This is a genomic window from Shewanella sp. BF02_Schw (genome assembly GCF_014596695.2).
Lineage (GTDB): Bacteria > Pseudomonadota > Gammaproteobacteria > Enterobacterales > Shewanellaceae > Shewanella.
Genome location: NZ_JABKAW020000008.1, coordinates 115344 through 214813, shown reverse-complemented (window position 1 = coordinate 214813; position 99470 = coordinate 115344). Strand labels below are relative to the sequence as shown.

Genomic DNA, 99470 nt, shown 5'->3' with positions numbered 1-99470 from the left:
TTTTTACGTCTGCAATTTATAGTGTAGAGTTTGTTATTGGCCAAAACATGACAGCAGTTTGTCGAATATGCCCATGTGTGAGTAGGTCATTTTCAGGCGCCTAATTGACTCGAAAGAGTAGTGATAAGCCCGTTACTAACGTAACGGGCTTTTTTACGTCTGCAATTTATAGTGTAGAGTTTGTTTTTGGCCAAAACATGACAGCAGTTTGTCGAATATGGCCATGCGTCCCCTTCGGGGATAAAAGAGTAGGTCATTTCTAGGCGCCTAATTGACTTGCAAGAGTCGTAAAAAAGCCCGTTACTAACGTAACGGGCTTTTTTGTGTCTGCAATTTATAGTGTAGAGTTGTTTTTGGCAAAACAAGTCCTCAGAAATAAGCCTTAAGCAGTGTGGCCAATATGCCTATGCGTGAGTAGGTCATTTCCAGGCGCCTAATTGACTTGAAATAGTCGCGAAACAGCCCGCTATCATATAGCGGGCTGTTTTGTGTAAAAAACAATATGTAGCCCTTAACTCTCCATAATGACCGCAATCAAAGAGCTCGCTTATTTCGATGGCATTAATTAAATGGCTATTTAATATAAGCAACTTTATGAAATCAACAATACCACTCAATACACTCAATAAGGTGGCGTTGTTTAAGATTCTCTCTGACAGTGTTACGCGTTATTTATTTTTTGCTTTAGGTCATAAGCATCGTCGGTAACAACACGTTCAAGTACTTCAATTCGTTGACGCAGGGCGTTAATTTCATCATGCAGTGCTTTATTGTTAGTTTCTTGTTCTGCAGTCGTATGCGATTGTCTTTGCTTCAGCTTCATTATAGTGACAATAAAGCTGCCTAAAATGGCCAGAATAGGAATTAATAATGCCAATGTTGGTGGGTTCATAATGTGTCCTTAATTGTTTCTATTTATTGTCTATTATTGTGACGTTTTCAAGCAGAAATACTAGTGACAAAAGTCATCATTGTGAAATGAACACCAACTTATTCATTATGTTATAAATTAGTTGTTATCTTAATTATTGATTATAAAGTCTATTTTTTATTTTAGGTTATTAGTAACTCACTTTTTTATCCATTGCACTTGATATAGCGCCAGTGGTCCATATATCTAATTCTGTAGCAGGAGAGAATCATGAAATGCTCGATTGAGGTTTCAGTAAACTTGCTACCACAGTGCCGTAAGGGCTGTGAAAACTAAACACCACAAACAGACTGTGGTCATTTTTACATATTGCTTTAGACAAGGGTATGAACATGCGTAATTTTAATATTTCTCCAGATTTAACACCTCTTTATCGTAGTGCTATTGGTTTTGATCGTTTAGCACAACTTGCTGAACATGCTGCAGCTAACAATAGCAACAGTGGTTATCCTCCTTATAATATTGAACTTTTAGGCGAGAATCGTTATCGGATCACCATGGCCGTCGCGGGTTTTTCTATGCCAGAACTCGATATTATGAGTGAAGGTGAAAAACTATTAGTAAAAGGTAATAAGACAGCTACAAGTGATGAACGTAAATATTTGCATCAAGGGATTGCTGAGCGTGGTTTTGAGCGCACTTTTCAATTAGCAGATCATGTACGAGTAATCGGTGCGGAATTAGAACACGGCTTATTAAATATTGATTTAGTACGTGAAATTCCAGAAGCAATGAAACCTCGTAAAATTGATATTGTTGCTACCAACACCCTTAGTTAAGGCGTTATTGTGAATTAATACGATTGATGGCTTAGGTGTTAATAGCATTTAAGCCATATTCTCAACCTTGTAGTTTATCTCCCCCCAATTTAGCCAATTGCTTACACCTAGTTTGTTATCAAACTAGGTTTTTTGTATTCATCATTTATTCAAAAGCACTGGGCCAGGGCCTTGATCTGCAAGAATATCGTTAGGATTATACAGTGGGCAATTTTTCATCGATAAACAACCACAACCGATGCAACCTTCGAGCGAATCTTTCAATTTTTGCATCTGGGTTATCCGCAGCGTAAGTGATTTATTCCAAACATTTGATAATTCTGCCCAGTCTTCTTTAGTCGCTGTTCGTTCATTGGGTAAAGCAGCAAAAGCATGCTTGATATCATCCAACGATATCCCTAATTGTTGCGCAGCTTTGATGAGCGATATTCGCCTGATAACGTCTCGTGTATAACGACGTTGATTACCATTATTGCGCCAACTGCTGATGAGACCTTTTTGCTCATAAAAGTGAATCGCAGAGATATTTATTCCACAACGCTTAGCGACTTGGCCAACACTAAACTCAGTATCTACTGACATTCAACCCCCGAATTTTTTATCATTTTGGCAAAAATAGTACTTTACCTCAAGTTAACTTTAGGTTTTAAGCTGTGTTGCATTAATCATAAGGAGATAAGTGATGCGATTAGAACATTTAAATCTAGTAGTTAATGACTTAGATGAATCATTAGTATTTTATAAAGCGGCCTTTCCACACTGGCGAGTGCGTGGTGGTGGTGAGTCAGTCTGGCATGGTACGCCACGGAAATGGCTTCACTTTAGTGATGATTATCATTATTTATCGTTAAATGATTCTGGTAGTGGCGAGGTGCGCGATCTTAAAAGTAATGCATTGGGTTTGGCACATTTCGCTTACGTTGTGGACAATATTGATGCATTAGTTGCTAGGTTGTCACAAGCGGGTTTTGAGGTGGCGATTATGGGCAGACACGACCCTTTTTATAAAAGCCGTTACTTTATTGATCCGAACGGATTTGAAGTTGAGTTTGTTGAATACTCAACGGATATTCCTAGTGAACGAAATCAATACGGTGGTTAGTAACTTATCAATATGCACCATTGGGCTTATAGAGTAAGCCCAATGGTTTTGATCAAAATCGATTATCAACAAAAGCCATAGTTTAATAGCAGGTTAGCTAACTAAAGGTAGTGTGATAAGTCGCTGTTAGCGGTAAGCTCAACTTCTTGTTGTTTACCGTGGAATAAGTAAGCTGCCTCATTACCAATAAGGTGTAATTTATCGCCTTGGCGCCATAGCGCGCTACCTTCTTGGATTCCGATCACCGGTGTCAGTGGATCGACCATGGTAAACTCTAACAGTCGTTGCGCACGTGTTTCACCATTATGGCCTGGCATTTGGTAATTGGTGTAATGCGGATTTAATTGGAATGGCAATATACCCAATGCGGTAAAAGAGGGCGGCTCGACAATTGGCATATCATTGGTGGTACGAATACTGGCTCCAGTAATGTTTGATCCCGCACTCCAACCCACATACGGCATGCCATTTTCTACTTTTTCACGAATTAAATGTAGCAAGTCGTAGCGATATAATTCGTTGAGCAATTGGAATGTATTGCCACCACCAACAAAAATGCCTGCAGCATCTTGAATGGCTTGTTTTGGGTCTGCAAACTGATGAATGCTACTAATGGTAATTGGCAGAGGTTCAAGCGCTGTTTGTACTTTTGTTAAATACTCATCATAACTTACACTGACGCCAGCATAAGGAATAAACAGCCATTGTTGTCCTGGTTGAGTGAGTGGACGAATAAGCTCAACGGTATGGCTTAGATATGTCGAATTACCGACCCGTGAGGCACTCAACATTAATGCATTAATGGGCATAAAAAGTCCTTTTTGGTTTTAGTTTTTGACAGTTTATCAAAGATTAATCATTGCCGACACAGAGTTTGTTTTTGTAGTCTATTTTTCAGTTTCAATTAATCAATTCTCCCTAGACTCTGCTCGCGTGAATTTCAAGACGATGTTTTATCAAGTTAAAAAAGAGTCATAAATCTTTTTTAATATAACTAAGCTTGAATTTTCATTTTATGGACATATTATGTCTGTAGTAACAATCGTAAATCGGCACTTTTGCCATACAGGAGCTTAAATGAAGCGTATATTTTTGTTGATTGCAACCAACTTTGCCATCTTACTGGTTGCCTCAATTGTAATGTCTATTCTTGGGGTTAATACCTCAACGATGGGTGGACTGTTAGTATTTGCTGCCATTTTTGGTTTTGGTGGCTCGTTTATCAGTTTAGCCATTTCAAAATGGATGGCGAAGAAAACCATGGGCTGTGAAGTTATTACGCAACCACGTGACAGTATGGAACGTTGGTTAGTTGAAACGGTTGCACGCCAAGCTGAAAAGTCTGGTATTAAGATGCCTGAAGTGGCTATTTACCAGTCGCCAGAAATGAACGCATTTGCAACGGGTCCAAGTAAAAACAATGCGCTTGTTGCTGTGAGTTCTGGTTTGCTTTACGGTATGACTCAAGATGAAATTGAAGGTGTACTTGCACATGAAGTGAGCCACGTGGCGAACGGTGACATGGTGACATTAACCTTAATCCAAGGTGTGGTGAATACTTTTGTTATTTTTGCTGCGCGTGTTGTTGCTGGCATTATTAACAATTTTGTTTCCAGTAATGACGAAGAAGGTGAAGGCCTAGGTATGTTCGCCTACATGGCTGTAGTATTTGTACTTGATATGCTATTCGGTATTTTGGCATCGATTATCGTAGCTTACTTTTCACGTATTCGTGAGTTTAAAGCTGATGAAGGCGCGGCACGTTTAGCAGGCAAAAATAAAATGATTGCCGCATTAGAACGTTTACGTCAAGGGCCTGAATCTGGCGCTCTGCCAGCACAAATGTCAGCCTTTGGTATTAATGGTAAACGTTCAATGGCTGAGTTAATGATGAGCCATCCGCCACTAGAGAAGCGCATCGCTGCATTAAAAAATAGTTAGTATTCATGCCTTTATCATCCTTTTATAGTGACATTCTATTAAGGAGCCTTTTGGCTCCTTTTTTATTTATTGGGTTAGGTTATGATTGAATATGCCCTATTAATCGGGTAATTATAGTTAACTAATAGTATTAATCGCTCGAATCGATTGCATTTTGTTGTTTAATCACAGCGTATAGGATAGGTTCTGATGTATAGTTAGACTCGGCACTTATATTCATAACACTACTTGTTACAGTATTCATACATATTGAGTATGGCTCGTTTAACATGGTCTATTAAACATTATCAGGATCTTAATATGCTTAAAAAAGCTATTTCTCAAGTACAATTAAGAGAATGGCAGCTAGAAATAAATGATATTTCTGCCGAGTTTCGTCTTACCATCATGTTTTACCAAATTAATGCTGAAAACAGTATTGAAGCTATTTGTACCAGCCAAGGTATTGATGACAATACCCAGCGACAGCATCAAGATAGCTTGTTACAACATCTTAAAGCGGCAGATGCTCAAAGTGTCCAAACGGTAGACAAACATGTTACCGTTTATCATCAGCCTATTCGTTCATCTAAAGGTCATATCATCGGTGTGATCACCTTTAGTGACAAAGCTATCGAACCATCTCAGCAAACATTATTTAAGCCCTTGTCGGCAATGCAAACACGCATAGCGGATATGCTAAGTAATGCCATTCGTTATTATATCAATTCCTTAGCTGTTGATTCTAATGCATCTGAGTCTGTGTCGCTCGATGTTGATTTACAGTCATTTATTGATGCTTTTGATGAACATATGTGGGTTAAAGATGCTAACGGACACTATGTAGCGTGTAATAAAAGTGTTGAGCGAGCTTGGCGAAAGTCTACAGAACAAATTGTTGGCAAAACCGACTTTGACCTTTTTGATCAACGCACTGCAAATGAATTTATTGAGAGTGATAAATTAGCCATCAGTAATGGTTCGACTGTAGTGGTGTCTGAATGTGAAGAAGTTGATGTTAATTTTAATAAGGTCTGGCTCGAAACCATTAAAGCGCCCATTTATAATACCCAAGGTCAATTGACCGGGGTAATAGGGATGACTCGCAATATTGCCAAACACAAAGAGGCGCAGGATCAACTCATATTAGCCGCCAATGTGTTTCAAAATGCAGTCGAAGGGGTAGTGATAACAGACAGTAATGGCAATATTACCGAAATTAACCAAGCGTTTACTGATATTACCGGTTACAGCCGCGAAGAGGTTATAGGCCAAAATCCTAGAATGCTGAGTTCAGGTCGCCATCCTAAAAGCTTTTTTGAACGATTGTGGAATACCTTATTAGTCCAAGGTAAATGGCATGGTGAAATTTGGAATCGCCGTAAGCACGGTGCTATTTTTCCGCAAGCGATAACCATCAGTGCTGTATTCGATAAACTCAATATCATTCAGTATTATGTTGCCGTATTTGCCGATATTTCAGCGCAAAAACAAAATGAAGAAAAGCTGAAAAACTTAGCCTATTTTGATCCGTTGACACAATTGCCTAATCGGATGCAATTTATGTCACTGCTAGAGCAAGAGGTGAATCACTCTCACCGGGCTAAAAAGCAGCTGGCTATTGTGTTTTTAGATATCGATTTCTTTAAGCACATTAACGACAGTTTAGGCCATGTTATTGGCGACGAAATTCTGGTTGAATTGGCTAAACGCTTATCTTACGCTTTATCTGATTTTGACGTATTAGCACGTTTAAGTGGTGATGAGTTTGTGGTCATGTTGCCGAGCATTATGGGAACTGATTCTGTAACGTCATCGGTTGACCGTATTCGCAGTGTATTTGAACGCCCATTTATATTGGACAATACCCAATCTGTACGCCTTACCGCCAGTATGGGAGTGGCGATATACCCAAGTGATGGTGATGATCACGACAGCTTATTACGTAATGCCGACGCGGCAATGCACCGAGCCAAGTTAGATGGGCGAAATAATTATGCCTTTTATACTGAGTCGATGACCAAACAGGCTGTAGCGCAATTAAAACTGCAAACAGCATTGCACCAAGCGCTGGTGAATGAAGATTTTTATTTAGTTTATCAACCTAAGTTGAAACTGTCTGATCTGTCTCCTAGTGGCTTTGAAGCGTTAATTCGTTGGTCTGATCCTGTCTACGGCAATATCTCTCCAGCAGAGTTTATTCCATTAGCAGAGAAGATTGGTTTAATTTGGGATATAGGTTTGTGGGTATTAAAGGCCGCTTGTTTACAAGGGGTTGAATGGCTAACCCAAGGTAAAATGTTTGAACGCATTTCGGTAAATGTAGCCAGCTTACAGCTGCAAAGAAATGATTTTGTCGATAAAGTGCGCTCGATTTTATTGGAAACGGGATTACCGGCCAAACATTTGGAATTAGAAGTCACCGAGTCTTGCATGATGAATGATCCAGACGCGATTATTCGTGATTTGAAATTGCTTGGCGCCATGGGCATTGCCTTGAGTATTGACGATTTTGGTACCGGATACTCATCTCTCAATTATCTCAAAAAGTTACCAATTGATAAGTTGAAAATCGATCAATCTTTTGTACGTGATATCCCTCATGATGCAAATAACACTGCGATTGCTAAAGCGGTTATTACACTGGGGCATGCATTGAATTTGCAGATTATTGCTGAAGGTGTGGAAACTATCGATCAAGCAGATTTTCTGCGGCTCAATGGCTGTGATTTGGTTCAAGGGTATTTGTACAGTAAACCGCGATTGCCACAAGATCTTAACGAGTTTTTACCGATATTCCATAACCGTATTAACCTGGCCACTGATATTAAATTAAAGTAAATAAAATAGCAGCTTACACAATTTGCAAGCTGCTTTTATATCACGATTACGACTTTTTAATGCTGTATTAAGCGTAAATATCTACGTTCACAGAGGTTGAATTACTGTTAGCCGTTGCGGTGTTATCACCATTATAAATACTGCTCAATGCCTCAAAGAAAATACTGCCGATGTCCTCGTCAGTTAATCCATCTGTAAGTGGTTTTAATTCATCTAACATAGACTTCAACGACTCTTGCTGCTCGTCGGTCAATGATGACAACATGTCTGTGGTTAATTGCTGTTGATCATCAGACAAGGTCGATACCGCTGTATCTAGCCCAGGCGGGACACCGCCTTTTGGTGGCGGCGGGCCATCAGGACGCGGAGGTCTTTGTGTGTTTTCGGTCGATGTCATTTGCATCGAAGTATTACCACTCGTCACTTGCATATTTACTCCTTAGATATTCTCTGTAATCTATTTTTGATGAAACTACCTAGCAACATATTATTGTTAATTACGTTGTTTTGGTGGTTGTTTCATATCGTCAGGACCATTGGCAGGTACAGCGACAAGCTCGCCATCGATAATTTGACAACTTGCTTCAAGGGTGTCTCCCCGCGGGGTGTCAAAACTAACCTGATCATTTTCAACACTGTTAGCACACGCTTCAACAGCTTCTTTAGGTGGCTTTCTATCATGCGGGTTAGCATTAGCAGCGAAAGATGCTAATAACAGAAAGCTAAGTAGACCAATACTGATTGGCTTAAGAGTCATAGTGACACTCCTTGGTTAGGTAACTAAAGGTAATATAACCTAACAATGTGGAGTAATTGTGCAGAATTGGAGGAGATTTTTATCAGTTATTTATCGCGACTAGTTTATGCGTATATAGCTGGTTATAATGTATTTTATGCAAATATCTCAAAAGCTTTTCTTGGCCTTCGTTGGCCTAACCAGTATTGTACTTATCGCCACGTTATCGTTAGCGAGGTGGAGTTTTGACCAAGGTTTTTTAGACTATATCAACGGATTAGAACAAGAACGTTTACAGCATTTATCGAATGAACTATTGACACTTTATGCGGCTAATCCGGAAGCACAAACCGATCCATCAGTAATGACAGATCAACAATCTACACAAGTGTGGCAGTCGATTAATCAAACAACATTAACACAAGCCATTTCGCTTCACGCTCCATTTCCAAAAAGAAATAGACCCGGCGACGGGGCAAGACCGCCAAGACCTGCAGGTGATAATCGTCCTCCAATGGGACCTGAACGACGTTTAGGTCCTCCTAGGCAACGGCCACCTTTTTCACCACCTTCTGGTCCACCGACGGGGTTATACTCAGCAGAACAACAGTTTATTAGCGGCGTTGATATTGGCAATGTGGATAACCGGATTAGCTTAACCTTGTTATTCAACGATCGTATAGTAGGCTATTTATACAGTAGCCCTATTCGTGAAGTTGAATCGTCTTCAGCTACCGCATTTTCTCAGCAACAACGTTGGACCAGTATCGGAATCGGTTTATTGTGTTTACTGCTTGCCAGTGCAATTGCTTGGTGGTTGTCACGTTTTCTACTGATCCCCGTTAAACAAGTTATGCTGGGAGTATCGTATTTATCTCAAGGTAATTATGATGAACGCTTATCACCTCAGCGTGCAGATGAGCTGGGTCAATTAATGACCAATATTGATCATCTCGCCATGACGCTATCGAAAAACCGCAGTGCTAAAAATCGTTGGTTAGCTGATATTTCTCATGAACTGCGCACGCCATTGAGTATTTTATGTGGTGAGATTGATGCGATTAAAGCAGGGATCAGGACGTTCGATAACACACAGCTGAACTCACTCGAACAAGAAGTGTTGCGCATGAAGCACTTAGTCGATGATTTGTATGAACTGTCTTTATCTGATGTTGGTGGACTCCGATATCATTTTCAGCGGGAGAACGTCAGTGAGTCTCTACACAGCACGCTTAATAGCATGGCTACCAGCCTACAAGATAAAGGCCTAACGCTACAAAGTCAGCTCCAGCCGGGGGTGTATTTATCTGCCGACGTGCTTCGGCTTGAACAGCTATTTATTAATTTACTAATGAATTCTATGGCTTACACAGACAGTCCTGGGGTAATTGATGTGCGATTGTCACAACAAGCCAAAATGATGATATTAACCATCAATGATACTAAGCCCAGTGCCAGCATTGAAGAGTGTGAACACCTGTTTGAGCCATTGTATCGCCAAGACAGTGCCCGCACACGCCGTGGTAGTGGTGCAGGTCTTGGTTTAACCATCTGTAAGAATATTGTCGAAGCGCATGATGGCACCATTAAGGCCGTCCCATCACTATTGGGTGGGCTTTGTATTGAAGTACAATTACCTATGCACAGGGAATGACTATGAGTGGACATGTTCATCAACAACCATTGACCATATTAGTGGTAGAAGACGAGCCTAAAATAGCGCAGATTTTAGTCGACTTTTTAACCCTTGAAGGTTTTAACACCTTGGTACAACACGATGGTCGTGATGTAATTGAAACCATTAAGTCTCAACAAATTGACTTTATGATTCTAGATTTGATGTTGCCCTATAAAGACGGTTTAACCATTTGTCGTGAATTGAGGCAATTTTCAATGCTGCCAGTGCTAATGTTAACGGCGCGGGTAGATGAAATTGACCGCTTAATGGGCTTAGATATCGGCGCAGACGATTATGTGTGTAAGCCATTTTCGGCTAGGGAAGTCGTTGCTCGGGTAAAAACGATTTTAAGGCGAGTCGAAAATACTCACGGCAGTCAAAGCGAGCAGGTTATTCGTTATAAACATCTACAAATCAATATCGAACGCTTTAAATGTCAGGTCGACCAACAAGACGTAGAATTAACCCCTGTTGAGTTTAGATTACTGCATACTTTGCTAAAACGGCCAGGTGTGGTTCACTCTCGAGATAGCCTCATGCAGGTGTGTTATGTCGACGATCGTATTGTGAGTTCACGTACCATTGACAGTCATGTGAAAAATCTACGACATAAGTTAACCCAAGCCAGCCAACAAAAGGAGTTACTGCATTCCATTTATGGTGTGGGTTATAAGGTAGAGTAATGCTGCATTTTATTGGTAAGTCTATTTTTACGTTTTAAAGCCGTTTCATAAGCATCCTAATGCAATGGGTAAGCTTAGTAGCTGGCGATTAATGTGTATTACTGATCGGCTTTAGTTTCGGCAAAACTCCTTTAAATCTGCACTATTTTTGCGCTTTTGATTGCTAACATCACTATACCTAATGCTCCTAGCTGTCTGGATTAACAAGGAATAGTTTTTATGCCGTCACTAATTTTATTATTACTGCTGTGTTGTCAGATTTTTCTGACCATTACGTTGGTCGTAGTATTTATTGGTGGTTATCAGGAACCATCATAATTTGACCTTAACGCCAGAGTCTCTTGTTAACCTTTCAAGTATCCACGCGAATCATTTTCTAAGTGTTTTATAAAATGCTCAGCATTTTGTTGTTGCTGTTCCCCTAGCAAGATTATTATCCGATTCAGGTGCATTGCAGCAGCTTTATCGATTTATTACATTTATCTACGATGTTTACTCGCTCAAAGCGTGGCTTTTGTTTAGAATGTCGTTGATATCATTTAGGGTATCAACGTGGTCTTGTGCTGGCATTGAATATACTGGCGCGTTATTACTCATCACTAGCAGAACGTGGCAATTAACCCGTGAATGTTAGACTAAGAGTTGATAGTCGGATAAATTCCGATCACGTAAGATAGACCTTCCACTGGCATGCGCCGTTAGGAATACATTTATACTGAGGTGGACTGTTTTTCTGCCTAGGAGCATTAATGCAACTGTTTGTAAAAGATTTAACCGTTATCGATTTCTCTTACCTTTGTCCTGTTCGTGGCATGGTTGGTGAAAGCTGGATTGTCGATGTGCTATTAGATGGCGGCCTAGATGAGCAAAATATGGTGCTCGACTTTGGCAAGGTTAAACGCATCATCAAAAACACCATTGATGATGTAGCCGATCATCGCTTGTTAATCCCTACTGCGTGTAGCGAAGTGCGCTGGCAGCAAAAAAGCGACCGAGTTTGGATGGATTTTAGCAGTGAAAAAGGTGACATACATTTAGCATGTCCTTCACAAGCATTTGCGCTTATTCCTACAGAAGTGATTGACTACCAAAGCGTTAATGACTTTTTGAAAAAAGCCTTACGTGAAGTGTTACCTGAAAATGTCCAAGGCATCAGCCTCACATTGCGCAGCGAAGTGCTCGATACCCCGTTTTACCATTACAGCCACGGATTACGTAAACATGACGGTAACTGTCAGCGTATTGCGCATGGTCATCGTAGCCCGGTAACCGTATTTGAAAATGGTATTGCAGAGCCGAAATGGGACCAATACTGGGCAGAACGTTGGCATGATATTTACCTCGGCACTGAAGAAGACTTAGTGTCAGTGAAAACACTAGAGTTGTCGAAGCAGACTAAAATCAACGACGAAACTCATTTTGGTTTTCACTATGTTGCACCTCAAGGTGATTTTCAATTAGCGATGCCTAAGCATTGTTGTGACTTAATTCCTCACGACACCACGGTTGAGATGCTAGCTGAATACATGGCAAAGACATTGGCAAGTCAAGCGCCTGAAAGTCATTTTAAAGTTATCGCTTACGAAGGTATTGGCAAAGGGGCCATTGCGGTAAGAGGTTAATCAAGTATTATTAATGGGCTGCCTTAAGGTGGCCCTTTTTTTTATGTTTTTTGGCGCTATTAACAAGGAATGCGTTTCGATTATGTTATTAAAAAATACCGTTTTAAAATCGATATCAACAGCTGCAATGCTGGTGGTCAGCTTTTGCGGCTTAAGTGCTAATGCGATTGCCGCTGTGACATTTCAAGGCCAGTTTGAACAAGGTGCATTAGTGCGCGGCGCAGTGCCGGTCGGCAGTAAAGTATTACTTAATGGCCAATCGGTAAAGGTCACCCCAAACGGTCAGTTTGCCATTGGGTTTGATAGAGATGCTAAGTCAGAACAAGTGTTTAAAGTCATTTATCCAGACGGATTAACAGAAATTAAGCCGTTAACCATAGCCGCACGACAATACCAAATTGATCGGGTCACAGGCATCAGCCAAAAAATAATGAAACCGGATCCAGTTGCCCAAGCCAGAGCGGCAAAAGATGCCAAACAGACTCGCGCTGCCAGAGACTTATTTAGTCAACAACAGGCATTTATGCAAACATTTATTTGGCCGGTTACTGGCAGAATTTCAGGGGTTTATGGCAGCCAGCGGGTATACAACGACGTACCAGGTAATCCGCATTTTGGTGTTGATGTTGCCCGTCCAACAGGCACGGTAGTGGTTGCGCCAGCAGATGGTGTTATTACGTTAGCTGAGCCAGATATGTTTTATTCTGGTGGCACAGTGATTATCGACCACGGTTATGGTGTTAGCTCTACCTTTTTGCACCTGAGTAAACTGTATTTAACCGTTGGTGATAAAGTTGTGCAGGGTGATAAGGTCGCTGAAATTGGTGCCACCGGTCGAGTGACTGGCCCGCATTTAGATTGGCGCTTAAACTGGTTCCAAATGCGTTTAGACCCTGTCTCGATTGTACCGTCAATGGCGACAGTACTGGCAGCGGAGAAAGCGGCAAAATAGTGTTAAGCCATATGTTAGGGTTTCGGTATGACGATTGAACCGGAACCCTTTATTCAATGGTAATGCTATTCGCTTGATAACTTGCACTTCATACGTCCTGAACTCACCACAACGTCAACGCTATTTGCCTCACTAAACTGATGATGTTGAAACGTTTTCTCACTTTAAGCGCCAAACTTATATTGAACGACTAAATGCTTATCGTCAACATCACAAAGGGCTCTGGTTATGATCAAGCAAGTGGGTAATACCGTTATTGAGTTAAAGCACAAAGCAACATGTCATTGTGGTGCCGTTGAACTCGAGCTCACTTTACCCAATGGTATCGAAAATCCACGACGCTGTGATTGTTCAATTTGTCGTAGAAAAGGTGCGATTGCTGGGTCTGTTAAACTGGATGGGATCAGGGTGGTAAAAGGTCAAGATGTGTTAACGCTTTATCAATTTAACACCAATACCGCGAAACATTATTTCTGTTCTCATTGTGGTATTTATACTCATCATCAACGTCGCTCAAATCCAACAGAATACGGTTTTAACATAGCTTGTTTAGACGGTGTTAATCCATTTGATTTAGGTGATGTACAAACGAGTGATGGGGTAAACCATCCATCAGACCGAGACGTTGTATAGCAAATGGTAAGGCATGTTAATAAAAGGCATTAGGTATTGTATTTCCATCTCTGAGTATCTAATAGAAAACCTCATCATGAATGGCTCTGAATTTGAAAATAAATCTAATGTTATTGTTGCGATGAAGCAATAAACAGAGCATTCAAATATGATTGCTCTGTTTATTAAAGATGGATTTAACTGTTTGTCATTTCTTTAATCATGTCTAATGCAACGGCTTCTGCAATACTGATACCGTCAATACCCGCCGATAAAATCCCGCCAGCATAGCCGGCGCCTTCACCTGCAGGATATAAACCTTTGGTATTAATGCTTTGGAAATCGGCACCACGTTTAATTTGCACCGGTGAAGAGGTACGAGTTTCAACGCCGGTTAACATGGCATCTTTACTGTCAAAACCACGAATTTTTTTACCAAATGCAGGAATGGCTTCACGAATAGCATCGATAGCGAATTGCGGTAATGCATCGCTTAAATCGGTCATTTTTACGTTGGGTTTATAAGACGGCTCAACGTTTTCAAACGGTTTACCAACACCTGCAGCTAAAAAGTCACCGACCATTTGCGCTGGAGCATCGTAATTGCTGCCGCCCATGATATAGGCGTGGCGTTCCAATTTACGTTGTAGCGCAATACCTTGAAGTGGATCGTTGTCAAAATCACTCGGATCAATGCCAACCACAATGGCACTGTTGGCATTACGTTCACTACGCGAATATTGGCTCATGCCATTAGTCACTACCGCATGTTCTTCAGACGTCGCCGCCACAACCACACCACCAGGGCACATACAAAAGCTGTAAACACTGCGACCACTTTTGCAATGGTGGACTAACTTATAATCAGCTGCACCTAACATTGGGTGACCCGCGTTAACGCCAAAGCGATCTTTATCAATCATTTCTTGCTTATGTTCAATACGAAAGCCAATCGAAAATGACTGCGCCTGCATATACACGCCTTTATCATGTAGCATTTGGAAAGTATCACGGGCACTGTGACCAATCGCAGCAATAACATGTTTAGAATGCAGTACTTCGCCATTTCTCAGGGTGACACCAGTCACTTGACGGTCAGTAATGTTGATTTCATCTACGCGGGTTTCAAAGCGAATTTCACCGCCTAATCGGATTATTTCGCGGCGCATTTTTTCCACCATGGTGACCAACTTAAAGGTACCTATGTGTGGTTTACTAACATAAATGATTTCAGCTGGTGCACCCGCAGCGACAAATTCTTGTTTGACTTTTAAGCCTTTAAATCCGGGGTCTTTAACTTGGCTATATAACTTTCCATCCGAGAATGTGCCAGCGCCACCTTCACCAAATTGTACGTTTGATTCAGTGTTTAACTCACTGGTACGCCAAAAGCGGAAGGTATCTTTAGCGCGTTCGTGGACAGATTTTCCACGCTCTAAAATAATCGGTTTAAAGCCCATTTGTGCCAACATAAGCCCAACAAACAAGCCGCATGGTCCCATGCCTATTACCAATGGACGTTCCGTTAAGCCTTCTGGAGCAGTCGCGACATATTTATAATCGGTATCTGGCGACACGCGGATATTATGGTCGTCAGCAAGTGATGCCAATAACGCGGCTTCGTCTACATTGGCTAATGTCACATCTAATGTATAAATTAACGAAATTAAATTCTTTTTACGGGCATCGTAGCCACGCTTAAACACATGTATATCAACCAGCTGATCCGCTGAGATAGAGAGCCTTTGCAATACGAGTTGTTGCAGCGCATCTTCATTATGGTCGAGAGGCAATTTTACTTGGTTTAAACGGATCATGATTTACCTAAAAAGAGACTTAAAAAACAGCGCGTAGTTTACGTGATTTAACCTTAAAATGAAATTATCTATTGATGGTACTTGCTCTATGTCATGCTGTATTCTTTACCTTCATGATTAAATAGTAAAACCGATCACCCAGTTTAGCTCACTCTAGCGGGTGAACTCAGTGTGATACAAGCGAGTAGGGCGATAGGAAGTGAATATGTTGCGATGGATTATATTTCTTTATAGCGTAACAGTTTGTGTGAACGTGCAAGCTGCAACCAATGTGACTTTATTGAGTGATAACGGGATTGAGAGTTGGACCTCCAAAGTATTCTCTGGTGAATCAATTTACAGCGTTGGAGACTATAAAGGGCGCCTAGCGCTAAAAGCACTTAGTCACCATTCCGCGTCAGGCCTGGTGCTAGAAAAGCAAATTGACCTCATTGCAACGCCTTACCTAAACTGGAGTTGGTTAGTTGAAAAGACGCTGCCGGAGTTAGACGAGCGAAGTAAAGCTGGTGATGATTTTGTGGCGCGAGTTTACGTGGTTATTGATGGTGGTTTTATGGTATGGAACACCAAATCATTAAACTATGTTTGGTCGAGCAATCAAGCCAAAGGCTTGGTTTGGAACAACGCTTTTGCTGGCTCAAGTGTTAAAATGATGTCTGTGCGAGGACAGCAATCGCAGCAAAGTCAGTGGTATGAAGAAAAACGCAATGTGTATCAAGATTTGATTGAAACATTTGGGGATAAAGGCAGTGAAAAAGCTAACCGCAAAGCGTATCAATACATCGATATGATTGCGATTATGACCGATACCGACAACAGTGGCAAAGATGCAGAAACGTATTATGGCGATATAATATTTACTGAAAAATAGCAACTGATCAACCTGCATTTACTGGTGCTTAGCGACCTAGCAAAGTCGCATTAATTTTTACTTTATCATTAAAGTAGTGGGCTAAATAAGTAAAAAAACTGCTCGACTAATCGTTTAACTAACGGTCTTTTACGCCACTGGCGCGCATCCATTTTTATCGAATTAGCCATATATTGATGTTGGACTTCACTAAGCGATTGAGTGAATTCTAAATTTTCAACAGAAAGAGTCACTTCAAAGTTAAGCCATAGGCTGCGCATATCAAGATTAACTGTGCCGATTAGACTATGGTGCAGGTCAATGACCACTGACTTTGTGTGCAGTAAACCGCCACGAAAACGATGAATATTGACACCTGCATTCAGTAACTCGCCAAAGAAAGATCTACTGGCCCATTCCACCATCATTGAGTCGTTTTTATCGGGTATGATTAAATTCACCTCCACACCCCGTAATGATGCGGCGGTCAATGCAAACAGTAGGTTTTCACTGGGGACAAAATAAGGGCTAGTGATGGTGATGCTGTGTTTTGCTTGATAAATACTGAGCAATAAAACTTGTTGGATCATATCCTCAGGCATACCGGGTCCTGATGGAATAACTTGAACCATGTCGGATGGTTCCTCGTCGTGCGGATGGCATTGTGGCGGTTCGGGTAACATTCTCTGGTCTGTTTCGGTTTCCCAATCCCAGGCGAGAATGCAGTTAAGCACTGGTACACTGGAGCCGGTAATTCTCACCATGACATCAACCCACTCACCAACACCAGCGCTTTGCTTAAAATATTTGGGATCGACTAGATTCATTGAGCCGGTATAACCGATTTGGTTGTCTATCACGACTATTTTACGATGAAGGCGAAGATCTAAACGGCGGAAGATCATACGTACAAGAGAAACAGACAGTGCGGATACCAAATTTATGCCAGCTTCACGCATTTTTTTTGGCCACTTACTGTTAAAAAAGGTTCGACTTCCTGCAGCATCTAATAATATTCTCACTGCCACATCGCGTTGAGCAGCTTGAATAAGTGCTTGGGCAACTTGGTCAGCAAGCCCACCAGGATGCCAAATATAGAACTCTAAATGAATCGAGGTTTGCGCTTGTTGTATGTCTTCAATCAGGGTTGTTAAAATCGTTTCGGCGGATGATTTAAGTGTTAGTTGATTATTGGCTAACGTAGGAATGCCCAGACGTTTTTCACATAAATGGCTTATGGGAATCGCGTAATCACTTAAGTTGTGAGGACGATATTGCTGAATGGCAAACAGTCGACGAAACCATTCCCGATAGGGGCCGTACATCTCTTTAGCTCTCACGGCGCGGGTTTTACCAAGGTTCATCTCGCCAACGAGGAAATAAAGGAAAATACCTAAGATGGGGACAACATAAATAAGCATCATCCAAGCTAAGGAAACACCAATAGATCGCCGTTTATAGACAATACGCGTGGTGATACCAGCAATGAGCAGCCAATAAGCTAATACGCTGATTATCGTTAATATTTTATAAAGCTCAACCATAGCTAGCCAGTGTATCAATCATGTAGAAAAACATGCACTTATCATATCAGGTTTTCAATCGGTATGGTCTACAGTCATCCGTCTGTACGGCTGGGTATATCAAACAGTTTGTTTTATTATAAAGACTCTGGTGCTATTCAGTTTAATGCGAACCAAACGCTAGCATCACTTTAAGTCACTTTTAGTCATTTTCAGATAGCCCTCCCAAAACGAATAGAGGTATTCATCCATCGGTATTTTTCGCTCAAAGCCAACATCGACCTTGCAGCATAAGCGTAAACTGCTTGGGCTTGCTCGATGGGGAAGTCTGGTTATCGTCATATTGTTGATGATGACAGTTGTGGTTGTGCCAAAATTTGTGCATTTAGCCACAGAGCCTCAAGTGATTAATAATGAGCAAGAGTCGTTTGCTGCACAATGTGTAAAAGCCACACCTATCGCTAAATTGGATACTGATGGCCAACTGGCGGTCGCGAGCTGGAATGTTTATAAACAGCAAAATGCTGGCTGGCAAACGCTGCTCAGTCAGTTAGCTAAACAACATCAATTATTGTTGCTGCAAGAGGTGAAGTTATCTGACGAGTTTCAGTTGTGGCGCCAACAACATCACCAACAATTGGCGATGGTGCAAGCATTTAGCCAAGACCATATACCACTAGGGGTGATGAGCTTGTCTCAAGTTGCTGCGAGTGAAAGTTGCGGTTATTTGACGGCTGAACCCCTAATACAGTTTCCCAAGTCGAGTTTGTTAAGTTATTTCCCCTTATCGAATGGTGAAACTTTGCTGGTGGCTAACTTGCACAGTATTAACTTTGAGTATGATCTAGACAGTTATGCTGCGCAGTTACAGCAGCTACTACCAGCGTTAAGTGCTCATAAAGGACCGATAATTTTCGGCGGGGATTTAAATACTTGGCGTCAAGCCAGATTATCAATGTTAGCCTTGATGACAAAGAAATTAGGGCTAAAAGCGGTGATCCCCGCGGATGACAAACGCACAACCGTGATGGGCTATCCAATTGATCACCTTTATTATCGAGGACTAACTTTAGAGTCATCTCGGGTCATTATGACTAAAAGCTCAGACCATTATCCTTTGTTAGCGCAATTTAGATTAGGCGAAAGTTAACGCTCATAGTTTATGACGGCTATTAACTGATTAAAGTTGTGTTAAAGGTCATAAAGACCGCATGGGCTCGCTCAAGATTAATTGATTGGTGCGGCTGACAGGCACATCAATGTTAAAATCGATTCACAGTCGTTTTTCAATTCGAGTAAAATAACCTTTAACGATTTAATGTGTGTTTTGTGCAAGTTAAAACGATAAGAGCATAATACATTATGATCTTATCGTTAATTAACCCGCTGATTAAACGACTATATCAGTAGCTTGATATGTCTCTCAATATTGATTTTTTTATCTGCCACAGCTTCAATTAATTATTTCTTATTAAACATCGCTTGGCCGGTTTTATCTTTTTCAGACCAGAAATTAAGATTGAACTGGGCATCAGGGCTTAATTCAATACGATGCCAGTACTCTGGTGGGCTAGTGGCAAATTGGCCTGCTTTGATCACCACTTTTACTTCTGGTTCAGTTGCTTCGCTGTCTGCAAAACCAAAATACGTGACCACACCTTCCATTACACATAACTGGCCGAATACACCTTCGGCGGTATTGTGGTGAGTCAGTAGCGCATCAGGCACATTTTTAGTGGTGAAAAATGGCGTAGAGCGTTGAATTGTCCAGTTTGCTGGGATACGTTGATGAGACATAATGTTCTCCTAAATAACCTGAACTCGGGATAATAAACGCCTTTCAAACAGCCCTTTGCCCTGCTAACTGCGTTGAATCGACTTACAATAGGCTAGCTATTGACGCGTCAATTCGCCTTGTTCGCATAACCAATGACAAGCTTGAAAGTGAGGAGGGTTAACATGCTGATTTTAAATAGCATAAGTTCATCCCTTATCCCAAATTCAGGTTAAGTTGATTGATGAGTAGGCTTTATGAGTAAAGCCTACTCGATAAAATACTAAAGACTTGCTGGTAAGGCTCTGAGTAGCGGGAAGGTATTGTTCATGTGGCCTTCTGTTACCACAAAACCGATTATCTGTTTTTGCTCATTGTACGCTTTTACTGAGCAACCCAGAGCATCAATATCAACCTGCCACGATGCAACGTCAATTACGGTATTCCCGCCTAATTGAATGGGCATTTGCGGTGTTTTAACTTTGACTAACATAGCCGGTAGTTTCAAATCTGTCGGTTGGCCTAATAAGGTTTTCGCTAACGCATTGGCGCTTAACATAATGGGCTGCAAGTAGGACATCACCTTACCATTGATTTCGGCGCAATCTCCTAAGGCATAAACATTGTTCGCTGAGGTTTGCAGTTGCAGATTAACCTCTAAGCCATTATTGACTTTTAATCCTGACTTTCGTGCTAAGCCAACATTAGCCTTTAATCCCGCAGCTGAAATAACACAATCGACAATATGGGTATTACCACAACTGAGTGTGGCACAAATACCTGATTCAGTTTTGTTTAGCGAACTAATGGTACGGCCAAACTCAAATACAACACCGTTATCGACCATCTTCTTTTGTAAAATACTGGCGACTAAATCTGGCAGCATGGTTGCCATCACGCCGTGACTTGGATCAACCACCACGACGTTTTTACCGCTGCGATTAAGATCCATGGCTATTTCAGTGCCGATAATACCCGCGCCAATAACCAAAACACGTTGTGCATTTTGTAGTTGCAGCTGCGCATTATTAAACTCACTAAGACTGTTTAAGGTGACCACACTGTCTGTTGCGTTACCAAGCATTGATGGCACAAAGGTTTTTGCTCCTGTTGCTAGCACCAGTTTTGTATAAGGGTAAGCAACACCTTCAATAAACACCGCTTGCTGTTCACTATCAATGCAATCAACCTTGGTAAAAGCATGCAGAGTAATATTATTCTCGGAGGCAAACTCTTGTGCAGTAAGGCGGATTAAGTCCGCACTGTTTTGCTTGTTACTAAATACATGGCTCAAGTCCGGTTTATTATAATCGTGGCCTTCATCAAGGGTGAACACGGTTATCGGTAAATGCTTATCTGTGCGTCTAATGGTTTTGATTAGTTGATATGAGCCAAAGCCGCTACCGATGATAATGATGGGTGCGCTCATGATGCTTTCCTCTCAGCGATAGGGACAAAAACATCTTTGCCAAGGCCGCAATCTGGGCAAAGGAAAAAGTCTGGCACTTCGCTCCACGGTGTACCTGGTGTTACATCTTGATTAGGCTCACCCAATACTGGCTCATATACCCAATTACACACAGTGCAGAGCATATTTTGTGAATCACTCATTGCCGTCGCTGTTGTACATGTCGGTTTGGTTGCTTGAGTTGGCTTAGTGGTTACAGTGGCTTGAGCGCTCTTAGCTAGCGATGCCGGTGAAATGGATTTTACATTACTTAAATCATGCCATGCCCAGCTTTTAGCTATCTGGCGACCGTGCTCACGGCATTCGCGCATCGCTTTACCATCTGGTCGCCATTTTGCTTTTAAGCCGACAATGGTTTCAAATCCGGCATCTGTAAGACGGGTGTGAATACGGTCAACGGCGCCGCCGTTCCAGCCATAACTTCCAAATGCACCGGCTTTTTTATCTTTAAAGCGCAGGCCTGTGATCTCTTCTAGCATTCCCGCGACTTTCGGCATCATGATATTGTTCATGGTTGATGAGCCTACCAAAATACCTTTGGAGCGGAACACGTTGGCTAATATGTCATTTTTATCATGACGGGCCACGTTAAACACTTTAACCGACACAACAGGGTCAACGTCGTGGATGCCTTGAGCAATGGCATCGGCCATCATGCGGGTGTTATTAGACATCGAATCATAAAAAATGGTGATTCTGTCTTCCTGATAGTTATCTGCCCATTGCAGATATTGATGAATAATCTGTGCTGGGTTGTCGCGCCACACTACGCCATGGGCGGTAGCAATCATGTCAACGGGCAGGTTAAAGCTTAGCACCTCGTTAATTTTGGCGGTAACCAGCGAGCTAAACGGGGTTAAAATATTGGAATAATAGCGTAAACATTGATCCATCAATTCAATTTGGTCTACTTCGTCATTAAACAAATGCTCATCGCAGTAATGTTGACCGAACGCATCATTGCTAAACAACACAGCATCTTCCGTTAAATAGGTCATCATGCTGTCAGGCCAATGCAACATCGGAGTTTCAATGAACACCAGCTGCTTACCGTTACCAATGTCTAAGGTATCGCCGGTTTTAACGATATTAAAATTCCACTCTGTATGGTGATGTAAGCCAGTAATAGAGTCGATAGCATTTTCGGTACAGTAAATCGGGGTATTAGGAATTTTAGCCATTAAAGCCGCTAAGGCACCTGAGTGATCTTCTTCCGCATGGTTAATGACGATGTAATCAATCTTATCGAGATCAATTTCCATCTCAAGGTTTTGGATAAATTGCAGGCTGAAACGATGGTCAACAGTATCGATTAAGACATTTTTCTGTTCACGAATAAGGTAACTATTATAACTGGTGCCTTTGGTGGTTTTATATTCAGTACCATGGAAGTCCAATATTTCCCAGTCACGTTGTCCAACCCAATCGATGTTATTTTTAATGTGAATTGTCATATGTACACCTGTAATAAATTAGAAGTTAAAGTTGATAGAGATATTTCAAAAGTTAACTTCGTTATTGCAGAGTGCATGCCAACTGTTTATCTTATTGATTATATGGAGGTAATGTATTTTTAGTGAATTTTATTGATGTCATAAAGACATGTTGTGTATTGTCAATATGACACTAAATTGTCATATTGACTTCTTATTGTGTTCTAAAATGACATTATTGATGAAATGCCAATCACAGGCTTTATCGCTATTTATCAGCTAATACAAACTGGGATAAATGCTTGCTTCAGCTGCATTTTGTAATGTTATTGTTATTACATTAAGCTAAGGCTATTCACTAGAATACGATAACCACGAAATTTACTGAGCTGTTTATGTCGTAAAATTTGTATTAATTCAATCCCTTTGGATGTCAGATATAAAAAGGATGTTAGATGATAGATTTTAATAATAAAGGTTTTTTCAAACTGAAGCAGAATTCTGATTTTGCAGACAAAGCCCGCGATTTACTTATCGATGATGAACGAGTCATTGATTCATATAAATCCATGCGTGATGGTGTCATTTTTACCAGTAAAAGAATTATCGCTGTTAATGTTCAAGGCATTACAGGAAGTAAAAAAGATTTTACATCTTTGCCTTACAAAAATATTGTCGCTTACTCAATTGAAACATCGGGGACATTCGATCTCGATTCCGAACTAGAAATATACTTTTCAGCGATAGGCAAAGTTAGGTTTGAGTTTACTGGTAAGGCCTCAATGCTGGAGATATCAAAAATAATCTCAGGTTATTTATTATAGGTCTGCAAATGCCGCTATTGTCAATAATTGCTTAATAAATTGATAATTTCAACAAACGAATCATTAAGGTTTAATCTGTTGTAAAATACGATTTTAGTCTAGAATTTAATGCTGAAACTGAGGAGTGTTAAGTGGGTCGTTTCGTCAGTTGTCTGGCGTCGAGAAAGACTAAAACGTGGGGTGTAAAATTGTAAATATGGCTAATGTTCAAATCAGAGTGTTGCTGATGAGTGATTGGGAAATCTATAGAAGGTTACGTTTATTAGCATTACAAGACTCGCCAGATTCGTTTGGCTCGACTTATGAACGAGAAGCTGAATTTACCGACGAAGAGTGGATTTCTCGTCTTAATGCAAGCAAGCAATCGAGCAAAGCATGCATTGCCACTGATCGCTGAACTTGATGGCGTCGCCGTAGGCTTAGCATGGGGACAGATCCATAGTTCTAGTCCTATGGATACTGATGCTGCACATGTGTATCAAATGTGGATGTCACCACGCGCGCGCGGATATGGACTTAGTAAGTTATTACTGAATAGCATTATTGATTGGGCCAAAAAATCTAATCGAAAAGTCGTTTGCTTAGAGGTTACTATTGCTAACGAGGCCGTTGTTAATCTCTATAAATCAATTGGTTTTGTTGCTGCTGGTGAAACACAGACTCTACGAGAGGGTAGTGCATTACTGACTCAAACCATGATACTGGAGTTATGTGGTTAATAAATGAGTCATGTTCTCAATAAAATCGACGTTTTCAGCAAAATAGTTTTCAGTAAAATCGTTTTCAATAAAATCTAGGTGACACGACTCACTTTTAGGGTATTGTCGCAACGGTTTAATTAACCTCGTTTCGCTCATTAACTGAGTGGCTTTTACAATGGAGTGTAAAAATGAATGAATCTCAAGCAGATAATATTATCCAATCTTATGAAACGGATAGCATTACCGCTTTACGTTCAGATTTAGATAAACTGAGACCCAAACCATATACGTGGTTAATCCAATGGCTGATGTGTTTGACGACTATTGGCGCTATTTTATATATTGCAAAAGTAGACCTATTAGTAGAACAAAATTTTGTGTGGTTGCTACTGTTATTTGTCGCGATTGGCTTTAGCCATCGAGATGATTATTTAGCTCATAAACGTATCGATTTGGTGATTAAACTACTTGATAAAAATGCATTTCATAAACGATCATAGTTCAAAAGGAAGCCTTGGCACATGGATATTATGATTGATGATTTACAGGGCTCTGGCGTGGTTGAGTTACTGCAAGCACATTTGGCTGACATGTATGCAACATCGCCACCGGGTAGTGTTCATGCATTAGATATTGAAGCCTTAAAACATCCATCAATTACTTTTTGGTGTGCCAAACAAGGTGACATAGTACTTGGGTGCGTAGCGATAAAACAGTTAACGCCAACCCACGGCGAAATTAAGTCTATGCGAACGGCTGCAATGGCGAGAAACCAAGGAGTAGCATCGGCATTGTTATCGCACATATTGGGCGTAGCTAAGTCTTGTGGTTATCAGCGGTTGAGTTTGGAAACTGGATCGATGGATTTTTTTGCGCCAGCAAGGCGTTTGTATGAACGACATCAATTTGATTACAGCGGCCCATTTGCGGACTATAAACTAGATCCTAATAGCTTGTTTATGACAAGATTAATTGAGTAAATTGATTTGTGATAAAGGTAAAGCTTAGCAAAGCGCTAATTTATGAAATGTGTAAGCGACTATTACTCTTCTTCATTATTTTTGGCATTGCCATCGTAATATTAATGACCCCAGAAGGTGAGTGTGTAGCATTTTTTAGCCATAGCTTGTGCACAGGAAAAGATAAGTGGGTTATCGTAAAGTGGATTTTTTTGTTTGATTCATTGTTACTGGCATACACAGCTTTGCCTGTGTTGCATTACTTAGCGCTAAGATTTTTAATTAAGCATAAAAACTGACCTCTAAATGGTTTTTGAAAAGCTTAATGATTTACAACCTTTCTATCATTGATCTAAACAAGCCAAGCTCAGTTATGGCATTGGCATAACTGAGTTTGGCTTGTTTTATATTAGTGCTGCAGTTTCCAGATAAAGCGTTATTAGTACTATGCTTAGCAGGCTTGTTCACTCTCAACAATTTTTTGAATATCGTGCGGGTGTACTTTAACGCAAATGCCATTGGCCTTAAATGCGATAGTTGGGTTAGCAAGGCGCTCTTTATCACCTTTTGGCGAACTTTGTTTAACCTTAATATCACTGTTTTCGTCACTACCTGCAATAATATTACCTACAATAGTATTACCTGCAATAGTATTACCCGCAATAACATCAGCCAGTAGTGGCACTTTTTCGATAAGCTCTGCGACGAGTTCATCACAGGTTTGTGCCTGTGATGGGAACACTAATTCGATATGCTCCCAACCTTCAACCGGATAAGATTTGTCAGATGGAAAGGGCAGTTCAACACATTGAATTTTCATCGCACCGATAACTAATGGTTCGGCTAATTTAATGATTAAAATCGGCCGACCGTTGATGATGTTATTAGAGATGATTTTGCCGTGTTGACTAAATTCATCGACGAGTAACTGCGCTGTTTGATTATCGTTCACCCGCAGAGCAGCATGATCACAATTCAATGCTAAGTTGTCTAAACCTAACCGATGAATAAACGCGCTTATGCGCTGGCTAAAGTCTGCCCAAGTATGTTGTAGATGTTGGTAATTCATTTAATAACCCAAGAAACAAAGCAAAAAATGGTATGGTTGAGCTTGAATAAGCTTATGGCCATATTTCAATCGGTGTACCAGCATCAATCATTTGCCACAATTCATCCATTTCTTTGTTGGTGACGGCAATACATCCATTGGTCCAGTTGTACTTTTGTGCTTCTTCTGGCGGTAAAGTTGAACGAGGGTTTTCACCGTGGATCATAATCATGCCACCGGCTCTAATGCCTAATGCATCAGCTCGTAATTTATCTTCTTCATTGGGATAAGAGATATGAATCGATTTATAAAATGCACTATCAGATTTTTTATAATCTAATACATAACGACCTTGCGGAGTACGTTGATCACCTTCTTTAAGCTTATGACCACTTGGCACATCGCCCATGGCAATAAGGTAACTTTTAATCACTCTTCCGTCACGCATGACAGATAAGCGTGATTCAGATTTATTGACGACAACTAAATCTACTTTTGCTGTAGTTTGGCTTGAAGAGGCAACCGCCAATGACGGGCTGAAAATTAAGGCTATAAATATTATGTACAACGCGCGCATGAAATCTCCGTAAACCAATGACCTTTTTAATTTTTATTGTAAAATGACCCTATTTCGAATGTTAAAACTCGACAGTCAATGTTAGATTTTAACGACAACAAGGGTTAATTGATATTAGTTAACCGAGTTTATTTGCAATTTATTACCCGAGACAGTGAATAATAAGATGAATATCGAAGAAAAATCCGACAGTCCACTAAAAAAACAGCTTAGAAGTGTGATTTTTGGTACCGAAACCCCAGCAGGAAAACGTTTCGATATTGCCCTTATGGTCTGTATTGTACTGAGTGTGATATTGATTTTTATCGATACCACAGAATATGTTAATTCCCTTTACGGTGACTATATTAGTATCGCCGAATGGACCTTTACGGTATTGTTTACCGTTGAGTACATATTAAGGCTCTATTGCTCGCTTAATCGGTTACACTATGCACGCAGTTTTTTTGGTGTAGTGGATTTAGTGTCAATTTTACCCAGTTATTTAGGGTTGATTTTCCCTGGTGCCAATGTCGCGTTAGCGTTAAGAGTACTGCGTTTATTCCGGGTGTTTAGAGTATTAAAGTTACTTCGATACCTAAGCGATGGCCAAATATTGCTCAAAGCCATGGTGCAGTCCGGTCGAAAAGTGTTTATGTTTTTCTTCTCGGTAAGCCTGATTATTATGGTGTTAAGTGTGGTTATGTATGTGGTTGAAGGCCCTAACAATGGCTTTACTTCCATTCCTAAGTCCATGTATTGGACCGTGGTGACCATTACCACCGTTGGCTACGGAGATATTACGCCGCAAACGCCATTGGGCCAAGGGATTGCGGCACTTACTATGCTGATTGGTTATTCGATTATTGCGATCCCCACCGGTATTTTAACCGCTGAAATTTCACATGAAATGGTCAGAACCCGTGATTTACGTAAATGCAGTAATTGTGGCAAAAAAGGCCACGATAAAGATGCTGAATATTGTAATCATTGTGGTAGCGAACTTGAAAAACTCTAGGGTTACAGCCTGTAAAGCTGATTTAGATTTGATTTTTATTATAGACACACAAGGATATTGATGACCGCTGCTAAATTTGTTGAGGGTTCCATTTTACGCCATATCCTGGTGATGAGCTCTACTGCTGCTGTGGGTATTTCGGCACTTTTTGTGGTCGACTTACTCGATATTTTCTTTTTAAGCTTACTTGGTGAAATAGAGCTCGCCGCAGCAGCAGGTTATGCCAGCACGATTTCATTTTTTACGACTTCGATAGGTATCGGCTTATCGATTGCTCTTGGCGCTTTGGTGTCAAAAGCGGTGGGGTCGAAAAACATTAAGTTAGCCAAGAGATTATTTTTAAACAGTGCCATCGTGACGTTAATTACCAGTGTGCTGGTGGCTGCAGTTGTCATCGCGTTTATTCCCGAATTGTTAGCGTTGGTGGGTGCAACAGGGCGCACTGCGGAATTGGCTGAAAGCTATTTGTATATTCTGGTACCGTCTTTACCATTTATTTGTTTAGCAATGGCGCTTGGCGGCGCGCTGCGTGCAGTGGGTGATGCCAAACTATCGATGATGTCGACACTAGCTGGTGGCGGTGTTAACGCCGTATTAGACCCTATCTTTATCTTTAGTTTATCAATGGGCATTGAAGGTGCTGCGGCCGCATCGGTATTGGCCCGTATTGCGGTGTTTGTCATCTCAGCTCGCGGAGTGGTGGTTAAGCATAAGCTGTTAGGTCAATTTTCGTGGATTGAGTTCAAGCAAGACCTAGGGGTGATTTTTGCCATAGCCGCACCTGCAATGCTCACCAATGTGGCAACTCCCATTGGTAATGCGGTGGTAACGCGTGCCATAGCTGATTTTGGTGATAGTTATGTAGCTGGCTGGGCGGTATTAGGACGTTTGATCCCCGTCTCGTTCGGGATGATTTTTGCATTGTCTGGCGCAGTCGGACCGATAGTGGGGCAAAACTTTGGTGCCAATGAAATTGAACGAGTTCGATTGAGTTTAAACAAAGCGATTCAATTTTGTGTTGTTTATGTTCTGGTGGTGTCACTGGTACTGTTTTTATTACGAAATGTCATTATTAGTAGTTTTGATATGAAAGGCGATGCGGCAGAGCTTATTTTGTTTTTCTGTCAGTACATCGCGGTGTTCTTTATCTTTTCGGGCATTTTGTTTATTGCCAATGCCTCATTTAATAATTTAGGTAAGGCTAAATACTCGACCTTTTTTAATGTGGGTAAAGCAACCATCGGCACCATACCATTTGTGTATTTTGGCGCCCAGTGGGGCGGTGTATTTGGGGTGCTAATTGGTCAGGTGATTGGGGCAATTATATTTGGTGTGATAGGTATTTTATGTGCATATCGATTAATCGACAAAATTAGCCGCCAAGGTATGCTTTCAGCGGGTGCTAATCGACAACTACTAGAAGACGATGCGATAAACATTGATATGGTGGCCGCTCCTTCACCTATGCCAGGGCGCACTCAGATGGCTCAATTAGATGAAGATCCACTGTGTAAGCAAGTTGCTCAACAAGACAACGCCGATACAGCCAATGGCGACACAAATGATACTGAAAAAGCCGGTGCTGATGGCGCTAGTACCGATAACATTGGCAGTGAGAAAAGCAGCGATAAAATCAATTGATCTGATAGATGCTATGTAGATGTGACTTAGTGTAGATGTGACTTAGTGTAGATGTGATTCAGTGTAGATACGATAGAGTTTACATGTGATTGGGATCGAGACGTGATGCTATGATAGATATTTAATCTCTGGCTAATGCCCACAGAGCAGATAATAAAAAGCCCCTATTTTTGGTCTTAACCGAGAATAGGGGCTTTTTGATACTGACACCTTGTAAATGGGTGTTAGTCTTTGTCAGTTTCTGTGCTGGCTTCTGTGGCAACTGTTTGTTCAGCCGCTTCCGCTAACGCAATTTTCTCACGTTCAGCTTTAGAGATATAACGCTCAACAGGCTTGTTACTTGGGTTAGCCGGCACCACTTTATTTTGGCGAGCCTTGGCACGTTTGGCCAATTTTTTGATCATCTCTTGCTTTCTATTCATCTGATTTCTTACTTTGTAAACGACAAACTATTAATATCATTCTAGACGATACACGGCTTATCGGAGCGTGATGACACTGGTCTTGGAGCCTACGGCAACATCACGAGAAAATTTGGATGCTAATTTTAGCTTAATTGCTTAGCTGGATATAGTGTTTTATCCGTCAGCGACAATAATTAACCTATTAAGTCAGTTAAAGCTGCATCGGCTTGGCAATTAGGCGCCGAATTTTTTAATATCTTCAGCGGTAGCACCATCATTACATTCGCCACGAATTTCACCGCGCTCAGTTTCAACATAACGACTTAATTCAATAAAACCGGCTTTACAATAACCATTCATTTCGATGGTTTTTCTAAGACCCAGATCAATTTGTTGATGCCATAGTTCGAGGCGATTCTCTGCGTTACGTTGTTCAATTAAATAACTCTGTGCATCTTGTTTACTGCGAATTCTTCTTTCTAGCGGGGAATCACCAGGAATGCTGCGGTCAAGGGCGGTAGCTAATTTTGCTTTATAGACAAACAACTTAATCCCATTACCTTTAATTTGAGTACTGAATGCATCGCGAAACTGCCCCGCAAAGTCCATAGGATCAGGTTCGCTTGCGCTACAGGCGCTAAGCAGTATGAGACTGCAGATGATTAAGCTTATTTTTGACACTCATTACCTCATTCGTTCTTATGTTAAATGAAACTCGAATAAATGCAGCAAAATATTATTATGACCTTTATTGATACAAGCATGGCCAGGGTAAAAATATTTCTACAGCAATATGTTAGCCACAGTGTTGAGATAAACTGTGGCGACATGACATAACCAGTGCTTTATGCGAAACGTTCGTTGAGGTAGCTGGTAATGGCTTTTGACTCATATAACCATTGGGTGTTGCCGTCTTGTTCGATACGTAAACAAGGCACTTGTAGCTTGCCACCTTGGCTTACTAACACGCTTTTGTTGTCATCTTGTTTGGCGTCGACTAAGTTAATGGTTAAATTTTGGCGACGCATATCACGACGAACCTTGACACAAAAAGGGCAGGCGGCGTATTGATACAATGCCAATGATTGAGTTTGTTGATCGACAATAGCTTGTTGATCTTGTGGACGTTGGCGCTTTTTAGGAGCAAACACAAAATTTAACAACAAAATAATTCGACCTAAAATCCAACGAACGATAAACATAGATAACCTCAATCTTAACAATATTAATGATACATCATGATTACAAACGTTTGTTATTACTCGTTTGCAATGTATGCGCAGTCTACCCGATGTAGATAGCGGTTAACAGCCACAGACAGGTTATTTTACTTGTAGTTCAAGCAATGCTTCTGCGGCATCTTCTGCGGTGTTGATACGGCTTTCAAGCACAAATATTTTACCTGCATCAATTCCTGCTTGAGCAATTAAATAGGCTTTAACCGCTTTAGCGCGCTCTTGGGCTAAAAGGCCAAATTCATCTGCAGTAAACTGTTGGTGATTTTTAAGCATATTGTACAAACCAATGTGCCAACGCGTGATCAGCTCTGCTTCAGTCAGTTTTGGTTTTTTCTGCTGTAATTTTTGCTTGATGTCTAATGGATCCTGCGATAACTCTTGCTCAACCAATTGATACAATGCATCTGCTAATGGCCCCGTAACAGGGTATTTGCTGGCAGAGACACTTTTGGGGAAATCTTTGAATTTTATCCCCGCAGCGTTAGCCAGTTGCTTATGCAGTTTGGTTTCTGCTAATGCTTGTTTATCGTTAATTATGTCGATACTGCCTTTAATATTTAGATTAAGCAGCGGCCTGTCTATTAACGCTTTAGCCAGTTTGTCTAAGGTGCTTTTTTGTTTAAGTGAGATGTTGCTGCGTCCATACTCAAAACTGATTTTATCTATTTGTTCATCACTGCCCACAAGACCAGCTAAGAATGAAAACGGTGAGGTCACCGCTTTGGTTATGATATTGCCTAGTGCATTAATGATGATGCTACCAAAACTAAAGCTAGGAGAATCAATATCCCCAGACACATCAACGCCTAAATCAATTACGCCATGTCGGTCTTGCAATAATGCTATCGCTAATGTCACCGGTAGGCTGGTTGCTAAACTGCTGTTACTGCGTTTACCTAGTTCGAGTTGATCAATCACTACATGATTACTGCCAACTAATTCATTATTTTTAAGCTGATAGTTTAGATCCAGTGACAACTGACCTTTATCAATATAATAACCAGCATAAGTGCCAGAGTAAGGGTTAACCGAGGTGAGCTCTACTTTGTCAAAGTTCAAATTAAGGTCAAGATAAGGTTGAGCTAATAACGGGTTAACATCACCTTTTAACGTCACCGGTGCGTATTTGTCTATTTTTCCCGCTAAATCAACTGATGCAGTGGTTTCTGGATTTGATGATAAGTTGGTGATCTGGCCGTTAAGCATTTCAATGCCCGAAGCAAAATTGGGCGTTAACGAATTATCCGCAAAGAAGGCCGAGCTGTCTTTAAAGCCAATCTTATTAATGTTGAGCTTCATTTGTGGCGCATCGGTGGTGGATTGCTCATTGCCTGTCGATAAGGTCGCTTGTTCAGCTTTACTTGGACTAACAGCAACTTTATCTGTCTCAACACTATCTGTCTCGACACTAGCAGTGGTTTGTTTTACGTCTGCAGGAGTATTGATCAACTCGCTAATATTGGTGCTGCGGTCGGGTGAGATAATCAGGCGACTAAACAGCTTATCGAAGTTTATTTCATCAATATCAATGTTAGCTTGTTGGCGACCAAACGATAATTGGTTGATGTCCATGGTTTGCCATGTCAGCAAAGGTTGTTTTAACACGTTATCGTTAATGTGTAATTGACTGATGTTTGCACTGCCAGAGTAGGTTAGCGTGTCTTTAGCGTCTGCATGCAAAATGCCCTTAGTGGAAAACATGCCATCTTCAATAGTGATATTGATGTAAGGAGCAATATAAGGTTGTAAACGTGACAGCAACATATTACTAAAGTCGATTTCAGCATTCACTGTTTGCGCTAATGCATCAACTTGTCCTGTTGACGTTAATAAGCTTTGTTGATTAATTCCTGCCGAAAATTGATAATCAATCGGGCTGGATAGATCTGATTTTATTACCCCAGTAGTTAGGTCAATCGGGCCGATTTGCCAAAGAATAATCTTATCACTGGCAATGCCTTCACCCAGTTTAACTTGATACTGCGCGATACTGATTTTGTCTAGTGTGACTAACCAAGGGGAGTCTGCATCGATGGAGTTAGACGTTACTGCTGTTTTTTGTTGAGTCGTTTGTGAGTCTGTCTCAACTGTCGCTTCTTTCGTAGCATCTTGTGTCGCTGATGGTGGTGATTGCTGCGCTAATAGTGGTTCTGCATCTGTTTCTGTATCTGTTTTTGCAGTTGTATCGCTAGCTGCTTTTGTTTTGAGATCAGTGGTGACTTGTTTAACGGTCGCGATGGCTTTATCAGTAATGGTATCAGCCACATTTGTGCTGTCAGCTTTTTGCTCATCTGAGTTAGCTTTCTCTATATCTATACTGCCTAAATCTGCAGTCTCTGAATCTATCGTGTCAGTAGTAGCTGATTCGGTAATAGCAGACTCGGTAGTCGTTGAGGCTGTAGAAGATAAATCTGAGGTATCTACGGTAGTTGTTAACTCAGTGTCTTTAGGCAGCAATAAAGCAACCAAATCAGCACCAGTAGGAGTGATATTGAGTTTGATATTACCTTTTTCGGTATGGAACTCACCAATGCTAACGCGTTTTTTGTGGCTGTCTAAATTGATGTTATTTAACGCTAAGACATCAATGGCGATTTTTTCATCTTGCTGATGTAACGCTTTAAAACGCTTAATCACTATCTGTGCTTTGGTGACATTGATATGGCTTATTGGTGCTAAGTTTTTGTCTTGCAATGTCACGTCATACTGTCCGTTTAGGCTCAGCGTGCCTTCAGCTAAGTTAATCGCAAACAGTTGATCAACAAAAGACCAGTAACGTGATAAATCAATTCCAGTCACCTTAACATCGCCTTTTATTGCCAGGGGCGCTAATTGGAATTGCCCTTGCAATGCGACCGAGCCTTTGAATTGATCTTCTATGCGTAAGTTATAACGATTTACTTGGTCTTGCTTGTCGTTTAACGCACTACTCAAGCTATTGAATTGTGCCAATGACACATTGATGTTGGGATAATTAATGTGGGTATCTGTGACGTTGTCGTCTAGGGTAAACACGCCTTGTTGGATCTGAATATTAGCAATGTTTATCGCCGGTATAACACTCGGTTCAGTACTCATTGGTGTTGGCTGACTATTTTGGCTTAGGCGAGTAATAATGTCACTGAAGTTAAATACAACTTGTTGATTTGCCGTTTCAGTACGCGCCACTCTAAAGGTGGGTTGTTGTAGACGGATATCTTCAATCACTATCGCCCAAGATGAGATCGATTGCCATAATTGAATGTTGCCATAGGCCGCGGCGAATGACGCAAACGTTTTCGGGCTATCAAGTTCGTTGATTTCAAAACCCGATACCGCTAGTTCTAACGTAAATGGGTTGATACTAATGTCTTGTAGGGTAGCGTTTCTGCCTAATTGCTCGGTTAATATCGTTGGTGCTTGTTGTTTGGCAATATATGGAATTAATCCGCCGAGAACAGCACAACCCAATAGATAAACAGTTAATCCATAAAGGGCTAATTTTAGAATACGAGAGCGCGGTGTAACCGCTGAGCGCAATTGCGCAAAAAACGAGGTCATAAGAGGTAATCTTGATACAAAACAGTGGCAACAGCTGACTATTTTACCAAAAAAACAATCGTAACGAATGATTATTTTGTCAGGATAATAGATTAATTTACATTTATGTTTATTGATGTTAACTTTGTATTTAAGCTTATGTAATTAATAGATTTTCTATTTATCTTTTTTATATAAGTTCATTTTGTTTTGTGCGTTAAACACTTACAGTGACATATTGTTTTAACCTGATGGCTTGATGCCATCACTTAATAGGCATGATATCTGCGATATTCATACGCGGTATTTAATCCTCTTTTCAAGGATGAGAAATGCAAATACGTCTAGCTTCGAGCATCGATTTAGAACCATTGAGCCTGCTATTTGATCTATATCGGCAGCAACTACAACAACCCTCTGACTATCCAGCGTGTCATCATTTTTTGAAGCATCGCTTGGCCGAAAATGATTCGATGATTTTTGTCTCCATCAGAGACGATGAAATGGTGGGCTTTATTCAATTATACCCGTCGTTTTCTTCATTGCGCCTTGCTCCTGTGTGGTATTTGGAAGATGTGTTTGTAAAACCTCAATATCAGCAGCAGGATGTTGTTAGCCAAATGTACCAAAAGGCTCAGTTGTTGGCACAAAGTACTGGGGTATTATTGATTAACCACCATGATTCCCAAGTGCCTATCGAACCTGAATCCTTAAGTTGTACGGCGTAAATTGATCAGTATTATTTGCTTACCATTAACCATGGTAATTAAGTCTGTGATGAGATGAACGATGAATTATGTAGACCTCAGTTATTTCTGATAAAATAGCTGAGGTTTTTTATTATTTTATCATCATAGATGTTAAGGAAAAGAGATTGAATAAGAGCGTATTAACCAACCTTATCGCGGCTGTCTTTATGCTGGTTGGGTATGTGTTACAACAACAAATTGTCATGACAATAGGGTTATTTGCGTTGTCGGGTGCATTAACCAACTGGTTAGCAATCCATATGTTGTTTGAAAAAGTCCCCGGTTTGTATGGTTCCGGTGTGGTTCCATCACGATTTGAAGAGTTTAAAGCGGGCATTAAACATTTAATGATGCAGCAATTTTTTACTCAAGAGAATATCGATCGCTTTTTGACAACCAGTAGTGCCAGTAGTATTGATTTAACCCCTGTGATTGAAAAAATTGATTTAGCGCCATCATTTGATGCATTAGTGTCGACTATCGAAAAGTCATCATTTGGTGGCATGTTAGCGATGTTTGGTGGAACCGAGGCGTTGATCCCACTGAAAGAGCCATTTATTGAAAAAATGAAACTGTCGTTAGTTGAACTGGCTCAAAGTGAAGAGTTCAATGCTATTTTAGTCAATGAGCTTGAAAAGCCAGATGTTATCGCAGATATGCAAGCTAAAGTGGCCAATATTGTGGAACAGCGTTTAAATGAACTCACGCCTGAATTAGTGAAGCAAATCATCCAAGACATGATTAAAACCCATTTGGGTTGGTTAGTGGTGTGGGGTGGTGTGTTCGGCGGTATTATTGGCGCCGTCGCGGCAGTGCTGCAGCAATACAGTTAACCCCAAAACGTATTATTTTCATGGCGTTGTCTGCCATATGATATTGTCAGCCAAATAACAGAGTAATAGAGGTGAGAATGAGTCAACATCATAGTATTAATTATTTAGAAATACCCGTGAAAGACCTCATCGCAACCAAAGCCTTTTTTACTCAGGTTTTTGGTTGGCAGTTTCAAGACTATGGTCCTCAATACAGTTGTTTTTTGCAGGTCGGAATTGATGGTGGCTTTTATCAAGCAGACTCTCAATTCACCTTAGCAAACGGCAGTCCGTTAATTGTGCTTTATAGCCAAGATTTAGCCGTTACAGAAGCCAAAATCATTCAAGTTGGCGGACACATCACCAAAGCAATATTCAGCTTTCCGGGCGGTAGACGTTTCCATTTTACCGACGTTAATGGTAACGAATATGCCGTCTGGTCAGAATAACGACAATCAAATTGCCTCACCTTGTGTGAGGCAATGTTGTTTAGATCAACAGGATATCTGTTTAGGTTGCCATCGCTCGCTCGATGAGATTCTGGCTTGGCATACAATGGACCAACAACAAAAAAGCGCATTGCTGGAAACGTTACAACAACGCGCTATCGCGCGTAAAAAACGCTAGTAGGCCGCTAATCTATAATTGTTGAGCGCTACAAATATCGTATTGAGCTACACCGCAGTTGGGTTGGTTCTCGGTTCTGTATCGGTTCTAAATAAGCTAAACCCGCGAGCTTGATAGTTTTGTAAAGCGCTTGGATGATCTAATGAGCAAGTATGCACCCAAACTCGGCGGGTGTTAGGTAGCGACCACGCTTGTTCAATAGCTTGAGTCAGTAAATAGCCGCCAAAGCCTTTACCGATAAAGCGTTCGCCTAAACCAAAATACATAATCTCGACAGTCGCGTCACCTTGTTGCTGCAACTCAAAGTAACCCGCTGGTGCACCGTCTTTATAGGCCACAAACAAATGCAAATTATCCGCTTCGCTGTATTCCTGCCATTGGCTATCGGACAAGGCTAATTTATCTGTCCACTCCCACGCAGCACCCACAAATTGATATAAAAAACGATTGAATTGATATTGTTTTATTTTCACCTCAACCACGGTTAAGCCGTTGGCATCATGTTTAGGTTTTAATTGACTGCGGTCGGTCATCTCAAGATTAAAAATGCTGATGTCTGTCATGGAGAACCTTATTATTATGTATGAAACGAAAAATATCATTATCTTACAAGATGGCGCCAAACAAAAACACCACCCAAAAGGTGGTGTTTACAATTGTACTGTTCACATAGAGCTAATGATTAATACGCGCTAGCATGAACGTTTTTAACTGCACGGCCCGATGGGTCGTTAAGTCCTTGTAAACTTACATCCCACAATAGTGCTTCAGGGGTTGAACAGGCAACTGTTTTTCCACCTGGCACTGTTTCAGCGGCACTGGCTAATGGGAAAAACTCTTCAAAGAAGCTGCGGTAAAAATAGGCTTCTTTCGACTCTGGGGTGTTGTATGGGAAACGGAATTTTGCGTTAGCAAATTGCACGTCATCTACGTTTTCTGCCGCATGAGCTTTTAAGCCATCAATCCACGAGTAACCTACGCCGTCACTGAACTGCTCTTTTTGGCGCCATACCACCTCTTTTGGTAATTTGTGCTCAAACGCTTGACGTAAAATGTGCTTCTCGATACGACCATCTTTAGACATCTTCGCTTCAGGGTTAATGCGCATTGCTACGTCAATAAACTCTTTATCTAAGAAAGGCACACGTGCTTCAAGTCCCCATGCTGCCATAGCTTTGTTGGCACGCAAGCAATCAAATAAATGCAGCTTATCAAGCTTACGGACTAATTCTTCATGGAACGCTTGGGCGTTAGGCGCTTTATGGAAATACAGGTAGCCACCAAATAGTTCGTCAGCACCTTCGCCAGACAACACCATTTTAATGCCCATGGCTTTAATTTTACGTGCCATTAAATACATTGGCGTAGCGGCACGGATAGTGGTTACGTCGTACGTTTCTAAGTGATAAATCACTTCTTTAATTGCATCTAAGCCTTCTTGGAAGGTATACACAATAGGGTGATGAATGGTGCCAATGGCATCGGCCACTTTTTGCGCTGCGACTAAATCTGGAGACTCAGCTAACCCTACGGCAAATGAATGCAGTTGTGGCCACCATGCGCCGGTTTCGCCGTCGTTTTCAATACGGTGTTTTGCATATGTTTGTGTAATGGCAGAAATCACTGATGAATCTAGGCCACCAGACAATAATACGCCGTAAGGAACATCAGACATTAACTGGCGTTTTACCGCAGCTTCTAATGCTTCACGTAATTCTTCAATGCTAGCTGGGTTATCTTTAACGGCATCAAAATCGCGCCATTCACGGTGATAATACTGTGTCGGTTTACCGTCTGCAGAATATAAATACTGTCCTGGGTAAAACTCAGCAACTGTTTTACACACTGGCATTAATGCTTTCATTTCAGAAGCAACGTAGAAGTTACCAGATGCATCTAGACCTGTATAAAGTGGGATAATGCCCATGTGGTCGCGACCGATTAAGTAAGTGCCTTTGGCTTTGTCATACAGTACGAATGCGAAGATACCGTTCAGTTTGTCTAAAAAGTCACAACCGTATTCTTGGTACAGTGATAAGATCACTTCGCAATCTGAGTTAGTTTGATACTGGTATTTGTCACCTAGCTGAGCTTTTAACTGCTTGTGGTTATAAATTTCACCGTTTACGGCTAATACTATGTTGCCATCAAGGCTGATAAGTGGCTGCGCTCCGTGGTCAACGTCAACAATCGATAAACGTTCATGAGCTAAAATGGCTTTGTCATCAGCATATATGCCAGACCAATCTGGGCCGCGGTGACGCAGCAGTTTTGACATTTCTAACGCCACTTGGCGAAGTTTGCTTGCATCAGTTTTGATGTCTAAAATTGAAAATATTGAACACATAATACGGCTCCAGCAGCGTTGGCTAATCTTTATCTGGTTCCTACTTTGCCAGCATTTTGGTTAACTGCCAAGCTTGTTTTTTGAGATAACATCATAAATATAGCTATTTTAATGATTTTATCTCTTTTAAATATCTTTTTGTTTGAGTAATGTTTTGTTAAATGTCATTTTTATTGAGATATCTTTATTTTTATCGTGATTATGGCTATTTTTTTTAAGATTTCATAATCCAATACCACTAAAAGCCATAATTGCACTAATGCTGTGCGTATGATGTTTATTTGAACAAAAGTGGTGCTTAATGGTCATTTAACGCCTTTAACGTAGCCATAATCGTGCCTACGTGGCATGTTGATGCGCGATAATGGGGCTTCAATTCACTCGGTGATAGTCAACCAAGCAGCGCTAAACTTGTTAAGTGTTTTAATACTGGATAGGGTTATGTTGATCACTTCTGTTAGTCACTTCTGTTAGTCACTTCTGTTAGTCACTTATATGGGTCACTTATGTGTGGCAGGCAGCAAAGCTGCATTTACGTTAAGCCACATTTTATTAAGGCTGGCGCTTTTTATTGCAACACAAGACCTTGATCCATAAAATCGCTTTATAACGGAAACATATTTAAGGAAAAAAGTATGGTAGGTGAAACAAATTTAACGGCATTACTTGCATCGATGTCACCGGTATTATTAGATGACGAATACGTTTTTTGCTCAGTGCCGGGCGGCCAATATGGCGATTATCAAACTTTATCGCCACTCGCGATGTTTCGCGAATCTGAAGGGCTGACATTAGTATTAACCAAAGCGGCTGCTATAGAGGGCGGCTTGTCTTTTGAATCAGTATTTAAAGGCATTACCTTAACGGTACACTCTAGTCTGGATGCCGTTGGTTTAACGGCTGCAGTGGCCAATAAACTCACCGAAAAAGGCATTAGCGCTAATGTTATTGCCGCTTATTATCATGACCATATTTTTGTGCAAACAGAAAAGGCGGCTTTAGCCATCGAAGCGCTAAATGAATTTAGTAAAGTGTAAGTCAGGTTATCTAAAGGCTTAAATCAGATACTCATGACACAAAGCTTAATGACATAAATGCTAATAGCCAAATACCAATAAAAAAGCCCATCAAATACATGATGGGCCAATCCTTGGGGGGAAGGAATAGGGTAGTGCTGTACTAATCTGCAGGACGTAATTGATTAAATTCAGAACCGGCAAAGTATCCTGGCCAATCTTGGTTATTACCTAACTCTGCCGCAGCTTGGTAATACACGCCTAAATCTTGTAATGAACCGGATAAATCCCATTCAGGACGATAATGATCGCAAACGTTATGGTAACAACCCTTCATTTTGACCAGCATTGCCGTTTTGTATTGTGCGGTAGCTTCATCGAGCGGTTCGTTACCACCACCGGCAAATACTGCTGGCACGCCTAATTTAGCAAAGCTGAAGTGATCTGAACGGAAAAAGCCGCCTGATGCAGGGTTTAGCTCACCTTGGCTGGTACGATTTTGTTTAGCGACAGCGCGGTCTAAATAGTTTTCTAACTCAGACTGGCCTTTACCGACAATCGTGTAATCTTTGGTTTTACCATAAATATTGGTGCTGTCGAGGTTAAATACAGCCACGGTTTTATCAATTGGATAAATTGGGTTTGCAGCATAATAACGTGAGCCTAATAAGCCTTGTTCTTCACCAGTAGTGGCAATAAAGGTTAATGAACGGGCTAAGCCATGCCCTTGTTTAGCTTGCTGGGCAAACTGGCGGGCAATTTCTAAAATACCGGCGGTACCAGTGGCATTATCTAACGCACCATTATAAATTTGGTCGCCGTCTTTGGTTTCATCGGTACCGATATGATCCCAATGGGCAGTAAATAAAATCTGCTCATCAGCTTGTTTGCTGCCAGCTAATGTTGCAACCACATTATAACTGTCGGCATATTCCGCTTTATTGGCAAATTCAATGCTGGCTGTTTGGGCTAAATCGACATTGAGTGAATTGGTAGCGGCGCGATCCATTAATGACGTTAATGACAAGCCCGCTTTATCGAATAAGGCCGTAGCACTGTCTAAGGTTAACCAACCTTCAACTTGGACCCGCTGATCTTGTTCTGCTTTGCTTTGAACTAAATCTTGTTGAGCACCGGTCCAGCTGTTTTCAACTACCGACCAAGGGTAAGAGGCAGGTTCGGTATCATGAATAATAATTGCGCCTAACGCGCCTTGGCGACTGGCTTCTTCAAATTTATAGCTCCAACGACCATAGTAAGTCATCGCCTTACCATTAAACTTGGCACCTTCAGGATGTGCAAAGCCTGGGTCATTGACTAAAATGATGGCAATTTTGCCTTTCATGTTGAGGTCTTGGTAATCATTCCAGCCATATTCAGGCGCATTAATACCGTAACCTACAAACACTAATGGCGCATCTTTAATACTCACCTGGCTACTATCGTGACGACTGCTTAACACGATATCTTGGCGGTACTGTAAATCCAACCCAGCTAAAGTAACCTGCTGTTGTTCGCTAGCGGTGTAGCTCACCATTGGAACCGGTTGCAAAAAACTGCCTTTATAAGCGCCTTTAAGCCCCATTTGGGTGAAAGCGGCAGACAAATACTCTATGGTGAGCTTTTCGCCTTGGGTTGTTGGCGCGCGACCTTCAAACTTATCCGACGATAATGTTTCAATATCGGTTCTAAAGCGTTGGTCGTCAAAGGTTACCGCAGTCGCTTTAGCCGGAATAATATCGTCGGTTGCAGCGTGTTTAGCATCATCGCCGTTACATGCTGACAGTAAGGCAATGGCGCAAAAAGGAAACAATCGTTTCATGCTATGTCCTGTTATTGTTATTCGTTTTTATTTCAGACAAGCATAATGAAGCAAGCCAGTGCTTGAAAACAAGTTCACTGGCTTGGAATTGTGTTACCTAATGTAAATTGTGTCTTGGGTGCTCAGCTTATTAACTGGCGGACATTAACTGGTGCTAATTAAACGACGTCGATATCGCCAGCGCAGGCAAACACATGATTTGGTCTGAAAGGTTCTTTGTCTATATCACTCATTTGGCTTACGCCAGTCGTCACCAGAATCGTTTCCAGGCCCGCTTGGAAGCCAGCCAGAATATCGGTGCGCATGTTATCGCCAATAATAACGGTGTTTTCAGAATGTCCCTGTATATGATTCAACGCCGAGCGGATAATCCACGAGCTAGGCTTACCCACATAAAATGGCATCTTACCTGTGATACGCTCAATGGCTGCACATAATGCGCCACATGCTGGGCTAAATGCAGGGCCGTGGGTGTCTGGGTTGGTGGCAATAAAGCGTGCACCGCCAGCAACAAAACGAGATGCTTTATGGATCATATCCCAGTTGTAAGAGCGGGTTTCACCGACAATGACAAAGTCTGGATTAATATCCGTTATGGTGAAACCGGCATTGTAAAGTTCGTGTGTCAGTGCACCTTCGCCAATTACATAGGCTTTATTGCCGGTTTGGTGTTTTAGAAAGTCTGCCGTAGCCATGGCTGAAGTATAAAAACAGGTTTCTGGTACATTAATACCTGCAGCGCCAAGACGATTTTGTAAGTCTTTACCAGTTTGAACGGGATAATTAGTGAGGATAACCAGCGGATTACCTTGTTCAAGTACGCGGTGAATAAACTTGTCGCTTCCAGGGATTAGCTTGTTGTCATGCAGTAGCACACCATCAATATCGCAAATAATATTTTTCATTCAGTAATTTCTTCCTTCAAATACAACCTGCTTACATCTAATGCTAATTCAATTCAGAAAACAACGATTAAATATAAAAAATGCCTGTTAGGTGATTGATTTACTCTTTGAGAGTTGGAGATATTGATTGCAGGTTGCAGGTTGCAGGTTGCAGGTTGCAGGTTGAGGAGTAGGGGATATTGATTATAGCGTTTGTTGTTGTCGATATGGCTGCGGCCACTAACGTCCTGGCGCGTCACACCAGATCAAGAGAAACGGCCCAGCCACCCCGCAACATTTTCTCTATTGACTTAAACAACAGATACGAAAAAGTCGCCATGGGAATTTATCACGCTTTTTAGTTCATGTGTCTGACTAACGAAGCTTTCTTTAATAACAAACCCTGATACATGTATGTGCCACAGTAGAAACTGTCATGATAATGCAGTAGCTGAATGCTTTTTCCATTGTTGAAGAAAGATAGAGTGAAGCGGAAAAACGATAAAAGCAGGGATGAGTCACACTCCGAGAGATTAACTACTGATAACCCCCTAGAACAGTAGTTAATTCATTGAATTCAGTCTATTATTTTTATACTGATTAGGTAAATTAATTTACAATAGTGATGTTTAAACAACATTAATGATGGCTATAATGACAAATGATAAACCGTGGCTAACACAATATCCTGAGGATGTGCCCGCAACAATAGATTCAAGTATGTATAACAATATCAATGATTTGTTTAAAGAGTCTTTTAGTGTGCATGCTAAAAAAGCAGCATATATTAATATGGGACATAGCTTATCCTACCAAGATCTCGAAAGTAAAAGTAACGCTTTTGCTGCTTATCTACAATCTGAACTAAAAATGAAAAAAGGCGAACGAATCGCCTTGATGATGCCTAATTTATTGCAATATCCCATCACTATTTTAGGAGCATTAAAAGCAGGACTCATTATTGTCAATGTTAATCCACTTTATACCCCTCGAGAATTAAAACACCAATTACGAGACTCAGGGGCCAGTGCTATTGTTGCCGTAACAAATTTTGGTAATAACCTTCAGCAAATACTGCATGAGACTAATATTAAGCATGTTATGTTAACCAAAATCGGCGATGAGTTAGCGATGCATAAGCGTACATTGGTTAACTTTCTTATCAAACATGTCAAAAAAATAGTGCCTAAATATCATATTCCCGACGCTATTTCATTGCGTAGAGCGTTAACCGAAGGCAAGAAACTTCCCTTTATTGATCCCCAAATAACAGTAGATGATTTAGCATACCTCCAATATACAGGTGGAACGACGGGTCCTGCGAAAGGGGCAATGCTGACTCATAGTAATATTATTTCTAATGTTCTACAGGTTCATGCTCATTTTAGCCCAAGAACCTTATATGATAAGGAATATGCAGTAACCCCACTTCCGCTTTATCATATTTTCGCCAACTCAGTGAGTATGATGTTTATGCTCTTTCTCGGTGCAACGAATCTACTCATTACCAACCCAAGAGATATAGATGGTTTCGTAGCAGATTTAAGTAAATATCCATTCACAATGGTTTTTGGTTTAAATACACTTTTTAATGGCCTAAACAATCATGCTGGTTTTCAGAAATTAGATTTTAGTCACGCTCGTTTTACTATTGCAGGTGGAATGCCGACGCAGAAACATATTGCTGACCGTTGGCAACAGCTCACTGGAATGCCTGTCATAGAAGGTTATGGCTTAACTGAATGTTCCCCAGTAGTCGCAGCAGGTACTCATCAACAACAATCATTTATTTCTTCAATTGGTGTCCCTTTACCCAGCACTGAACTCCGTATCGTTAATGATGAAAATGAACCTTTAGGTCCTAACCAAATTGGTGAAATTCAAATTAGAGGGCCCCAAGTGATGAAAGGCTATTGGCAACAAGAAGCCGAAACCAATACTGTAATGCATGTAGGAGGGTGGTTAAGCTCTGGCGATATAGGAAGAATGGATGACGATGGGATTTTTTATATTGAAGACCGTAAAAAAGATATGATTCTAGTATCGGGATTTAATGTTTTTCCAACTGAAATTGAAGAAGTTGCAACACTTCACCCTCACATCATCGAAGCTGCGGCCATTGGCATTCCTGATGACGTCACAGGAGAAATAGTTAAATTATTTATTGTACGCAAAGGTAATGTGACCGTTGATGAAATAAAAAAACATTGTAGAAAATATCTTACCGGTTATAAAAACCCAAGGATAATTGAATTTAGAGATGAATTGCCAAAATCAAATGTTGGCAAGATCTTACGTCGAGAATTGCGAGATTCATAGGCGCTATTACTAACGTGCTAAGGATAATCAACATATTTGGTATTGATATGAGGCGCAGCCGAACAAATTCGACGAAACCTCATTCTCATGCTGACTGTGATTTCCGTCAACGGCCATTTCAGCAATTTGGTGCGAGAAAGGCCATGTGAGCTTCACGCATTCTTGTATAAAGAGTTTTCAACGGCCTCAAGTTCAGAGTTGAATCACACCTTTTGAAAGTAAAATCTTTAACTTATGTATGCCCCAAAGTTGGTTAGGCTATGGCCTGTGGCCACTAACGTCGTGGCGCTTCGCCCACACCAGAGCAAATGGGTAAAGCGCTTGTACCCCTTTGCAAACCCTCAGCGTTCCGGCAATATTTTCTGAACAGCGAAAATGTCGCAACGGAAATTAATCGAGCTTTTGGCCTCGTTTAAATCCTTCTTCGGTCAACTCTTTATAGTAAAGAATGAAAATGCTAACGCTTCCGATGGTACATCCTGTACCGCGAAAGCTAAGCTCACATCCATGTGAGCTTCACGGTATTTTCTTCAACGGCCTCAATGTATTGAATACTGGAAATTTTAGAGTAAATCTTGGATGATATTAATCAACAACTCAAACAGTTGGCTTTTTCGGTCGAGCTGTTGAATGTAACAGTTACGAGAAGCCAAATGAGGCTTCAATTGGGGGGAGGTAATCCTCATTGAAACAGTTAGGCTTAAAGATGTAAGATAGAAAAATATGATGAAAAGGAATTTCAATGAAAAACATACCTACTATTCGATATCCATTACCCCCAAACTGCCCTGTAGTCCATAATCAGCATCAAAAAAGGCAAATTCCTATGGAATCAAGCATGCCAATTAATTTTAACTAGGCATCGGCCAAGTCCAACAAGCGATTTATGCGTCGCAAACCGCGTAACGCATAAATACTAAAATGTTATGTTTTTAATGAGATGTACCTATGATTAGCGCTAAAACTCGAGAACGCTGGAACACGAAAACAATAATGATGATTACATTTCTTGTATCTGTAATTTTAATTGGCAGCTCTATGTTTTTCCCACCAGAATATAATGACTGGAAGAATATTCAAATTAGTGTCGCTTGTTCAATACTAGCTAGTAATCTAATTATGTACTTAACATCAGAATTCATGTTGAGAAGTAAAAGAAGAACAGACCTTATTGATAAATGGGGGGTTGAAGCGATTTATAAAACTAGAGCTGAAATGAATTTTTCTACAAATACTGCATTATCAAAATGTAAAGATGAAATAGAAATAATAGCATTTGGATTGAAAGGCTTTCGTGAAACACAAACAGAAGAAATTAAAAGGTTAATTAGCAAAAAAGTAACTATCAAAATTTTAACTTTAAATCCAGAATCCCAAACACTTGATTTAGTTGATGAACGTGAAGGTCAAATAAATGGAGCAACAAAAAAATCCGTACAAGATTTAGTTATTTGGTGTGATGAATTAAATAAATGCAAAAAAAAACCATGTGTAGAGCTAAAATTCTATGACGGTTTACCGTTAGATTTTTATTTTAGAGTAGATGATCATGTTTATATTGGCCCGTACCTTAGAGGAATATCAAGTCAGCAAACGATTTCTTATGAGTTCACATTTGGTGAAGGCTATAAATACTGGTCTAAGTATTTTAAAACTCAGTGGAATACATAAATGCAGAGGAAGCCTGATTACGAAAACGGACGCTTTTTTATTAGTCCGATATTAGGGTGCAATGCAAGGTGCTCATTTTGCTATATTTACTCAAAAGGTTATGAAACTAAGATATCTAACAATGAATTTGGTCTAGAGAAAACTATAAGTTTTTTAAGATCACATGACAAATTCAAATCTGGTAAGGACGGTTCGATTATATCAATTGGAGCTTGGGGCGACCCTTTTCCTCGTTACAAAAAATCTGCCTGTATTCATACATTAAGCTGGTTAAGTGAATTAACTAAGTTGCAAAATCCAATTCAAATAATGAGCCGTTACGAACTAACAGATGACACTGTCGATGAAATTGCTAATTGTAATATCTATCAAGGACAAATACTGTATTCAACTTCATTGAGTTCCTTTGATAGGTTCAAAGAAATAGAGCCTTTTGCAGATAAACCAGAACTTAGATTGAGTAGCGTACAAAAATTAAGAGCTAAGGGTATATCTACAAACGTAATGATCAAACCCTTTCTGGCAGGTATTACAGATGTTGAAATTAACAAATTTATTGAGGTGTTTAATCTATTTGAAATCAAACATTGTGTTGTAGGAGATCTACTTGTAGACGATAGGATTAAAAAGGAACTTCTAAAGCTAGATAACGCCACTTTAAAAATTGAAGTAAACGGAAATAAACAGATTTTAGATTGTACTACTGGTGAATCTTTTGAAATAAATATTTCCAATAAAATGTTAGAGTTTTCATCTGTGCTGGAAAGATCAGGCATCATGGTATTTAGGAAGTCTAGTTGCGTAAATTCATTTATTCTTAATAGGCAAAATCCAGCGAATTATATAAATGAAGATCCTAATGGTTACTGTATTAAATGCGGCGTATGCAATGAAACGCAGTGAGATTTAAAGTGTAACTAAAACAGATGCTTAAGTTTGCATTGACTCCGCATTGTCACCACAAATGTTACTCTGTTTTACGCGGTATTACTGACAGCGTTACTGTATATAAGATGGGCATGCTTTCCATAATTCGAATGAATTTAGTGGGTCAGGGTAAAACACTTTTGTCCATAAATGAGCCAGAAGCCATGATTTAAAATGGATAAATTCAACTCTGAACTTGAGGCCGTTGAAAAAAATAGCGTGAGCCTGACAGGACGTCAGGCTAGCTTTCGCGGTACAGGATGTACCATCGAAAGTGTTAGCATTTTCACTCTTTATTACAAGATGGGCCGAAGATGGTTACATACGCTGTCAGAAGCTCGATCAATTTCCGTCGCAATTTTTTCGCTGCTGTTGTTTGGTTAAAAAGCGAAAATGTTGCCGGAACGGCAGGGGTGATCCAAGAGGGGATTGCTGTTGATCCCCTTTTGGTCCGTGCAGGGTGGAACCTTGCGATCTTAATTCAAACGAAGTTTGATAAATCGGGTGTGGGCGACGCGCCACGACGTTAGTGGCCGCAGGCCATAAACAAGATAACATGGCCACCCACGATTGTTGCTATGATGAACAGGCAAATAAAAAGCAGATACTATAATCAGTATCTGCTTTTTATTGCTTTAAAAAATCAATCGCTTAAGCTGTTACGACCTTTGAGGGTTAACTACTTTTGCGGTGTGATTAAGTACTTCTCACCAGTAGCATGTTTAGAATAACCCGCTATCGATTTTAATTGTAATACCTCAGCCAATGAAACTTCATGGGTGTAGTGGCTAGCAAATGTGGTGGTGATTTCATCTGCAACACGTTTACGCATCGCCATAACCGTTTTAGTGCCTAACTTGGCTAGCGCATTGAATAATAAGAAGCCATTAACACCCCAAGCAAAACCAAAGTTACGGTTAAGCGTAATAGGACCACGGTCTAATGCGCCATAAATATAAGCTTGCTTGAAAGTGTCAGAACCATAAACGCTGTGTTCTTTCATATCGCGCGATGCAGCCACTTCCATACAGTTAAGAATGTCACTGGTTAATTTACCGCCACCAATTGGGTCAAACGCAATCGTTGCACCTGTTTCAATAATTGCTGCGGTTAAGTCAGCTAGGAAAGTATCACTGCTTGAGTTAACAACGTATTTTGCGCCCATGTCACGTAATAACGTTTCTTGTTCCTCTTTACGGACGATGTTAATTAAATCGACGCCATCGGCAATACAAATACGGTTTAACATTTGGCCAAGATTAGACGCAGCTGCTGCATGAATAATGGCTTTATGGCCTTCAGCACGCATTGTTTCGACCATTGCTAATGCTGTAAGCGGATTAACAAAAGAAGATGCACCTTCTTTAGCGGTAGTGCCTTGTTTCAATTCTAGGCAGCTTTGCACATTGGCACAGAGGTACTGACGATACGTTCCACCGCCAATGACAGCAACGGTTTTACCCATTAATGCTTGCGCTGCAGGCGATGAACCCGCTGCGACAACGGTACCTGCACCTTCATTACCCACAGGAATGGCTTTACCGACTCGGGTTTTAACCGCTGACATAAATTTAGCCGGAACATCGGCAACAATAGTTGGGCTTTGTTCATTGCCTGCTTGTGTCGCAGTAGTCATATCTGCAGCGCTGAACAGAACGGCTAAATCAGACGGATTTAATGGCGCAGCTTCAATGCGAATAACCACTTCATCGGCACCTGGTTGTGGCATGTCGATGTTTTTTAACGCAAGCGTTAATTTATTGTCTTCGCTGATCAATGAAGTCAGTTGGATATTGGTATCTGTCATTGGGATTCTCTCCTGCAAAATAATTAATTCATTGAGCCAATCACTTTATGGTATTGGCTATTTCTGTTTGTAATTGAATTCAAGTCAAACGTCAGTATTGATTGTTTTTATCGCTAATATCATTTCGTATAAATAAGTATTATCAAGCGTTCGCCGCTTGGATTTGAGCTTTCACCTTTAGCATAAATTCGGGCATGTTTGCTAGTCGATCGGATTCCACCTGTTGGGCAATAACCGTTTGGCTCATGGCATCGTTCCACTGTTTCATGCCCGGTATTTCAGCCAGTACATCCCAGTTAAGCTGGCTAGCGCCAAACGCGCTGACAATGGTGTTGACGTAATAAACGTAGATATCTGCCATGGTGAATTGTTCGCCGGCAATCCAAGGTGAAAACTGACACAAACGACTTAAGCCGGTAATGCCACGGGTTAACACTTGGCGGACCTCAGCGTTAACCGATTCAGGAACTTCGGTGCCTGAAAACGCATAAGGTATTAGTCGTCTGCTTGGCAGTTCAAAATAAAGCTCTGCCATTTTCATAATTTGACGCACAACTGCACGCTCTCCGGCATTTTCAGGGTATAGCGACGTTGCAGGGTAAGTCTCTTCGATAAAGTCGCAAATGACACTCGACTCTGAAATATTCAGTCCTTCAGTCGTTGTGATAGCAGGTACTTTGCCAGCTGGACTGACTTTCAGTAACTCGTCACTACCACCGTAAATAAGGTTTTCTTGGAATGGCAGTTGTTTGTACAGCAGTACATGTTTCACTAGGTTGTAATAGTTGCTAGCAGCAAAACCGTGCAAAGTAATCATAAGTCAGTTTCCATCATTTACGTGAAGGCTGGTGCTAATTGCCGAAAAATGCAATTAACACCTCTGTTTTTAACACGCGGCAACAGGGTTAAGGTTGCAATGTTTAAGTTAACTGTATTATTACCTGTTTTAATTTGTTTATATATAAGGGAAAATGCTAATCACTATTGCTTTTAAGACAACAATAAAGCCAAAGCACTCAGATTTAATGGAGAAGTAAGTTGGATCAACTACGTGCAATGCGGTATTTCAGTAAGGTAGTAGAAACGGGCAGCTTTACCAAAGCGGCGAGTGCGTTTAATGTGCCGCCATCATCCTTGTCTAGACGAGTTGCTGATTTAGAAAAGAGTTTGGGGGCGACCTTGTTAAAGCGTTCGACCCGAATCGTTAAACTAACCGAAGTGGGGCAAATTTATTATAACGATGTACAGCAAATATTGAATCAACTAGCGCAAAGTAATGAAACGGTTCGTAGTTACCAAACAACGCCAATGGGGCGTTTACGGATCAGTTCGATGGTGGGTTTTGGTGAAAAGATATTACTGCCGTTGTTAGATGAATTTAGCGCGTTATACCCTCAAATTGTTTTAGATGTCAGTTTAAGCGACGAGTTATCAACACTCGGACGTGACGATGTCGATATTGCTATTCGCGGTGGTTACGCGCCCAATGAGCGCGTGTTAGCAATAAGACTGATGGACAATGGCTTTATTCCTGTGGCGTCACCAAGTTACATAGAGAAACACGGTATACCTAACAATGCGATGGAATTAACGCAACATAATGGCCTGTATTTTAAAGCGCCAACAGGTCCAACGCCTTGGTTATGTAATATGAACGGTCAATGGCATGACGTTTCAGGGCCGGCGGTGGCGATTTCAAATAACGGTCCCTGGCTGGCGAAAAAGGCTTGTGATGGGGAAGGTATCTTAATGTCAACTCGATGGGCGTTAGCGTCTTATCTTGAGTTTGGTAAATTGCTAGAACTTAAGTTTGAGCATGAGTTAGCTATCACTCAACATTCTGATATGGCGGTTTACTTGCTGTATCAAAAACAGCGCTACTTAGTCCCAAAAGTAAAAGCGGCAGTAGACTTTTTAGTGGAAAGAATAAAAGTAACAAATGATCGTTAGAAAGCGCCATTCTCTTTCGTGGTGCCGTGGAGCTTCATTTCTGATACTTACTTGTTTTTGTCATTATGACTTTCAACTTAAATATTCCCTTTGAAGCAAATTAAATAATCTGTAATGGTCAAGTATTTCTGGAGAGATTTTAAGCCGTTTTTATTCAATATTTTATGCCGCTCATTTCCTACTATTTGGGTGTCAAAGTACTGCAATACGGTCTCCCAAGATTGCTCGGTAAATAAAGCAGAGTTTATTTACTCTTTCAAAATAATGATTAAAGATGGCCAGACCAAGATAAACTATCGTTAGTCTAGAAGGCATGCCTTACTTTAATAGTGTCGGAAGCTATCGCACTTCAAGCTAAAGAAGTGATGTTAATTAATTATAGGTAGGGAGTTGTCCGAGGTTGGATAATAAGCGATTAACTGTAAAAGGAGCTCGTCATGCAGTATAAAAACACTCAGCTTGGAATCGCGATGCTTTCAGTTATGGGAATTGTAACATTAGTGCTTATCTTTGCTTCGGCAACTCAACCTACCGAACCGATCGGATTTGCGTATTTAATTGTAGGTGTGGTTTCAATTCTTTTTTCAGCATTAACAATCAAAGTTGAAGATGGGAAAGTTAAATGGTTTTTTGGTCCAAAATTTTGGAATAAATCAATAAAAATATCTGAAATTGAGTCGACACAAGAGATAAGAACCAAATGGTACTATGGGCTCGGCATCCGGTTAATCTCAACTGGATGGTTATATAACGTTTCTGGTCTAACGGCTGTTGAATTAAAACTTAAAGATGGCACAACGGTTTGTCTGGGTACAAACGATCCAGAAAATCTAATAAAGGCTATTAAGCAAAGTAGCTGACTTGTGTTCGTTCATTGCAAGTTTGAGTCAACTATTTTCCGCCTTTTACTGTGCTCGTTATGTAGTGGTCACTACAGAACGTACAGCTTCAAAACTGGAATCCAAGTTAAATTTTCATAGACAAAATTAACACTTGAATTCGGGGAGTATGCAGCGATTGGATAGAGTCTATAAATTCAAAATTAGTAATATAGTCATAATATAAGGAAATTTATGAAATATTTAGGGTTGATATTTTTATCAATTATAAGCACGACCCTTGGCGCCAACGAAGTTGATCAAAATGGCAAGATATACAATCAGAGGGATTGTTTCTCAGGACCATTTACCAGTTATGATAATTGGATAAATTTCATGGAGAGAAAATTTTCTAGAAAGATTAAAAATCCCGAGTTATTAAAAAATAAAATGGATGGCTTCAAGAAGCAATTTGATAAGGATGAATTTAATACCTACAGCAACAACCTTTCATGTACTAATTTTACATACAATGTCGACGGGACTGATGTTCTTGGTTTTGTCATCAAACCTAAAGAGTCAACTACTGACCTACCTGTAATAGTTTACAATAGGGGCGGGAATGGTAATTTCGGTGGCGTTGTATTTGGTGCAATGATGAACAATCTTTTTCCTATAGCCAATAAGGGATTTGTGATCGTAGGTAGCCAGTATCGAGGCACATTTGGTTCACCAGATAAAGGTGAACAAGATCAATTTGGTGGTTCTGATGTTCAAGATGTTGTTGAACTAGTGAATCTGATTGGAGAGTTTGACGGAGCTGATACAAGTAAAATAGGTATGCTTGGAGCTAGTAGAGGTGGCATGCAATCATTTCTTGCTCTAAAACAACTTGATAATATAAAAGCAGTTGCAACGATTGCACTAAATGCCGATCTAAATGCAGATCTAGCAACGCGACCTGAAATGGAAAAAGTATATAAACACCGAATTCCAGATTACAAAGGAAACGAAAACAAAAAACTCGCTGAAAGGTCAGTTATCAATTGGGTGGACAAACTCCCTTCTGGTGTTCCAATTTTATTAATTCATGGCGAAAATGATGATCGAGTCTCTGCTTCTCACTCTAAAACATTTGCAAAAGCACTAAAAGAAACTGAGATTGAGCATAAATTAGTAATTTATGATGATAATCACTTCATTTCATCTAACACCGCAAAAGCTCACAATGAGATTACCAAATGGTTTACAGAAAACATGTAAAATCGCAATGATCAATATGGTGTTAATGGGTAATTCCCCTAAAAATAGGATTTTTATTAATAACTTGCTATTGTTTCACTAGGTTTTAAGGTTCCTTTAATCGCTTATTTTAAAGGTACGTTTTTATAGAAAATGTGGATAGCAAATGATTGATGCGGTTTGTACTTATGGTGGGCAAAAGCACACTTTTTCAATTTTGAAATTTCAGGCGTTAACTGAAACAGAAATTGAAAAGTTTAGGCAATTTTTACAATGCCCTGAGTGCAAAGGAAAAGCTTACTATCGTAAGAGAAGCTCAGACGGTAAAGCGGCGTGTTTTGGCTCTCGATATCATGTTGCAGAATGCGATGAAGGTCATTTTTCAACTCAACGAGACCGAGAGAATCGGCATAGCGTAGAAGTGAATAAAGTCATTTCCGATGCTGATATTATTAGCATTGATTTCATGTTATCAAACACCAAAAAGCCAGTTACAGAGGTGCAAACTGTTGCCTCTACATCAAGCCTCACCTCAAGCAGCCTCCCAAAAATCGATAATGCCAGTCGTAAACACAATGGCAACAATGAACAAACCAAGGTCAAAGTGCTAGGGCTGGAGAAAATACTCAATAGCCTAATGCGTGGTAGCGACTTAGCTGAGTCGAGTACTTTGATTGAGCTTGATACGGGTTATAAATTCAAAGCGAAGAATTTATTTGTTAACTTTGCCGAGGCTGAGCCAAGCGATAATGCTAAACAGGCAAAGCCTAAAATGTACTGGGGTACGATTTCGCATCTAGACAAAGAACTTGATTGGTTAAATCCATCTGATTGTACTGATGTTGGCATTCCTATCTCTAAATTTAAATCGGCAATATTAGAACGTTTCAATGTATCGGAAGGGCGTCAGTTAGAAGGTGCGGGGATTATTTTGTTTGGAAAATGTTTTTGGAACTCAAAGAAGACACGCAAGATAATTGAACTGTGGAATGCAGACAGAATTTTCATATCAGTACTTGAAGACTAATGTGCAATAAGCCGTTTAGCCATTAAAGGCATACAGGCTTATATCACAATATGTTGTTTACAAAATTGAAGCAGCTTTTTGATAAATGGCATGTTTGGTTTTACAGTCGTGTTTGCTGCGCTTTTGCTATTGGATTGACCTTTGAGTCGATCTTCTCTTATTTTACGCCGATCATCGGCACGGTTCGCGACTTCAGCGAACTGTTGTCGTTGTGCCAATGTCATGCTTGCCATAAAGCTCCGAAAGGGAACTTTGGGCGTGGCAGCGGCTAGGTTAGTTTTTGGTGTGCTACACATAGTTAAACTCTAGTTGGCAAATACTGGTGTACTTAATAAGACCGACAAGAGTGAGATAACATTTCATTTGTGGCGTAATTTACATTTTGCGGGCGATATCATCGCATGAGCACGCTCAGATATTTATCACTTCTATAATTCCCTAAAGTATGTTTTGAACAACTGTTTTGCTAAATGATTGCTAATAGTTTTGGCAACTATTGACTAAACGTTTGGTAAACTGCTTAGTCTTTGTTTTTATAGCTATTATTGATAATAAAAGCCCTGAGACGATAACGGCTCAGGGCTTAGATTGTTTGTCTTCTTACTAGCAATATATGTTCAACTTGTTTTTGTTTAGCGCTCAAATTCGGGTTCTGTTAAATACGTGCCATACGCTTAAGCAGTAACAACCACAGTATAGGTAGCAGTAAGATATAGAAAAATAGCACTTTCGCACCGATATCACCGTAGAACAAGGTGTTGTTTACAAACCTTACAATACCCATAGGATCCCATGGCATGTAATGGATATTGCCGTGCAATAAAATGGCACCTAAAACCATAATAGTGATGGCTATCCATTGTCTTGCTGGCTCGTAACTTCTCACTAGAAACGCAGGGATTAACGCGGCTAAGCCGATACCAACAAAGTTCTGTGCAAGGTGAGCCAGTATTGGATATTCACTGCTATTAAACCACCACAATAAGTTACCAGCAGCAGACTGGCCAATTGCCACGATAGTTAATGCATAATAGCCAATGCTAATGCACAGGCTGAGTATGACTAATTTGATGATATTCATTTATTCCCTTATTGTTTGAACATTCCATTAACGTTTTTTGCAAAACGTTTCAGCAGCTGAGTAGAGGCTACTTTTGTAGTATTGCATTATATCGGCTAAATGCCGCATCGAGATCGGCAATTAAATCGTCGGCATCTTCAAGTCCAATGTGTAAGCGTATTAATGGTTTGCTGCTGTCCCATTGAGTAGCGGTACGGATATTGTTAATACCGAATACCCCTAAAATTAAGCTTTCGAAACCGCCCCATGAAAAGCCCATTTTAAAATGGTCCATGTTTTCAACAAAAGCAGTGACTGACGCTAAGTCGCCTTGCTTGAGAACAAACGAGAACAAACCATTACCGCCGCTAAAGTCGCGCTTAAAAAACTCGTGACCAGGGCAAGTATCGAACGCCGGATGACGGACATGATCCACTTCTGCACGAGTCGCCAACCAATTAGCCACTTTTAAGGCATTTTTATTATGCTGTGCCATACGCACCCCTAAGGTACGTAAGCCTCGCGCGGCTAAATACACGTCATCAGGCGAGGTGGTTTGGCCCATTAAGTAACTATTTTCGCGCAGTTGTTCCCAATGTTGTTCATTGGCAGTAGCCGTACCCATCATCACATCAGAATGGCCGACAATGTATTTGGTGGCAGCTTGAATAGAGATGTCGACCCCCATATCAAATGGGCGAGAATTAATCGGTGATGCCCAGGTATTATCCAGCATTACAATGACATCATGTTCGTGAGCGATACGGCTAAGCGTCGGTACATCTTGCACTTCCATGGTGATAGAACCTGGTGATTCTAAAAATAACACCTTGGTATTAGGACGAATTAGCTCACGAATGCCTGCACCAATCATTGGGTCGTAATAGGTGGTTTCGATACCAAAACCTGCTAGCATTTTATTGCATAAATCGCGGGTTGGTTCATAGGCGGTGTCGACCATTAATAAATGGTCGCCACTTTTTAAAAATGATAATAAAGCGCTGCTGATCGCGCCCGCACCAGAAGGGTATAACGCCGTGCCAGCGCCACCTTCAAGTTCGCATATGGCTTGTTGAAATGAAAAATGGGTTGGGGTGCCGCGACGACCGTAAAACATTTCACCGTTGGTTTTGTTTTTAATCGCAAAACGCATCTCATCCATGGTGTCGAATACCACTGTTGATGCTCTAAATACTGGCGGATTAATAATGCCTTTAGTGAACTTTTTGTCGCGGCCAACGCTAACAATTTGGGTGGCCAGTTTATCGTCTTTGCTCATGTTGTTATTTCCATTATGTGTAGAGTCCATGGTTTATGTTTTAGCTAATGTTTATTAGCAAATATCAATGACATGGATAAATGCGCTACGGTGAATGATCTACTGATGTTCATCATCCTAGCACCAACAAACCTAAATAAAAGCGCCTAAATGCTGTGGTTGACTATTTTTCATCACTCAAAGGTAACGTGAGGCATATTTCAACCCCTTCAATGTCGTTCTCTATTATGTTGGTTGCTTTAATGCTGCCATGGTGAAAGTCGGTAACTAATCGGGCAATGTATAAGCCTAAACCAAGATGAGGCTTACCATTAATACCTTGAGGCCTGATAGACACCATAGATTCAAAAATTTGGCTGTTCATGTCTTTTGGCAGTAAAGGACCAATGTTACTGACTTTTAATATTGCCTGTTTATGATATTGGGTCAGGCTGACGGTGACGGCGCTGTCGGGCTGATGAAATTCAATGGCGTTGTTGATCAGTTTATCCATTAATTGGGCGATGTATTCCGGTACACCGTCGCAAGACATGGCTTTATCTTCAATGTGGATGCTAAAGAGCTGGTCTGGATAAGTCATTTGATAGCCTTGCATACAACCGCTAATCACTTTCTTTAATGAAAAACGACAGCTTTCAGCTTGGGTTAAACTGGCTTCCAAGCGAGTTGCTTCGCTTAAGTTATTTAAAATAAGGTGTAGGCGGCTGACACCTTCTTGGGTACGGCTAACATATTTTTGTGATTGCTCGTCCAGTTGTTGCAAGCCTAAGTGTTCAAGTGAGCTGCGCACCACGGCAACAGGGGTACGCAGTTCGTGCGATAAACGCGACGACATATTTTCTAAATAATGAGTGTATTGCCCAAGGCGGCTGACAATACTTGAAAAGCTGCGTGACAAATCACCGATTTCATCTCGATTTTTTGATGCCACAATCTGCTGTCTTACTCGGCCCTGGCTGTCGATGGCGAGTTCAGCCTGATCACGTAAACGGCGAATGCGGCTTGAAATACTCGAGGCAAAAATAAACAAGGCTAATGTGCCCATGCTCATAATAGTTAATATGACGTTAAACAGTTTTTCCAGGGCGCGGTTACGCAGGCTGCGAATGCCGTGAGTGGTTTCTTCTGCAATAACTACCCCCATGACTTTATCGTCAATCCAAATTGGGCTTGCTGCGGCTAATACCACGGCTTTGTTGTCTGGGGTTAAGCGCCATGTAGAGCCTTGTTTGCCGCTTAAGGCTTTTTCAATATGGCTGCCAGTGAGTTCAGTTGAATCTTGCAGTGAATCGATAAAGTCTTGTGGCGGACGAGTTAATATTTTGTAGTATAACGGCAGAATATATTGCTGCTTAAAGTGCAGCCAAAACGACTCAGGTTGATTGACCTCGATATCATCTGCCCAGGTGTTGGACGATGAACGAATATCACCAGATTTTGCCAGTACGCGGCCATGATTATCGACGACCCAAATACGTGAGCTGTTGTGGCTCATGCCTTTAATGATATTTTCAATTTCAGGCGAGGGCACTAACACCGTGCCTAAACTGGCTACTGAGTCGGTGGCTGAGGTACCAATAACATTCACTAATTGACGTGTTTTTGTATCGTTTACATTATGAATCGCAAAACCTAATTTACTGCCTACCATTTCGAGTGGCAGTCTAAACTCAATATTGTATCCCTTGTCGGTTTTTAACCACTGGCCTTGAATGCGCACTTCTGGGGTAACGGGCATCGATTGGCTGGGGTCGGCGGGTAATTCAAACGCACTAAGCCAACCACTTTTGGTATTGGCAATAATATAACGCCTGAACTGACCGTCTGGGGATTGAGTTGCCATGACTAAGTGATCGTTTCTATCAATGCGTAAGCTTTTACGGTTACGGAAAATCAGGTTCGGGTCATTAACGTTGAAAAATCCGTATAAATAGCCGCCGTATTTGCCCACCATATGGCTAAAGCTAATATCGATTGGCTCAGTTTCGCTGCGCTGATAAATAACATGTTTGTCTGAATAGTTAAGGGTGCGATGTTGGTATAAATCCCAGTCACTCAGTTTACCGTCGAGTTGAATGGGCCCAGCTAACGGGTAGGCGTATAAGTCGCGGCCTTTTTCAACTTGGTTTAAAAAGCTGGCTTGGTTATCAAATAATTTTGGTCGCTCATGTAGCGCCGTAGCAAGCGCTTGAGTGGTGCCTTCAAGGGTTTTTTCTTGGCCATAACGCAGGTACTTCTCCATTTCCCACACATATTCATACCCAAGCCATGGTAGGCAGAGTAAAAACAGCGACAAAATGACGACCTTGGCACGCAGCCCTATCGGTAAATTCATCTGTTAGATATTGTCCCAGCGGTAGCCCATGCCATAAACGGTATCGATACAGTCAAACTCAGCGTCGATAACGATAAACTTTTTCCTAATGCGCTTAACGTGCGAGGTGATCGTGCTGTCGTCGACGTAAATTTTAGCTTCTTGCATTAAATCCTGACGGCTGCGCACATGTCCTGGATGTTTGGCCATGGCATGAACCATCCAAAACTCGGTCACGGTCAGTTCAATGGGTTGCGATTTCCAATATACCTGAATGCGATTGCCATCGATGGTGAGGTGGCCGCGCTCAAGTAAGTTGTCTTCTATTGGGCTTGAACCGATTAATTCTGAACGGCGAAACAGGGCGGCAATACGGGCCATTAAATGGGGGAAACTGACTTCTTTTGTTAAATAATCATCGGCCCCTAAACGCAGACCACACACGGTGTCAAAGTCACTGTCGCGTGCGGTTAAAAAGATGATTGGTAGGCTGCTCGACATTGCACGCAGTGCCTGGCATAGGGTAAAACCGCCGTCTATTTCATGTTCTAAGCCAATATCAATAATGGCTAGGTCTGGTAAGCGGGCATTAAAGGCGAGCATGGCTGCGGGGCGATTTGCATAGGCTTGAACACTATACCCTTGCTGTTGCAGGACATCTTTGTAGTTTTCGCGGATAGCGGCTTCGTCTTCAACAATGGCAATTCGTTTCATGGGATGATTTCAATTAATAGGCTGATAATTAGATACAGTACTGACTATACAGGATTTTATCGACCAAAAAAGCCGTTGACGGCAATTGCCATATTGTTGCCACATTTGATCGCCACATTGCCATTTTTGCTCCCCAATAAAGCCACCTATGAGGTGTTTAATAGCGACATAGAGTTAATCAGCAACGCATTAACTCATGTATTGATGATAACCATCATTTTTTAAACAACCACTTTAAACAACCGCTAAAAGGGATTCTTTATGAAAAAGCAACTTATTGCCGCAACAATTATTTCTACCATGATGATTTCAAACGTCAGTTGGGCAAATGACAATGACCATAGCATGAGCGAAGAGCGCGAACACACAGAAGAGCTAGTGGGTTTGAGCTCTGGGATTTTACTCGGTGCTGTTATCGGCGGCCCAGTGGGTGCCATTATTGGTGCATTTACCGGTACGTTTATTGGTAAGTCGGTTGGCGATGAAGCAGAACTCAGCGTCCAGAAACAACAATTAGTGCAGCAAGAACAAAAATTAACGCAAACTAACGAGCAATTAATGGCATTGAGCACTAAGCAGCAGTCGTTGGAGCAAGTGTCGGAGAAATATTATCAATTACAGTCTAACTTGGCTGAACAAAAAGCGAATCAACAACAAACGCTTAATGAGTTAACCATTGGAATGAATGTGCAGTTTAAAACCGGTTCGAGCCATATTGAGCCGTTATTTGAACAACAATTAGATAATGTGGCTTACATGATGAGCTTGTCACCAGAATTGACAATAGATTTAACGGGTTATGCCGACCGCCGTGGCGATAATGATTTCAACCAAGCCTTGTCTGAACAGCGTTTAGCTGAAGTGACACAATACTTAGTTACCCAAGGCATTGCCCGCGAGCGTTTGCATGGACAGGCTTATGGTTCAACGTTGCCAATGCACCAGGAACAAAATTTTGAAAACGACTTTTTTGATCGTCGGGTGACGCTCAAGTTATTAGCCCCAGGTGCTGAACTTGCTGCTAACTAAATTTACACGTCGATTTTCCTTTTTGTTTTGAATATTACCCATCTAGGCGCAAACATTGATGTTGTAGCCTAAATGGGTGAGGAGCTAGTATGCGCCCGTTGTTTTTAATCTCACATTTGTCTATTAAACCTGTTTGTAAATCGCTGTGTTTTGGTTTGTTGTTTGTCATTTATGCCAGTATTACAACGGCATTTGCATCACCGTCTGGGTATCAATATGACGATATCACTCAAGGAACATTAGAGTACTTTCAACAAAATCAAGTGATACAAGCTTTTGCGCTAGATACACAAGTGAGCATGGATGTGTCGGGATTACTCAATCGGGTCACCGTTAAGCAAGTGTTTATCAATGATTCTGATCAATGGGTGAATGGGCGATACCTATTTCCGTTACCTGAAACTGCAGCTGTCGATAGCATGCAGTTACGCATTGGCGACAAAGTCATAGCAGGACAAATACAACCTAAAAAACAAGCATTACAGACTTTTGAAACTGCCAAGAAACAAGGTAAACAAGCGAGTTTGTTACAGCAACAACGACGCAATTTGTTTACCTCAGATGTGGCCAATTTAGGGCCACACGAGCAACTCGTGGTAGAAATTAGTTATCAACAAAAGGTTGAGTATCGTGATGGGCTGTTTAGTTTACGTTTTCCATTAGCGATAACACCGCGTTATAACCCGCAAGCAGATCGCACTACCGAGCAGCCGCCATTGGCCATGCCATCGAGCGCTAATACGGCGACATCTGTTAAACAAGTAATACCTGAACTAAATGTGAAGATGCAGGTGAACATTGATGCCGGTTTTGAACTAACCTCATTAAACAGTCTTTATCATCCGATTAAACAGTCTATTGCCGGTAATCATTACAGTGTTAACTTTGACGGCAAGCAAATTGCTGACCGTGATTTTGTGCTGCAATGGCAGGCTAACGTAGGGGCATTACCACAAGCCGCGACGTTTTATCAAACCGGTAAAACCCATGTGATAAACAATAGCGTTGGACATGAACAGACAGCACAAAGACAACCCAATCCGGTTGATAACAATATGTACTCGCTCTTGATGTTAATGCCGCCGAGTGTGGAAGTGAGCGAGCAACACCTTATTGCCAGAGAACTGATTTTAGTTATCGATACGTCTGGTTCTATGTCTGGCCAGTCTATTACTCAAGCCAAGCAAGCATTACAGTTCGCACTAGCGGGACTGCGTGACATCGACAGCTTTAATATTATTGAATTTAATAGTGACGTAACAATGTTATCTGCCACGCCATTGTCTGCTAATAGCCGTAATATTGGTAAAGCAAACCGATTTATTCAGTCACTAGATGCTGATGGCGGCACCGAAATGCGCAGTGCATTACAAACTGCGCTGGTGGACAGCGTACAGCAAGATTCAGATCAAACCGATGCTCACAGCGAAATGTTACGCCAAGTGATTTTTATGACCGACGGTGCCGTTGGCAACGAACATGAGTTGTATCAGCTTATTAATGATCAATTGGGTGACAGCCGATTATTCACGGTCGGAATTGGCTCTGCGCCGAACTCCGATTTTATGCGCCGAGCGGCAACAATGGGTCGAGGAACATTTACCTATATTGGTAAAGAGTCTGAAGTGCAGCAAAAAATTGAACAATTACTTAATAAAATTGAGCAACCCGTGCTGACCAATATTGGCTTGTACTATCTTGATGGCAGTGTACCGGACTATTGGCCGACCACCATTAGCGATTTATACCAAAATGAACCCCTTTGGGTAAGTATTAAATCGGCGTCACACCAACAACAGCCCATCATAGTGTCTGGCAATATTAATGGTCAATATTGGCAGCAACAACTTGATTTTGAAGAGAACCAAGCAGCTAAGGGGATTGATTTGTTATGGGCAAATGCGCAAATAACATCACTTGAGCTTTATAAAGACAATGCCAGCCGCGACCGCGTCAATAAGCAAGTTGAAGCATTAGGCTTGTTGTATCACTTAGTGACCAGTCAGACCAGTTTAGTTGCGGTGGATGTGACACCGGTTAACCCATTAATTGATAGCCCTATAGATGTGCAGTTACAGCCGCATATGCCCCATGGATTAAATGCATCGCAGTCGTCGCAAGTATTGCCACAAACCGGTACCGCTAGTCGATTATGGTTATTAATTGGTTTTAGTTTGCTTGGCTTAGGATTGTTGCACTATTTATGGTTAAGACAGCGCTTACCAGGCCAATTGTTAGTGATTGAATCACATGATTAAACAGGAGCGGAAATATGCAGCGAACAATATCACCGACCAAGCATTGGATTGTGATTGTGCTTCTAAGCGTACTGGGATGTGCATTATTATTACAGGGAGGTTATATGCAAGCTAAAGCCCATTTTGCCCAGTTTTTAATTGAACGGGCTTTTGAAAAAACCTTGGCAGATAGCCAACCACATAAACCCTGGTCTTGGGCAGACACTCACCCGGTAGCTAAGATGCGTGTGTTGCAACAACACAATGATAGCTTGCAACCTTTAGGCAGTGACTTGTACGTATTAGCGGGGGCCTCTGGGCGTAATTTAGCCTTTGGCCCTGGGTTAATGTTAGCGGGGGCGGCGTTGGGTGAGCAGGGCAATATGATAATTGCCGGCCATCGAGACAGTCATTTTATGCGTTTACAATACGTTAAGGTTGGCGACATGATTGAACTTTATAGCACTGCAGGTGAGCGAGTGTTATATCAAATTACTACCACCCATGTGGTGCATGAAACCGACTTAGATGTGCTGGCTCCCACAGCAGAAAGTCATTTAACCTTGATAACCTGTTATCCGTTTGACCAACTGAGTGGCAATGCCGAATATCGCTATATTGTTGAAGCTAAACCAATCGATACAAAACCGCGATACAGTGTGAGTTAGCTATTTATGGCCACTTGTCTTAATTGCAATAAAAAAGCAGAGCCCAATAGGACTCTGCTTTTTTGTGTCAGACAACCTGTAATTAGGCTCTCATTGATTTTTCACCTCGGGCTAAACCAACCACACCAGAACGCGATATTTCAATCACTTTGGTCATATCGGTGATCGCATGGATAAACGCATCAATTTTATCGCTGGTTCCGACCATTTGGATCGTATAAATATTGGCGGTAACATCAACGATTTGGCCACGAAAAATATCCGCAGTGCGTTTGACTTCTTCGCGTTGATCGCCTTGAGCTTTCACTTTAACTAAGGCAATTTCACGTTCAATATAGGCCGACTCGGTAATGTTAGCCACTTTCAAAATATCGATAAGCTTATGCAATTGTTTTTCAATTTGCTCAAGAATATTGGCATCAGCAATCACGGTAATATTTAAGCGTGACAAGGTCACATCTTCAGTCGGCGCAACGGTTAAGCTTTCGATGTTGTAACCGCGTTGAGAAAATAATCCCACCACTCGTGACAAAGCGCCTGGTTGGTTTTCAAGTAATACAGAAATAATACGACGCATTAGCTTTTCTCCGTTTTGCTTAGCCACATTTCGTTCATCGCGCCGCCGCGAATCAGCATTGGGTACACATGTTCAGTCTCGTCTACGCTGATATCAACAAACACTAACTTGTCTTTCATCGCCAAGGCTTCAGCCAGCTTAGATTCTAATTCATCTGGATGATTAATGTTCATTCCCACATGGCCATAGGCTTCAGCAATTTTGGCAAAGTTAGGCACAGAATCCATATAAGAATGGGAATGACGACCTGAATAAATCATGTCCTGCCACTGTTTCACCATGCCAAGGAAGCGGTTGTTTAAGTTGATAATTTTAACCGGAGTATCATATTGCAGTGCCGTTGAAAGCTCCTGAATATTCATTTGGATAGAACCATCACCCGTAACGCACACTACAGTCGCTTCAGGGAACGCCATTTTAACGCCCATTGCCGCAGGTAAACCAAAGCCCATGGTGCCTAATCCACCTGAGTTAATCCAACGGCGTGGTTTATCGAACGGATAATATAACGCGGCAAACATTTGATGTTGGCCGACATCCGACGCCACATAAGCGTCACCATTGGTGAGTTTGTACAATGTTTCAATAACTTGCTGTGGTTTGATTCTATCTGTAGTGCGATCGAACTCTAAGCTCTTTCGTGAACGCCAAATTTCAATGTCGCTCCACCATGCTGCCATAGCAGTAGCATCATTGGTGTCCTTGGATTCATCAAGTAGATCTAACATGCCGTCTAAAATATTGTCGGCAGAGCCAACAATTGGAATATCGACCCGAACCGTTTTAGAGATAGAAGATGGATCAATATCGATGTGTAAAATGGTGGCGTTAGGACAATATTTTTCAACATTGTTGGTGGTGCGGTCGTCAAAACGGACCCCAATACCAAAGATTAAATCGGTGTTGTGCATTGCCATATTCGCTTCGTATAAACCATGCATTCCTAGCATGCCTAAACTCTGCTTATGGGTGCCAGGAAACGCGCCTAAGCCCATCAAAGTACTCACGACAGGGATGTTTAAACGTTCGGCAAGGGCAAGTATTTGTGCATCACAACCCGAAATAATCGCGCCACCACCGACATATAATACCGGTTTTTTAGCCGCTAACAGGGCTTGTAAACCGCGACGAATTTGGCCTTTATGACCCGATGTAGTGGGGTTATACGAACGCATTTTAACGCTGTCCGGATAAACATAATCATGCAGTATATCTGGGCTTAAACAGTCTTTAGGCAAATCAATGACCACAGGGCCAGGGCGACCGGTAGCGGCAATGAAAAAGGCTTTTTTAACCGTTTCTGGAATGTCTTTTGCGTCTGTTATTAAAAAACTGTGCTTTACGATAGGGCGTGAAATACCAATCATGTCGCATTCTTGGAAGGCATCATTACCAATCAAATTACTCGGCACTTGACCAGACAACACAACCAGTGGGATTGAATCCATGTAAGCAGTGGCAATACCAGTAATAGCATTGGTAGCACCAGGGCCTGAAGTGACTAACACGACGCCAACTTTGCCAGTTGCACGGGCATAACCATCAGCCATGTGCACAGCGGCTTGTTCATGACGAACTAGGATGTGTTCAATACCAGATATTTTATGCAGAGAATCATAGATGTCTAATACCGAACCACCGGGATAACCGAAGATATGGCTGACACCTTCATCTATTAATGAGCGCACGATCATACTCGCGCCAGAAAGCTTTTCCATGAAATGAATCCTTGTTAAGTTACCGTATGGTAAACAGTATCTTGTATACAACGACGGTAATCGTTTTAAAAAATAAGTTTGAAGGATAATCCAAACTCGAAGATTGAAATTGCTGTCGCAATATTCAATGGCTGGTTTCATTGTTACTGAACAAGTAACTAGCCTCCATCTTATGTAAATTTATTTTTACTGCAACCCCTTTAGTTAATTATTTTTCAAGGTTGAAATCATTTCATGTTTATGGGCTGTTTTTGGTTGTTGTGATGAGTTTGATGTTTAAGTGCTGCTATTTGCTCGGCGAAAGGGGATTGATAGTGTCTATCACCAATAATAAGGCAATAAAAAGACCACTAAAATAGTGGCCTCTGCATAATGTTATTTCAGAAATATTTTGCGTTATTCAGTTTTAGGTAAGGTACTTTGAAAAAACTGACATAATCCGACTAGCAATATTGCGCCAAGCATCAGCGCTGAAAAGGGCACGGCAGTACCATCATAAAAGTACGCCAACAGTGGCCCCGCTACTGCACCAAAACCAAATCTTAGCGTACCAATGACGGCAGTTGCGGTGCCGGTTTCTTGCTTGAACTTCATTAATACAATGGCGTCTGCATTGACCGACATGACCCCGAGCGAACCCATTAAAGGGATAAGCATTAACACGGTAAAATGATAACTTAAATCAAGTAAATTAACCGCTAGTAGGCCGGTTGCGGCAATGACGCCGAAGAATGTTGCTACGTGTAACATCCGTTTAGATCCGAATCGGGTTACCACTCTAGAGTTAACAATATTGGCGAGCATCAAGGCTCCCACATTGGTGCTAAATAAAATCGCAAACAGCGATTTATCTAAATTAAACACTTCCATGTAAATAAATGGCGAAGCGGTTAAGTAACAAAAGAAAGCAAATGACGTTAATACACCGCTGGATAAATTCAGTTTGACGCCATTGCGAGCAAAGACTGTGTAGTAACCGCCTAAAAATGTCTTTTGACTGCGACTGCCAAGATCTTTATCGCTGGGCATTTTTAGTTTAAATAATACTAATACCAATAACGTGATGGCATAACAACTTTGGCTTAAAAAGATAAGATGCCAATCACCGAGCTCCATAATTAAACTGCCCAAAGTAGGGGCAAGTAATGGTGCTAGCATCATGATAAGGCTTACATAAGACATACCTTTGGCGGTGTTGTCGCCATAGATCTCTTTAATATAACCCGGTACCACAACCGTGGCAGCTGCGCCAATGAGAGCTTGTGCAAAACGCAATATTAAAAACTGTTCAATACTGGTACTAAGTGCAATTAACAAGCTGATAATGGTGAAACCTAATAACCCAAAAATCACCAGTGGTCGACGACCAATTTTATCGGCAAGGGGGCCAAAAATCAGCATGCCTAAGGCATAACCTGCAAGATAAATACTGAGTGACTGTTGTACTGTGGTGATGTCGGTCTCAAAACCTAATGCCAGCATGGACATTGCCGGTAAGTACATGTCTATGGCTAAAGGCGTAATGGCGACAATAGCGGCAAGCATAGGGATTAGCATCGCTAAGTGGGGAATACCCGCAGAGACTGGAGACGAGTCGAATTTTGATGGCGATACCACGTGAACCTCATGTGCTTTAGGTGTTGCAGACGATGCTAATTTAATCAACGCTAGTTTACCACGATATTAGACATTTACTGCGGCTGATTTTGTAATGAATAATATGTACAGATTGTGCTTACATTTTCATTATATTGATTTTTATTGATGGCACATAAATGCAACATTATTGTCATTAAAGCTTCATTGTTTTTGATTAGATTATTCGCTTTAGATTACCAACCTCTATTCGGAACTTTAGTTTATGATGCGCTTTGTTCAAGGAAAAACGGCACTGCTAGGGGCTGTTGATCTTTGTTTGAATTTTGTGCGAAGAAGGTAATCTCGTATAATTCACTTCGCCAAAAACAAATACAACGAGATTACCATGCCCCGATTAATGCTCACTGATGAGATGTGGTCGAAGCTAAAAGCTATTCTGCTTGATGATAGAGTTTATAACAAGCAAGAGCATCGATTTACGATGGAAGGGATCCTTTACCGATTGCGTGTCGGCTGCCCTTGGCGAGATTTACCTGAATATTTTGGCTTATGGAATACCATTTACCGTCGTTTTTTACTGTGGTCAAGAAAAGGTATTTTACTCAGGCTGTTCAAAACATTATCGACTAATAGTGATACTGAATGGGAATTTATTGATGGAAGTTATGTAAAAGCACATCAACACAGTTCAGGTGCATCATCTGATGAAAATCAAGCAATTGGGCTAAGTCGTGGTGGTAATACAAGCAAAATCCATCTCGCGGTAGATAGCTATGGTTTACCGATAGAATTCATTGTTACAGGTGGAGAAGTTCATGATAGTAAAGCAGCTAATGCCCTTATTGAACTGTTGCCACAAAGTCATTTTATTATTGCAGACAAAGGCTACGACAGTGAAGCGATTAGAGATAAAGTGCGTGAATGTGGTTCAAAGCCAGTGATCCCTAGAAGACAAAATTCGAAGCAAGGAAATGGCGATATCGATTGGTGTTTATACAAATATCGGCATTTAGTTGAAAATGCTTTTGCTCGGCTTAAGCATTTTAGAGCGATAGCGACCCGCTATGATAAATTGAAAATTAATTTTGAAAGCCTGCTGGCTCTAGCTTGCTCTATAATTTGGCTGCCAATGTGAAAGATCAACAGCCCCTAGTGTCTGCAATAATGACCACCATGCTACTAACAGCGTGCGATGGCGATGACGGCCAAATGGGCTCAAAGGGTGATAGTGGCGTAGACGGAGCCAGTGGTAATAATGGTTTATCTGCTTTGGTTAGTGTAACCCCTCTTGCTGTAGGTCATGATCAGTGCGCGTTTGGTGGTCAGCAAATTGACACTGGATTAGACACTAATAGTAACGGTGTATTAGAGATGAGTGAGGTTGATAGCAACCAAACTCAAACGATTTGTAATGTTACCCAAAATACTTTGGCAGTTGATTTAGTGGGGCGTTATCAGTCTGGTGTTTATGGCTTAAGTGCTGCAGAAATTGTCGATTATCATCCGTTGAGTCAGAGCGCATTTGTGGTGAATGCTCAAAGTGGCAAAGTAGATGTACTCGATTTATCGACATTAACTCAAACAGCCGTTCAAGATGAAGCAGGCTACAGTTTAAATAATATTGCCAAAAAGACCGAATTGAATATTAGCGTCGATACCGGGTTAACCTTACTGGGCGCCGTGAACAGTGTCAGTGTCTCGGGTAATTTGTTAGCGGCAGCCGTTGAGCGAGGCGATGCGTTAGGTAACGCTACTCAAGGTAATGGTATAGTGGCGTTCTATCGATTATCTGAAAGCGCGTTACCCGTTTATTTGTCGTTTGTTGAGGTGGGTGCATTACCTGATAATGTCACTTTTAGCCCTGACGGTAGAGTGTTGTTAGTTGCCGATGAAGGTGAGCCTAATAGCGCTTATGATGTTGACCCTGAAGGTTCTGTTGCGTTAATTGCCATTGTGGGTGGTGTGCCCGCAACCACGGCAACTGTCATTGATTTTAAGGATTTTAATATTGGTGGTACGCGTAATTCAGAGCTTAATCCATTGATTAAAATTAATGGTCCTGGCGCGAGTGTGGCGCAAGATTTAGAGCCTGAGTACATTTCAGTGTCAGCTGACAGTCAATTTGCGTATGTCAGTTTACAAGAAAACAATGCTATTGCTGTGATTGATATAGCAACAGCAACGGTAAAGCGTATTATTGCATTAGGGCTTAAAGATTTTGGTTTAGACGCTAATAAAATTGATGCCAGTGACAAAGACGATGCCATAAATTTACAAGCTTATGAAGGTGTTTATGGTATGTATCAGCCTGATACTATTGCTAGTTATCGATGGAATAATACTGATTTTATCGTAACGGCCAACGAAGGTGATGCCCGCGACTATGACGGTTTTTCTGAAGAAGCTCGAGCTGAAGATTTGAATTTAGACCCTAACCATCCGCAGTTTGCTGCCGCACAAGATAAAACTCAACTTGGGCGCTTAAAAGTCACCACGAGTATGGGCGATGAGAATAATGATGGCTTAATGGATAAAATAGTCGCTTACGGTGGCCGTTCATTTTCGATTTGGACTGCAGAGGGGCAACAAGTTTTTGACAGTGGCAGTGATTTCGAGCGTATTACCGCGGCGTTATTAGCGATGAACTTCAATAACAACAACGATGAAAACAAAGGTGATAGCCGCAGCGACGACAAAGGCCCGGAGCCAGAGGCATTAGCTATTGGCCAAATAGGTTCACATACTTATGCCTTTATTGGTTTAGAACGCACCGGTGGTTTTATGATCTACGACATTACTAACCCTTTTGCCGTATCGTTTGTCGATTATGTTCGTAATCGTAATTTTGATGCCGACTTTGCCATTGATACCGACACCGGCGAAGTAGAAGGTGATGCCTCTTTAGCGGGTGATTTAGGTCCTGAGGGGATGAAGTTTATTGCTAGTCAATACAGCCCTACCGGATTGCCATTATTGTTAATTGGTAATGAAGTCAGCGGCACCACTGTGGTATATCAATTACGTTTACAGTAACGATATCGCTACTTCTGTATCATTACGGCTATTTTATATTAGCCACAAATTAGTAACTCAAAACGCCAAGTCTAACTCGCTTGGCGTTTTTTATTGGATGAAATTTTATTTATCGTTGGTGAATATGTCGTAATTAATTTGAAATAAAACTATGATAACAACCTGCTTTATTATTATTGAGGTTGTTGTGTTACTGAGTCGGTTATATGGATTTATGCCTGGTTTAGAAACCTTTTCTCGTTACGAGCGAAGCTGGCTTAAAGATGATGTTCGTGCTGGATTATCTGTTGCTGCAGTCGCTTTACCCGTGGCAATTGCGTATGCGCAGTTAACGGGCGTGAATGCAGCTGTAGGTTTGTATTCATGCGTGTTGCCGATGCTCATCTACGCCTTATTTGGCACCTCAAGACAACTAATCGTTGGCCCTGATGCTGCAACATGTGCGGTAATTGCCGCCGTTGTGACCCCTCTAGCGGCCGGCGATAGCCTAAAACATTGGCAATTAGTGATGACCATGACCGTGATGACAGGGTTTTGGTGCTTGATTGCAAGTCGATTTAAATTAGGCGTGTTAGCCGATTTCTTATCCAAACCCATTCTGATGGGGCTGCTTAACGGTGTCGCCATTACCATTATTGTGGGGCAATTCTCAAAAATATTCGGTTTTACCTTTGATGAAAAATACTTGCTTGAACGCCTAGGCGGTGCGCCAAGTTATTTATCACAAACTCACATACCGACATTGATGATGGCCATTCTCACTGTGGTTGTTTATTTTGTGATGAAGCGGTTAAAACCGACATGGCCAGCATCAATGTTTGCTATTGCAGTCGGTGGTGCATTGGTGTGGGCTTTTCATTTAACCGATTATGATGTGGCGGTTATTGGTAGCGTGGCAGGTGGTTTGCCATCATTTCAAGCTCCTGTGTTTAACATAGGTATTGCGCGTGAATTAGTGATGCCGGCACTCAACTTAGCCATGGTCAGTTTTGTGAGTATGATGCTGACCGCACGCAGTTTTGCTGCTAAAAATGGTTACGACATTGATGCCGACAAAGAGTTTAAAGCCTTAGGCTTAGCCAATATTGCTTCCGCATTATCGCAAGGTTTTGCCGTGAGTGGTGCAGATTCTCGTACTGCGGTGAACGATGCTAACGGCGGCAAAACTCAGTTAGTATCGGTAATTGCTGCGGTGTTAATCGCCGTAGTGGCGGTGTTTTTAACCGCGCCGTTAGAATTTATTCCCAGCGCAGCGCTCGGGGTAGTGTTAGTGATTGCCTCTGTGCACCTTATCGACTTAAAAGCGATTTGGGGCTTACGTTTACGTGATCGCCAAGCCTTTTATTTAGCTTTAACCACTTTCCTCGCAGTACTTTTTATTGGCGTGATCCCTGGGATCACCCTTGCAGTGTTATTAGGATTGTTTCAGTTTCTTCGTACGGTTATGCGACCGACGGATCAAGTGTTGGGACTGGATGCTAAAGGCATTATTCGCAGCTTAGATAGCAGCGACAAAGCCTCATCGGTACCTGGTGTATTTATTTATCGGTTCAATTCTCCGTTGACCTATTTTAATGCCACCTATTTTAAGCGCCGTCTACTTGAACGCTTTGCTCGGCAGAACCAACTTGAAACGGTCGAATGTGTGATTATAGATGCGGTACCTTGCTTTACTCATTTAGATCTAAGCGTAATGGCAATGCTGACCGACATCGATGTGTTATTAAGAAAGCGTGGTGTCAGTTTAGTATTGGCAGGGCGTAAGCGGCAGTTAATTAGTTGGTTTGAACAAACTGATATGGTGTCTGGCGAAGAGGGTATTACCATTCGTTCAGATTTATATCTCGCCTTAAAAATGCAACAAAGCCATGTTGCAGCCTGTGAAGCACAAAAGCTTGATGATAGTCATAGCGATGATTCAACCGAGACCGTATTAACACATAGTCAAATTTAACCATTAGGTTTACCTGGTACTGTGTGTTAGCTTGGTTTAAGTTTATGAATTATAATGATTTTAATAAATGTTGTTCATGGCTGTTTTATTCTATAAAATCGCCGAAAATAACCAAGGTATGGCAATCATACTTTGTAATGACGCCCCCTCGAAAATCAGGCCCTTAATTTCCTTTCTGTGCCCTTGAGTAAAGTAAAAAGCGTAGTCTTTCTGTTGGATGTGGCATATATGGTTTCGCAAGTAAGTGAAGCAATGCTGGATGTGATCGCAGATGCGTTAGTCGATAAAGGGTATATCCTTTTATCTGATATCATTCCTGATTATGTAAGTTTAGCCTTGCTTGAAAAAGTGCAAGCTCAGCAAGATATTGATTTTAAAAAAGCCGCCATCGGTCGAGGGATTGAACAACAAATCAATACTGAAATTCGCTCGGATAAAATTAGCTGGTTAGACAATCAAGATCATACCGACCGTGAATATTTATCGATTATGAGCCAATTGAAAGACGGGCTAAATCGTCGTTTGTTTATGGGGCTGTTTGACTTTGAAAGTCACTATGCTGTTTATGAGCCTGGTGCTTTTTATAAAAAACATGTTGATGCGCTGCATGGCAGCCAAAATCGTATTTTATCGACAGTATTTTTCTTGAATCCAGATTGGCAAGACAGCGATGGTGGCGAATTGATCATTTATGATGAGTTTGATGCACCTTTAGAAGTCGTTAATCCTAAAATTGGTACCTTGGTATTGTTTTTAAGTGAACGCTTTCCGCATGAAGTCAGGCCGACCACAAAAACCCGTAATAGTATTGCCGGCTGGTTTAGGGTGAGTAACGCGAATCACGGTTTTTAATTCTACCGTTGGTAAGGGATCCGTCTTTAGTGATTGGTTGTAGCAACAGCAAAACAATGTTTTTACGCGATAGATAAAAACATTGTAGTTGCTGGCTGTAAATCTATATGCAGTTAAGGTAATGTAACCTTTTACTATAAGGAGCGTTAATTTGAGCTGGATTAATAGACAAGATTGCTTAATGGGCGAACATGTTATCCTAGAGCCACTGTCTTTCGATCACGTTCCTGGATTAACTGTGGCTGCCAGTGATGGCGATTTGTGGACATTATGGTTTACGCAAATTCCTAATGCCGATGGTATGAAAGCGTATGTCGAGCATGCTTTAGCTTGTGAAAACAAAGGCGAAGCGGTCGCGTTTGCGGTGCGTGATAAAGTCTCTGGCAATATTATTGGTTGTACTCGAATTTGCCACAGGGACCAACCTAATCGTAGACTCGAAATAGGCTACACTTGGTACGCTAAATCTTATCAACGTAGTGCTATTAATACTGAGTCCAAGTTATTATTACTCCGCTATGCATTTAATACCTTAGATGCTATCGCGGTCGAATTCAGGACGCATTGGCATAATCATGCCTCTCGAAACGCTATCGCACGGTTGGGTGCTAAGCAAGATGGCATTATACGCAATCATAAAATTCAAGCTGACGGGACTATTCGTGACACTGTGGTGTTTTCGATTATTGAAACCGAATGGCCTCAAGTTGAACAATTTTTAACATCTCGTTTAGCGCATTATCAATCGTTAACTTTATCTCCAAATTTCTAAAAACGAAGGGAAACAACCATGAACAAATCTGCTATGTGGGTTTTTACTGTGTCGGCTATATGCATGAGTGTAACTGCACACGCAGAAGATGCTGCAGAAAAAGCATTCACTGATGAACTACTTGAATGTGCAGCGTATTATCAAATTAGCTCGGAAGCGATTGCTGCGATGAATGCCCCACAAATGAAAGCGGTGGGTGATCGTTTAAAAACCTCCGCAATTGATGCCGTGGCGATAGCGGGTAAGTACCGTGCCCCTGAGCAAGTTGAAAAAGATGTTGTTGCTGCTAAACAAAAGCAAATTGATAAATTAGCTGGGTCGAATAACTTAGGCGCATTGATGTCAAAATACAAAGACTCTTGCAAATCGATTGTCACAGACCCACAGAAGCGCTTAGATTATTGGGTTATGGCGACCATGTAATGGTTTGTTAGATATAGATATAGACATAGACATAGACATAGACATAACCACGTAGAGGCAACTCTCGTGGTTATTTTTTTAGCCATTGCCCTTGTGGCGTTTGGATCATATGCCCAGGTTCTGCTGCTTCAATCGCTTTTTGAGCTGCAAGAGTGGCAATTTTATCTAGGCTAATTTTATTTCTCTCAGCGATGAGTTGATAATAGTGTTTGCGTTTGGTATTAACCGTGAGTACTAGCTGTTGTGTTTCTTTTGATGGAATGACAACACCTAAATAACCGTTTGTTTGCTCACCTACTAGTCTGGCCGTTTTGGCTTGTTGCAATGTCATTGCCCAAGCAGTGGCACACCATAATAAACTGGTTAAGCATACGGCAGTGGCTAAAGCGAATCTAGATTTCATCTTGATAACCTCTGCTTAAAATAACTCGTCATTCTCAAGTAAATTATTGAGTTCTTTTTCCACTTTAATTCTAATTTCATGCTCAATTTTAACATTTAAGTTAATGACAATTGGCTTGTCAGGTGGCTCTATCTTTACGGTAGGCGTACAAGCTGATAACCATAACGATGCCATTATGGTGCTGATACTGACTAAATATGTCGATGAATATTTCACGTGGACGATCCTTTTATGCTGCTATTGGACTTTTGCTTCAATTTTGCTTTGTAGCTGATTACCGATCTGAGTACTTTTGTATAGCTGAATTAAGTTTTCTTGGTGAGAGTAATTAAGGTGAACAGGGCGCTCAATGTCACGGCTGTTACCTTTTACTGCAATATTAATCTGTGCATCGCCGTTGGGTATCATGTCAAAGGAGCTCGACAATTCAGTATAGTTAAGATGCTCAAGTGCGGTAAAGACTAATCCAAGATAAGGCTGAGATAATTCTAGCTGATCCATTGCAGGATTTCCGGCAACTTCAATTAATCCTCCAGGTGCTCGCGCAGCCAGTTTGCCACCAGTAACAGTCACTTTGCCATCAACCAGTACCGCGGGTAATACGCCATCAAATAAGCCATTGGCTTTAACACCCACTTGCGGTTGCTCTTCTAAGAATTTTTCTAGGCTCAACCCTTGTAATAATAAGTATCCATAAGATTTATCATGCAGTTTTAGTACAAACTCAGGTAATAAAAAGCGTCCATCAAGCATGTCGCCGCTGGCGGTAAGGTTGATGTTGGTCTCGCTTAACCCTGTAACTTGCTGTAACCAATTGGTCGGCGTTTTATTGCCGTCTTTATTGAGTTCGATATCGGCATTCAAATTCAAGTTTGTTAGCGATAAACCAAGTTTAGCTTGCTGTAAACTGATTGCGGTTTGTGGGCAGACTAATTGACTGTGAGCAAAGTGTTTTTCAGCCGCAGGAGTATTAGGACCATCGTGAGTTTGCTGCCAGTTAAATTGGCATTGGGCAAACACGTCACCACCGTTAAAGGTTTTATCTTCCCATTGGCCTGACAAAGATGATAACTGTTGTTGAATTTTCATTTCAAACTGACTGGTGTTGCCTATTTCGCTTAATGCAAAACCTGCGATTAGTTTGCTGTGGCCTTGAATTGTAAAGTTATCTGGCAAGGGTTGGACTTTTTGTAATGTCTTGATTGCTGTTTCAATGTCGGTATCAAAAGTCCATTGGCCAGCTAATGATAATGGGCTTTTATTATCAGCAAATTTAAGTAAGTGATAACTGCTTAAGTTAAGGGTGTCGAGTTGCCATTGTTCGCTACCAACCAGTAATCCTTTGGACAAATTGAGCTGCTGAGTAACCGTAATCTTATCAAGCGCAAGTAGTGGCTGGCGGCGACTTTTGCCCAGTTGCTTGGTGATATCGAGTTTATTGATACGCCAAGCTATGTCGTTGGTTGCAGGGTTTTGTAACCAACGTTCTAGCGACTTGTCGATGGGCTCATCTTGATGTAACGCCAAGATTATACCTTGATTGATGGCAATATCGGCTTTGTTAACCGAGGCCAGTGTGGTTGATAGTTTACTGTTGTCCACTTGGGTTGCTTGCTGAACAATCAATTGGCCAATTTGCAGTGTAAACGGAGATAGATTGAGTTGAGTATTATTTTGTTTGAATGACATGGTCGAGGTGTCGTTAAGCACAAGTCCGAATGACCCCAATAGTACAGAAGATTTTTTGGTCTGCTTGGTATGTTGTTCATTCTCACTGATAATACTGCGCAATATACTTGCGTTGTTGACGGCTACGCTGGAGCTTGGCAGCAATGACAGTTCGAGTTGATTTTGTTGCCACTGCGATATTTGACCGACTAGATTCACTTTCGCATTAGAAAGTGACAGCTGCTCTAACGGGATCTCAGGGAATAAGGCTTTTATATCAATTAGACTTGGAGCCATCGCGGTTACTGGTGTTGGTACGGATACATTCTCACTGGCCGTTACAGTTATATCGTCAGCGGCGAGTGTGTTAACTGGCTGTTGTTGTGTCTTGGCTGTTGCTTCCGGGGTCGACAATGCCATACCCCAATCGAAATGACTGTTAAATTGTTGATGACTATTGAATGTAGTGTGCGCCAGTTTTAATTTGCTTTGGAGCAATAACCCTTCAATGCTGACGCTTAGGTCAGGAATTGACACCTGCAGAGGTAGAGCATCATTTTGCAGCGGGATAACGACTTCAACGGGATAGGCCATGCCTACATCGATACTGGCTAGCTGCGAAGGTGATTTAGGGGTTAACTGTTCAATGATATGAACTATTTGATTGGCGTGATCATCGGCTAACAATGCAATTAATTTATTTCTGTCGTCTTGTGAGGGCGACAGTTGGTAGTGTAGCGGGGCAATATCAAGTTTTAGCGCGAAGGCATCGATGGTTTTACTGTTGTCTAGTGAGGCCTGTAGCGGGTAATTACCCAAATTAAGCATCGCCTTAATGGGTTGTTGCGGCGAAAAATAGACACTAGGCCAAAGTGGCGAGTGCAAAGATAATCCGGCTATCGATTGCTGACTGCTCATCTCGCCGCTGATTAAGTTAATTTTACTGTTGGCTGTCCATTGGCCTTCTATGGTGACTTGCTGTTGACGAATGGGTTGTAGAAGTTGTGATAGCTGCGTATGCAAACCATGAAGCATATTGTTGCTTTGCGCTTGTTGTGACTGTTGTTTATTGTTTAATAAGCTTAAATATTGTTCTAATGAATCAAGCCCTTGATAGCTTAACCCTAAATCAACAAGGGTGTTAAATTGCCAAGCACGTTTGTCTAAGCTGGCATCTAGGCTAAATAGCGGGAAGTCATTAAATCGCCACAAGGTATTTAGTTGACCTTTTTGTGTCAACGTAAGCTGGTCCATCTTTAAAGTGTGTTGCTGTGGGAGATCTTTATCCAGCACTGGTAGCTTAATGTTTATTTCACCTAGCTCAATAGTGGGTAATTTTGCGAGGTTGAGTTGCATTGCCGCTGGAGATTCTTCAGTTTGTTGTGATTGACGAATGAAAAAACTGTCGCCCAAATCAACATAGACACTCTGGGTTTTGATGCTAACGATATCGTCGGCGTTGATTTGTTGGTTTTTAAGAATTTGCAGGCTGTCACGCAGCTCAAGATTGAACTCTTGGATAGCGATATGACTGTCTTCAATTTTTAGGACTAACCTGGGGATCCGAATATGATTAAATGAGACATATTCGGCATCAAAATTAAGCACTTCTATGTGGTTGTCGGCTAATAAGTTGTTGAGTATTTTGACCGTAAGAGGTTTGGCATTTTCGATAATGGCCCATACTAAAGCGACTGTACAAAACAGCATAAAGAGTAAAACTTTGCTAAGGCTCGATATGCGCAATAGTGACTCGCTTTACATTTGTTTGTTCATTGATAACGATGTGCCCGTTAATAATGTTGCAGTTATTATCTGAATTTGGCTGTAAAATTGATTAATATCGGCCATGGTAATAATCCTACTCATTATCTGCCATTAAAGGAGATAAATTATCTACAGACTGTTGTTGATTAAACGCTGCATTAGATGAAAATTATTAGCCAGTAAATAATTAAAATAGCAATAAACAGTTGTTTGTTTAACGATGTGTACACCGATAATTTAATGTTATCCATGCTAAATTAATGTTATCCATGCTAAAAATGTCAATTAGCTTAGCATGGTATCAGCAGTAGATTGTTAAAATATAATACATTATTAATCTAGGTTTAATGTAGTGTTAATCCAAATAAAAAAAGGCGCTTATTAGCGCCTTCCATCTATCTGAATATTTAATATAGTAAGTTTGCTGTTATTTATCCCAGCAATGGTTCTACAACCATATGTTGAAGCTCAATCGGTGCGATTGCATGCAGAGCATCCATAGCAGCGCCGACCAAGGTAATTTTGCCTACTGATGATTCGACTAATACCGCGCGCTTTATTTCGCTGTATTGACGGTTATGGCGGATTAAATTGGATAATGCCATTTGCATCGGTTGCATTGATGGATTAAATGCCGCACTTTCAGCATAACGACCACAGAAAGTGGCGCCGTCGTTAGTTTCTAATACAACAGCGGCATTGCTATTAGTATATGGCGCGTAACTGAGGCCCATTTGATCAATGGCTTCGATGATCATTGGGTCATCTGAATCACAATTAAATTCTTGCTCGCGCTTACATAATAGTGGCACGGTTATATCTAAGTCTGCCGGCCCAAACGCATAAGGTAAATAATGCGCTAATGTTTGGGTTGGTTGATTAGGCAGGTGAATATTTATCTTACTGCCATTGACTAGTTCGTTCATAAATTGGCGACAATGACCACAAGGACTGAAGTTTACAATGATATCAACAATTTCTGTTTCACCACTTAACCATGCATGACTGATGGCACTTTGTTCAGCATGAACACTGTGAAATAACGCTTCTCCGGGTAATTCTAAATTAGCACCCATGTACAAGTCGCCACTGCCACCTTTTGCAATAGCACCGACATAAAATTCGCTTATCGGTGGGTTAGCGAGTGCTGCGGCAATAGGTAATAAATCCATGAGCACTTGTTGCTCTGTTTTACCGCTTGCGTTAACTAGGCCTGCAAATTGACTTGCATCAATATGACCGCAAAATTGCTCGTGTAATAATGGCACAAGCGCATTGGCCAAAGGTTTGTCTAGTTGAGTAATGCTTTCTAAAAAACGATTTTGCATTCCCTTAATCCTTAGATGAAATAAATTGGGTAAAAATAAAATTTACTATAGTGACTGTAAATATTGATATAGGGCTTTTAATAGCTTTTGTTTGTGTTCATTCTCGCTGGTTTCTTCGACCAGGTTCTCGAGTTTAATCACATAATCGGCATCCGATAAGCGTTGTTGACAGAAATCACGCCATTTACGGACTTCACTGTCGCTTAATGTTTCTGGATAATTACGTGCCCGAAAACGAAACAACATTTCATTGATCCGCGGATCATCGAATTGCAATGCCAAAGCTGCTAAATTATGTGGTGCAGTATGGCAAATAATGTCCATTTTTGTTTTATCAGCATGGCTGAAAAATCCACCGCTATATAGCATTAAATCAGGATCGGTGATCGGTTTACGATCTGATTCAAGTTCAAATACTTGGTTAAGCTTTTCGCGCAATTCTGGGTGGTTTTTTAAGCGTTTATATTGCTCACGTGCAAATGCTTTATCGAACTGTAATTTTTCAGCTACCTCGTCGTCAAGTAATTTTGGCGATCCGATAAAGGGACACTTGTTAAGGTGGATTTGTTTGAGTGGTATTGCGAGCTCATTTTCAGCTAAGTTTTGACGAGACGTATACATACGGTCGTTTATTTCTTGAGCAGATAATTCTAATAATGGCGAGATATCCATGGCCAAATTAACGCATATCACCGCATTTTTATTAGTTGGGTGATATGCCACTGGCGCGATTAACGTAGTACAGCCTTGCAGCGCACTAATTTTTGAACTGACATGAACCAAAGGCTGCATTTTAAGGACATCAATATGATCCGCAACCGCTTGTTTACGCCTTAAATTAAAATAATATTCGTACAGCTTGGGTTGTGTCTGCTTTATCAGTTTAGCCATAGCAATCGTGGCATAAACGTCTGACATAGCATCATGGGCTTTTTCATGACTTAAACCATTCGCTTGGGTGAGTAACTCTAGCTTGAAACTCGGTGAGCCATCTTCTTTCTTCGGCCAATTTATTCCGTCTGGACGAAATGCATAGCAAGCTCGAACTAAATCAATGATATCCCAACGAGAATTACCGTTTTGCCATTCTCGCGCGTAAGGGTCGATAAAATTACGATAGAAACCATAGCGACTGACCTCATCATCAAAACGTAATGAGTTATAGCCCACAACACAGGTGCTGGGTTGGCTAAACAGCGTATTAATACGTTTCATAAACTCAGCTTCTGGTACGCCCTTAAGGTTGGCCAGTTGTGGGGTTATCCCCGTAATTAATATGGCTTCGGGAGACGGTAAATAGTCAGGCGCGAGTTTGCAATAAAATGTTTCAGGTTCGCCGATAATGTTGAGTTCTAGATCGGTTCGAATTCCCGCAAACTGAGACGGACGATCTTTGCTTGGGTTTGCCCCGAATGTTTCATAATCGTGCCAGAATAAGGTGGGTTGAATTGCGTTAGCCATAGTAAGTATAAGATCCTTTTCGCGATTAAAACCATGTTAACATTTATCAGCATAAAAAAATGATAATGAGGTAACCTTCAATATGATTTTTCTAATATAACCTTGTTTACTGGTGACTAATGTGGATTTGCTGGTTACAATTTAGTGAAGTAGTAAAGGAATATTGTATGCATCATCATGTATTTACTCAACCATGCGTCAGTGAAATAACTCAACCGACTGCGTTGACACTTCGTTTACCGGATAGTGTGAGTGATTTATTAGTACTTTCAACGATGAGTAATCCTTTAGTTGAGTTTGTGGTTAGCCAAGTTGAGCATAAACAAACGACACTCATTTTACGTATTCAACCTTTTTTGACTTTTGCTTTTGAACATACACAAACAATGATTGAAATGCCTACTCAGCCAAGGCTCGTAGGGCAGGGGATTAAGTTATATCCTTCAATGGGGGTAGCTCCACGTGTGTGTATTGAACAACTCAGAAATGGGGTGACGATTAATATTCACGCTGATGAAGATGTGCACTTTAGTGTAGCGGCTGAAGCTCGTTTTGAACTAGTGACGTTAGAGAATGACTTACGGATTTTGAGTGAACCTCAAGCTCTAGTTATGGCTAAAGCGATATTAGGACGTAAGTTTGATTATGATGAGCCTTCTACCATGCTTGCGGTTCATATAAGTGAATTAGAGCAAGTTCGACGAGAATTACGTGATTACCTCCGAGGCGAGTCGGGCAAAATCCACCCAGGTGTCTCAACTGAGCTACTAAAACTCGATCATTTATTGCAAAATAAGCATCAATGGTTGTTACGGACCTATCATCAGTCATTAGAGCGTTCCAACTTCGGCCGCTCTTCTAATGAACAATTTTATAATAATGAACAATTACAGCGTAAATTGGATTGTTTTGAACTTTTAGCCCCTAAAGACGTGTCGGAAATGGTCAATAAGCTGTGTGATGACGATCTTTAACTTTTCAGTAACTCTAGAGCCCACCCATGTCTTATATTTGCCCTATTTGTAGCGCGCCATTAGTACAACAACAAAATTCTTGGCAATGTGAACTGCGCCATCAATTTGATTGTGCTAAAGAAGGTTACGTTAATTTATTGCCTGTACAAAAAAAGAAAACAAAAGATCCTGGTGATAACAAAGAAATGATGATTGCCAGACGAGAGTTTCTTAATCAAGGCTTTTATCAACCTTTAAGCGACAAAGTAAATCAGTTAGCGCTAGAGTTTGCTGGAGATGCCACTAAGGTGCTCGATATAGGGTGTGGCGAAGGGTATTACAGTCATCGGTTATTTGAAACGTTGCAGTCTGTGGTTAAACCCCATTGTGAGTTTTATGGTTTAGATATTTCTAAGTCTGCAATTCGTTATGCTGCCAAACGCTATAGAGGATTACATTTTTGTGTGGCGAGTGCATTTGAAATGCCTTTTGCTGATAACAGTTTTGATTTAGCGATACGTATTTATGCGCCGTCTAAAGTTGAAGAGTTACAGCGGGTGATAAAACCGACCGGAATACTCATTACCGTTTCTCCTGGGCCGATGCATCACTATGCGTTAAAAAAGAAAATTTATAGTGAACCCAAACAACATCCACAAGAACCTATGGTGTTAGATGGCTTTACTTACTTAGCACACCAAGCGTTAGCTTATTCATTAACATTAACTCGTGCGGAAGACATTGATCACTTTCTTAACATGACTCCTTACGCATGGAAGTTGAGTGATTCACAGAAGTCTCAGATAATAGAGCAAGGGCTCGAGTGTGAGATAGATTTTAAAATCGAAATTCATCAACGAGAACAATAAACAATCAGATAATTGATATAAATAACTATTTGATGCTCAAAGATAAACCTTTTTGAAATGAGACTAATTAAATACCATTGTTTGGTTGATGTTTGTTGACTTATCCTGAAAATGGTTTATAGTTTACTCAGCTTGAAGGTTGGGCTTATATTTATCAATACGAACAGTTTCGTCCTGTAAACATAAGTAATACCGGCATTTTCCAGCTTTACTGCCGTTAAGGCTTTAACTATTTTTTTTTACAGGATTTATATTATGTCTCAAGTTACTGGTGTTGTTAAGTGGTTTAACTCTGATAAAGGTTTCGGATTTATTGAGCAAGAGTCTGGTCCAGACGTATTCGTTCATTTCCGTGCTATCAACTCAGACGGTTTCAAAACTCTTGACGAAGGTCAGAAAGTTTCTTTCACTGTGACTCAAGGTCAGAAAGGTCCTCAAGCTGAGAACGTTTCAATCGTTTAGTATTTAGCTTCGGCTAAGTGTTAAAAGATTTAAAACTGTAGCAATTTATTGCTGCAGTTTTTTTTGCTTTTTTATTGTGTATTGTCATCATGCTAATCGTCTAATCGTCTAATCGTCTAATCGTCTAATCGTCTAATCGTCTAATCGTCTAATCATATGTTGTAAATCATTAATCTATTTATCTTTCATATTATTAATACACATAGAGATATTGTTATGCGCATAAAATCATTATCAGTTCAAAATGACTCCAGAATCTCATTCAAGGATGATAAAAACCGTTCTTCTGTCGACGCTATACGGTCGACCCGCGTATCCCTATATCCTATACCGTCACTTAAGATTTAGCTTTTCTAAAGAACAAGGTAGCTCACTCATAAACGGTCATCACATAAAGCCAACTTAATAAGATGACTAGAATTGAGGTTTATTAGTTTGTCTTTGTTATGAAAATACATTAACAGCCAAAAGTGTTGAGTATTATAAGCACAATAACAGCAATGGCTTGTTTGCCATTTAGTGACAATACAGAGCAGATTCAGAACTAATACACAACGAATTCATCGTTATAAACGCTCATTCAGCCGTTGCTTATTGAATATCTGGATTGTATTAGTCGTAACGACAGGTTATTAACGCATTAAAATACACGTCAGCAATGGGTATTTTTAAGTCTAAGCTTATAAAATCATTATTATTATCAATTTTGCCTATTTATGTTGTCTATTTTAGAATCCTTTAACAGATTTTAGCGTTGAGCTCACTAACTGAAGGACGCTGAGTTAATTGCATTGCATTGAGGTTGCTGGGAAGGCTTCTTTACTTAAGGGTCTAGTCATTTAGACTGATTTCTTAGCATTTAGTCGTTATTTTGAATGTAGAGTATTTGCTGTTTTAGAGTCGATGTAGAGGAGGGGTGAGCGATTGAAGACACTTTAACATACCTCATTTGATGTGGTTTTTTCAGCAATTAAATTTTCATTATATCGACCTGATACGTAAACAATATATTAAAAAATGCCATGGTTTATTAATCTGGTGAGTTATCACTAATTAATAAACGATGGCATTAGAGACTGATGCTTATGACGTTTGTTGTTAAGCCTTTTTACGCAAACCGATTTTAGTCAGCATTAAAGGTTCATTTAACCATTGGCGGTGAGTTAAGAAAACAAGGTTTCTTCTAAGGTTCGGCCTTTAAGTAATGCTTTATATTGCCACTGGTGAGCAGTAAACAGCTCAAACAACTGCATTTCAATGGCAAAGCCGGATTGCTTTTGGTACTCGATAACATATTGCTCATCACCGATACGCCTTACTTCAATGATATCGTTAAGGCCTAATAACTGCTGATGGAGGCTGTCCATGTCACATTGCTTCATTGTCAGCGTGATAAAGTCTGTCGCTTGGCTGGCTTTAATTGATACCGATTGCTGCAATTTGCCATGTTCGAGATAGACAACTTGGTCGCATAACTTTTCAAGTTCATCAAGGTTATGTGAGCTGATCACAAAAGTCGTATGGTCGGATAAATCTTTGACAATTTGACGAATTTTTTTCGCATTGGCAGGATCAAGTCCCGCTGTCGGTTCGTCGAGTAACACAATCTTAGGAGAACCCATGAGGGCTTGGGCAATAGAGACTCGTTTACTCATACCATGACTTAAACTTTTAGGTTTCGCCTCTGCTGAGTCACTTAAGTCGACAAGGGCGAGAACTCTTAATGCTTCTTGTTTTGCTGCCGCTGCTGTCATGCCTTGTAATTGGGCAAAAAACTGGAGTTGCGACACAATACTAAAATTAGGATCCAATGCTGCATCTTGTGGCAATGCCGACAATAGTCCTTGTAACGCTTTGCTACCGGGTTTATGGCCTAAAATGCTAATACTGCCATTGGTGGGTTGAATAAAACCGCATAGTAAACTAAATAGCGTTGTTTTACCGGCACCATTTGGACCCACTAATGCAATGGGAGCACCTTGTGTAAGCGTTAACGATACAGTGTCGAGCGCAAGTTTATTACCGTATTGTTTAGAAAGGTTGTCACATTGAATGATACTCATAGCGCACTCCTACTCATTAAGACTTTACCAGCAAATAAAATAACCGCAGTTTGCAGTAAAGGAATGGGAGCGTATACGAATGAACCTAATCCTTGAGTATTGATCAAATTACCTATTTGCGAACCAGGCAGTATCCAGTTTAACCAGCTTAATTGTGGGAAATTCATATTAATTAATGCAATAAATATTGATACTACAGCCCACAAGATAACCGCAAATATACTGGCTTGTCTTGCTGAGTTTGCATGTAATGACAGCACCGCCATAGCAGCAGTGTAGGGTAATAATACGATCACTAGATTAACCATTACGATTAAGCTAGTTGTTATTGATGGCAATAACAAAGATATATCACGTGATAATGCTAATGCGATGGTTGCCAATAACGTTAAGATGATCAACATCAATTGGATAAACATTTGCCCTAAGAAACGACCAAAAAACAAACTGGAACGACTGACTCTTAAGGTTAGAAATCGCAAACTACCACGTTGTTTATCTGAACTAAATTGGTCTGCGGCAATAAAAATACTGAACATGGGGAAAAGGTACAGTGCAGCTAACCAAAACACAGCAAACTCTTCGACGGGCCATTCAAATAGATGGCGTAAACTCCCTGGCCCAAAGAGGGCTTCAGTAAAGTCTTTGAAGTTAGGCTGCATAATAAATTCAGATGCACTCTTGATAGGGTACAGCAATAAAATTGCCCAAATTAGCATAAAGGCGATTAATGAAATCATACCGCTTTTGTTAGTAAAACGTTTGGTTAACTCATATTTGGCTAATAACCAAATATGAATTAACGTCGATGGAGAGGCTGTACGGTCCATATACTTTTTCCTTGCTTAACCTGTTTTGGAAAGCGTTAATTAGTTTAAAAGCGACTCTAATTGGGCTAGCTTTTGTTCTAGCAACTCAACTCTTTGTTCTAGTTCTACAATCCGAGAATCTTGCTGTACAGTTTGTTGAGTGTGAGTCGACACGACAATGGCATCACTGTTGTTCACATCATAATCATCAACGTTGCCACTAAAGCACTCAAGGAAGCGACAATCACGTTTATTCGCTTCTCGAGCAAGTTGAACTACTAAAGGCTTTTCACGTTGGCTTAATGCCAGTAATGCTGTTTCAACCTGTGAGACATCAGTGAATTCATGGAGTCGATTGGTACGAGTTTTGAGTTCGCCTGGTGTTTGCGGTCCCCGCAATAACAACACACAAATTATAGCGACTTCCGCACTGCTTAACTGCAATTCACTGAATTCAGTATTACAAAAGCGATGCTTATATTTTACGACTCGACTACCGAAACCAGATTGCTCGCTGAGTAAGCGTTTTTTGGTAAGATCGTCTAATACTGTTTTTACTTGAGATTCGCTCAGTGACAGCACAGGTTCGCGGCTGCTTTTTTGATTGCATGCTAAGGCGAGTGAATTTAATGACAGAGGATATTGATCTGGAGTCGTGAGTTCTTTTTCGAGTAAACATCCGATAACTCTAGCTTCTAGTGGGGTTAATTCCATACACAGTATCCTTTTAATAAAAAGCATGATTCTATTACTTTTATAACAGAGGCATGCTTTTTCTCAAAGGATTGGACTAGTTTACCGAGGCTAATCGATTATTGTTCACACAGTTAGGCGAATACCTTCACTTTCGATTGTGATTTCACCTGCTTTAAATAAACCACCAATTGATTTCTTAAAGGCTTTTTTACTCATGCCGAGTTTGTCGTAAATGACATCAGCATCAGTTTTGTCATGTAGTGGTAAAAAACCATTAGCGCTACGCAATTTATTAATGATCAACCGGGCATTTTTGTCTAGCTCGTCTTTATCACCTTTTTGCAGTACAAGATCAATTTTGCCATCACTGCGAATCGTTTTGATATAACCAGTCACTTTTTGACCAAATCGCAATTTTTGGAAAACTTCATTAGTGTAAATTACGCCCCAATGCAGGTTGTTAATAATGGCTTTGTAACCCAACTCTGTAGTGCCACCGATGATTAAATTAACCTGTTCACCTTCGGTATAATGCGCTTCTGTTTTATCGACAAACTTATCCAGTTTTGACGATGCCATAATACGTTCGTCGGCATGGTTAGCATGGACATAAACTAAATATGAGTGGCCTTCTTCTGCCGGTTTATGTTGCTCGCCAAAAGGGAGTAGTAAATCTTTGTCTAAGCCCCAATCTAAAAATGCGCCGAATGGGCCCGTGGCGATTACTCTTAAATAAGCATATTCACCCACTTGAGCTAACGACTTTTGGGTAGTAGCAATCACAATGTCTTCAGAGTCTAGGTAAAGAAACACATCTACCATATCACCGACATTACAACCGGTAGGGACAAATTTATTAGGAAGCAAGACTTGTCCAAGCTCTTGAGCATTTAGATAAACCCCAAAATTAACTTGTTTAACAACTTCTAATGAATAACGTTTACCGATTTGTATCATGAATGACTCTACTTTAATTAAAAATGAAAAAGATGAACTTAAGAAAAACACGTAATTATACACGTAAATTAAGCTCACGTTGTGCCAATTAAGCGCTATCTAAGCGCTATCGAAAATCATTTAGGCTTATCGCCTTGTTTGTTGAGGTTTATGACAACAATTGTAGATGTTTTTTTATAGTAATTAATCGGTAATTAACTTGCATTACACATCATTGCAGGTTTTAATTGCGCCGTTTTTATAAAGGCTAAAAATGTGGTTAGTTAGCAATTAAAAAGTGAACTAACTGCAGGCGTAATCAGTAAAATACTTGTTACAGCAGCGAACTGATGTTCAGCAGCCAAAATTTGCATGCTTTGTGGATTTCTGCGTAAGATGTTCTATATAAGCAGATGCGAAACATGATAACAATGACGATATGATGTCGAGCCAATTTATAGGGCCTTCATTTTGTCTGTCACAGGTTTTACAGCCATAATCATAGTGCTGAATAAACCATTTTTATTTCTTGGATAGCATTGTTGTGTTATCTGGATTTTTAACAAGCAGAAGCCACTTTTGGTCAACTGCTAACTTTGATACAAATACGGAAAATAATTATGTCTGATTGGTCTATCGAAGATGCTCGCTCGGGTTATAACGTGACTCACTGGAGCCAAGGTTTTTATGGTATTCGTGAAGATGGCGAAGTGACAGTGTCACCTAACCCACAAAATCCTGATCATAAAGTTGGCTTAAATGAATTAGCCAAAAGTATGGTCGAAGCAGGCGTCTCGTTACCGGTATTAGTCCGTTTCCCGCAAATCTTACACCACAGAGTGGAAAGTTTATGCGAAGCATTTAACGATGCAATTAAGAAGTACGATTATCAAAATGATTACTTGTTAGTTTACCCAATTAAAGTAAACCAACAGAAAACGGTAGTTGAAGAAATTTTAGCTAGCCAAAAATCTAAAGAAGTCCCTCAGTTAGGACTTGAAGCAGGTAGTAAGCCAGAGTTAATGGCTGTACTTGCCATGGCACAAAAAGCCAGTTCAGTCATTGTATGTAATGGTTACAAAGATAAAGAATACATTCGTTTAGCACTTATCGGCGAAAAGCTTGGCCATAAGGTGTATATCGTTCTGGAAAAAATGTCAGAACTTAAAATGGTATTAATTGAAGCTGAAAAGCTTGGTATTACACCTCGTTTAGGTTTACGTGTGCGTTTGGCTTTCCAGGGCAAAGGTAAATGGCAAGCCAGCGGTGGTGAAAAGTCTAAATTTGGTTTGTCTGCAGCACAAGTGTTGAAAGTTATAGCTGAATTAAAAAGTGCTAATATGCTTGATTCTCTGCAGCTATTGCACTTCCATTTAGGTTCGCAAATTGCCAATATTCGCGACATTCGCCAAGGCGTAAGTGAAGCTGGCCGTTTTTACTGTGAATTGCGCCAACTTGGTGCCAGCATTGATTGTTTCGATGTGGGCGGCGGGTTAGCGGTTGACTACGATGGTACTCGTAGTCAGAGCAATAACTCAATGAACTATGGTTTAAATGAGTATGCTAACAATATCGTCAACGTATTAACTGATTTATGTAATGAGTACGAGCAACCAATGCCGCGTATTATTTCTGAATCTGGTCGCCATTTAACGGCGCATCATGCGGTGTTAATTACTGATGTTATTGGTACTGAAGCGTATCAACCAGAAAATATTCAGGAACCAAGTGAAGAGGCGCCGCAATTGCTCCACAATATGTGGCAATCTTGGTTAGAAATCAGCGGTCGATATGATCAACGTGCAATTATTGAAATTTACCATGATAGTCAAAGTGATATTTCTGAAGCACACTCATTGTTTGCTGTGGGTCAATTAAGTTTGGCTGACCGAGCTTGGGCAGAACAAGCTAATTTACGTGTTTGCCATGAAGTGAAGGGACTATTAAGCAACAATAACCGCTATCACCGTCCAGTGATTGACGAATTAAATGAAAAGTTAGCTGATAAGTTTTTCGTTAACTTCTCTTTATTCCAGTCATTACCTGATGCATGGGGTATTGATCAAGTGTTCCCAGTGTTGCCGTTATCGGGTTTAGATAAAGCACCTGAGCGCCGTGCGGTTATGTTAGATATTACCTGTGACTCAGACGGTATTGTTGACCAATACGTAGACGGTCAGGGAATTGAAACCACATTGCCCGTCCCAGCATGGAGCGCCGACAGCCCATATTTGATTGGTTTCTTTATGGTGGGTGCATACCAAGAAATTCTGGGTGATATGCATAACTTGTTTGGTGATACTAACTCTGCTGTTGTACGCATTGATGAGCGTGGATTAAGCCAGATTGAATCTGTTTTAGAAGGCGATACGGTAGCTGACGTTTTACGTTATGTAAACTTAGATGCGGTTGACTTTATGCGCACTTATGAAGAGCTTGTAAATCAGCATATAGTTGAAGAAGAGCGTGCCAGTATTCTAGAAGAGTTACAGTTAGGGCTTAAGGGTTACACTTACTTAGAAGATTTTTAATCTTATCGACTAAGTGATGTTAGCTTATTATTAAAAAGCCTAGCGATCTCAGGTCGCTAGGCTTTTAAGTTGCTAACATATTTGTAATTATTCAGGCAGTTCTATTTAAGCCTATTTTATCGTTGGGAAATGCTCATTTAAACCGCTAAACTACGCTTTTTTCGCTTTTTACTGCGCATATATGGCTTAACCATGAGACATTACATTTTTATACAAACGTCTCTAATTAGAATAAGTGCTGAGTAGTTACACATGTTTTTTGAAGGTTCAGAGAAAAAGTTAGAGATTATTGTTAATGAATCAGCGCCTAAATTACGATCCTTAGATCGAACATTTTGGCTGGGGCTCGTTGCTGCCTCAAATGCAGACATTTTATCTTCCATAAGTAATGAATATTGTGATGCTTATTTGCTGAGTGAATCGAGTTTATTTGTTTGGGATGATCGTATCGTTATGCTCACTTGCGGGGCTAGCACGTTGGTAGAATCTGCATGCTACTGCATTGAACATTTAAGTGAACAGGCGATTGCGTACATTTGTTATCAACGCAAAAATGAATACTATGCCCATTTACAAGCAACTTCCTTTACCGATGATGTGTTTAGATTAAGGCAGTTTATTGCTGGGCAGGCCTATCGAATGGGTCATTTAGATAGCCATCATCACTATATATTTTCGACCAACAAAGACTATCAAGCTAGCCAGCTCGATACCACCAATGAGCTGCTGATGTACCATATTTCTGGTGCAGTAGCTGATTATTTACGTGGTGAGCAGCAATCAACTGTTCAAATTAGTCAGATGCTGCAACTGGAACAATTATTTAATGGTTTTAGTATTGATCAGTATTTATTCAGTCCGTTAGGTTATTCAATAAACGGTATTCGCGGTGCTGAATATTTTACAATACACATTACACCTCAAGAAAATAGCTCATATGTGAGTGTTGAAACTAACATTGATCTTAGCTCAACGCCGGTTGATGTTTTTGCTGAACTGGTAAGATTATTGCAGCCTAGTAGCTGTGACATTATTGGCTTTAATAGTCATATTGCCAATAAACCCTTTTTAAAATATTTGTGTTTAAGCCATTGCGCGATGCCAATCGAGCAAGGTTTCACTATACACTTTAACCACTATCAGCAAGATTGCTCAGAAGTGCTGAGCCCTACACTATTATAATTATCAACAGTTGCCATCTTTTGATCGTTTATAACTACTTTCGTAGAAAAATTTGATTATTCGTATTATTCAAACCCATGTGGCTATTTACGCCAACCGCTTGATTTCAAACCAGCAGAGTCTGACGCAGACGTTGTTATTGGTTTACCTTTTGATGCCCACACAGATACCGCCAAGGCAATAAGTACGGTACGACTACGGGACAATGTTTTACTATGCTCTGGGTGAGGGGTTTATTGATGTTGAGCATTCAATGCAAATTGCTATTTGTACTGAATAGCACAAAAAAGGTCATGGCTTTGAAGTGATTCGCCAATAACTTAACGGCTCAACAAATGGTTGAACAGTTAATTATGCGTGTTGGCGATATGCCGTTATACGTCGCATTCGACATTCGACATTCGACATTCGACATTCGATATTGACTGTTTATGTTTAGACCCGGCTTTTGCAACCGCTACAGCTACGCCCTTTTGTGGTAAGTTCACTAGCGAGATCATTCGTGGCTTACGTGGTTTAAATATTGTCGGCATGGATGTTGTAGAACTAGCACTCTTTTATGATTATACAGATGTTACCCCGCTAGCTGCAGCAACACTGGGCCTTGAAATGCTACAGGTGTGGGCTGAAGGTAAAGGCTTAATTAAAAAGTAATTTCAACTTTGTAATTAAACACATTAGCCAACGAGTTGACGTTGGCTTTTTTGTGTCTGCTCAGCGTAGAATAGGTCCAGCAAGGTTTAATGAGGAACCAATATGAGTGATTTAAGTGATATTCGCCGTGAATATACCCAGGGCGGATTAAGACGGGCGAATTTGCCTGTTAACCCAATGGATCTATTCGAACAATGGATGCAACAGGCAAAAGATGCCCAACTTACTGACCCAACGGCCATGTGTGTCGCGACGGTAGACGAAGATGGCCAGCCATTTCAACGTATTGTGTTATTAAAAAAGTTTGATGATAACGGTTTTGTGTTTTTTACTAATTTAGAAAGCCGCAAAGCAAAACAAATTGCGATTAACAGTAAAGTCAGTTTACTGTTTCCTTGGCATCCACTTGAACGTCAAGTGGCTGTATTAGGGCAAGCGGAGCCATTATCTATGTTGGACGTGGCGAAATATTTTATGTCTAGACCAAAAGACAGCCAAATTGCTGCCTGGGTATCTAAACAATCAAGCAAGATTAGCGCACGACAGGCGTTAGAAGGTAAATTTGCTGAAATGAAAGCTAAATTTGCCCAAGGTGAGGTTCCACTACCTAAGTTTTGGGGTGGATATTTGGTGCGACCAGCTAGCATTGAGTTTTGGCAGGGTGGTGAACATCGGTTACACGACCGATTTATTTACACTAAAACCGATACGGATTGGAATATTGATCGGTTGGCACCTTAATGAGTGTTAATGAAGTGGAGCATTTTGCGGTGATAACCAATAAAATCTGGGTTGATGCTGATGCTTGCCCCAACCCAGTTAAAGAAATGTTATTTAGGGCATCTGAGCGTAAATCGGTTCGATTAGTGTTAGTGGCCAATCAAATGATTAAAGTGCCTATTTCGCCCTTAGTTAGCATGATACGGGTGAGTTCGGGTTTTGATGAAGCAGATAACTACATTGTGGAACAAGTCGTCAAAGGGGACTTAGTCGTCACTGCTGATATTCCTCTGGCATCTGATGCGGTTGATAAAGGCGCACTAGTATTAAACCCTCGTGGTACGGTGTATACAGCTGAAAATATTAAACAGATTCTGACGATGCGCGATTTTATGGAAGAAATGCGCAGCAGTGGCATCCATACTGGTGGTCCGAACAGTTTTTCGCAAACGGATAAACATGCTTTTGCACAAGCGTTAGACAAATGGCTGGCTAGATTGATCCCCAGCAAGATATAACCAAAGATTACTCTATACTTATTTATTGTTAATCTTACTTTCTATACAAAGGACTTTACGATGAAAAAATGGTTACCATTATTAGCCGCGAGCTTGCTGAGTACATCAGTGATGGCAGGCGATTGGCAAGTCAATCAAGATCATTCTCGGGTGAGCTTCATTTCGATTAAGAAAGCCGATGTTGCTGAAGTGCATCATTTTAAACAAGTTGCAGGTTCATTAACGGATGCAGGTGCATTTTCTTTATCGATTGATTTAACCAGTGTTGATACCGGAATAGAAATTCGTGATCAACGAATGCAAGCAGTGTTATTTGAAGTGGCACAGTTTCCTAAGTTAACCTTGGATGCAGTGGTTAACCCTAAATTGCTAGCCGGATTAAAAGTCGGTGACACGCTAACGACGCAAGTTGAAGCAACCATTAAGCTACATGGTCAGAAACAACAGAAGAGCTTTGATGTGTTAGTAGCTAAATTGTCGGATAAGAAAATGGTGATTTCAAGCTTAGCGCCAGTGATTGTTCAAGCAAGTGAATTTGGTTTAGTGTCCGGTGTCGAAAAACTTAAAGAAATGGCGGGATTGCCGAGTATCAGCTTAGCGGTGCCAGTGTCATTTGTGCTAACCTTAGCGCAATAGTTATATGTGGTTATTAATGGTTTTCAATCATCAGGTTGAGAGCCATTTCCTGTTAAGTCGTTTTTAAGAAAGGTGGTATGAAATGGTTACTGACAAAGACGGATACATGCATTTAATTCAGTATTTAACTGAACATTTAGGGCTATTTGAGTCGTCTGAGAGTAATGCCGCTGCAACGGAAACTGTCATGGAATTGTTTGAAGAGCAGTTATCTGCTCAGATCATTATGGTATGTGGGCAAAACCCGCAATTATCATTTGCACAACGTAATATGGTAATTCGCGAAATTGACGCAATTGTATATGACTTAGAAGAGATTTTAGCCTCTGTAGCCAATCAACAAGCCACCCCCGAACAAAGCATTTTTATTACTGAGTTTTCAGGACTGATTAAAAATTTATTCGATCAAGAAGTTGATCATTTATTGCAATAAACGTACATAAAACTGGCCACTACTAAAGCGATTTGTGGATTTTTTGGGATTGATCATGTTTAAAAGAATTGTGATTTCGACTCTGCTGTGTTTGCTTTCTATATCTGTTTTTGCGAGTGATAAAACCGTTTTAAGTCAAGTTGAAACCATGACCGTCGCTAAGTCAGGACTACAATATAATGCTCGCATTGATACAGGTGCCGTGAACACTTCACTGCACGCTGTCAATTTAGAAATCCTTGGCGGTGCATCCAAAAAAATGAAAAGCAATGTTGGTAAAATTGTTGAATTCACTACTGAAAATGAACGTGGTGAGAAAAAACGCATTCAAGCCGAAATTGTCAGTACTTCAAGGGTGAAAAACTCTCAAGGTATTGAAACTCGTTACATGGTGAAGCTTGATATAGGTTTTCCTGATCAATTGCATAATATTCATGTTAACTTACGCGATCGTAGCCACATGAATTACAAATTACTTATTGGGCGTAACTTTTTAAAACATAACTACATTGTGGATGTTTCTGACAAAAAGACCATTGGTCCTTTAGCTGAGCTGAGCATTAAGCAAACTGGCTTAATGTACAATACGCGTATAGATACCGGCGCCGTTGAAAACTCATTACATGCAGTTAATATTCGAGTCGAGAATGAAGACAAAGTGAACATTGAAAATAACATCGGTAAGATGATTACGTTCACCACAGCGAATGAAAAAGGCGAAAAAGCTGATGTTCGCACCAAAATTCGGGGCACATCGTTAATTCGTAATGCACAAGGTACAGAAAGGCGTTATATGGTGAGGTTAAGTGTTGGTGAACCTCGTCATGAATTTATAGTCGATGTGAATCTTAAAGACCGTACCAAAATGGGTTATAAATTATTAATTGGCCGAAATTGGTTACAAGGTCACTATATGGTTGATGTGTCTAAAAAGCATTAATTGCTTATTATCGGTCAATAACATCAGTCAATAACATCGGTCAATAACATCAGTCAATAACATCAGTCAATAACATCGATCAATAACGCTGGCCAATAACATCGTTCAATAACATCAGCTAACAATACCGCTCAATATGAGCGGTATTGTTAGCTGTTTTTCACGCCTAGGTAACCAAAAAAGATCGTAGAAAGAGGTGTGTGAATAAGCGGTAGTTAGGCGCGGTTGTTGACTGAAATTGCTTTTGTATTCACTGCAACATCTTTGCAACCTTATTGTCATCCGTAATCGTTATAGTAAGCGCTGATTGAGCTATGTAGCCTCAACGCGGGATCATAAATGCTTATCAAACATGCGCTTATTTCGCTATCGCTGTTGTATCAACTTACAACTCGCACACTATTGATTCGTCAATACGGTTTGTTAGCAAAACAATAGCAAGCTTGATATTGATGATTTGAACATAAACGGATCTTTATCTGTTTATTACAACGGTTATTCCGAGCTGAGGTTATACCAAGCAATAAAATATCAATTGAATAATTAAATTAACTCATTGGATTTATGGATAATGAATAGGGGTTCACTATGTTAGTTCAAAAGTCGTTGCTCGCGATATCGATATCATCTTTAATGGTATTCAATGTTGCTGCTCAAGATGTGCTTATTTCAGAGTACATAGAAGGCAGCAGTAATAACAAAGCAATTGAATTGTACAATCCAAGTTCGACAGCGATAGATTTGAGTGATTATGTGTTGTCATTTTATTTTAATGGCAATACCGCAGCGGCAACCAATATTACATTGGATGGTAATATTGCAGCCAACTCAACGTTTGTTATTGCCGATAATGATGCATCAGCAGAAATCCTTGCGCTTGCCCAACAGATTAGTACTGCGAGCTTTTTTAATGGTGATGATGCCATTGTACTCAGTCACAATAACCTAGTTATCGACTCCCTAGGACAAGTGGGTACAGACCCCGGTTCACAATGGGGAACAGGTGATTTATCGACCCAAAACAATACTCTTCGTCGTGACGCCACTCAATTAATTGCCGATACCATCATTGACGACGAAGTCACATTTACTGGCTGGCAAGGTTTTGCTCAAGATGACATCAGCGATTTAGGTGTTTTCGCGGGTAATGATTCAGGTCCAACAGATCCGGTAGACCCAGTAGATCCAACTGAGCCAATAGAATTTGTCTGTTCACAAAGCGCAGTCGCAATCCATGACATTCAAGGGATGGATGACACAAGCCCTCTAGTGGGTTCAGAAGTGGTGGTTGAAGCGATTGTGACGAGTAATCAACAAGCTGGGCTAAAGGGTATATTTATCCAAATGGCCGACAGCGAAGTCGATGCTGACATTAACACCTCAGAAGGTATTTTTGTTTACAGCGGTAATCAATCACTTGACGTGAATGCCGGTGATAGAATTCGTTTACAAGCTTCTGTTGCCGAATATCAAGGCACAACTCAGTTGTCTAATGTGACTCAATTTGCGTTATGTGGCACTAACCTACCATTGCCTGTAGTTGCTACTGTCACATTGCCGTTAGCCGACAATCAACAACTTGAGCGTGTTGAAGGCATGCGGGTATTATTCGATCAATCTCTAGTGGTCAATGAAGTGTATAACTTGGGCCGTTATGGTGAAGTATCATTAGGCAGTAGTCGCCATTTTATCGGTACTCAAGTTGCTTTACCTGGTGCAGCAGCGCTGGCAGTGACTGAAGCGAATGCCAGAGATAGTATTTTGTTGGATGATGGCTTAACCAGCCAAAATCCTGAACAGATACCTTATCCAGCTCCTGCGTTATCAGCCTCAAATACCTTACGGGTAGGCGATTCTGTTACCGGGCTCGAGGGTATTATGCATTATGGCTTTAGCCAATATCGTGTGATGCCAACTCAAGTGGTCAATGTAGTGCAAAGTAACCCGCGACAATCTACTCCAGAGTTAGCGCTTGGCGCAGATCTTCGTGTCGCCAGTTTCAATGTGCTTAATTATTTCAACGGTGATGGCAACGGCAATGGATTTCCGACTGATCGCGGCGCCGACACATTATCTGAATTTGAGCGTCAACGCGTGAAAATTATCAGTGCAATGCATGCCATTAACGCTGATGTATTTGGTTTAATGGAAATTGAAAATGACGGCTATGGTAGTGATTCAGCCATTAACGACTTAGTCAGCGGATTAAACCAAGCTATGGGAGCGGAGGTATACGCTTATGTTGTGCCTTCAGTGGCACAAATAGGTACCGATGCAATTGCTGTGGGAATGATCTACCGTGCTGATAAAATCACTCCAACAGGTGATGCTCAAATATTATCTTCAGCTAATTCGCCTGTTGATGGAAATGGCGCGGCATTGTTTGATGACGGTAAAAACCGTCCGATGTTAACGCAATCATTTATGCTCAATGGCCGTGAGGGCAGCATTGTTGTCGCCGTAAACCATTTAAAATCAAAAGGAAGTAGTTGCGACAGTAACAATGATCCTGATTTATTGGATGGCCAAGGTAACTGTAATTTAACCCGTACCCGGGCAACAGATGCTATTGGGCAATGGTTAATGGAGCAGTATCCAGAGCAAAAAATCTTGGTAATAGGTGATTTAAATGCTTATGCCAAAGAAAATCCACTCACTCAACTTGCCAGCCATGGCTATAGCGAATTAAATGAGCATCTTGGCAGTGTTAATTCATACTCCTATGTGTTCTCGGGTGAGTCAGGCCAATTAGACCATGCATTAGCAAACCAAGCGTTATTGGATAATGTATTAGCGATAACGGAATGGCACATCAATGCTGACGAGCCAAGGATCCTTGATTATAACCAAGAGTTTAAATCTGCTGCTCAGATACAAGATTTGTATCAAGCTGATGGCTTCCGCTCTTCAGACCATGATCCTGTGATTGTTTCACTGCAATTTGAGGTGAAAAATGAGCTCCCAATCGCCAGTTTTGATCATCAAATCAATGGTAGCCAACTACAGGTTCAGTCTACCTCTGTTGATAATGATGGTGATATTACGTCATTAGAATGGGATTTTGGTGATGGTACTATCGTTAATGGTACTGTTGCTAATGGAGAAACGGCTTCACATCAATATCTGCAATCAGGTAATTATCAAGTTCAGCTTACTGTTACTGACAATAAAGGTGAGGTTGTGACAACCGTGAAAACCATAAATGTGCTTGTTGAACCGGCTAATATAGCGCCAACTGCACAAATACACTTGGTTAACTTATGGTTTATGAAATTATTTATTTCAACGAGCTATGACCAAGACGGTTTTATTAAACGTCAAAACTGGCTATTTAATAATGGTCGAAAAGCACATGGGCCAATCGCGTTTAGTTTCAGTCGTCGCGATAAAGCGGTGTCACTGACGGTAGTCGATAATAACGATGAAAAAGACACTGCAACACTCAATTTTAGATAGGTAAATATTTTCGATATGTGAATAAATATTCACGAAAAATAATGAGGAAGGCGCAACATGCGCCTTTTTTATTGTGTTTTATCCGCGTAAACCGACCTTTATGATGACT

At 40.8% G+C, this 99470-nt stretch carries 90 protein-coding genes; 52 read left to right on the top strand and 38 right to left on the bottom strand.

Annotated features, from left to right (window positions below):
• Positions 1 to 661: 661 nt before the first annotated feature.
• Entirely contained in the window at positions 662 to 892 is a 231-nt protein-coding gene (locus HNW13_RS21885) for a hypothetical protein (RefSeq protein ID WP_101087475.1), read from the bottom strand.
• 371 nt (positions 893 to 1263) lie between these two features.
• On the opposite strand from HNW13_RS21885, the gene HNW13_RS21880 reads away from it, so the two are divergent.
• Complete coding sequence (locus HNW13_RS21880) at positions 1264 to 1710, top strand: Hsp20 family protein (protein ID WP_101087476.1); 447 nt, start codon at positions 1264 to 1266, stop codon at positions 1708 to 1710.
• A 141-nt stretch (positions 1711 to 1851) separates the two neighbouring features.
• On the opposite strand, the gene soxR is transcribed toward HNW13_RS21880, so the two are convergent.
• Positions 1852 to 2292: a redox-sensitive transcriptional activator SoxR gene (soxR, locus tag HNW13_RS21875; RefSeq protein WP_192116145.1), complete on the bottom strand. Its 441-nt coding sequence runs from the start codon at positions 2290 to 2292 to the stop codon at positions 1852 to 1854.
• A 97-nt stretch (positions 2293 to 2389) separates the two neighbouring features.
• On the opposite strand from soxR, the gene HNW13_RS21870 reads away from it, so the two are divergent.
• Entirely contained in the window at positions 2390 to 2812 is a 423-nt protein-coding gene (locus tag HNW13_RS21870; RefSeq protein ID WP_208062954.1) for a VOC family protein, read from the top strand.
• A 101-nt stretch (positions 2813 to 2913) separates the two neighbouring features.
• On the opposite strand, the gene pepE is transcribed toward HNW13_RS21870, so the two are convergent.
• Positions 2914 to 3621: a dipeptidase PepE gene (gene pepE / locus HNW13_RS21865; protein WP_192116143.1), complete on the bottom strand. Its 708-nt coding sequence runs from the start codon at positions 3619 to 3621 to the stop codon at positions 2914 to 2916.
• A 268-nt stretch (positions 3622 to 3889) separates the two neighbouring features.
• Between pepE and htpX the strand changes: the two genes are divergently transcribed.
• Both htpX and HNW13_RS21855 read left to right on the top strand, forming a co-directional pair.
• Positions 3890 to 4753 (top strand): protease HtpX, encoded by an 864-nt coding sequence (gene htpX, locus HNW13_RS21860; RefSeq protein WP_192116142.1) that lies wholly within the window; start codon positions 3890 to 3892, stop codon positions 4751 to 4753.
• A 300-nt stretch (positions 4754 to 5053) separates the two neighbouring features.
• Positions 5054 to 7573, top strand: coding sequence for an EAL domain-containing protein (locus HNW13_RS21855; protein ID WP_192116141.1), 2520 nt, complete (start codon positions 5054 to 5056; stop codon positions 7571 to 7573).
• 67 nt (positions 7574 to 7640) lie between these two features.
• Here HNW13_RS21855 and HNW13_RS21850 read toward each other — a convergent pair whose 3' ends face one another.
• Both HNW13_RS21850 and HNW13_RS21845 read right to left on the bottom strand, forming a co-directional pair.
• Positions 7641 to 8003, bottom strand: coding sequence for a hypothetical protein (locus HNW13_RS21850; RefSeq protein ID WP_242445174.1), 363 nt, complete (start codon positions 8001 to 8003; stop codon positions 7641 to 7643).
• 63 nt (positions 8004 to 8066) lie between these two features.
• Positions 8067 to 8330 (bottom strand): hypothetical protein, encoded by a 264-nt coding sequence (locus HNW13_RS21845; protein WP_101087482.1) that lies wholly within the window; start codon positions 8328 to 8330, stop codon positions 8067 to 8069.
• 136 nt (positions 8331 to 8466) lie between these two features.
• Between HNW13_RS21845 and HNW13_RS21840 the strand changes: the two genes are divergently transcribed.
• The 5 genes from HNW13_RS21840 (at position 8467) to HNW13_RS21820 (ending at position 13877) form a co-directional block, all read left to right on the top strand.
• The gene (locus tag HNW13_RS21840; RefSeq protein ID WP_192116140.1) at positions 8467 to 9963 is read left to right on the top strand and encodes an ATP-binding protein; all 1497 of its coding nucleotides are present in this window, start codon (positions 8467 to 8469) and stop codon (positions 9961 to 9963) included.
• A gap of 2 nt (positions 9964 to 9965) precedes the next feature.
• Complete coding sequence (locus HNW13_RS21835) at positions 9966 to 10670, top strand: response regulator (RefSeq protein WP_059745107.1); 705 nt, start codon at positions 9966 to 9968, stop codon at positions 10668 to 10670.
• 749 nt (positions 10671 to 11419) lie between these two features.
• Positions 11420 to 12292 (top strand): 6-carboxytetrahydropterin synthase, encoded by an 873-nt coding sequence (locus HNW13_RS21830; protein ID WP_101087485.1) that lies wholly within the window; start codon positions 11420 to 11422, stop codon positions 12290 to 12292.
• Between the two features lie 127 nt (positions 12293 to 12419).
• Complete coding sequence (locus HNW13_RS21825; RefSeq protein WP_192116150.1) at positions 12420 to 13244, top strand: M23 family metallopeptidase; 825 nt, start codon at positions 12420 to 12422, stop codon at positions 13242 to 13244.
• Positions 13245 to 13472: 228 nt separating this feature from the next.
• A complete protein-coding gene (locus HNW13_RS21820; RefSeq protein WP_192116139.1) occupies positions 13473 to 13877 on the top strand; it encodes a GFA family protein in 405 nt (134 codons plus the stop codon).
• 176 nt (positions 13878 to 14053) lie between these two features.
• Here the strand turns inward: HNW13_RS21820 and HNW13_RS21815 are convergent, their stop codons facing one another.
• Positions 14054 to 15673, bottom strand: a complete 1620-nt coding sequence (locus HNW13_RS21815; RefSeq protein WP_101087488.1) for an NAD(P)/FAD-dependent oxidoreductase — start codon at positions 15671 to 15673, stop codon at positions 14054 to 14056.
• 205 nt (positions 15674 to 15878) lie between these two features.
• Between HNW13_RS21815 and HNW13_RS21810 the strand changes: the two genes are divergently transcribed.
• Entirely contained in the window at positions 15879 to 16544 is a 666-nt protein-coding gene (locus HNW13_RS21810; RefSeq protein ID WP_192116138.1) for a DUF3047 domain-containing protein, read from the top strand.
• A gap of 68 nt (positions 16545 to 16612) precedes the next feature.
• On the opposite strand, the gene cls is transcribed toward HNW13_RS21810, so the two are convergent.
• Positions 16613 to 18067, bottom strand: a complete 1455-nt coding sequence (gene cls / locus HNW13_RS21805; protein ID WP_192116137.1) for a cardiolipin synthase — start codon at positions 18065 to 18067, stop codon at positions 16613 to 16615.
• A 262-nt stretch (positions 18068 to 18329) separates the two neighbouring features.
• Between cls and HNW13_RS21800 the strand changes: the two genes are divergently transcribed.
• Positions 18330 to 19196, top strand: coding sequence for an endonuclease/exonuclease/phosphatase family protein (locus HNW13_RS21800; RefSeq protein ID WP_192116136.1), 867 nt, complete (start codon positions 18330 to 18332; stop codon positions 19194 to 19196).
• 311 nt (positions 19197 to 19507) lie between these two features.
• On the opposite strand, the gene HNW13_RS21795 is transcribed toward HNW13_RS21800, so the two are convergent.
• From HNW13_RS21795 to norV, 3 genes are all read right to left on the bottom strand, one after another.
• Positions 19508 to 19843 carry a DUF1971 domain-containing protein gene (locus HNW13_RS21795; protein WP_101087492.1) on the bottom strand — a complete coding sequence of 112 codons (336 nt, stop codon included), beginning with the start codon at positions 19841 to 19843 and terminating at the stop codon, positions 19508 to 19510.
• 260 nt (positions 19844 to 20103) lie between these two features.
• Positions 20104 to 21249: an NADH:flavorubredoxin reductase NorW gene (gene norW, locus HNW13_RS21790; RefSeq protein WP_192116135.1), complete on the bottom strand. Its 1146-nt coding sequence runs from the start codon at positions 21247 to 21249 to the stop codon at positions 20104 to 20106.
• Positions 21246 to 22742 carry an anaerobic nitric oxide reductase flavorubredoxin gene (gene norV / locus HNW13_RS21785; RefSeq protein ID WP_192116134.1) on the bottom strand — a complete coding sequence of 499 codons (1497 nt, stop codon included), beginning with the start codon at positions 22740 to 22742 and terminating at the stop codon, positions 21246 to 21248. Before norV ends, norW begins: the two co-directional genes overlap by 4 nt.
• Before the next feature lie 434 nt (positions 22743 to 23176).
• Here norV and HNW13_RS21780 point away from each other — a divergent pair, with 434 nt between their 5' ends.
• The 5 genes from HNW13_RS21780 (at position 23177) to HNW13_RS21760 (ending at position 25226) form a co-directional block, all read left to right on the top strand.
• The gene (locus HNW13_RS21780; RefSeq protein WP_162022832.1) at positions 23177 to 23545 is read left to right on the top strand and encodes a PH domain-containing protein; all 369 of its coding nucleotides are present in this window, start codon (positions 23177 to 23179) and stop codon (positions 23543 to 23545) included.
• A gap of 196 nt (positions 23546 to 23741) precedes the next feature.
• Positions 23742 to 23942, top strand: coding sequence for a hypothetical protein (locus HNW13_RS21775; RefSeq protein WP_192116133.1), 201 nt, complete (start codon positions 23742 to 23744; stop codon positions 23940 to 23942).
• A complete protein-coding gene (locus HNW13_RS21770; protein WP_192116132.1) occupies positions 23896 to 24264 on the top strand; it encodes a GNAT family N-acetyltransferase in 369 nt (122 codons plus the stop codon). Before HNW13_RS21775 ends, HNW13_RS21770 begins: the two co-directional genes overlap by 47 nt.
• Positions 24265 to 24434: 170 nt before the next feature.
• Positions 24435 to 24746 (top strand): hypothetical protein, encoded by a 312-nt coding sequence (locus HNW13_RS21765; protein ID WP_192116131.1) that lies wholly within the window; start codon positions 24435 to 24437, stop codon positions 24744 to 24746.
• A 21-nt stretch (positions 24747 to 24767) separates the two neighbouring features.
• Complete coding sequence (locus tag HNW13_RS21760) at positions 24768 to 25226, top strand: GNAT family N-acetyltransferase (protein WP_192116130.1); 459 nt, start codon at positions 24768 to 24770, stop codon at positions 25224 to 25226.
• Positions 25227 to 25656: 430 nt separating this feature from the next.
• On the opposite strand, the gene HNW13_RS21755 is transcribed toward HNW13_RS21760, so the two are convergent.
• Both HNW13_RS21755 and HNW13_RS21750 read right to left on the bottom strand, forming a co-directional pair.
• Positions 25657 to 26274 carry a VOC family protein gene (locus tag HNW13_RS21755; RefSeq protein ID WP_192116129.1) on the bottom strand — a complete coding sequence of 206 codons (618 nt, stop codon included), beginning with the start codon at positions 26272 to 26274 and terminating at the stop codon, positions 25657 to 25659.
• Positions 26275 to 26326: 52 nt separating this feature from the next.
• A complete protein-coding gene (locus tag HNW13_RS21750; RefSeq protein ID WP_101087500.1) occupies positions 26327 to 26830 on the bottom strand; it encodes a L,D-transpeptidase family protein in 504 nt (167 codons plus the stop codon).
• Between the two features lie 166 nt (positions 26831 to 26996).
• On the opposite strand from HNW13_RS21750, the gene HNW13_RS21745 reads away from it, so the two are divergent.
• Together HNW13_RS21745 and HNW13_RS21740 are read left to right on the top strand one after the other, a co-directional pair.
• Positions 26997 to 27827 (top strand): ion transporter, encoded by an 831-nt coding sequence (locus tag HNW13_RS21745; protein ID WP_162022836.1) that lies wholly within the window; start codon positions 26997 to 26999, stop codon positions 27825 to 27827.
• A 60-nt stretch (positions 27828 to 27887) separates the two neighbouring features.
• Positions 27888 to 29468 carry an MATE family efflux transporter gene (locus tag HNW13_RS21740; RefSeq protein ID WP_192116128.1) on the top strand — a complete coding sequence of 527 codons (1581 nt, stop codon included), beginning with the start codon at positions 27888 to 27890 and terminating at the stop codon, positions 29466 to 29468.
• 224 nt (positions 29469 to 29692) lie between these two features.
• On the opposite strand, the gene HNW13_RS21735 is transcribed toward HNW13_RS21740, so the two are convergent.
• The 4 genes from HNW13_RS21735 to HNW13_RS21720 form a co-directional block, all read right to left on the bottom strand.
• Positions 29693 to 29890: a DUF2986 domain-containing protein gene (locus HNW13_RS21735; RefSeq protein ID WP_011637061.1), complete on the bottom strand. Its 198-nt coding sequence runs from the start codon at positions 29888 to 29890 to the stop codon at positions 29693 to 29695.
• Positions 29891 to 30106: 216 nt separating this feature from the next.
• On the bottom strand, positions 30107 to 30553 hold the full coding sequence (locus tag HNW13_RS21730) for a hypothetical protein (protein ID WP_101087503.1): 447 nt from the start codon (positions 30551 to 30553) through the stop codon (positions 30107 to 30109).
• A 164-nt stretch (positions 30554 to 30717) separates the two neighbouring features.
• Positions 30718 to 31074, bottom strand: coding sequence for a glutathione S-transferase N-terminal domain-containing protein (locus HNW13_RS21725; protein ID WP_162022838.1), 357 nt, complete (start codon positions 31072 to 31074; stop codon positions 30718 to 30720).
• A 120-nt stretch (positions 31075 to 31194) separates the two neighbouring features.
• Entirely contained in the window at positions 31195 to 34650 is a 3456-nt protein-coding gene (locus tag HNW13_RS21720) for a DUF748 domain-containing protein (protein ID WP_192116127.1), read from the bottom strand.
• A gap of 311 nt (positions 34651 to 34961) precedes the next feature.
• On the opposite strand from HNW13_RS21720, the gene HNW13_RS21715 reads away from it, so the two are divergent.
• The 4 genes from HNW13_RS21715 (at position 34962) to HNW13_RS21700 (ending at position 36817) form a co-directional block, all read left to right on the top strand.
• A complete protein-coding gene (locus HNW13_RS21715) occupies positions 34962 to 35357 on the top strand; it encodes a GNAT family N-acetyltransferase (protein WP_101087506.1) in 396 nt (131 codons plus the stop codon).
• Positions 35358 to 35503: 146 nt separating this feature from the next.
• Complete coding sequence (locus tag HNW13_RS21710) at positions 35504 to 36211, top strand: DUF445 domain-containing protein (protein ID WP_101087507.1); 708 nt, start codon at positions 35504 to 35506, stop codon at positions 36209 to 36211.
• A 77-nt stretch (positions 36212 to 36288) separates the two neighbouring features.
• On the top strand, positions 36289 to 36639 hold the full coding sequence (locus tag HNW13_RS21705) for a VOC family protein (protein WP_192116126.1): 351 nt from the start codon (positions 36289 to 36291) through the stop codon (positions 36637 to 36639).
• The gene (locus tag HNW13_RS21700) at positions 36620 to 36817 is read left to right on the top strand and encodes a DUF1289 domain-containing protein (protein ID WP_192116125.1); all 198 of its coding nucleotides are present in this window, start codon (positions 36620 to 36622) and stop codon (positions 36815 to 36817) included. Before HNW13_RS21705 ends, HNW13_RS21700 begins: the two co-directional genes overlap by 20 nt.
• Before the next feature lie 47 nt (positions 36818 to 36864).
• Here the strand turns inward: HNW13_RS21700 and HNW13_RS21695 are convergent, their stop codons facing one another.
• Both HNW13_RS21695 and asnB read right to left on the bottom strand, forming a co-directional pair.
• The gene (locus tag HNW13_RS21695) at positions 36865 to 37380 is read right to left on the bottom strand and encodes a GNAT family N-acetyltransferase (protein ID WP_192116124.1); all 516 of its coding nucleotides are present in this window, start codon (positions 37378 to 37380) and stop codon (positions 36865 to 36867) included.
• A 119-nt stretch (positions 37381 to 37499) separates the two neighbouring features.
• Complete coding sequence (gene asnB / locus HNW13_RS21690; protein ID WP_162022843.1) at positions 37500 to 39164, bottom strand: asparagine synthase B; 1665 nt, start codon at positions 39162 to 39164, stop codon at positions 37500 to 37502.
• 635 nt (positions 39165 to 39799) lie between these two features.
• Between asnB and HNW13_RS21685 the strand changes: the two genes are divergently transcribed.
• Positions 39800 to 40201 carry an ACT domain-containing protein gene (locus HNW13_RS21685; RefSeq protein WP_192116123.1) on the top strand — a complete coding sequence of 134 codons (402 nt, stop codon included), beginning with the start codon at positions 39800 to 39802 and terminating at the stop codon, positions 40199 to 40201.
• 142 nt (positions 40202 to 40343) lie between these two features.
• Here HNW13_RS21685 and HNW13_RS21680 read toward each other — a convergent pair whose 3' ends face one another.
• Positions 40344 to 42002: a M28 family metallopeptidase gene (locus HNW13_RS21680; protein WP_192116122.1), complete on the bottom strand. Its 1659-nt coding sequence runs from the start codon at positions 42000 to 42002 to the stop codon at positions 40344 to 40346.
• A 158-nt stretch (positions 42003 to 42160) separates the two neighbouring features.
• Complete coding sequence (locus HNW13_RS21675; protein WP_011637074.1) at positions 42161 to 42907, bottom strand: HAD-IIA family hydrolase; 747 nt, start codon at positions 42905 to 42907, stop codon at positions 42161 to 42163.
• 621 nt (positions 42908 to 43528) lie between these two features.
• On the opposite strand from HNW13_RS21675, the gene HNW13_RS21670 reads away from it, so the two are divergent.
• The 4 genes from HNW13_RS21670 (at position 43529) to HNW13_RS21655 (ending at position 48187) form a co-directional block, all read left to right on the top strand.
• Positions 43529 to 45205, top strand: coding sequence for an AMP-binding protein (locus HNW13_RS21670; RefSeq protein WP_192116121.1), 1677 nt, complete (start codon positions 43529 to 43531; stop codon positions 45203 to 45205).
• A 948-nt stretch (positions 45206 to 46153) separates the two neighbouring features.
• Positions 46154 to 46876: a hypothetical protein gene (locus HNW13_RS21665; protein WP_192116120.1), complete on the top strand. Its 723-nt coding sequence runs from the start codon at positions 46154 to 46156 to the stop codon at positions 46874 to 46876.
• Positions 46877 to 47779, top strand: a complete 903-nt coding sequence (locus HNW13_RS21660; RefSeq protein WP_192116119.1) for a radical SAM protein — start codon at positions 46877 to 46879, stop codon at positions 47777 to 47779.
• 198 nt (positions 47780 to 47977) lie between these two features.
• A complete protein-coding gene (locus HNW13_RS21655) occupies positions 47978 to 48187 on the top strand; it encodes a hypothetical protein (RefSeq protein ID WP_192116118.1) in 210 nt (69 codons plus the stop codon).
• A gap of 295 nt (positions 48188 to 48482) precedes the next feature.
• On the opposite strand, the gene HNW13_RS21650 is transcribed toward HNW13_RS21655, so the two are convergent.
• Entirely contained in the window at positions 48483 to 49610 is a 1128-nt protein-coding gene (locus HNW13_RS21650; protein ID WP_192116117.1) for a zinc-binding dehydrogenase, read from the bottom strand.
• 142 nt (positions 49611 to 49752) lie between these two features.
• Positions 49753 to 50427: a glutathione S-transferase family protein gene (locus HNW13_RS21645; protein ID WP_192116116.1), complete on the bottom strand. Its 675-nt coding sequence runs from the start codon at positions 50425 to 50427 to the stop codon at positions 49753 to 49755.
• Between the two features lie 221 nt (positions 50428 to 50648).
• Here HNW13_RS21645 and HNW13_RS21640 point away from each other — a divergent pair, with 221 nt between their 5' ends.
• The 4 genes from HNW13_RS21640 (at position 50649) to HNW13_RS21625 (ending at position 54647) form a co-directional block, all read left to right on the top strand.
• Positions 50649 to 51560: a LysR family transcriptional regulator gene (locus HNW13_RS21640; protein ID WP_192116115.1), complete on the top strand. Its 912-nt coding sequence runs from the start codon at positions 50649 to 50651 to the stop codon at positions 51558 to 51560.
• Positions 51561 to 51997: 437 nt separating this feature from the next.
• A complete protein-coding gene (locus tag HNW13_RS21635; protein WP_101087523.1) occupies positions 51998 to 52420 on the top strand; it encodes a hypothetical protein in 423 nt (140 codons plus the stop codon).
• 213 nt (positions 52421 to 52633) lie between these two features.
• Positions 52634 to 53641, top strand: coding sequence for a prolyl oligopeptidase family serine peptidase (locus HNW13_RS21630; protein WP_192116114.1), 1008 nt, complete (start codon positions 52634 to 52636; stop codon positions 53639 to 53641).
• A gap of 145 nt (positions 53642 to 53786) precedes the next feature.
• A complete protein-coding gene (locus tag HNW13_RS21625) occupies positions 53787 to 54647 on the top strand; it encodes a hypothetical protein (protein WP_101087524.1) in 861 nt (286 codons plus the stop codon).
• Positions 54648 to 55302: 655 nt separating this feature from the next.
• Here the strand turns inward: HNW13_RS21625 and HNW13_RS21620 are convergent.
• The 4 genes from HNW13_RS21620 to pdsR form a co-directional block, all read right to left on the bottom strand.
• Positions 55303 to 55728, bottom strand: coding sequence for a hypothetical protein (locus HNW13_RS21620; protein WP_192116113.1), 426 nt, complete (start codon positions 55726 to 55728; stop codon positions 55303 to 55305).
• Positions 55729 to 55795: 67 nt separating this feature from the next.
• Positions 55796 to 56986: a cystathionine beta-lyase gene (locus HNW13_RS21615; protein ID WP_192116112.1), complete on the bottom strand. Its 1191-nt coding sequence runs from the start codon at positions 56984 to 56986 to the stop codon at positions 55796 to 55798.
• Positions 56987 to 57149: 163 nt separating this feature from the next.
• Entirely contained in the window at positions 57150 to 59321 is a 2172-nt protein-coding gene (pdsS, locus tag HNW13_RS21610) for a proteobacterial dedicated sortase system histidine kinase (protein WP_192116111.1), read from the bottom strand.
• A gap of 3 nt (positions 59322 to 59324) precedes the next feature.
• A complete protein-coding gene (gene pdsR / locus HNW13_RS21605) occupies positions 59325 to 60014 on the bottom strand; it encodes a proteobacterial dedicated sortase system response regulator (protein ID WP_011637090.1) in 690 nt (229 codons plus the stop codon).
• Between the two features lie 261 nt (positions 60015 to 60275).
• Here pdsR and pdsO point away from each other — a divergent pair, with 261 nt between their 5' ends.
• The 3 genes from pdsO to HNW13_RS21590 all read left to right on the top strand — a co-directional run bounded on the left by pdsO (position 60276) and on the right by HNW13_RS21590 (position 63948).
• The gene (pdsO, locus tag HNW13_RS21600; protein ID WP_192116110.1) at positions 60276 to 61043 is read left to right on the top strand and encodes a sortase-associated OmpA-like protein PdsO; all 768 of its coding nucleotides are present in this window, start codon (positions 60276 to 60278) and stop codon (positions 61041 to 61043) included.
• An 89-nt stretch (positions 61044 to 61132) separates the two neighbouring features.
• On the top strand, positions 61133 to 63301 hold the full coding sequence (locus HNW13_RS21595) for a marine proteobacterial sortase target protein (protein WP_192116109.1): 2169 nt from the start codon (positions 61133 to 61135) through the stop codon (positions 63299 to 63301).
• 14 nt (positions 63302 to 63315) lie between these two features.
• Complete coding sequence (locus tag HNW13_RS21590) at positions 63316 to 63948, top strand: class GN sortase (protein WP_101087531.1); 633 nt, start codon at positions 63316 to 63318, stop codon at positions 63946 to 63948.
• A gap of 82 nt (positions 63949 to 64030) precedes the next feature.
• Here the strand turns inward: HNW13_RS21590 and ilvN are convergent, their stop codons facing one another.
• The 3 genes from ilvN to HNW13_RS21575 all read right to left on the bottom strand — a co-directional run bounded on the left by ilvN (position 64031) and on the right by HNW13_RS21575 (position 67800).
• Complete coding sequence (gene ilvN / locus HNW13_RS21585) at positions 64031 to 64525, bottom strand: acetolactate synthase small subunit (RefSeq protein ID WP_101087532.1); 495 nt, start codon at positions 64523 to 64525, stop codon at positions 64031 to 64033.
• Positions 64525 to 66243 (bottom strand): acetolactate synthase 3 large subunit, encoded by a 1719-nt coding sequence (locus tag HNW13_RS21580; protein WP_101087533.1) that lies wholly within the window; start codon positions 66241 to 66243, stop codon positions 64525 to 64527. Before HNW13_RS21580 ends, ilvN begins: the two co-directional genes overlap by 1 nt.
• A gap of 396 nt (positions 66244 to 66639) precedes the next feature.
• Positions 66640 to 67800, bottom strand: coding sequence for a multidrug effflux MFS transporter (locus HNW13_RS21575; protein ID WP_182744867.1), 1161 nt, complete (start codon positions 67798 to 67800; stop codon positions 66640 to 66642).
• A gap of 427 nt (positions 67801 to 68227) precedes the next feature.
• On the opposite strand from HNW13_RS21575, the gene HNW13_RS21570 reads away from it, so the two are divergent.
• From HNW13_RS21570 to HNW13_RS21545, 6 genes are all read left to right on the top strand, one after another.
• Positions 68228 to 68977 carry an IS5 family transposase gene (locus tag HNW13_RS21570; RefSeq protein WP_124011573.1) on the top strand — a complete coding sequence of 250 codons (750 nt, stop codon included), beginning with the start codon at positions 68228 to 68230 and terminating at the stop codon, positions 68975 to 68977.
• Positions 68974 to 70875, top strand: a complete 1902-nt coding sequence (locus HNW13_RS21565) for a choice-of-anchor I family protein (RefSeq protein WP_192116107.1) — start codon at positions 68974 to 68976, stop codon at positions 70873 to 70875. The genes HNW13_RS21570 and HNW13_RS21565 overlap by 4 nt, the downstream gene beginning before the upstream one ends.
• A 214-nt stretch (positions 70876 to 71089) precedes the next feature.
• The gene (locus HNW13_RS21560; RefSeq protein WP_182744869.1) at positions 71090 to 72829 is read left to right on the top strand and encodes a SulP family inorganic anion transporter; all 1740 of its coding nucleotides are present in this window, start codon (positions 71090 to 71092) and stop codon (positions 72827 to 72829) included.
• Between the two features lie 228 nt (positions 72830 to 73057).
• The gene (locus HNW13_RS21555; protein WP_182744848.1) at positions 73058 to 73681 is read left to right on the top strand and encodes a 2OG-Fe(II) oxygenase; all 624 of its coding nucleotides are present in this window, start codon (positions 73058 to 73060) and stop codon (positions 73679 to 73681) included.
• Between the two features lie 181 nt (positions 73682 to 73862).
• Complete coding sequence (locus HNW13_RS21550) at positions 73863 to 74453, top strand: GNAT family N-acetyltransferase (protein WP_192116149.1); 591 nt, start codon at positions 73863 to 73865, stop codon at positions 74451 to 74453.
• A gap of 33 nt (positions 74454 to 74486) precedes the next feature.
• On the top strand, positions 74487 to 74876 hold the full coding sequence (locus HNW13_RS21545) for a hypothetical protein (RefSeq protein WP_242445178.1): 390 nt from the start codon (positions 74487 to 74489) through the stop codon (positions 74874 to 74876).
• A gap of 70 nt (positions 74877 to 74946) precedes the next feature.
• Here the strand turns inward: HNW13_RS21545 and HNW13_RS21540 are convergent, their stop codons facing one another.
• The 5 genes from HNW13_RS21540 to sbcB all read right to left on the bottom strand — a co-directional run bounded on the left by HNW13_RS21540 (position 74947) and on the right by sbcB (position 81503).
• Positions 74947 to 75279, bottom strand: coding sequence for a YdbL family protein (locus tag HNW13_RS21540; RefSeq protein WP_182744849.1), 333 nt, complete (start codon positions 75277 to 75279; stop codon positions 74947 to 74949).
• A gap of 15 nt (positions 75280 to 75294) precedes the next feature.
• Positions 75295 to 75453: a YnbE family lipoprotein gene (locus tag HNW13_RS21535; RefSeq protein ID WP_081430160.1), complete on the bottom strand. Its 159-nt coding sequence runs from the start codon at positions 75451 to 75453 to the stop codon at positions 75295 to 75297.
• A gap of 63 nt (positions 75454 to 75516) precedes the next feature.
• Positions 75517 to 78657 (bottom strand): YdbH domain-containing protein, encoded by a 3141-nt coding sequence (locus HNW13_RS21530; RefSeq protein WP_192116106.1) that lies wholly within the window; start codon positions 78655 to 78657, stop codon positions 75517 to 75519.
• Positions 78658 to 79145: 488 nt separating this feature from the next.
• Positions 79146 to 80042 carry a cytidine deaminase gene (gene cdd / locus HNW13_RS21525; protein WP_101087538.1) on the bottom strand — a complete coding sequence of 299 codons (897 nt, stop codon included), beginning with the start codon at positions 80040 to 80042 and terminating at the stop codon, positions 79146 to 79148.
• Between the two features lie 45 nt (positions 80043 to 80087).
• On the bottom strand, positions 80088 to 81503 hold the full coding sequence (gene sbcB / locus HNW13_RS21520) for an exodeoxyribonuclease I (RefSeq protein ID WP_101087539.1): 1416 nt from the start codon (positions 81501 to 81503) through the stop codon (positions 80088 to 80090).
• A gap of 167 nt (positions 81504 to 81670) precedes the next feature.
• Here sbcB and HNW13_RS21515 point away from each other — a divergent pair, with 167 nt between their 5' ends.
• The 3 genes from HNW13_RS21515 (at position 81671) to HNW13_RS21505 (ending at position 83787) form a co-directional block, all read left to right on the top strand.
• Complete coding sequence (locus HNW13_RS21515; RefSeq protein WP_192116105.1) at positions 81671 to 82477, top strand: hypothetical protein; 807 nt, start codon at positions 81671 to 81673, stop codon at positions 82475 to 82477.
• 26 nt (positions 82478 to 82503) lie between these two features.
• Positions 82504 to 83325: a 23S rRNA (guanine(745)-N(1))-methyltransferase gene (gene rlmA / locus HNW13_RS21510; RefSeq protein WP_192116104.1), complete on the top strand. Its 822-nt coding sequence runs from the start codon at positions 82504 to 82506 to the stop codon at positions 83323 to 83325.
• 255 nt (positions 83326 to 83580) lie between these two features.
• Complete coding sequence (locus HNW13_RS21505; protein ID WP_011637160.1) at positions 83581 to 83787, top strand: cold-shock protein; 207 nt, start codon at positions 83581 to 83583, stop codon at positions 83785 to 83787.
• 1163 nt (positions 83788 to 84950) lie between these two features.
• Here the strand turns inward: HNW13_RS21505 and HNW13_RS21500 are convergent.
• The 4 genes from HNW13_RS21500 to HNW13_RS21485 form a co-directional block, all read right to left on the bottom strand.
• Positions 84951 to 85850: an ABC transporter ATP-binding protein gene (locus tag HNW13_RS21500; RefSeq protein ID WP_101087542.1), complete on the bottom strand. Its 900-nt coding sequence runs from the start codon at positions 85848 to 85850 to the stop codon at positions 84951 to 84953.
• On the bottom strand, positions 85847 to 86680 hold the full coding sequence (locus tag HNW13_RS21495; protein ID WP_192116103.1) for an ABC transporter permease subunit: 834 nt from the start codon (positions 86678 to 86680) through the stop codon (positions 85847 to 85849). Before HNW13_RS21495 ends, HNW13_RS21500 begins: the two co-directional genes overlap by 4 nt.
• Before the next feature lie 39 nt (positions 86681 to 86719).
• The gene (locus HNW13_RS21490) at positions 86720 to 87373 is read right to left on the bottom strand and encodes a DUF480 domain-containing protein (RefSeq protein WP_192116102.1); all 654 of its coding nucleotides are present in this window, start codon (positions 87371 to 87373) and stop codon (positions 86720 to 86722) included.
• Between the two features lie 105 nt (positions 87374 to 87478).
• Positions 87479 to 88312, bottom strand: coding sequence for a S1-like domain-containing RNA-binding protein (locus HNW13_RS21485; protein WP_192116101.1), 834 nt, complete (start codon positions 88310 to 88312; stop codon positions 87479 to 87481).
• Positions 88313 to 88911: 599 nt separating this feature from the next.
• Between HNW13_RS21485 and speA the strand changes: the two genes are divergently transcribed.
• The 9 genes from speA (at position 88912) to HNW13_RS21440 (ending at position 99361) form a co-directional block, all read left to right on the top strand.
• Entirely contained in the window at positions 88912 to 90822 is a 1911-nt protein-coding gene (speA, locus tag HNW13_RS21480) for a biosynthetic arginine decarboxylase (RefSeq protein ID WP_101087546.1), read from the top strand.
• A 252-nt stretch (positions 90823 to 91074) separates the two neighbouring features.
• On the top strand, positions 91075 to 92004 hold the full coding sequence (locus tag HNW13_RS21475; protein WP_192116100.1) for an adenosylmethionine decarboxylase: 930 nt from the start codon (positions 91075 to 91077) through the stop codon (positions 92002 to 92004).
• Positions 92005 to 92361: 357 nt separating this feature from the next.
• Positions 92362 to 92658 (top strand): arginase family protein, encoded by a 297-nt coding sequence (locus tag HNW13_RS23745; RefSeq protein ID WP_347813096.1) that lies wholly within the window; start codon positions 92362 to 92364, stop codon positions 92656 to 92658.
• A 102-nt stretch (positions 92659 to 92760) separates the two neighbouring features.
• Positions 92761 to 93399 (top strand): pyridoxamine 5'-phosphate oxidase, encoded by a 639-nt coding sequence (gene pdxH / locus HNW13_RS21465; protein WP_182743690.1) that lies wholly within the window; start codon positions 92761 to 92763, stop codon positions 93397 to 93399.
• 29 nt (positions 93400 to 93428) lie between these two features.
• Entirely contained in the window at positions 93429 to 93896 is a 468-nt protein-coding gene (locus HNW13_RS21460; protein ID WP_162024328.1) for a YaiI/YqxD family protein, read from the top strand.
• Between the two features lie 60 nt (positions 93897 to 93956).
• A complete protein-coding gene (locus HNW13_RS21455; RefSeq protein WP_101087550.1) occupies positions 93957 to 94532 on the top strand; it encodes a YceI family protein in 576 nt (191 codons plus the stop codon).
• A gap of 82 nt (positions 94533 to 94614) precedes the next feature.
• On the top strand, positions 94615 to 94965 hold the full coding sequence (locus HNW13_RS21450) for a DUF3802 family protein (RefSeq protein ID WP_101087551.1): 351 nt from the start codon (positions 94615 to 94617) through the stop codon (positions 94963 to 94965).
• Positions 94966 to 95020: 55 nt separating this feature from the next.
• Positions 95021 to 95905 carry a RimK/LysX family protein gene (locus HNW13_RS21445; protein ID WP_182743689.1) on the top strand — a complete coding sequence of 295 codons (885 nt, stop codon included), beginning with the start codon at positions 95021 to 95023 and terminating at the stop codon, positions 95903 to 95905.
• A 588-nt stretch (positions 95906 to 96493) separates the two neighbouring features.
• Positions 96494 to 99361 carry an ExeM/NucH family extracellular endonuclease gene (locus HNW13_RS21440; RefSeq protein WP_192116099.1) on the top strand — a complete coding sequence of 956 codons (2868 nt, stop codon included), beginning with the start codon at positions 96494 to 96496 and terminating at the stop codon, positions 99359 to 99361.
• Positions 99362 to 99470: the final 109 nt, after the last annotated feature.

Bases quoted from the DNA above. Each gene is read 5' to 3' on its own strand.
- HNW13_RS21885 (WP_101087475.1), bottom strand. From the start codon at position 892: ATGAACCCACCAACATTGGCATTATTAATTCCTATTCTGGCCATTTTA.
- HNW13_RS21880 (WP_101087476.1), top strand. From the start codon at position 1,264: ATGCGTAATTTTAATATTTCTCCAGATTTAACACCTCTTTATCGTAGT.
- soxR (WP_192116145.1), bottom strand. From the start codon at position 2,292: ATGTCAGTAGATACTGAGTTTAGTGTTGGCCAAGTCGCTAAGCGTTGT.
- pepE (WP_192116143.1), bottom strand. From the start codon at position 3,621: ATGCCCATTAATGCATTAATGTTGAGTGCCTCACGGGTCGGTAATTCG.
- htpX (WP_192116142.1), top strand. From the start codon at position 3,890: ATGAAGCGTATATTTTTGTTGATTGCAACCAACTTTGCCATCTTACTG.
- HNW13_RS21855 (WP_192116141.1), top strand. From the start codon at position 5,054: ATGCTTAAAAAAGCTATTTCTCAAGTACAATTAAGAGAATGGCAGCTA.
- HNW13_RS21850 (WP_242445174.1), bottom strand. From the start codon at position 8,003: ATGCAAGTGACGAGTGGTAATACTTCGATGCAAATGACATCGACCGAA.
- HNW13_RS21845 (WP_101087482.1), bottom strand. From the start codon at position 8,330: ATGACTCTTAAGCCAATCAGTATTGGTCTACTTAGCTTTCTGTTATTA.
- HNW13_RS21840 (WP_192116140.1), top strand. From the start codon at position 8,467: ATGCAAATATCTCAAAAGCTTTTCTTGGCCTTCGTTGGCCTAACCAGT.
- HNW13_RS21835 (WP_059745107.1), top strand. From the start codon at position 9,966: ATGAGTGGACATGTTCATCAACAACCATTGACCATATTAGTGGTAGAA.
- HNW13_RS21830 (WP_101087485.1), top strand. From the start codon at position 11,420: ATGCAACTGTTTGTAAAAGATTTAACCGTTATCGATTTCTCTTACCTT.
- HNW13_RS21825 (WP_192116150.1), top strand. From the start codon at position 12,420: ATGCTGGTGGTCAGCTTTTGCGGCTTAAGTGCTAATGCGATTGCCGCT.
- HNW13_RS21820 (WP_192116139.1), top strand. From the start codon at position 13,473: ATGATCAAGCAAGTGGGTAATACCGTTATTGAGTTAAAGCACAAAGCA.
- HNW13_RS21815 (WP_101087488.1), bottom strand. From the start codon at position 15,673: ATGATCCGTTTAAACCAAGTAAAATTGCCTCTCGACCATAATGAAGAT.
- HNW13_RS21810 (WP_192116138.1), top strand. From the start codon at position 15,879: ATGTTGCGATGGATTATATTTCTTTATAGCGTAACAGTTTGTGTGAAC.
- cls (WP_192116137.1), bottom strand. From the start codon at position 18,067: ATGGTTGAGCTTTATAAAATATTAACGATAATCAGCGTATTAGCTTAT.
- HNW13_RS21795 (WP_101087492.1), bottom strand. From the start codon at position 19,843: ATGTCTCATCAACGTATCCCAGCAAACTGGACAATTCAACGCTCTACG.
- norW (WP_192116135.1), bottom strand. From the start codon at position 21,249: ATGAGCGCACCCATCATTATCATCGGTAGCGGCTTTGGCTCATATCAA.
- norV (WP_192116134.1), bottom strand. From the start codon at position 22,742: ATGACAATTCACATTAAAAATAACATCGATTGGGTTGGACAACGTGAC.
- HNW13_RS21780 (WP_162022832.1), top strand. From the start codon at position 23,177: ATGATAGATTTTAATAATAAAGGTTTTTTCAAACTGAAGCAGAATTCT.
- HNW13_RS21775 (WP_192116133.1), top strand. From the start codon at position 23,742: ATGGCTAATGTTCAAATCAGAGTGTTGCTGATGAGTGATTGGGAAATC.
- HNW13_RS21770 (WP_192116132.1), top strand. From the start codon at position 23,896: ATGCAAGCAAGCAATCGAGCAAAGCATGCATTGCCACTGATCGCTGAA.
- HNW13_RS21765 (WP_192116131.1), top strand. From the start codon at position 24,435: ATGAATGAATCTCAAGCAGATAATATTATCCAATCTTATGAAACGGAT.
- HNW13_RS21760 (WP_192116130.1), top strand. From the start codon at position 24,768: ATGGATATTATGATTGATGATTTACAGGGCTCTGGCGTGGTTGAGTTA.
- HNW13_RS21755 (WP_192116129.1), bottom strand. From the start codon at position 26,274: ATGAATTACCAACATCTACAACATACTTGGGCAGACTTTAGCCAGCGC.
- HNW13_RS21750 (WP_101087500.1), bottom strand. From the start codon at position 26,830: ATGCGCGCGTTGTACATAATATTTATAGCCTTAATTTTCAGCCCGTCA.
- HNW13_RS21745 (WP_162022836.1), top strand. From the start codon at position 26,997: ATGAATATCGAAGAAAAATCCGACAGTCCACTAAAAAAACAGCTTAGA.
- HNW13_RS21740 (WP_192116128.1), top strand. From the start codon at position 27,888: ATGACCGCTGCTAAATTTGTTGAGGGTTCCATTTTACGCCATATCCTG.
- HNW13_RS21735 (WP_011637061.1), bottom strand. From the start codon at position 29,890: ATGAATAGAAAGCAAGAGATGATCAAAAAATTGGCCAAACGTGCCAAG.
- HNW13_RS21725 (WP_162022838.1), bottom strand. From the start codon at position 31,074: ATGTTTATCGTTCGTTGGATTTTAGGTCGAATTATTTTGTTGTTAAAT.
- HNW13_RS21720 (WP_192116127.1), bottom strand. From the start codon at position 34,650: ATGACCTCGTTTTTTGCGCAATTGCGCTCAGCGGTTACACCGCGCTCT.
- HNW13_RS21715 (WP_101087506.1), top strand. From the start codon at position 34,962: ATGCAAATACGTCTAGCTTCGAGCATCGATTTAGAACCATTGAGCCTG.
- HNW13_RS21705 (WP_192116126.1), top strand. From the start codon at position 36,289: ATGAGTCAACATCATAGTATTAATTATTTAGAAATACCCGTGAAAGAC.
- HNW13_RS21700 (WP_192116125.1), top strand. From the start codon at position 36,620: ATGCCGTCTGGTCAGAATAACGACAATCAAATTGCCTCACCTTGTGTG.
- HNW13_RS21695 (WP_192116124.1), bottom strand. From the start codon at position 37,380: ATGACAGACATCAGCATTTTTAATCTTGAGATGACCGACCGCAGTCAA.
- asnB (WP_162022843.1), bottom strand. From the start codon at position 39,164: ATGTGTTCAATATTTTCAATTTTAGACATCAAAACTGATGCAAGCAAA.
- HNW13_RS21685 (WP_192116123.1), top strand. From the start codon at position 39,800: ATGGTAGGTGAAACAAATTTAACGGCATTACTTGCATCGATGTCACCG.
- HNW13_RS21680 (WP_192116122.1), bottom strand. From the start codon at position 42,002: ATGAAACGATTGTTTCCTTTTTGCGCCATTGCCTTACTGTCAGCATGT.
- HNW13_RS21675 (WP_011637074.1), bottom strand. From the start codon at position 42,907: ATGAAAAATATTATTTGCGATATTGATGGTGTGCTACTGCATGACAAC.
- HNW13_RS21670 (WP_192116121.1), top strand. From the start codon at position 43,529: ATGATGGCTATAATGACAAATGATAAACCGTGGCTAACACAATATCCT.
- HNW13_RS21665 (WP_192116120.1), top strand. From the start codon at position 46,154: ATGATTAGCGCTAAAACTCGAGAACGCTGGAACACGAAAACAATAATG.
- HNW13_RS21660 (WP_192116119.1), top strand. From the start codon at position 46,877: ATGCAGAGGAAGCCTGATTACGAAAACGGACGCTTTTTTATTAGTCCG.
- HNW13_RS21655 (WP_192116118.1), top strand. From the start codon at position 47,978: ATGGATAAATTCAACTCTGAACTTGAGGCCGTTGAAAAAAATAGCGTG.
- HNW13_RS21650 (WP_192116117.1), bottom strand. From the start codon at position 49,610: ATGACAGATACCAATATCCAACTGACTTCATTGATCAGCGAAGACAAT.
- HNW13_RS21645 (WP_192116116.1), bottom strand. From the start codon at position 50,427: ATGATTACTTTGCACGGTTTTGCTGCTAGCAACTATTACAACCTAGTG.
- HNW13_RS21635 (WP_101087523.1), top strand. From the start codon at position 51,998: ATGCAGTATAAAAACACTCAGCTTGGAATCGCGATGCTTTCAGTTATG.
- HNW13_RS21630 (WP_192116114.1), top strand. From the start codon at position 52,634: ATGAAATATTTAGGGTTGATATTTTTATCAATTATAAGCACGACCCTT.
- HNW13_RS21625 (WP_101087524.1), top strand. From the start codon at position 53,787: ATGATTGATGCGGTTTGTACTTATGGTGGGCAAAAGCACACTTTTTCA.
- HNW13_RS21620 (WP_192116113.1), bottom strand. From the start codon at position 55,728: ATGAATATCATCAAATTAGTCATACTCAGCCTGTGCATTAGCATTGGC.
- HNW13_RS21615 (WP_192116112.1), bottom strand. From the start codon at position 56,986: ATGAGCAAAGACGATAAACTGGCCACCCAAATTGTTAGCGTTGGCCGC.
- pdsS (WP_192116111.1), bottom strand. From the start codon at position 59,321: ATGAATTTACCGATAGGGCTGCGTGCCAAGGTCGTCATTTTGTCGCTG.
- pdsR (WP_011637090.1), bottom strand. From the start codon at position 60,014: ATGAAACGAATTGCCATTGTTGAAGACGAAGCCGCTATCCGCGAAAAC.
- pdsO (WP_192116110.1), top strand. From the start codon at position 60,276: ATGAAAAAGCAACTTATTGCCGCAACAATTATTTCTACCATGATGATT.
- HNW13_RS21595 (WP_192116109.1), top strand. From the start codon at position 61,133: ATGCGCCCGTTGTTTTTAATCTCACATTTGTCTATTAAACCTGTTTGT.
- HNW13_RS21590 (WP_101087531.1), top strand. From the start codon at position 63,316: ATGCAGCGAACAATATCACCGACCAAGCATTGGATTGTGATTGTGCTT.
- ilvN (WP_101087532.1), bottom strand. From the start codon at position 64,525: ATGCGTCGTATTATTTCTGTATTACTTGAAAACCAACCAGGCGCTTTG.
- HNW13_RS21580 (WP_101087533.1), bottom strand. From the start codon at position 66,243: ATGGAAAAGCTTTCTGGCGCGAGTATGATCGTGCGCTCATTAATAGAT.
- HNW13_RS21575 (WP_182744867.1), bottom strand. From the start codon at position 67,800: ATGCTAATCCCTATGCTTGCCGCTATTGTCGCCATTACGCCTTTAGCC.
- HNW13_RS21570 (WP_124011573.1), top strand. From the start codon at position 68,228: ATGCCCCGATTAATGCTCACTGATGAGATGTGGTCGAAGCTAAAAGCT.
- HNW13_RS21560 (WP_182744869.1), top strand. From the start codon at position 71,090: ATGCCTGGTTTAGAAACCTTTTCTCGTTACGAGCGAAGCTGGCTTAAA.
- HNW13_RS21555 (WP_182744848.1), top strand. From the start codon at position 73,058: ATGGTTTCGCAAGTAAGTGAAGCAATGCTGGATGTGATCGCAGATGCG.
- HNW13_RS21550 (WP_192116149.1), top strand. From the start codon at position 73,863: ATGGGCGAACATGTTATCCTAGAGCCACTGTCTTTCGATCACGTTCCT.
- HNW13_RS21545 (WP_242445178.1), top strand. From the start codon at position 74,487: ATGTGGGTTTTTACTGTGTCGGCTATATGCATGAGTGTAACTGCACAC.
- HNW13_RS21540 (WP_182744849.1), bottom strand. From the start codon at position 75,279: ATGAAATCTAGATTCGCTTTAGCCACTGCCGTATGCTTAACCAGTTTA.
- HNW13_RS21535 (WP_081430160.1), bottom strand. From the start codon at position 75,453: ATGGCATCGTTATGGTTATCAGCTTGTACGCCTACCGTAAAGATAGAG.
- HNW13_RS21530 (WP_192116106.1), bottom strand. From the start codon at position 78,657: ATGCTGTTTTGTACAGTCGCTTTAGTATGGGCCATTATCGAAAATGCC.
- cdd (WP_101087538.1), bottom strand. From the start codon at position 80,042: ATGCAAAATCGTTTTTTAGAAAGCATTACTCAACTAGACAAACCTTTG.
- sbcB (WP_101087539.1), bottom strand. From the start codon at position 81,503: ATGGCTAACGCAATTCAACCCACCTTATTCTGGCACGATTATGAAACA.
- HNW13_RS21515 (WP_192116105.1), top strand. From the start codon at position 81,671: ATGCATCATCATGTATTTACTCAACCATGCGTCAGTGAAATAACTCAA.
- rlmA (WP_192116104.1), top strand. From the start codon at position 82,504: ATGTCTTATATTTGCCCTATTTGTAGCGCGCCATTAGTACAACAACAA.
- HNW13_RS21505 (WP_011637160.1), top strand. From the start codon at position 83,581: ATGTCTCAAGTTACTGGTGTTGTTAAGTGGTTTAACTCTGATAAAGGT.
- HNW13_RS21500 (WP_101087542.1), bottom strand. From the start codon at position 85,850: ATGAGTATCATTCAATGTGACAACCTTTCTAAACAATACGGTAATAAA.
- HNW13_RS21495 (WP_192116103.1), bottom strand. From the start codon at position 86,680: ATGGACCGTACAGCCTCTCCATCGACGTTAATTCATATTTGGTTATTA.
- HNW13_RS21490 (WP_192116102.1), bottom strand. From the start codon at position 87,373: ATGGAATTAACCCCACTAGAAGCTAGAGTTATCGGATGTTTACTCGAA.
- HNW13_RS21485 (WP_192116101.1), bottom strand. From the start codon at position 88,312: ATGATACAAATCGGTAAACGTTATTCATTAGAAGTTGTTAAACAAGTT.
- speA (WP_101087546.1), top strand. From the start codon at position 88,912: ATGTCTGATTGGTCTATCGAAGATGCTCGCTCGGGTTATAACGTGACT.
- HNW13_RS21475 (WP_192116100.1), top strand. From the start codon at position 91,075: ATGTTTTTTGAAGGTTCAGAGAAAAAGTTAGAGATTATTGTTAATGAA.
- pdxH (WP_182743690.1), top strand. From the start codon at position 92,761: ATGAGTGATTTAAGTGATATTCGCCGTGAATATACCCAGGGCGGATTA.
- HNW13_RS21455 (WP_101087550.1), top strand. From the start codon at position 93,957: ATGAAAAAATGGTTACCATTATTAGCCGCGAGCTTGCTGAGTACATCA.
- HNW13_RS21450 (WP_101087551.1), top strand. From the start codon at position 94,615: ATGGTTACTGACAAAGACGGATACATGCATTTAATTCAGTATTTAACT.
- HNW13_RS21445 (WP_182743689.1), top strand. From the start codon at position 95,021: ATGTTTAAAAGAATTGTGATTTCGACTCTGCTGTGTTTGCTTTCTATA.
- HNW13_RS21440 (WP_192116099.1), top strand. From the start codon at position 96,494: ATGTTAGTTCAAAAGTCGTTGCTCGCGATATCGATATCATCTTTAATG.